At 45.3% G+C, this 98667-nt stretch carries 109 protein-coding genes, 2 pseudogenes and 1 riboswitch; of the genes and pseudogenes, 19 read left to right on the top strand and 92 right to left on the bottom strand.

The window, feature by feature from the left end:
• From BR02_RS0106695 to BR02_RS0106670, 8 genes are all read right to left on the bottom strand, one after another.
• A partial coding sequence (locus BR02_RS0106695) for a host-nuclease inhibitor Gam family protein (RefSeq protein WP_031515458.1) occupies nucleotides 1-388 on the bottom strand: 388 nt, incomplete at its 3' end.
• Nucleotides 324-494: a hypothetical protein gene (locus BR02_RS15610; RefSeq protein ID WP_169738580.1), complete on the bottom strand. Its 171-nt coding sequence runs from the start codon at nucleotides 492-494 to the stop codon at nucleotides 324-326. The genes BR02_RS0106695 and BR02_RS15610, both read right to left, overlap by 65 nt.
• Before the next feature lie 16 nt (nucleotides 495-510).
• Nucleotides 511-765: a hypothetical protein gene (locus BR02_RS0106690; RefSeq protein ID WP_031515456.1), complete on the bottom strand. Its 255-nt coding sequence runs from the start codon at nucleotides 763-765 to the stop codon at nucleotides 511-513.
• Between the two features lie 102 nt (nucleotides 766-867).
• Nucleotides 868-1074, bottom strand: a complete 207-nt coding sequence (locus BR02_RS0106685; protein WP_031514002.1) for a hypothetical protein — start codon at nucleotides 1072-1074, stop codon at nucleotides 868-870.
• Between the two features lie 58 nt (nucleotides 1075-1132).
• Nucleotides 1133-1339: a hypothetical protein gene (locus BR02_RS0106680; RefSeq protein WP_031515454.1), complete on the bottom strand. Its 207-nt coding sequence runs from the start codon at nucleotides 1337-1339 to the stop codon at nucleotides 1133-1135.
• A gap of 151 nt (nucleotides 1340-1490) precedes the next feature.
• A complete protein-coding gene (locus BR02_RS16090) occupies nucleotides 1491-1628 on the bottom strand; it encodes a helix-turn-helix domain-containing protein (RefSeq protein WP_420795384.1) in 138 nt (45 codons plus the stop codon).
• 47 nt (nucleotides 1629-1675) lie between these two features.
• Entirely contained in the window at nucleotides 1676-1819 is a 144-nt protein-coding gene (locus tag BR02_RS15405) for a hypothetical protein (RefSeq protein ID WP_157834935.1), read from the bottom strand.
• A 96-nt stretch (nucleotides 1820-1915) separates the two neighbouring features.
• On the bottom strand, nucleotides 1916-2128 hold the full coding sequence (locus BR02_RS0106670) for a helix-turn-helix transcriptional regulator (protein ID WP_031515451.1): 213 nt from the start codon (nucleotides 2126-2128) through the stop codon (nucleotides 1916-1918).
• A gap of 208 nt (nucleotides 2129-2336) precedes the next feature.
• Between BR02_RS0106670 and BR02_RS0106665 the strand changes: the two genes are divergently transcribed.
• Both BR02_RS0106665 and BR02_RS0106660 read left to right on the top strand, forming a co-directional pair.
• Nucleotides 2337-2996, top strand: a complete 660-nt coding sequence (locus BR02_RS0106665; RefSeq protein ID WP_031515449.1) for a LexA family protein — start codon at nucleotides 2337-2339, stop codon at nucleotides 2994-2996.
• Nucleotides 2997-3009: 13 nt separating this feature from the next.
• Nucleotides 3010-4449 (top strand): recombinase family protein, encoded by a 1440-nt coding sequence (locus tag BR02_RS0106660; RefSeq protein WP_031515447.1) that lies wholly within the window; start codon nucleotides 3010-3012, stop codon nucleotides 4447-4449.
• Between the two features lie 19 nt (nucleotides 4450-4468).
• On the opposite strand, the pseudogene BR02_RS0106655 reads toward BR02_RS0106660, so the two are convergent.
• The 6 genes and pseudogenes from BR02_RS0106655 to BR02_RS0106630 form a co-directional block, all read right to left on the bottom strand.
• Nucleotides 4469-4894 (bottom strand): annotated as a pseudogene (locus BR02_RS0106655) (protein prkA); the annotation flags it as partial.
• 173 nt (nucleotides 4895-5067) lie between these two features.
• Entirely contained in the window at nucleotides 5068-5208 is a 141-nt protein-coding gene (locus BR02_RS15605) for a hypothetical protein (RefSeq protein WP_169738578.1), read from the bottom strand.
• A 131-nt stretch (nucleotides 5209-5339) separates the two neighbouring features.
• Entirely contained in the window at nucleotides 5340-5783 is a 444-nt protein-coding gene (locus BR02_RS0106645) for a hypothetical protein (RefSeq protein WP_031515443.1), read from the bottom strand.
• A gap of 282 nt (nucleotides 5784-6065) precedes the next feature.
• The gene (locus BR02_RS0106640) at nucleotides 6066-6800 is read right to left on the bottom strand and encodes a type 1 glutamine amidotransferase (RefSeq protein ID WP_031515441.1); all 735 of its coding nucleotides are present in this window, start codon (nucleotides 6798-6800) and stop codon (nucleotides 6066-6068) included.
• Nucleotides 6772-8178 carry a Mur ligase family protein gene (locus BR02_RS0106635; protein ID WP_031515439.1) on the bottom strand — a complete coding sequence of 469 codons (1407 nt, stop codon included), beginning with the start codon at nucleotides 8176-8178 and terminating at the stop codon, nucleotides 6772-6774. Before BR02_RS0106635 ends, BR02_RS0106640 begins: the two co-directional genes overlap by 29 nt.
• A 41-nt stretch (nucleotides 8179-8219) precedes the next feature.
• Nucleotides 8220-9131: an isoaspartyl peptidase/L-asparaginase family protein gene (locus BR02_RS0106630; RefSeq protein WP_051688167.1), complete on the bottom strand. Its 912-nt coding sequence runs from the start codon at nucleotides 9129-9131 to the stop codon at nucleotides 8220-8222.
• A gap of 310 nt (nucleotides 9132-9441) precedes the next feature.
• Between BR02_RS0106630 and BR02_RS0106625 the strand changes: the two genes are divergently transcribed.
• Together BR02_RS0106625 and BR02_RS0106620 are read left to right on the top strand one after the other, a co-directional pair.
• Nucleotides 9442-9987: a DsbA family oxidoreductase gene (locus BR02_RS0106625; protein WP_084170961.1), complete on the top strand. Its 546-nt coding sequence runs from the start codon at nucleotides 9442-9444 to the stop codon at nucleotides 9985-9987.
• A gap of 48 nt (nucleotides 9988-10035) precedes the next feature.
• Nucleotides 10036-10515 carry a DUF456 domain-containing protein gene (locus BR02_RS0106620; protein ID WP_031515436.1) on the top strand — a complete coding sequence of 160 codons (480 nt, stop codon included), beginning with the start codon at nucleotides 10036-10038 and terminating at the stop codon, nucleotides 10513-10515.
• A gap of 25 nt (nucleotides 10516-10540) precedes the next feature.
• On the opposite strand, the gene BR02_RS0106615 is transcribed toward BR02_RS0106620, so the two are convergent.
• The 19 genes from BR02_RS0106615 to BR02_RS0106530 all read right to left on the bottom strand — a co-directional run bounded on the left by BR02_RS0106615 (nucleotide 10541) and on the right by BR02_RS0106530 (nucleotide 26353).
• Nucleotides 10541-11440, bottom strand: a complete 900-nt coding sequence (locus BR02_RS0106615) for an AEC family transporter (protein WP_031515435.1) — start codon at nucleotides 11438-11440, stop codon at nucleotides 10541-10543.
• 112 nt (nucleotides 11441-11552) lie between these two features.
• Nucleotides 11553-12488: a dihydrodipicolinate synthase family protein gene (locus BR02_RS0106610; RefSeq protein WP_031515434.1), complete on the bottom strand. Its 936-nt coding sequence runs from the start codon at nucleotides 12486-12488 to the stop codon at nucleotides 11553-11555.
• Nucleotides 12489-12511: 23 nt separating this feature from the next.
• On the bottom strand, nucleotides 12512-12775 hold the full coding sequence (gene urm1, locus BR02_RS0106605; protein ID WP_031515433.1) for a Urm1-like protein: 264 nt from the start codon (nucleotides 12773-12775) through the stop codon (nucleotides 12512-12514).
• Between the two features lie 2 nt (nucleotides 12776-12777).
• On the bottom strand, nucleotides 12778-14589 hold the full coding sequence (locus tag BR02_RS0106600; RefSeq protein WP_031515432.1) for an aldehyde ferredoxin oxidoreductase family protein: 1812 nt from the start codon (nucleotides 14587-14589) through the stop codon (nucleotides 12778-12780).
• A gap of 2 nt (nucleotides 14590-14591) precedes the next feature.
• A complete protein-coding gene (locus BR02_RS14385) occupies nucleotides 14592-14981 on the bottom strand; it encodes a 4Fe-4S dicluster domain-containing protein (RefSeq protein ID WP_157834934.1) in 390 nt (129 codons plus the stop codon).
• 136 nt (nucleotides 14982-15117) lie between these two features.
• On the bottom strand, nucleotides 15118-16023 hold the full coding sequence (locus BR02_RS0106590; RefSeq protein WP_031515430.1) for a dihydrodipicolinate synthase family protein: 906 nt from the start codon (nucleotides 16021-16023) through the stop codon (nucleotides 15118-15120).
• 15 nt (nucleotides 16024-16038) lie between these two features.
• Nucleotides 16039-17031: a C-terminal binding protein gene (locus tag BR02_RS0106585; protein WP_031515429.1), complete on the bottom strand. Its 993-nt coding sequence runs from the start codon at nucleotides 17029-17031 to the stop codon at nucleotides 16039-16041.
• A gap of 32 nt (nucleotides 17032-17063) precedes the next feature.
• Nucleotides 17064-17738, bottom strand: coding sequence for a bifunctional 4-hydroxy-2-oxoglutarate aldolase/2-dehydro-3-deoxy-phosphogluconate aldolase (locus tag BR02_RS0106580; RefSeq protein WP_051688162.1), 675 nt, complete (start codon nucleotides 17736-17738; stop codon nucleotides 17064-17066).
• Nucleotides 17738-18688 (bottom strand): sugar kinase, encoded by a 951-nt coding sequence (locus BR02_RS0106575; protein WP_031515425.1) that lies wholly within the window; start codon nucleotides 18686-18688, stop codon nucleotides 17738-17740. Before BR02_RS0106575 ends, BR02_RS0106580 begins: the two co-directional genes overlap by 1 nt.
• A gap of 105 nt (nucleotides 18689-18793) precedes the next feature.
• Nucleotides 18794-20071, bottom strand: coding sequence for a TRAP transporter large permease (locus BR02_RS0106570; RefSeq protein WP_031515423.1), 1278 nt, complete (start codon nucleotides 20069-20071; stop codon nucleotides 18794-18796).
• Between the two features lie 49 nt (nucleotides 20072-20120).
• On the bottom strand, nucleotides 20121-20633 hold the full coding sequence (locus tag BR02_RS0106565) for a TRAP transporter small permease (protein WP_051688161.1): 513 nt from the start codon (nucleotides 20631-20633) through the stop codon (nucleotides 20121-20123).
• A gap of 60 nt (nucleotides 20634-20693) precedes the next feature.
• Entirely contained in the window at nucleotides 20694-21731 is a 1038-nt protein-coding gene (locus BR02_RS0106560; protein WP_031515420.1) for a TRAP transporter substrate-binding protein, read from the bottom strand.
• Nucleotides 21732-21759: 28 nt separating this feature from the next.
• Nucleotides 21760-22794 (bottom strand): zinc-dependent alcohol dehydrogenase, encoded by a 1035-nt coding sequence (locus BR02_RS0106555; protein WP_157834933.1) that lies wholly within the window; start codon nucleotides 22792-22794, stop codon nucleotides 21760-21762.
• 5 nt (nucleotides 22795-22799) lie between these two features.
• Nucleotides 22800-23558, bottom strand: coding sequence for an SDR family NAD(P)-dependent oxidoreductase (locus BR02_RS0106550; protein ID WP_031515416.1), 759 nt, complete (start codon nucleotides 23556-23558; stop codon nucleotides 22800-22802).
• Nucleotides 23559-23820: 262 nt separating this feature from the next.
• Nucleotides 23821-24591 (bottom strand): IclR family transcriptional regulator, encoded by a 771-nt coding sequence (locus tag BR02_RS0106545; protein WP_031515414.1) that lies wholly within the window; start codon nucleotides 24589-24591, stop codon nucleotides 23821-23823.
• Between the two features lie 120 nt (nucleotides 24592-24711).
• A complete protein-coding gene (locus BR02_RS0106540) occupies nucleotides 24712-25092 on the bottom strand; it encodes a sirohydrochlorin chelatase (protein WP_031515412.1) in 381 nt (126 codons plus the stop codon).
• Nucleotides 25093-25112: 20 nt separating this feature from the next.
• Nucleotides 25113-25784: a cysteine hydrolase family protein gene (locus tag BR02_RS0106535; protein ID WP_031515411.1), complete on the bottom strand. Its 672-nt coding sequence runs from the start codon at nucleotides 25782-25784 to the stop codon at nucleotides 25113-25115.
• A 54-nt stretch (nucleotides 25785-25838) separates the two neighbouring features.
• Nucleotides 25839-25943: an ATP-binding protein gene (locus BR02_RS15875; RefSeq protein ID WP_420795383.1), complete on the bottom strand. Its 105-nt coding sequence runs from the start codon at nucleotides 25941-25943 to the stop codon at nucleotides 25839-25841.
• A 35-nt stretch (nucleotides 25944-25978) separates the two neighbouring features.
• Nucleotides 25979-26353 (bottom strand): hypothetical protein, encoded by a 375-nt coding sequence (locus BR02_RS0106530; RefSeq protein WP_084170959.1) that lies wholly within the window; start codon nucleotides 26351-26353, stop codon nucleotides 25979-25981.
• Between the two features lie 65 nt (nucleotides 26354-26418).
• Here BR02_RS0106530 and BR02_RS0106525 point away from each other — a divergent pair, with 65 nt between their 5' ends.
• From BR02_RS0106525 to BR02_RS0106515, 3 genes are all read left to right on the top strand, one after another.
• The gene (locus BR02_RS0106525; RefSeq protein WP_031515407.1) at nucleotides 26419-27957 is read left to right on the top strand and encodes a YifB family Mg chelatase-like AAA ATPase; all 1539 of its coding nucleotides are present in this window, start codon (nucleotides 26419-26421) and stop codon (nucleotides 27955-27957) included.
• A 76-nt stretch (nucleotides 27958-28033) separates the two neighbouring features.
• Nucleotides 28034-28828 carry a flagellar motor stator protein MotA gene (gene motA / locus BR02_RS0106520; RefSeq protein ID WP_031515404.1) on the top strand — a complete coding sequence of 265 codons (795 nt, stop codon included), beginning with the start codon at nucleotides 28034-28036 and terminating at the stop codon, nucleotides 28826-28828.
• Nucleotides 28828-29562 carry an OmpA family protein gene (locus BR02_RS0106515; RefSeq protein WP_031515402.1) on the top strand — a complete coding sequence of 245 codons (735 nt, stop codon included), beginning with the start codon at nucleotides 28828-28830 and terminating at the stop codon, nucleotides 29560-29562. The genes motA and BR02_RS0106515 overlap by 1 nt, the downstream gene beginning before the upstream one ends.
• On the opposite strand, the gene BR02_RS0106510 is transcribed toward BR02_RS0106515, so the two are convergent.
• The 4 genes from BR02_RS0106510 to htpX form a co-directional block, all read right to left on the bottom strand.
• Nucleotides 29543-30967: a PH domain-containing protein gene (locus BR02_RS0106510; protein WP_031515400.1), complete on the bottom strand. Its 1425-nt coding sequence runs from the start codon at nucleotides 30965-30967 to the stop codon at nucleotides 29543-29545. The genes BR02_RS0106515 and BR02_RS0106510 overlap by 20 nt on opposite strands.
• A complete protein-coding gene (locus tag BR02_RS0106505) occupies nucleotides 30954-31436 on the bottom strand; it encodes a PH domain-containing protein (protein ID WP_031515398.1) in 483 nt (160 codons plus the stop codon). Before BR02_RS0106505 ends, BR02_RS0106510 begins: the two co-directional genes overlap by 14 nt.
• A gap of 144 nt (nucleotides 31437-31580) precedes the next feature.
• Nucleotides 31581-33365 (bottom strand): oligoendopeptidase F, encoded by a 1785-nt coding sequence (pepF, locus tag BR02_RS0106500; protein WP_031515396.1) that lies wholly within the window; start codon nucleotides 33363-33365, stop codon nucleotides 31581-31583.
• 191 nt (nucleotides 33366-33556) lie between these two features.
• A complete protein-coding gene (gene htpX, locus BR02_RS0106495; RefSeq protein ID WP_051688160.1) occupies nucleotides 33557-34441 on the bottom strand; it encodes a protease HtpX in 885 nt (294 codons plus the stop codon).
• Between the two features lie 404 nt (nucleotides 34442-34845).
• Here htpX and trhA point away from each other — a divergent pair, with 404 nt between their 5' ends.
• Nucleotides 34846-35496, top strand: a complete 651-nt coding sequence (gene trhA, locus BR02_RS0106490; protein ID WP_031515391.1) for a PAQR family membrane homeostasis protein TrhA — start codon at nucleotides 34846-34848, stop codon at nucleotides 35494-35496.
• On the opposite strand, the gene BR02_RS0106485 is transcribed toward trhA, so the two are convergent.
• From BR02_RS0106485 to ylxM, 24 genes are all read right to left on the bottom strand, one after another.
• Nucleotides 35493-35864, bottom strand: coding sequence for a YraN family protein (locus BR02_RS0106485; protein WP_238442417.1), 372 nt, complete (start codon nucleotides 35862-35864; stop codon nucleotides 35493-35495). The two genes, trhA and BR02_RS0106485, sit on opposite strands and share 4 nt — an antisense overlap.
• Nucleotides 35865-35993: 129 nt before the next feature.
• Nucleotides 35994-36380 (bottom strand): DUF2512 family protein, encoded by a 387-nt coding sequence (locus BR02_RS0106480; protein WP_031515387.1) that lies wholly within the window; start codon nucleotides 36378-36380, stop codon nucleotides 35994-35996.
• A 104-nt stretch (nucleotides 36381-36484) separates the two neighbouring features.
• Complete coding sequence (locus BR02_RS0106475; RefSeq protein WP_031515385.1) at nucleotides 36485-37912, bottom strand: NADH-quinone oxidoreductase subunit N; 1428 nt, start codon at nucleotides 37910-37912, stop codon at nucleotides 36485-36487.
• Nucleotides 37913-39433 (bottom strand): complex I subunit 4 family protein, encoded by a 1521-nt coding sequence (locus BR02_RS0106470; protein ID WP_031515383.1) that lies wholly within the window; start codon nucleotides 39431-39433, stop codon nucleotides 37913-37915.
• A complete protein-coding gene (gene nuoL / locus BR02_RS0106465) occupies nucleotides 39433-41346 on the bottom strand; it encodes an NADH-quinone oxidoreductase subunit L (protein ID WP_031515381.1) in 1914 nt (637 codons plus the stop codon). The genes BR02_RS0106470 and nuoL overlap by 1 nt, the downstream gene beginning before the upstream one ends.
• Before the next feature lie 36 nt (nucleotides 41347-41382).
• A complete protein-coding gene (gene nuoK / locus BR02_RS0106460) occupies nucleotides 41383-41700 on the bottom strand; it encodes an NADH-quinone oxidoreductase subunit NuoK (protein ID WP_031515379.1) in 318 nt (105 codons plus the stop codon).
• Entirely contained in the window at nucleotides 41684-42208 is a 525-nt protein-coding gene (locus tag BR02_RS0106455) for an NADH-quinone oxidoreductase subunit J family protein (RefSeq protein ID WP_031515374.1), read from the bottom strand. The genes nuoK and BR02_RS0106455 overlap by 17 nt, the downstream gene beginning before the upstream one ends.
• A 2-nt stretch (nucleotides 42209-42210) precedes the next feature.
• A complete protein-coding gene (locus tag BR02_RS0106450; RefSeq protein ID WP_031515373.1) occupies nucleotides 42211-42720 on the bottom strand; it encodes a NuoI/complex I 23 kDa subunit family protein in 510 nt (169 codons plus the stop codon).
• Between the two features lie 5 nt (nucleotides 42721-42725).
• Complete coding sequence (gene nuoH / locus BR02_RS0106445; RefSeq protein ID WP_031515370.1) at nucleotides 42726-43775, bottom strand: NADH-quinone oxidoreductase subunit NuoH; 1050 nt, start codon at nucleotides 43773-43775, stop codon at nucleotides 42726-42728.
• Nucleotides 43776-43804: 29 nt separating this feature from the next.
• Nucleotides 43805-44911: an NADH-quinone oxidoreductase subunit D gene (locus tag BR02_RS0106440; protein WP_031515368.1), complete on the bottom strand. Its 1107-nt coding sequence runs from the start codon at nucleotides 44909-44911 to the stop codon at nucleotides 43805-43807.
• A 31-nt stretch (nucleotides 44912-44942) separates the two neighbouring features.
• Nucleotides 44943-45374 carry an NADH-quinone oxidoreductase subunit C gene (locus tag BR02_RS0106435; RefSeq protein ID WP_031515367.1) on the bottom strand — a complete coding sequence of 144 codons (432 nt, stop codon included), beginning with the start codon at nucleotides 45372-45374 and terminating at the stop codon, nucleotides 44943-44945.
• On the bottom strand, nucleotides 45356-45913 hold the full coding sequence (locus tag BR02_RS0106430; RefSeq protein ID WP_084170958.1) for an NADH-quinone oxidoreductase subunit B: 558 nt from the start codon (nucleotides 45911-45913) through the stop codon (nucleotides 45356-45358). Before BR02_RS0106430 ends, BR02_RS0106435 begins: the two co-directional genes overlap by 19 nt.
• Nucleotides 45904-46260, bottom strand: coding sequence for an NADH-quinone oxidoreductase subunit A (locus BR02_RS0106425; protein ID WP_031515363.1), 357 nt, complete (start codon nucleotides 46258-46260; stop codon nucleotides 45904-45906). Before BR02_RS0106425 ends, BR02_RS0106430 begins: the two co-directional genes overlap by 10 nt.
• A gap of 549 nt (nucleotides 46261-46809) precedes the next feature.
• The gene (locus tag BR02_RS0106420; RefSeq protein WP_031515361.1) at nucleotides 46810-47601 is read right to left on the bottom strand and encodes a ribonuclease HII; all 792 of its coding nucleotides are present in this window, start codon (nucleotides 47599-47601) and stop codon (nucleotides 46810-46812) included.
• A 15-nt stretch (nucleotides 47602-47616) separates the two neighbouring features.
• Nucleotides 47617-48477, bottom strand: a complete 861-nt coding sequence (ylqF, locus tag BR02_RS0106415) for a ribosome biogenesis GTPase YlqF (protein WP_031515359.1) — start codon at nucleotides 48475-48477, stop codon at nucleotides 47617-47619.
• A 30-nt stretch (nucleotides 48478-48507) separates the two neighbouring features.
• The gene (gene lepB, locus BR02_RS0106410) at nucleotides 48508-49074 is read right to left on the bottom strand and encodes a signal peptidase I (protein ID WP_031515357.1); all 567 of its coding nucleotides are present in this window, start codon (nucleotides 49072-49074) and stop codon (nucleotides 48508-48510) included.
• Between the two features lie 62 nt (nucleotides 49075-49136).
• On the bottom strand, nucleotides 49137-49478 hold the full coding sequence (rplS, locus tag BR02_RS0106405) for a 50S ribosomal protein L19 (RefSeq protein ID WP_031515355.1): 342 nt from the start codon (nucleotides 49476-49478) through the stop codon (nucleotides 49137-49139).
• 143 nt (nucleotides 49479-49621) lie between these two features.
• The gene (trmD, locus tag BR02_RS0106400) at nucleotides 49622-50371 is read right to left on the bottom strand and encodes a tRNA (guanosine(37)-N1)-methyltransferase TrmD (protein ID WP_031515353.1); all 750 of its coding nucleotides are present in this window, start codon (nucleotides 50369-50371) and stop codon (nucleotides 49622-49624) included.
• A complete protein-coding gene (gene rimM / locus BR02_RS0106395) occupies nucleotides 50371-50886 on the bottom strand; it encodes a ribosome maturation factor RimM (protein WP_031515351.1) in 516 nt (171 codons plus the stop codon). The genes trmD and rimM overlap by 1 nt, the downstream gene beginning before the upstream one ends.
• The gene (locus BR02_RS0106390; RefSeq protein WP_034638962.1) at nucleotides 50887-51309 is read right to left on the bottom strand and encodes a YlqD family protein; all 423 of its coding nucleotides are present in this window, start codon (nucleotides 51307-51309) and stop codon (nucleotides 50887-50889) included.
• Between the two features lie 75 nt (nucleotides 51310-51384).
• Nucleotides 51385-51612, bottom strand: coding sequence for a KH domain-containing protein (locus BR02_RS0106385; RefSeq protein WP_031515347.1), 228 nt, complete (start codon nucleotides 51610-51612; stop codon nucleotides 51385-51387).
• Between the two features lie 17 nt (nucleotides 51613-51629).
• On the bottom strand, nucleotides 51630-51899 hold the full coding sequence (rpsP, locus tag BR02_RS0106380; RefSeq protein WP_031515345.1) for a 30S ribosomal protein S16: 270 nt from the start codon (nucleotides 51897-51899) through the stop codon (nucleotides 51630-51632).
• Nucleotides 51900-51939: 40 nt separating this feature from the next.
• Nucleotides 51940-53277, bottom strand: a complete 1338-nt coding sequence (gene ffh / locus BR02_RS0106375) for a signal recognition particle protein (protein ID WP_031515343.1) — start codon at nucleotides 53275-53277, stop codon at nucleotides 51940-51942.
• A 26-nt stretch (nucleotides 53278-53303) separates the two neighbouring features.
• Nucleotides 53304-53654 carry a YlxM family DNA-binding protein gene (gene ylxM / locus BR02_RS0106370; protein ID WP_031515341.1) on the bottom strand — a complete coding sequence of 117 codons (351 nt, stop codon included), beginning with the start codon at nucleotides 53652-53654 and terminating at the stop codon, nucleotides 53304-53306.
• Nucleotides 53655-53816: 162 nt separating this feature from the next.
• Here ylxM and BR02_RS0106365 point away from each other — a divergent pair, with 162 nt between their 5' ends.
• Nucleotides 53817-55217: an aspartate aminotransferase family protein gene (locus tag BR02_RS0106365; protein ID WP_031515339.1), complete on the top strand. Its 1401-nt coding sequence runs from the start codon at nucleotides 53817-53819 to the stop codon at nucleotides 55215-55217.
• A 148-nt stretch (nucleotides 55218-55365) separates the two neighbouring features.
• On the opposite strand, the gene BR02_RS0106360 is transcribed toward BR02_RS0106365, so the two are convergent.
• The 6 genes from BR02_RS0106360 to mtnP form a co-directional block, all read right to left on the bottom strand.
• On the bottom strand, nucleotides 55366-55605 hold the full coding sequence (locus tag BR02_RS0106360) for a hypothetical protein (RefSeq protein WP_084170957.1): 240 nt from the start codon (nucleotides 55603-55605) through the stop codon (nucleotides 55366-55368).
• 187 nt (nucleotides 55606-55792) lie between these two features.
• Entirely contained in the window at nucleotides 55793-57091 is a 1299-nt protein-coding gene (locus tag BR02_RS0106355; protein WP_031515334.1) for an amidohydrolase, read from the bottom strand.
• 17 nt (nucleotides 57092-57108) lie between these two features.
• A complete protein-coding gene (locus BR02_RS0106350; protein WP_031515332.1) occupies nucleotides 57109-57768 on the bottom strand; it encodes a class II aldolase/adducin family protein in 660 nt (219 codons plus the stop codon).
• 26 nt (nucleotides 57769-57794) lie between these two features.
• A complete protein-coding gene (locus tag BR02_RS0106345; protein WP_031515330.1) occupies nucleotides 57795-59051 on the bottom strand; it encodes an adenosylhomocysteinase in 1257 nt (418 codons plus the stop codon).
• Nucleotides 59052-59066: 15 nt separating this feature from the next.
• A complete protein-coding gene (gene mtnA, locus BR02_RS0106340; protein ID WP_114638814.1) occupies nucleotides 59067-60149 on the bottom strand; it encodes an S-methyl-5-thioribose-1-phosphate isomerase in 1083 nt (360 codons plus the stop codon).
• A 6-nt stretch (nucleotides 60150-60155) separates the two neighbouring features.
• Nucleotides 60156-60959 (bottom strand): S-methyl-5'-thioadenosine phosphorylase, encoded by an 804-nt coding sequence (gene mtnP / locus BR02_RS0106335; protein ID WP_031515326.1) that lies wholly within the window; start codon nucleotides 60957-60959, stop codon nucleotides 60156-60158.
• Nucleotides 60960-61226: 267 nt separating this feature from the next.
• Between mtnP and yfcE the strand changes: the two genes are divergently transcribed.
• The 3 genes from yfcE to fdhF all read left to right on the top strand — a co-directional run bounded on the left by yfcE (nucleotide 61227) and on the right by fdhF (nucleotide 66361).
• Nucleotides 61227-61769: a phosphodiesterase gene (gene yfcE / locus BR02_RS0106330; RefSeq protein WP_031515324.1), complete on the top strand. Its 543-nt coding sequence runs from the start codon at nucleotides 61227-61229 to the stop codon at nucleotides 61767-61769.
• A 109-nt stretch (nucleotides 61770-61878) separates the two neighbouring features.
• On the top strand, nucleotides 61879-63654 hold the full coding sequence (locus BR02_RS0106325) for an NADH-ubiquinone oxidoreductase-F iron-sulfur binding region domain-containing protein (RefSeq protein ID WP_420795382.1): 1776 nt from the start codon (nucleotides 61879-61881) through the stop codon (nucleotides 63652-63654).
• A gap of 22 nt (nucleotides 63655-63676) precedes the next feature.
• Complete coding sequence (gene fdhF / locus BR02_RS15065) at nucleotides 63677-66361, top strand: formate dehydrogenase subunit alpha (RefSeq protein WP_114638812.1); 2685 nt, start codon at nucleotides 63677-63679, stop codon at nucleotides 66359-66361.
• 44 nt (nucleotides 66362-66405) lie between these two features.
• On the opposite strand, the gene BR02_RS0106310 is transcribed toward fdhF, so the two are convergent.
• From BR02_RS0106310 to BR02_RS0106250, 14 genes are all read right to left on the bottom strand, one after another.
• Complete coding sequence (locus BR02_RS0106310; RefSeq protein ID WP_051688159.1) at nucleotides 66406-67329, bottom strand: DMT family transporter; 924 nt, start codon at nucleotides 67327-67329, stop codon at nucleotides 66406-66408.
• Nucleotides 67330-68256: a signal recognition particle-docking protein FtsY gene (gene ftsY, locus BR02_RS0106305; RefSeq protein ID WP_031515315.1), complete on the bottom strand. Its 927-nt coding sequence runs from the start codon at nucleotides 68254-68256 to the stop codon at nucleotides 67330-67332.
• 14 nt (nucleotides 68257-68270) lie between these two features.
• The gene (gene smc, locus BR02_RS0106300) at nucleotides 68271-71840 is read right to left on the bottom strand and encodes a chromosome segregation protein SMC (protein WP_034638961.1); all 3570 of its coding nucleotides are present in this window, start codon (nucleotides 71838-71840) and stop codon (nucleotides 68271-68273) included.
• Nucleotides 71841-71898: 58 nt separating this feature from the next.
• Nucleotides 71899-72657: a ribonuclease III gene (rnc, locus tag BR02_RS0106295; RefSeq protein WP_051688158.1), complete on the bottom strand. Its 759-nt coding sequence runs from the start codon at nucleotides 72655-72657 to the stop codon at nucleotides 71899-71901.
• Nucleotides 72658-72672: 15 nt separating this feature from the next.
• A complete protein-coding gene (gene fabF / locus BR02_RS0106290; protein ID WP_031515309.1) occupies nucleotides 72673-73914 on the bottom strand; it encodes a beta-ketoacyl-ACP synthase II in 1242 nt (413 codons plus the stop codon).
• A 79-nt stretch (nucleotides 73915-73993) separates the two neighbouring features.
• A complete protein-coding gene (acpP, locus tag BR02_RS0106285; RefSeq protein WP_031515307.1) occupies nucleotides 73994-74227 on the bottom strand; it encodes an acyl carrier protein in 234 nt (77 codons plus the stop codon).
• A gap of 39 nt (nucleotides 74228-74266) precedes the next feature.
• Nucleotides 74267-75019 carry a 3-oxoacyl-[acyl-carrier-protein] reductase gene (gene fabG, locus BR02_RS0106280; protein WP_031515305.1) on the bottom strand — a complete coding sequence of 251 codons (753 nt, stop codon included), beginning with the start codon at nucleotides 75017-75019 and terminating at the stop codon, nucleotides 74267-74269.
• 1 nt (nucleotide 75020) lies between these two features.
• Nucleotides 75021-75965, bottom strand: a complete 945-nt coding sequence (fabD, locus tag BR02_RS0106275) for an ACP S-malonyltransferase (protein WP_337999128.1) — start codon at nucleotides 75963-75965, stop codon at nucleotides 75021-75023.
• Between the two features lie 8 nt (nucleotides 75966-75973).
• Nucleotides 75974-76921, bottom strand: a complete 948-nt coding sequence (gene fabK, locus BR02_RS0106270) for an enoyl-[acyl-carrier-protein] reductase FabK (RefSeq protein WP_031515301.1) — start codon at nucleotides 76919-76921, stop codon at nucleotides 75974-75976.
• A 24-nt stretch (nucleotides 76922-76945) separates the two neighbouring features.
• Nucleotides 76946-77941 carry a beta-ketoacyl-ACP synthase III gene (locus BR02_RS0106265; protein ID WP_031515299.1) on the bottom strand — a complete coding sequence of 332 codons (996 nt, stop codon included), beginning with the start codon at nucleotides 77939-77941 and terminating at the stop codon, nucleotides 76946-76948.
• A 1-nt stretch (nucleotide 77942) separates the two neighbouring features.
• The gene (plsX, locus tag BR02_RS0106260) at nucleotides 77943-78947 is read right to left on the bottom strand and encodes a phosphate acyltransferase PlsX (protein WP_031515293.1); all 1005 of its coding nucleotides are present in this window, start codon (nucleotides 78945-78947) and stop codon (nucleotides 77943-77945) included.
• A gap of 2 nt (nucleotides 78948-78949) precedes the next feature.
• Entirely contained in the window at nucleotides 78950-79522 is a 573-nt protein-coding gene (gene fapR, locus BR02_RS0106255; protein ID WP_031515291.1) for a transcription factor FapR, read from the bottom strand.
• Nucleotides 79523-79640: 118 nt separating this feature from the next.
• The gene (rpmF, locus tag BR02_RS15060) at nucleotides 79641-79823 is read right to left on the bottom strand and encodes a 50S ribosomal protein L32 (protein ID WP_084170954.1); all 183 of its coding nucleotides are present in this window, start codon (nucleotides 79821-79823) and stop codon (nucleotides 79641-79643) included.
• Nucleotides 79824-79875: 52 nt separating this feature from the next.
• Nucleotides 79876-80400, bottom strand: a complete 525-nt coding sequence (locus BR02_RS0106250) for a YceD family protein (protein WP_031515289.1) — start codon at nucleotides 80398-80400, stop codon at nucleotides 79876-79878.
• Between the two features lie 135 nt (nucleotides 80401-80535).
• On the opposite strand from BR02_RS0106250, the gene ylbJ reads away from it, so the two are divergent.
• The 5 genes from ylbJ (at nucleotide 80536) to BR02_RS0106225 (ending at nucleotide 87508) form a co-directional block, all read left to right on the top strand.
• Complete coding sequence (gene ylbJ, locus BR02_RS0106245; protein ID WP_337999127.1) at nucleotides 80536-81843, top strand: sporulation integral membrane protein YlbJ; 1308 nt, start codon at nucleotides 80536-80538, stop codon at nucleotides 81841-81843.
• Nucleotides 81844-82177: 334 nt separating this feature from the next.
• Nucleotides 82178-82876: a phosphate propanoyltransferase gene (gene pduL / locus BR02_RS0106240; protein WP_337999126.1), complete on the top strand. Its 699-nt coding sequence runs from the start codon at nucleotides 82178-82180 to the stop codon at nucleotides 82874-82876.
• A 138-nt stretch (nucleotides 82877-83014) separates the two neighbouring features.
• Nucleotides 83015-84205, top strand: coding sequence for an acetate/propionate family kinase (locus BR02_RS0106235; protein WP_031515279.1), 1191 nt, complete (start codon nucleotides 83015-83017; stop codon nucleotides 84203-84205).
• 132 nt (nucleotides 84206-84337) lie between these two features.
• Nucleotides 84338-86443 (top strand): acetate--CoA ligase alpha subunit, encoded by a 2106-nt coding sequence (gene acs, locus BR02_RS0106230; RefSeq protein WP_031515278.1) that lies wholly within the window; start codon nucleotides 84338-84340, stop codon nucleotides 86441-86443.
• Nucleotides 86444-86455: 12 nt separating this feature from the next.
• Nucleotides 86456-87508: a phosphotransacetylase family protein gene (locus tag BR02_RS0106225; protein ID WP_031515277.1), complete on the top strand. Its 1053-nt coding sequence runs from the start codon at nucleotides 86456-86458 to the stop codon at nucleotides 87506-87508.
• A 66-nt stretch (nucleotides 87509-87574) separates the two neighbouring features.
• Here BR02_RS0106225 and BR02_RS0106220 read toward each other — a convergent pair whose 3' ends face one another.
• The 3 genes from BR02_RS0106220 to rsmD are packed head-to-tail and all read right to left on the bottom strand — an operon-like array spanning nucleotide 87575 to nucleotide 89144.
• Nucleotides 87575-88021, bottom strand: a complete 447-nt coding sequence (locus tag BR02_RS0106220) for an SPFH domain-containing protein (protein WP_031515276.1) — start codon at nucleotides 88019-88021, stop codon at nucleotides 87575-87577.
• 14 nt (nucleotides 88022-88035) lie between these two features.
• Entirely contained in the window at nucleotides 88036-88524 is a 489-nt protein-coding gene (coaD, locus tag BR02_RS0106215; RefSeq protein ID WP_031515275.1) for a pantetheine-phosphate adenylyltransferase, read from the bottom strand.
• Between the two features lie 23 nt (nucleotides 88525-88547).
• Nucleotides 88548-89144: a 16S rRNA (guanine(966)-N(2))-methyltransferase RsmD gene (gene rsmD, locus BR02_RS0106210; protein WP_274377116.1), complete on the bottom strand. Its 597-nt coding sequence runs from the start codon at nucleotides 89142-89144 to the stop codon at nucleotides 88548-88550.
• A 101-nt stretch (nucleotides 89145-89245) separates the two neighbouring features.
• On the opposite strand from rsmD, the gene gpr reads away from it, so the two are divergent.
• On the top strand, nucleotides 89246-90226 hold the full coding sequence (gene gpr, locus BR02_RS0106205) for a GPR endopeptidase (RefSeq protein WP_207640988.1): 981 nt from the start codon (nucleotides 89246-89248) through the stop codon (nucleotides 90224-90226).
• A gap of 222 nt (nucleotides 90227-90448) precedes the next feature.
• Here gpr and recG read toward each other — a convergent pair whose 3' ends face one another.
• Nucleotides 90449-92530: an ATP-dependent DNA helicase RecG gene (gene recG / locus BR02_RS0106200; RefSeq protein ID WP_031515272.1), complete on the bottom strand. Its 2082-nt coding sequence runs from the start codon at nucleotides 92528-92530 to the stop codon at nucleotides 90449-90451.
• A gap of 159 nt (nucleotides 92531-92689) precedes the next feature.
• Here recG and rpmB point away from each other — a divergent pair, with 159 nt between their 5' ends.
• A complete protein-coding gene (gene rpmB, locus BR02_RS15055; protein WP_084170953.1) occupies nucleotides 92690-92881 on the top strand; it encodes a 50S ribosomal protein L28 in 192 nt (63 codons plus the stop codon).
• Nucleotides 92882-92925: 44 nt separating this feature from the next.
• On the opposite strand, the gene BR02_RS0106195 is transcribed toward rpmB, so the two are convergent.
• From BR02_RS0106195 to BR02_RS0106165, 7 genes and pseudogenes are all read right to left on the bottom strand, one after another.
• Nucleotides 92926-93969: a nicotinate phosphoribosyltransferase gene (locus BR02_RS0106195; protein ID WP_031515270.1), complete on the bottom strand. Its 1044-nt coding sequence runs from the start codon at nucleotides 93967-93969 to the stop codon at nucleotides 92926-92928.
• A gap of 17 nt (nucleotides 93970-93986) precedes the next feature.
• Nucleotides 93987-94469 carry a 6,7-dimethyl-8-ribityllumazine synthase gene (gene ribH, locus BR02_RS0106190; RefSeq protein ID WP_031515269.1) on the bottom strand — a complete coding sequence of 161 codons (483 nt, stop codon included), beginning with the start codon at nucleotides 94467-94469 and terminating at the stop codon, nucleotides 93987-93989.
• A 151-nt stretch (nucleotides 94470-94620) separates the two neighbouring features.
• On the bottom strand, nucleotides 94621-95841 hold the full coding sequence (locus BR02_RS0106185; RefSeq protein ID WP_031515256.1) for a bifunctional 3,4-dihydroxy-2-butanone-4-phosphate synthase/GTP cyclohydrolase II: 1221 nt from the start codon (nucleotides 95839-95841) through the stop codon (nucleotides 94621-94623).
• Between the two features lie 26 nt (nucleotides 95842-95867).
• Nucleotides 95868-96521 (bottom strand): riboflavin synthase, encoded by a 654-nt coding sequence (locus tag BR02_RS0106180; RefSeq protein WP_031515254.1) that lies wholly within the window; start codon nucleotides 96519-96521, stop codon nucleotides 95868-95870.
• Complete coding sequence (ribD, locus tag BR02_RS0106175; RefSeq protein ID WP_031515252.1) at nucleotides 96503-97633, bottom strand: bifunctional diaminohydroxyphosphoribosylaminopyrimidine deaminase/5-amino-6-(5-phosphoribosylamino)uracil reductase RibD; 1131 nt, start codon at nucleotides 97631-97633, stop codon at nucleotides 96503-96505. Before ribD ends, BR02_RS0106180 begins: the two co-directional genes overlap by 19 nt.
• Nucleotides 97634-97760: 127 nt before the next feature.
• Nucleotides 97761-97891: riboswitch (FMN riboswitch) on the bottom strand.
• A 65-nt stretch (nucleotides 97892-97956) separates the two neighbouring features.
• Nucleotides 97957-98247 carry a hypothetical protein gene (locus tag BR02_RS0106170; protein ID WP_031515250.1) on the bottom strand — a complete coding sequence of 97 codons (291 nt, stop codon included), beginning with the start codon at nucleotides 98245-98247 and terminating at the stop codon, nucleotides 97957-97959.
• 151 nt (nucleotides 98248-98398) lie between these two features.
• A pseudogene (locus BR02_RS0106165) lies at nucleotides 98399-98667 on the bottom strand (UPF0236 family protein); the annotation flags it as partial.

Raw genomic sequence — 98667 nt, 5'->3', positions numbered from 1 at the left:
CCTCGGGCCGATTGACTCGGGCCCACTCCTTTATCGCTGCATCATCCCGCTGATATTGCGGCTGTTGGGCCCGCATTTTTAGTGTACCGTATGGCAGCTTAATGGTTTTATTTTTTGGATCCGCCTTAATCTGTTTCCGGTGGTATTTTTCTAGTAGCCTGGTAAAAAAGTCTATCGTTTGCTGTAGTTCCTTTGTCTCGCTAACAAGCCACTGTTTAATGCGGTCAATCTCTGCTTGGGCCAGTATCTCCCTCTCTCTAATGGCCGCCTGTGCAGCTGCTATTTTACGCACCGCCCAGTTAGCAGCGTTGATATCCTGTATTTCAAACTGTTCCCTCTCCTGCTCTACTGGCAGGTTTTCCAGCTCTCTTAGCTGCAATGCGTTCATCCTCATCAATCCTTTTCAAATATTTAGGGTTTACCTCATGCACTACTCCGTTGGCGTCCTCAACAAACACCGTGGGCCAACCAATCAGCGTGGTGGACTCCCTCACAACCGTGCATGGCCCCCTAAAAAGGTGCTCGACTTTCATCCCCGGAGTAAACTTCCTCTGCATCATGCTCCACCACCTCACACTTAGGGCAATACAACACATTTTGCACAACCCTGTCCACCTCTATATCACCACGCACAAATTGAGCTTGCGAAAAATCTCTCTCACCCAACTCCATCATGCCCTGACATATTGGGCAGTAGTGCTTACAGCAACTTGCACAGTATTGACCATCCAACGCCTCATAACACACTGGACAATTATTAGGCATATTGCCTCCACCTCCTAATGGTGGTATAATGGCTTAATCGTTTTACCACAGTCCGGTTGCAGCCGGGCTTTTTCTTTATGAGTTCAACTTCCGCAACAGTAATCAACCCTTCCATTCCCTATAAGCCTTATCCAACATGCTTAAATTATGATCCCGTATATCGGCCACAAAGATTTCACTGCCACAGTCTTTGCAGTACGCCTCTTTACCCATGTATTCAACCTTATTGCCTTTGATAATCTTTTCTTTTGGTTCATCTCTGACAGTGTATTCAGCCAGCTCATGGCAGTTCTCACAAAAGGCTAACATTAGGTTTCCCCCCCCTTAACCATTAGAGTGACAATCGGGTGTTCACCTCTCTTGACTACTATCTTGCTACAGCCTCTAGTATCGCCATGGCAAAACACATCCCTACCAGTGCCAGCAGTGAGTACGCCATTACCTTACCAGCAGGCTTGTCCTCACCCTCTAGCCACTCTTGCACCCTATTTACCGGACGCCATGCCCAGCGATATTTAGTAGATATTGGTTTATGGGGTAGGTACTGCAGGTGGTAGATTTTTTGTTTTTGCATTTACACTCCACCCCCCCTAATGTAATAACAAAAACTACACACGCGCCATGGGCCTCAACCCACCATGCACATTTACTCTGCTTGCACTCGATTAAACCATTGATGCCTTGTCCAAATAGCGGGCAGTATTTAACCAACTAGCAAACCCCCTCTAGATCGTTAATAAATGTACCTTCATGGATGCCTTTTCTTGTTCGTCAAACCAAATATCCAGAGCCTCCTTTCTAAATATGATCCGCCGCCCGATCCTGGTGTGCGGAATCTTGCCTTGGCGTACCCACTCGCGCAGTTTCTTGTATAAGCGGCTAAGTGCTTGTCCATTGTGTGGGGCGGCTATTAAGATGTTTTAGCCGCCTTTTCCTTCTGTGCTTGCTGTGCTAGGGCCCTCTTTATTGCAATTTGGGTGGCCTCTTTGACGAAAAAGCTTAGAAATTTTCTTGACTGTTCTTCGTTAAGTTTGATTTTTAATGGTTGGTCCATCATCACCCCTCCCCTAATGAGAAGCTATGCAAGTGGACAAGGCGGACGACCCTTAAACCTTTGTGGTAAATTTTACCTAGCTAACTAAGTAGAATATTAACAGGCAGTATCCTGTTCTCGTTCAAATAAGTATTCAAGCTTGCAATCGGGAAAGAAAATATTTCTGATTTTGAGCGCCTCATCATAATAAAACCGGAATTTACCATTTAATTTGTCGCTTATCGTTGCGTATCTAACACCTAAAGCACTAGCTATATCTCTAATTGTTACGTTATTTCTGGCCATTTCTGCACGAAGGTTTTTATACACTCAATTTCACCTCCTATTATGCTTGCAAACTCAATTGCGTTTACTGTAATTAGACTATAGACGATATTGCGTTCGCTGTCAATAGTTTTTCGCAAAAAATATATGCAGAAGCGTTTATTTTTGCTTTACATATTGAAAATAATAGTGTAATATATAAATACATACGAAATATCGTATATGCCACTGGCCCAAGAAAGGGGGTAACGTCATGACAAAGAAAGCTAAGATAATTGCACAATTGATAAAAGAGAAAGGCTATAGTCGAAGGGCATTTGCTGAGGAAATAGGAATCCCGGCCACAACTTTACAATCAATGCTAGCTAGAGGCATTGGTGGGGCCTCCGTAGATAACGTTATTAAGGTTTGCAAGGCTCTGGGAATTACAGTTGAAGAGTTAGAAAAAATGGCGGCTGAGTATAAGTTTGAACCTGATAATAGGGATTTAATAAGAGAAGAGCGTGCCGAATATTATGTGACATCAACAGAAACTCATATGCTGCCAATCGTAGGGTGCATATCATGTGGCAACGGAGTTCTTGCGTATGAAGATATCGAAGGTCACGAACCTACGCCCAAGGAATGGGTTTCTAGTGGAGAACATTTTTATCTACGCGCAAAAGGCGATAGCATGATCGGTGCACGGATATATGATGGTGATTTATTACTGATAAGAAAGCAGCCAGAGGTGGAAAATGGTGAGATAGCTGCAGTTTTAATCGGTGGCGAAGAGGTAGTGTTAAAGCGAGTATACTTTAACGGCAAACAGTTGATACTGCAGTCCGAAAACCCTAGTTATCCGCCAATTCTAGCTCCGCCTACGGAAGTCAAAATAATCGGCAAGCTTAAAAAGATTGTTATAAACGTTTAGGAGGTGTTAGCCCATACGCTGTGTAATATACCGCAGGGTGTCAACAGATATGCAGGCGGAAGAAGGGTTTTCCTTAGAGGCACAACGCCTCCGCCTGCAAGCCTATGCGGAATCTCAAGGATGGAATATAGTCGATGACTATTGCGATGAAGGGTTTTCAGCTAAGAATATAGATCGTCCGGAAATGCAAAGGTTAATTAAAGATATTAAAAAGAAAAAATTTGATGTAATATTAGTTTACCGCTTAGATAGATTCGTCCGATCAGTGGTAGATCTGCACGAAATGTTACAACTGATGGAAAAGTATGATGTGAAGTTCAAATCCGCAACAGAGGTATTTGATACAACATCAGCTACCGGCAGGCTTTTCATTACCCTTATTGCAACACTGGCCCAGTGGGAGCGGGAAACAATAGCGGAGCGGGTACATCTAGGGATGACAAAAAAAGCAGAACAGGGCGAACGTAACGGCGCCCCCGCACCCTATGGGTATGATTTAGTGGACGGCAACTTGATTGTAAACAAAGATGAGGCAAAATGGGTTAAATATATCTTTGAACGGTACGGAGCAGTCGGCTCTCAAACGTTGGCAAAAGAGCTAAATCAAAAAGGCTCCCGCACTAAAAAAGGCAAGGCATGGAGCGATTTTTCAGTCCGGTATGTTCTTAGAAATCCGATATACGCGGGATTAGTACGATGGAACTATGAAACTTTTTCAACCGGAATCCGCAAAAAAACAGGAGAGGAAATATTAACCCCTATTAATCAGGAGGGGTTTGTGCCTTTGGTTAAAGTAGAGGACTTTAAGGATATACAAAAACTAATGGCGTCAAGAAGTACGCAGGCTTTCAGGTCAAATAATTTTTATCCGTTTTCGGGGGTGGCAAAATGTGAGAAATGCGGCTACCCTTTTACGGGGGCTTTTAAGAAAACAAAAAATGGGATGCGGCGCTTTTATAAATGCCGTGGCCGATTCGCCTTTGGAACGTGTGACACTCAGATTATCGCAGAGGATGTAATCGAAGATGCTTTTTTAGACGCCCTAGAATTGGCAGAGTCGGAGCTTGGGGTGGAACCTAGCAAACAAACTTTACAGCCCGAAGAGATACAAAAGCAACTGGACCGGTTAAAGCTAAAAAAAGAGCGTGCGGAAGAGCTATATTTGGAAGGTGACATATCAAAAGATAGATACACTAAGATCATAGAAGAGATAAAGCAGGAAGAAGAACGCCTATATAGTGCTCTAGACGCGGCTAACAAAACATTCTCAGTAGAGCAATTAAAACAATATATCAGGGACATTAAAACCGAGTGGCCGCACTTTTCATACGAAACAAAAAAACAGGCAGTTCACTCCCTGTTTGATACCCTTACTATTCGCTTATTAGAAAAAGCAGACCCCGGGAAAAGAAAAAAAGCTCGGATTAAGATTGTAGATTACAAATTAATTTAAGGGTTACTTACGGTATGCAAGGCTCTTCATGCATGGGACAGCCCTTAATCCCATATAAGGCCCCCTTGTCAGTGCGACTGTATTTTTCTAAACCTCTTTTCAACATGGAAACAATAGTTGATTTACCACCGCTTACAGGGCCCATCAACAATAAAATACGCTTTCGCACATCCAATCTTCTTGCGGCAGGGTGAAAATATTCTTCCACTAACTTTTCCAATGTTTTGTCCAAACCGAAAATTTCTTTATTAAAAAAATTATAACTCTTAACACCCTCATTAACTACGACTCCGGCATCCTTAATCATGTTATACAAACGGGCATGGGACAGTTGGGTTACATGGGGTCTCTGCTTTACAATCTCAACATACTCGGCAAATGTTCCCTCCCAATATAAATCTTTTTCTTTTGAACGATACTCTTCCAGACGCTTGAAAAAATCCAATTACTCATCACTCCCCCAACAAAGACTAGCGGGTGGCAAACCACAGGCAAAAAAAGAATACAAGGTTGTAACATTATATGCTGAGGGAGTGTTAAAAAGAAGGAAGGTGCCATTTTTTACAAGCCAATGGCAGAACATAAATAAAAAAGCCATGTGGTCACATGGCTTCACAATCATTTATCTTCATGTTTTTTCTCCAATGAAGTAACCATCAAATGCCTTCCTTCGGAGAGGTTATAGTCTATCTCATCTTTGGAGTTAACAAAACGATAGTGAACTTCATTTCCCTCCACCCAGGTCAAAAGATACCTCATCCCAAACCACCTCCGATATATTGTATACAAGATACTATGTACATAATACCATCAAAGGGCCTACTTTGCAATAGGTTTGTGAAAAATAGTATTATTTATTTTTGAGTATTTAGTAACAAAGAGGACGGTTGTTACCAGGGCACAACCGTCCTCTTATTATCACGCTCTATACGCTTATAGTTCCCTTGAATAAGACTTACCACCACCAACACACCTGCTACAATTAGGGCAATATGAGGAATTGCCAGGCACCAATGGGCCTTAAGAGCCAAAGGCGAGTTAGCGCCGGAAACACTTGATCCATGGTAGGCTAACCAAAATACCACCGGAGGTATTTGCAACAAGACAAGTGTTGAGTACCCCATAGCTAAGATAAGTCTGGTAAATGTATTATCCATATGACTGACAGCCACAGATATGGCTATTAATGCAAGACCTAGGAAAATAGCAGCCAGTCCCCAATAAAACACCTCGGTCTTTGAGTCCCAAAATACATAACATATATAAGGTAGCCCAATTACCATTGAACCCATACCACATCTTATCATTGTTTTAATAACATTAAAGTTTCTCATTATACCATCCCCCTTTTCGCATAACAGATATACTTATAAGCCAGTTAAGCGGGAGCTTGTTATTGTGAATTCTATAACAATTACTTTGACTATATAATACTAAATTTATCTTCTTTTGTAAAGTGATTATTCAATAAATACTACAAAAGCCTATCCCCCTGGTGTTTTTAGTAGGCAAGCGACCGTGCCCGCCCGGTTAGTAATAAGTCTCAAATTTTGCTCACACTAATTTATTTTTGTGAACCCTGTTACCATCCCTGTGATTAGAAAAAGGGCAGTTCATTATCCGAACTGCCCTTTAAGAAGTCTTTTTAACATGGCCTTATTGGCCTCTTGTTCAAAACTATTGTTAAGTTCTGACAGAAACTGATCACCACCCCGACGCCTGATGGCAGCCTTAATTAGGTGATCGGTAAGTTGATAGTTCTTTGGAAGTAACGGACCATGCAAATAAGAACAAAATACATTGTTATAGCGGATACCTTCGGTACCGTCCTTTCCGTTATTACCATGGCCCACAAGAACCTTACCCATGGGCTGGACATCACCAAGATATGTTCTGCCGGAGTGGTTTTCAAAACCGGTCATCGATACTGTTTCTCCGTCTATTTCTACTTCCACCACCGCATTGCCAATAAGTCTTTTATTATCTGCTACGGTGTAAAAGTCAAACAAACCCAGGCCCGGTATCTCATCACCTTCTATATTTTTGTAGTACCGCCCTAAAAGTTGATAACCGCCGCAGATGGCCAGCATTACCAATCCTTCGTCTATGGCATCCTTTAGAGCCTTTCTCCGTTTATGCATATCTTCTGTAATTAGCTTTTGTTCACGATCCGAACCGCCGCCTAAAAAAAGAAAATCAATGGTGCTGAAATCTAATTCTTCTCCTATATCTACTTCCAACAACCTAACAGGAATGTTTCGCCAGCGGCATCGTTGTAAAAAGGCAATGACATTTCCCCGGTCACCATACAGGTTTAATAAATTAGGATACAGATGGCATACGGTGAGCATCGCTTTCCTCCTTATCTGCTAAACTGCAGAGGACTTTTTGAGTGGGCCACAGTGCTGTATAGGTAGTAAATAAATATGTGTTTTCCACTTCTCCCTGTAAAGAACAAGAAATTGCCTGCTTTAAATCCTTAATCACAGTAATTTTGTCCGCCGGCACATCAGCATATTTTAAGCGCAATGCCATTTCCTCTGCCCTTATTCCCGAGCAAAAAAAACTGTTTATACTTTCAATTTCAGATATAAGCATTTCAAAATCCACTTCCCAAAGCCAAGAAACATCTCTACCATCTGCATCATTATCATTTACCGCCATAAATATATTCTTCTTGCCGGGCAATGACAGCATGGTAACCAGTCCTTCATTAAAACCGGTGGGGTTTTTAACCAGGTTTAACAGCACCTGCTTGTCCATATATCGGAAACGCTCCATTCTGCCAACGGCAGGTGTATACCTTTCCAGTCCCCTTTGAATTTCATGCTCTTCAATTTGCATTACCAGACCCACTGTAAAGGCGGCCAAAGCATTGTAAAGATTATAAAAACCGGTGGTGTATAAAGATATATTGGCACAGCGGTTTTCATAACATATTTCAGTGGTCAAAGCTCCTGCCCCTGCCTCAAGCTTCGATACAATTGCCTCCACATGGGCCTGTGGCCTGCGAAAACCGCAATTTTCGCAGCTATAGTCACCAAGTTGACTATAATGATAATAGCTGTAGTTTAATATATTATTACAAAAGGCACAGAAACGAGCTTCTTTATTTTGCCCCCCCGTACCACTATCCTCTTGCTCTTTTGCAATGCCAAAGTATATGGCATTATGACCGGTGCTTTTTCCCATCTGAGCCACCAATGGGTCATCGGCATTTAACACCAGGGTAACATCTTTAATTTTTTTCAGCGTATCAGTTACAAGACCCACAGTGGTGTCAAGCTCGCCATATCTGTCAAGTTGATCACGAAAAAAATTGGTTACCACCACAACCTGTGGCTTTACCTCATTAACCACTTTAGGAAAGGAGGCTTCATCAACCTCCAGCAAAGCATAATCGTATTCAATGGTGCCGGTGCAACTGGCTGAACGTATAAAGCAAGCGGTAACTCCGGTGATCATGTTAGCCCCCTCTTCGTTAATAATCACCTGATGCCCGCCGGCTTGCATTACTTTAGCAATCATATTGTTGGTGGTGGTTTTGCCGTTGGTTCCGGTTACCATAATAATACCCTTTTTTACCTGGCTTGCTAAATCTCGCAAGGTGTGTGGATAAATACGCCTGGCAACCAGCCCCGGCAAAGAGGATCCCTGCCCACCGGCAAGTCTGCTTAATAGTGAAGACAATTTGCCGCCAATTACAGCGGTTGAAAGACAAAGCCGCAACTGCTAAGCCCCCTCATCTTATTCTTTATTAAATACACCTTTTAAATGGTTGTGGCCGCATCTATTCTTTCAGGCTTAAAATTCTGCACCACTTGGCCATTGATCACTAAACCCACCGGAAAACTGCCGGTGTTGTGGGCAGCTCCCACCGAACCTGCACTATCCACCACCAGTACTCCACCCGGTGCCTGCTTTTTTTGGTTCAGTTTCAGTATAGCCTGCCTGGCGGCCTGCTGGGGTGGCATTCCTGCGGCCACCAAATGCTCTACCCATTTTGCCATGGCAGTTTCGATAAAAGCCTCTCCCAGCCCTGTACACACAACAGCACAGTGCTTAGAAGCATAAATTCCACCACCGATTATGGGCGTATCCCCTACCCTACCGGGTATTTTTAAAAAGGACCCTCCTGTGGACGATGCAGCAACCAAATGTCCATTTGAAGAAACTACACACCCCACAGTATCATGACCTTTGGGCAATCCGGTAAAGGCACTAAAGTCAATTTTTTTCCCTTGTTTTATTAGTTCCATAGCCAGTTCATAAGAATTTCTTTGTTCTGGAGATACCATGTCCACTGTCTGGAAACCTTTCCGTTGGGCAAACTTGGTGGCACCCTCACCGGCCAAAATAACGTGGGGGGTCTCCTCCATCACCAACCTGGCCAGGGACACAGGATTTTTTATTCCCTTTACCACACATACCGCCCCACACCGATTATTTAGGCCGTCCATTATCGAAGCATCCATTTCCACCTCACCATCTAAGTTCAACACAGAGCCATAGCCTGCATTTAGGTGGGGGTCATCTTCCATTACTCTAACTGCACACTCTGCAGCATCAACCGGACTTTTGGGCAAAAATTTACTGCCTTGCAGGGCAGCACCTTTTAATATATCAAGCATAAATGCTTTATCACTTGTTTCAACACTACCATGCACCATAACTACATCCATATCAATACCTTCCCTCAACTATTCTTGCATTATTTCTTTCCTTGATTTTTTACTACACACCTGGCTAAACTATACATTATTGTTATAATTATATCATTTATCCTTCACTTTCAAACAGTAACATTATCCATTACAAAAAGAATATTATTGCCCCCTGCATTGTCTAGGTATAAACTGTTTCGCTAATTTTACATCCATGATACAATATAACGGTACCATATGGTAGTTAATATCATAAATAGTAAAGGAAGGTCAGCCAATGAAAGTCAAACTACTGGTTTTTTCAGATTATGTATGACCCTTTTGCTATATCGGCAAAGGTATTGTCGAAAAGTTAAAAAAAGATTTTCCCATTGAAGAACAATGGGTGGGATACCAGTTAAGGCCTGAAACTCCCCCCCAAGGGATTTTATTAAAAGATCAATTTTCCGACTTGGATATTAACAAAATGATCAATAATTTACGTAATGCCGGCGCCCCCTATGGCATCAATTTCAACCCTTATGAAGTGTTGTCCAACTCCCGTTTGGCGCTGGAGGCCACTGAATATGCCAAGGACTGTGGTATGTTTGATGAATTTCATGAGGCTGTTTTTCAAGCCTATTTTTTACAAGGAAAAGATATAGGTAAACTTGCAGTGGTTTTAGATTGTGCTGATAAAGTGGGTTTGGATGCTGATATGCTGCAAAAAAACCTTACAGAAAATCTCTACCATGATCGCATCCAGCAGGCAAGGCAGTTGGCTTCACAGTACAAGGTGGCCGGTTTACCTGCTTATTTCTTCAATGACAAAAAAAGAATTGTAGGCGCCCAGCAGTACAGCGTCTTTGTCAAAGCCATTGAAGAGTTACTGTAATAAATGCTACAATTTGATCACCAAGTTGTACAGTTTAAGGAGATATTAATGGATTGGTTAGCGTTAACAGCAGCATTGGCTATAATGCTGATAGGCATGGCAGGGGCAATACTGCCGGTAATACCGGGGGCCCCTTTGATATTATTGGGCATGGTTGTATATGGCTTAATTAGCGGCTTTACTGTTTTTTCATGGCACTTTTGGTTAGGTCAGGTAATATTGGTAATACTGGCCTTTGCAGTGGACTATGTGGCCGGTATTGTCGGAGTAAAGCGCTACGGTGGTTCTAAAGCCGCAGTTTGGGGCAGTATATTGGGTGCCTTCGGAGGCTTGTTTCTTTTAGGACCCCTTGGCATTATACTGGGGCCCTTTCTGGGAGCAATAATTGGCGAACTGTTGCATAACAAATCACCCAAACAAGCAATAAATGCCGGTATCGGCACGCTCTTGGGCTTTGCCGGGGGTACGGTGGTAAAATTAATCATTCAAACGGCCATGATTGTGTCCTTCTTATTGGTGGTACTTTAAAACAGGGGCGACTTTTATGCCGCCCTTACATATTTAAAACCAAAGGTATAATTAACATCAATGTAAATATACTGGCCACCGTTGAAAAAAAGGTAACACCGGTTACGAAGTCCGGTTCACGATTGAACTGTAGAGCATACAGGGCTATCAAAGCGGCGGTAGGCATGGCCGCCTCAATAATCATCACCTGCTGCCACAATTTGCTCACCGGAAGCAGCTGCACAATGCCATAGGCAATGAGGGGAGAAATCAACAAACGAATAAACATGGCACCGTTGAGCCTGGGCCAGCTTATTTTTGTTATTTTACACTCAGCCAACTGCATACCTAAAACAATAATAATCAGCGGTATGGAAGCATCCCCCACCAGCTGAATGGTGTTGTAAACGTTTTCCGGCATGGGAAGATTAAAACTCTGCCATAAAAAAGCCAGCACAATGGCATGAATGAAGGGCATTTTTAACATGACATTCAAAGAAGTCTTAACACCGCTCTTATCCGCCGCCGCAATGTAAATCCCCAGAGTAAACATCACCAGTGAGTGAAAAACATTAATTATCATTGCATAATTAAAGCCTATCTCCCCAAAAGCAAATAGCATCACCGGGGCGCCCATGTTGCCGGCATTCATAAAGGCGGTAGACATCATCATCGCCCGCTGGTTTTCCAAAGGAATAATGCGGCACTTAACCAACAGGTAAACTATTGCCACTATGCTCACTGAAAGCAGCACTGAGTAAACCGCCACATAGGCAAGATCTAGATTTATTTTAGTATCATAAAAGACTCGAAATATTAATGGTGGAGTTAGAATGTACATCGCAATATTCGATACCGATGTAATGTCCATTTTCATTGCCCGCTGGCCAACGAAACCCAACGACATAATGATAAATACAGGTAATATTACTTCAAAGAAAATCATGTTAACACCCTCAAGCTTTAATAAAATAAATATAATACCAGAGAAAAAAAGCGCCCGTGGGGTCGCTTTTTTTCTCTATATCTAAACTGGGGGAGTTTGAGAAATAGACTTCTTATTTTTTCATTAACTGATCAAGATCCACCTTATAGTCACCTAAAAGGGCACCCATAATCTTTTCCAGCCTACTGCGCACGTTCACATAATTGTACTTTTCTGCGTGGGACAGCGGTTGCATAGGTTCGCCCATCTCAAAACCGCGCAATTCCAGCGCCAACTTAAATCCTACCGGGAAGGGCAGGGCATTCATTGCACGCAATAGGTTTAGGAATGAAAACTGCAATTCTTTTGCTTTTTCAAATTCACCCTTATGGTAACTATCCCAAATACCTACTAGAATTTCAGGAACAATACCTGCACAGGCAGTCATGCAACCCTTACCGCCCATCATTAAGGCCGGGAATAAACCGTCTTCACGACCAATCAAGAAGTTAAATTTATCCTGCATACCAATGGCTCTTACTTTGTCCATAAAGTGAACCATGTCAACCACACTGCCGCTGCTGTCCTTCATGGCCACAATATTTTCACGGCGACTTAGTCTTTTCACCACATCATATGTTATCGGAGTGGTGAAAGCAGGTATGTTGTATAAAATAACAGGAATGTCAACGTTATCAGCCAGTAACTCAAAGTGACGCTCAATGGTCTCTTGGCTGATTGGGAGGAAATACGGTGGGCAAATTACCACACCTGAGCAACCGGCACGTTTTGCTTCCTTTGCCAGTGCGATGGATTCATTGGGATTAGGTGCAGTTACACCGGGTGTTACCGGTACCCGTCCGGCAGCCTGATCCACCACAATTTCCATTGTGCGAATTTTTTCAGCAAAGTCCATTTGAATGAACTCACCACAGCTGCTCACCGGAAACAGTCCGTGTACGCCTCTTTGAATTTGAAATTCTACCACTTGTCTTAAAACTGTTTCATTAACTTTACCCTCTTTAAAGGGAGTCAACATGGCCACGTATATACCTTCTGGTCTAAACATGTTGCTCATTCACCTCGCAATTATTATCCTCCGCCCAAAAAGGGTACGAAGGCGATAGTATCGTTATCTTTTAATTGTTGATTATCATCAAGTCCGTAAGCGTAACCTTTGCCATTTATTAATACTGAGTATCCGGTTCCAAGTTCATCTATTATTGACAAGTTAAATTTACTTTCAACAGCATTGAGGGCCTGATAAAAATCACCGGGAACTTCTAAATAACACTCCCTGCATCCTGCCTGTGCTGCCAGTTGTGCAAAAAACTTAACCTTAACTTTAACGGTCATGTCTAGAGGCCTAAATCCTTCAGTTTACTTTGCATTGGTTTGCCATTTTCGTCCCAATGCCTAATTCTGTAGTATTCCTCAATCATTTCCTCCAGGGGCACAGTGCTACCGGCTGCAGGGCCTTCTTTGTGGGTTTCTGTGAGCAGTCGTTCTGGTAAATTATCAGCGCTGGCATTCATGCCTTCCCGCATATTAAATAGGCGGGTGAGATTATAAATCCTTTCGCCGATTTTGAGCAGTTCCTCACCGCTATCAAGCTCTTTAATACCGGTCAGTGCAGACAGCATGCCAACCATTTGTTTTAAGGTCATGGCAAAGCTTGCAAACAGGCACAGCCCAACGGAATCAACGGCCGAGATTAAGTCTTGTTCGCTCTTCACAAATTCAGCTTTAAACTCCACAGAGAAGGGGTCCATCCTATTGGCAGACAATACCTCCTGGGCCACCGGCCATGATCTTAAATGGCAGCCCCCACGGTCACTGGTGGCATATGCCAAACCCATACCATAGGCTCCCCGGGGATCATAGGCAGGTAGTTCCATTCCTTTAACGTGCATTGCCCACTTTTCAGAACCTTTTCCAATTTGTTCGGCTGCATATTTTACCCCTTGGGCCAGCAGTTTACCAATACCTTCTCCCTTACCAATGGCTTCCAAGGTTCTCATCATGGCCTCGGTATCACCAAACTGCAGCGGATAGCCTATTTCTTCCTCAGTTAGCACACCTCTTTTGTAACACTCCATGGCAAAACCAATGGCGTTACCAACCGAGACAGAATCCAATCCGTAAGCATCACAGAGATACTCAGCATGGATAATAGCCCCTATATCACTGTTGCCGCATTGTGCTCCAAAACTCCAAAGGTTTTCATATTCAGGGCCTTCAACAAACTTGCCTTGGTATTTACCTTCCTCCACCACCGAATACTTACTGCAGGCAATGGGACAGGATGAGCATGCCTTATCTTTTTTATAATACTTGGTTCTGAGAATTTCTTCGTTAATTACATCCAGCTTGCCAAACTTGCCCTTGGTAAAGTTTTCCACCGGGTGTATCCCTGCTTCATTAATAAAGGAATAAATTACATTGGTACCATAGTGATTTCTGCCGCCTCCGGTATCAGGGTTAATTGCCACCTCATTGAAGGCTTCCTTCACCATATTTACAAATTTATCGTAATCTGCTATTTTTACACTGTTAGTACCACGTACAGCAATGGCCTTTAAATTTTTGGAGCCCATTACAGCGCCTGCTCCACCGCGGCCAAAGGCCCTGGCCTCAGAGATAATAGCTGCCAAACGATCCATTCTTTCTCCCGATTGGCCAATACAGGCAACCCTAACCTCGCCGTGGGATTCCCTTAATATCTCGTGAGTATCAAAAGTATCTTTACCCACAAGGTTAGCAGCAGAACAGATTTCTACCTTATCATCATCAATTAAGATGTATACCGGTTCCGCAGCTTTCCCCTCAACAATTAAAGCATCATACCCTGCCTGCTTTATTTCTCTTCCTAAAAAACCACCGCAGTTAGAATCTAACCATAAGCCGGTTAACGGACTCTTAGTGGCAACCACCATTCTGCCGGCGGTGGGAGCAGGGGTACCGGTGAGTGGGCCGGTTGCAAAAACCAGAATGTTATCCGGTCCCAGCGGGTCTGTGCCTGGCTTTAATTTTTCATATAAAATGCTGGCAGCCAACCCTTTACCACCTAAATATTTTACAGCTTGTTCCAACTCTAACTCTTTAACTTGATAATTACAGGTTGTAAGGTTTATATATAGTAATTTGCCGGTATAACCAAACCATTTCATTATTATGCTCCCCCCTTCCTAATTGCTTTAGCGGGACACCAACTAACACATGAATAGTTTCCTGAGCAGGTGTCACAGAAAACAGGTTTTCCTGTGTTTTTGTTTCTTAAATTGTAGCCAAAGGGACAGGCTTCCAAGCATTGGCCGCAGCCGTCGCAAGCCTTTTCATCCAACTTAACATAACCGTCAAAAGACAGTGCCTTTTGTGGACAAGCCTTCACACAATTTTGAGTTTTGCACTGACGGCAAACAATTATCTTTTCCTCAGCGGGCCACTTGCTTTCTATCTTTATCCTGGCCAGGTGAGGATTAACTTCACGGTGGTGTTCCATAGAGCAAATTTGCTCACAAAGACGACAACCTGTACATAATTTATCTCTTATGACAAGCACATTTATCCCCCTTTCAGCTTTATCAGTTAGTTGTTTAAACAAGTGAAACTTGCTCCTGCTTATTGCCCCCTCATATTTATAAGCGGGCGGGCGTGAATACCCGCCCTTAAATACAACACGCCTGCATTATTTATAGTTAAATTAATTGTAAGCTTTTTAAAAGACTTTCCAGGGCTGCCACAGCCTTAGGTGAAGCAGCCGCCGCCGGAGGACGCACATGGGTTTTTATGGGTACTCCCCTGAGGCGCAAGCCTTCTTTCATTACCCCAATGGCAGGGGTGTCAAAACCATATATTCTTGTTAGGCGCATCAAAATATTATTTATATCTATAGCCTTTTGATAGTTGCCCTCTACAAAGTTTTGATATACCCCCACATTAATCTCCGGAGCAAAATTTGAGCTACCTGAAATGGCACCGTCCCCGCCCATTACCAAGGTATTAAACAGATGATCATCATAGGCGGAAAAAACGCTGAAATCAGGATTTATCTCTTTTACAGTGATAATCAGCTCCCGGATGTGGCTTATGCTGTCAATGGTGTCCTTTATGCCCACCACGTTTGGCATTTCTTTTACAATCCGTGCCACCAGTGGAGCATCGAACTGTTGCCCGGTTAAATTAGGATAGTGGTAAAGTACCACCGGCAAATCTATTGCCCCTGCCACGGTAGTAAAGTGATTAAATAAATTTTCTTCTGAAAGTTTCCAGTAGTAAGGAGTAACCACCACCACACCGTCTGCTCCAATACTCTGCGCATGGCGGGATAAATCCACCACTGTCTGTGTATTGGTATGACCGGTACCCACCAGCACAGGTACTCGACCGTTGACATAATCAACGGCAAATTCCGCAAATTCCTTTCTTTCAGCACTGGTCAGGTGATTAAACTCACTGGAACTGCCCATCACAAAAATGCCATGCACTCCACCGTTAATGAGATAGTCAATGACAGCCTTATTGCCTTCCCAATCAAAGGAACCATCTTCATTAAAAATGGTTACCATCGGTGGAATGATTCCCTTAAACTTCACTTTTTTCATAAAATCAGGCACCCTTTACAAAGTTTTTAATGTTAACTTTTCTCGCACTTCTTTATTTACATGATAGGTTGGATAATAACCCTGAATTACTTCGGCAACTCCCCGGGCAGTTTTTCTTCTGAGCTCAGCCTCTGCCTGCTCTGAATACCAAGCCGCATGGGGATTAATTACAACATTATCCATCTGCAGCAACGGATTATCAGCGGCCGGCGGTTCTGTTTCCAGCACGTCTAAACCGGCACCGGCAATCCAACCTTGCTGTAGGCCTTTTACAAGGGCCTTTTCATCAATTACGGGGCCACGTCCGGTGTTAATAATATAAGCGGAATCTTTCATCATCTGCAATTCTTTCTCACTGATCATATGTTCTGTTTCTGCTGTTAGGGGTGCATGCACTGAAATAAAATCTGATTCCTTTAAGAGTTCCTCCAGGCTCACCAGTTTTGCATTGTGTTCCTTGGCAACAGCTTCCGGAACATATGGATCATACACCAGCAGGTTTAAACCAAAGGCCTGGGCTTTTTTAGCCAGCGCCTGGGCAATGCGGCCAAAGCTTATTAAACCCAGCTTTTGTCCCCGAAGTCGGTTAATGGGAATTGATACCTTATAATCCCAGTTACCTTTTTTCACTTCGTTATTCATCAGCACAGTTTTACGGGCACAAGCCATCAGCAAAGCCATGGCGTGGTCAGACACTTCATCCATACAGTAATCCGGCACATGGGCTACGCATATACCCAGCTCAGTGGCCGCAGGAATATCGATGGTATTAACCCCTACCCCATAACGGGCCACCACCTTTAAGTTTGGCAGTGACTCCAAAACTTTACGGCCGATGGGGGCATATTGGTTAATTAAACCAAAGGCATCTTTACATTTTTCAATAATTTCGTCTTCGGTTTTACACTGAACACCGATGAGCTCGGCCCCTACCGGATTAAGTACTTCTTCTTCATATTGCAGAGTTTTGAACTCAAAATCTGTAACATACACCTTAGGTTTGGACACCTTTATCACTCCTTTAAACAAATGATCTTAGATTATTTTTTCAGTTCGCTGCGAGCTTGGCGAACAACTTTCACAAATTTCTTAGCCCTTTCAGTCAACACTTCATATTGTTCCCCGGCAACCGCCTCTTTATCTATCAGGGCCCCACCCACACCCAGGGCCACGCTGCCTGCCTTAATAAATTCAGCGGCATTTTCCAAAGTTACACCGCCAGAGGGCATCAAAGGAATGTGTTTAAAGGGGCCGGCCACTTCTTTAAAGTATCTGGGGCCTAATACGCCGGCCGGAAAGACCTTTAAAAGATCTGCACCCATTTCATATGCATTTATAATTTCAGTGGGTGTCATTACACCCGGAATAACTACTTTACCGTAGCGGTTAGCTACGCGAATAACATCCTGGTGTAGACTGGGACAAAAAATAAATTCTGCCCCTGCCAGTATGGCCGCCCGGGCGGTTTCAGCATCCAACACCGTACCGGCACCTATCACAGCCCGGTCGCCGATTTCAGCTACCACAGTCTTAATCATTTCAATTGCACCGGGGGTATCCATTGTCACCTCAATGGCTGTTACCCCACCGCTTTCCAAGGCCTTAGCTATATTAACAACCTTTTGGGCTTTGGCACCGCGCACCACCGCAACTATGCCGCACTCCAATAAACTTTCTGCCAATTGACACTTGGGCAAAATCAAATCATTTCGCATTATCGCTCAACCTCTCTTTTCCGCCCTAGGAAGTAGTCAATCTCTTCCAGGGTAGGCAGACCTTCCACATCACCCACCACTTGGGTGGTCCGGGCTCCCACTGCGTTAGCCAATTTAACAGACTGAGTTAAATCCCAACCCTTAAGAAGCCCACTGATAAATCCGGCAGCAAAACCATCCCCCGCACCAATGGGATCCACCACCCTCTGCACCGGATATCCCGGTACATAGGCCGATTCACCGCCGCTGGCATAGTAAGCACCCTTTTCACCCAGCTTAATAACCACTGTCTTGGCACCGGCCTGTAAAATTTTATCAGCTATCTCTTCAGGTTTGTTGGCACCCACCAGCATTTGTCCTTCCTGCAATCCAGGTAACACAATATCTGAACGCGATACTAAGTCCATCAGCACTTCAACGGCTTTATCGACAGACCATAGTTTTAGTCTGATATTAGGATCAAAACTAACTGTCACACCATTGGATTTAGCTATTTCTATGGCCTTTAGCACAGTTTGGCGGCAGCTGTCGCTTAATGCCGGTGTAATTCCGGTAATGTGTAAATACTTTGCACCGGAAATATAAGCTTCATCCAGGTCCTTTGGGGTGAGACGGCTGGCAGCAGACCCTTTGCGATAATAAAACACCTTGCTCTCACCAAACTCATGTCGTTCTTTAAAATACACCCCGGTGGGAGCTTGGGGGTCTACCTTTACCTGACTGGTATCAACCCCTTCACCTCTGACAAATGAAATTATATACCTGCCAAACTCGTCATTTCCCACTCGGCTAATCCAGCCTGCAGAATGACCCAAACGACTAAGGCCAATGGCAAAATTTGTCTCCGCGCCGCCAATTTGCTTTATAAAGTGGGTAGCATATTTTAACGGTCCGGTGGTGGTGGGATTTAGCAGCACCATAGTTTCCCCAAGGGTAACCACTTGAGGCATAAACACAACACCCCCTCGCCAGTCTGTTTCAATTTATGAAACAGCGTTTTGTTGTTTTAGTATAGAATCAGGCATGCATAAGAGTACAGACCTGATCCTTCAATATTATTTAAGAAACTCCACCACTCCAATGGATATTGCGGGAATAACATTTATCAGGAACAGCGTAAGGAACAGTACCGCAATAAAGGGCAGTATGGCCCTGGTAATTTGCTCAAAGGGAACACCGGAAATTCCGTTAGCCACAAAGAGGTTTACACCCACAGGTGGGCTTACAAAGCCAATGGCCAGGTTTACCACCATTATAATACCAAAGTGAATGGGATCCAAACCCAAGGCTATTATCAGCGGCAGCAATATGGGTGCCAAAATGATAATGGCGGCCAAGGTTTCCATAAACATGCCCACAAACAAGAGCAGTAGGTTTATCAACAACATAATTACAAAGGCATTGCTTGAAAAAGACATAATGGCATTGGCCAGAGTGTTAGGAACGCTCTCCAAGGCCAGCAAACGGCCAAAGGTTGTGGCAGTGCCCACAATAATAAGAATGGTGGCAGTGGTAAGAGCAGAAGTTGATATTACACTGGGAACTTCAGGCCACTTCAATTCTTTATAAATAAACACCCCGGCAATAAAACCATAAACAACCGCAACAACGGCAGCTTCAGTGGGTGTAAATACACCGCCGTAAATTCCGCCTAAAATAATTACGGGAACTAACAGGGCCCATATGGCGTCAGCACAAGCCTTAAATAATCCTTTAATTGTAAAAGGCGTGTCTGTACCCTTTAAATCATGTTTTCTGGCATAGTAATAACTATAGGCCATTAATAATACGCCCACTAAAATGCCAGGTACTATACCGGCAATAAACATATCGCCAATGGATGCGTTTGTTGATACACCGTAAATAACCATGGGTATACTGGGGGGAATAATTACCCCAATGGTACCGGCAGCAGCCACCACGGCAGCAGCAAACTTTTTATCATAACCCGCTTTATTCATTTCCGGAATCAACATAGAACCAATGGCTGCCACAGTGGCCGGGGCTGATCCTGAAATAGCACCGAAAAACATAGACGTTGCCACCGCCACCATAGCCAATCCGCCATGGAAACGTCCCACCAGCACGTCGGCCACAACTAGCAGTCTTTTGGTGATACCGCCTTTACTCATTAAATTCCCTGCTAATATAAAGAACGGTACTGCCATCAGCGGAAAGGAGTCCACTGATGTGATCATTCCCTGGGCCAACATACTCAAAGGAATGCCTGCCACCAGCATGGCAAATACAGATGCCAGACCGACAGCAATTCCGATGGGAACATTCAGTATAAGAAAGGCCACAAAGGCACCAAATAATACCTGTGTTACCATTTATTTTCCCAACCCTTCCTACGTACATCGATTTGGTGAGTACAATTGTTTAAAAGGATGCCTCTATTTCATCATCTTGTGGTTCACTTTTATTAAAATCCCGAATTGACTGGATTATACTTTGTATTAATCGAATTACAGCCAGCGAAAGACCCAAGGGAGCTGCCAAGTACACATAAGCCATTGGAATGCCCAAGGCCGGTGAAGTCTGTCCATAGTTATATAAATCAATTACCAGCATCATGCCCTGCTTAATAACAAAGTAGCAAAATACTATGAACAGTAGGTCGGCAATAATCCAAACAATTTTTTTCCCTTTTTCCGGAAGAAGAATCAGGGCCGCATCAATTTTGATATGGCGTTTCATTTTTATACCGTAGCTAATGCCAATATATACCAACCATATGAAAAGAAAGCGGGCCATTTCTTCTGTCCAAGAAAGGGAAGAAGACATTACATAGCGCATGAACACCTGGGTTGCTATTAGGACCACGGCTGTAGAAAGTAGTCCAATGAGTAAATATTCTTCTAAGTGATCATCTAATTTTTTTAACAGGCCCATGTCCTCACTCCTAGTATTGATGCTGAACTTGCGGAGGGAAGCCCCCCGCAAGTTCCAGTATTAATTGGTCAAGCTTTCAACTTCAGCCATCAGCTTATCGATTAGTTCTCTGCTGCCCATTAGTTCAGCACCTTCGTCATAAACAGGCTTCAGTAACTCAACCATTTCGGCTTTAACATCTTCAGAAAGTTCGTTCACTTCGGTATTACCTGCTTTAATAACTTCTAAACTCTTAGTTTCTTCCTTAACCATTAAATCGCGTTGGTATTCAGAAGACTCTTGCATAGCTTCCATAACAATTTGTTGTAAATCTTCCGGCAGGTTATTATAGTAGTCTAAGTTCATAAAGACTACAAAGGGAGTATAAATATGGCCGGACATAGTCAGATAATCTTGTACCTCGTAAAATTTGTTAGAATCAATCAGAGCCAAGGGGTTTTCTTGACCGTCTACAGTGCCCTGTTGTAAACCGGTAAACAATTCACCAAATGCCATGGGAGTGGGGTTAGCACCCAGTGTTTTCCAAGCGGATAGGTGCAGTTGGTTTTCCATTGTTCTAATTTTCAGGCCCTTTAAGTCACTGATGGATTCAATGGGCTTAACGTTGTTGGTAATATGTCTAAAACCATTCTCCCAGTAACCTAAACCTTTAATTCCCTGGCTGGCTACGCTGTCCAACAATGCTTGTCCCACTTCCCCATCCAGTACCGCATAGGCAGTTTCTCTATCGGGGAACAGGAAGGGCAGGTCAAAGAGGTAGTAATTTTTGTCAAAGTTAGCCACCGGAGAGGTGGATGTGAGCATCATGTCAACGGTACCCATTTGCACCGCCTCAATTAGTTCACGGTCTCCACCCAGTACCTGGTTGGCAAAAATTTCCACTTGAAATCTGCCGTCACTTTTTTCTTCAACAAGTTCTTTAAACTTCACAAAAGCATCATGACCGGGGTGGGTATCTGCCAAGGGTGAACCGATTTTCAACTTGTAAACGTCTTGGTCGCCACCTGCCTGTTCACCACTTCCGCCACCGCCACATCCTGCCAGCAGCAGTGCCGCCATCATCACGGCAACTACTATAAAAATTAACTTTTTGCGCATCTTTTTTCCTCCTCCTTAAATTTTATTTTTAGGGATGCAACAAAAGCTTCATAGAATTTTCTGCCTGAATCATAAGATCTATTGCCCTTTGGGCTTCATTAAACTTTATACGGTGGGAAATAACTTTAGCAATGCTCTCATCATTGCGCAGCATTTCCAATGCAACTTGATAGTCTTTGGGGGTATAAACCCTTACTCCTATCATCTTTAGTTCTCTAAAGTTTACCGCCTGCAAGTCCACCGGTGTAGCTTCCTTAAACACACCCACCACCACAATTTCACCGGTTATTTTAACCAGCTGCGTAGCCAATAGGGCGGTGGGTGCAGCCCCGGCAGCCTCAAAAACCACATCGGCACCATTATTGTCTGTGAGTGCCATTACCTCTTCCAAGGGGTTATTAGCGGAATTCAACACTGTAAAGCCCAGTTCTTTGGCCAGCTTTATTCTTGTCGGACTGACTTCACAAATAATCACATTGGAAGCTCCGGCGTAACGTGCCGTCATTGCAGTCAATAAACCAATTGGCCCTCCACCGATTACCACCGCCGTGTCACCTGCTTTAAGGGTAGATTTTCTCACGGCGTGTACAGCCACAGCCAGGGGCTCTATTAAACAGGCCACATCCATCGCCATATTGTCGGGTATTTTAAAAACCTTATCTGCATCTACCTTGACGTATTCCGCAAAACCTCCGTCGCAGTCAATACCCACCAGTTTTAAACTTCTGCAAACGTGTCCATTGCCGGTAAGGCAAGGTTGGCACCGTCCGCAGCTGATCAATGGGTATACTGTCACCCGATCCCCAACTTTAATTTTTGCTCCGTCCGGTAGGCAAGTTTTTACCACTTCTCCTGTGAACTCATGTCCCATAATTAAAGGAGCTTTAGCTCGGGGATGTTTGCCGGAGTAAATGCTCAAATCAGAGCCGCATATTCCTGCATAGTGTACTTTTATTAGCACTTCACCCTCGGTTAGCTCAGGTATAGCTACTTCCTGAATACTAATTTGCTCCTTACCCTGATAAACCACTGCTTTCATTTTGTCATTTATAATGTTACTCACCTCCTTTACAAGGCCAGGGAAAGGAATCCACCTTCCACAGCGATGGTGGAGCCTGTAACAAAGTTAGAAGCCTCAGAAGCAAGGAAAATAGTTGCCCCCACTAAATCCTCAGGTACACCCAGCCTTTTCATAGGCGTACGGTTAACAATGCTATTATAGGTTTCTTTTTCAGAGAGCATCTTTTCAGTGAGGGGGGTCTTAAAGTAGCCGGGGGAAATACAATTAACATTAATGCCGTGGGCAGCCCACTCTGCCGATAACACCTTAGTTAACTGTAAAACCCCACCCTTACTGGCACAGTAGGCGGAAGACCTGGTGATGCCAAGGTGAGAGCCCAAGGATGCAATGTTGATAATCTTTCCTCCCCCTTGGGCAATCATTTTTTCACCCACATACTTGCAGCAAAGGAATGTTCCCTTTAAATTAACAGCCATCACATCATCCCATTCCTCTGCGGTGAGCTCTAAGACCGGCTTTTTATAGTTTTTGCCGGCGGCATTAATCAGTACATCTATGCGGCCAAACTTTTCTACAAGCTCTGCAACCAAACGTTTTACATCATCTTCATTGGTTGCATCCAAAGAGGTGAGCAGTGACTTTCTGCCCAGGGCTTCGATTTCAGCCACCAGATCTTTGTTGCGTTCCACGTTTCTGCTTACCGGAATGACATTTGCCCCTGCCTTTGCCAAGCCTAAACTGATGGTGCGGCCCAAACCTCCGCCACCACCCACAAAAAGTATCACCTTATCTGATAAATCAAACATTAACAGCTTACCATCCTTTCGTTAAAGCAAAATATAATTATGGTACCTGCGTTATTATGGTACAATTGTTTATGTTGTGTCTTTTTTTACAGATAATTTCGAATATTAAAATAGTAGTGTTTCGTTATACAAAACGCTGTTTATAAATTTTATTAAAAAAATAACAGGCATTTGTCTTATCGACAATATTTTTAATTGTTTGACATATAAGTTATTAGACAAAATTAGTCAAAATCCTGTTATTTATTTAAAAATTTTTATTTTAAATATTACCTCTATAACCAAGTTGTCGAGAAATATTCAGAGCCGTATCCATAGCTTTACTAGCCAATTCGTCAATTCGTTCCTTTGTTATCCGGCTGCTGGGACCGGACACGCTAATTGAAGCTATTACTTCTCCTGAATAATTTCTTACCGGGGCTGCCACACAACGAATACCGGGGTCGTTTTCTTCATTGTCCACTGCATATCCGTTTTTTCTAATTAAGTCAAATTCCACCAAAAGTTTTTCATAGTCTGTAATGGTATTGTTAGTTTTTCGTACTAAACCCTTTTCCTTGATAATTTTTCTAACCTTTTCATCAGGCCAGAATGCCACTACGGCTTTGCCCATGGCAGTACAATGAACCGGTGCCCGCAAACCTACCCGGGAACACATGCGCACTGTGTTTAAACTTTCCACCTTATCAATGTACACAATTTCCCCGTTATCCATCATGCTGAGATGTACAGTCTCGTTAGTTAGTTTCATTAAATTCTTTAAAAACGGTCTGGCTTCTTTGCGAATCTCAATATTTTCTAATCGAGATTGACCAAGTTCAATTACCTTCAGGCCAAGCCGATATTTATCATTACTTATATTTTTCTCCACATAACCCCGGTGCATTAAGGTGTTAAGCAGACGATGGACGGTACTTTTGTGTAAACCCAGCACCGAACCCAGTCCCGTAACGCCTAAACCGTCAGGTTGCCTAGATAGCTCTTCCAATATATCTATTGCCCGATCCAATGCTTGAACCCTGTTATCCCCCAATGCACACCCCTCCCCCTTGTTTCACTATACGGTATATTGTTTCAATAATCCTAAGTATTCTACAAAACTTTGCATTTCCCTTCCTATTCTGAATATTTATTTTATTTTTTGAAGGGTTTTTTATTCCACCAGCCGGCTTGCGCCTTTAATCCTATCCAGTACAATATCAGCTATGCGAGCATCACTTCCCAAGTGCTCAGCATAGACAAATTTTATATGAGGATGTTTGTTTTTCTGTAACATTAATTTGTTAGGAATATCCTGCCTGATATGGGTGCCGGACACCAAAAATAAAGGCACCACAATTATCTTTTCCACCCCTGCGGATACTAAATATTTTATCCCTTCATCTAAGGTAGGTTGGGTAAACTGTAAAAAACTGCACTGATATACTCGATCCTTTGGACCTCTTTTTTTTACTTCTTCCAATATCTGCCGCAATTCAACATTACCTTCATCCCGGCGACTGCCGTGACCTAACAACAATACTCCTTCTTTCAATATAATCCCTCATTTATACATTAGCTTAGTTGGCTCACTATTTCTACACCGTTACCCATCATAAAAAACAAGGCCATCACCTGCATCAAATCACCGTTATGAATACCGCCGTCATAAGTATCCACCCCATTTATGGGCACCACAACACGCACTCGTCTATCTTTAATATTAAAGTATGCCTTTAATGCTATGGTAAACTGTTGGATGCAAATGTCAGTACAAACCCCCACCACGATAAAATTGGTTACCTGTGGGTTGTCTTGTAACCATTCTTGAAATTCCCTCTCTAAAAATCCATTTGTAGAGTTTTTGGGGATTACTTTAATATTTTCTAATTGTTGCAGTTCACTTACCAGCTGACTTTCAGAGCTGCCGGCAAGGCAGTGGGAAGGATAACTGTCAAACTCCGGTGATTTTTCAGTGTGACAGTCGGCAAAGGCCAGCACCGGTATGGATAGACTTTGACATCTTTGTCCCAAATCGGTGATCACAGGAATAAGTGACTCTGCCCGGGGGCTTTTCAGGGCCCCTTCCCTGACAAAACCGTTTATCATATCAATAATAATTAATACAGTGTTTTGGGGCTCAAATTCAGATAGTTTTGCATGGGAAACCCCTTCTAACTGGTCCAGTATTTCAACCAAGGTGGAAGTGCTTGCTTGGATAAATTCCTCCCTATTTAACCTTTTCATTAGAATTTCACTCCTTAGGTTTTTTATCAGCCTGGCGATTCACCGGTTCAGTATTTAATTACATTCCTTAGGACTATCGCCATAATAACCGCAGGGGCAGGGATTGGCTGAGGATACCAACATGATACTTGCCGGACAGGTAGCGAAGACTCTGGCCAGGTGATAGTAACTTGACCGTCTTCCAACTATAGCTTCTATTGTGTATTTTCTTTTCGCTCTAACAGTCTCATTACATAGGCAGCTGCAGTCATTTTGGCATTTAATATTTCTGGGTGCTGTTTTTTAGCTAGGTCTATTTGCTGTTGAAAGCTACATTTTCCTTTAGAACAATTAAAAAGCTCCTCGCTAATGGCCTGCATAGCTCGTTCACTTTTAGCAAAGCTGATGGCAGAGGACAAGACATCCTTTAACAAGGATTTTTCCATTTCTGCATCTACGGGCGGCAAATTAACATGGTAACCGCGGTATATTTCAATAAGAGCCGCCAGATACTGTTGTGGTGTTATATTACTGATGGTAATCACTCCTTTGTGGGGAAAAATGTCTTTATAAGTTATATTATTTCTCATTTGGGCAGGTAAATCCTTCTATACTGCAGAAATGTAAATTAAGTCATTATCTGGGAGGATTTGTTATGTTAGCCATTGTTAACAGCGTTGCCCTCCAGGGTTTAGACGGCCTTATTGTTAAAGTTGAGGTGGACGTTTCTGTAGGCTTGCCAAGGCTGGACCTGGTGGGCCTGCCCGATACGGCAGTGCGTGAATCAAAAGAAAGAGTGCGGGCCGCTATTAAAAATTCCGGTTTTGAATTTCCCGTTAAGCGCATTACAGTAAATTTAGCCCCTGCAGATATTCGCAAAGAGGGCCCGGTGTATGACCTGCCCATTGCCATCGGTATTTTGGCTGCATCGGGTCAAATACCAATGGATAAATGTTCAGATTATATTTTTATAGGTGAACTCTCTTTGGATGGTGCAATACGTGCTGTTAACGGCTCACTGCCGGCTGCTTTGGCAGTTAAAGAGCATCATTATAAAAGCATGGTGGTGCCTGCAAGTAACGCTCCGGAGGCAGCCTTGGTTCAGGAGGTGGATGTATATCCCGCAAGTTCTTTGTCCCAATTGGTGTCATCATTAATAGATAACGGAGAGTTTACACCCTTCACTGTGGATATAGATGAATTGCTCAATAATACTTCTTCACCTATCTTAGATTTTGCCGAAGTGAAAGGACAGTTGGCTCCCAAAAGAGCCATGGAAGTAGCCGCAGCAGGCGGTCATAACATACTACTGATCGGCAGTCCCGGTTCCGGAAAAACAATGCTGGCCCGCCGCCTGCCCGGTATATTGCCTGAGCTCACCCTTGCGGAAGCAATGGAAGTGACCAAGGTGCACAGCTTGGCCGGTCTGCTGAAACCAAACCAGGCGCTGGTAACAGAGCGCCCCTTTCGCTCCCCCCACCATTCCGCATCCCCGGCCAGCATTGTGGGCGGCGGCAGCATTCCCAAGCCCGGCGAGATATCGCTGGCCCATAATGGGGTCTTGTTTTTAGATGAAATATTAGAATTCCGTAAGGATGTACTGGAATCACTGCGCCAACCGCTGGAAGACGGTCAAGTTTCTATTACCAGGGTGCAGTCTTCGCTCACCTATCCCGCAAGCATCATGCTGGTATCCTCAGCCAATCCCTGCCCTTGCGGTTATTATGGCGACAGCTCTAAGGAATGTAATTGCACACCCTATCAAATACAGCGTTATTTAAGGCGTTTATCGGGGCCCCTTCTCGATCGTATAGATATGCACATAGAGGTTCCCAGGTTGGATTATAGTGACCTTGAAAATACTGAACCCGGCGAGCCATCGGCACTGATAAAAAAACGTGTTGAAAAAGCACGGGAGATACAAAGAAAACGTTTTTCCCAATCCAATGCCAGGGTTGGCTGCAACGCCCATATGCCTGCATCGCTGGTTAGAAAACATTGCACCGCCACCGATGAAGCCAAATCCCTGCTGAGAACGGCCTTCAAGCAACTTAATTTATCAGCCCGCAGCCATGACAAAATTTTAAGGGTGGCCCGCACAATTGCCGACCTGGCTAACAGTAACATAATAGAAGCAAACCATATAGCAGAAGCCATTCAATACAGAAATTTAGAAAGTGAATTATTTAATTAGTTGCAATAATACTTGAATAAATTGTATTATATTGCTAAATTATTAGTGGTAAATAGTTAAATAATAAGGAGATTATATGGAAAAATCGACTTTTATCGGTATAGTTGCCGGAGTACTTGCGGTTGTCCTTGGTTTAATTTTTAAAGGGGCCAGTTTATCTGCATTATGGAACCCTGCGGCATACATAATTATTTTTGGCGGCACCTTTGCCTGTTTATTTGTAGGTTTTCCCATGGGCGAGTTAAAAAGATTACCGGCCGTGTTTAGAATTGTTTTTCTAAAACAAAACCTGATACCCAAGGCAGAATTAGTAAAATTATTTGTAAACCTGGCTGTATATACAAGGCGTGAGGGATTATTAGCGCTGGAATCTCAAATGGATGAAATTGACGACCGGTTTTTAAAGAACGGTATTCAAATGGTGGTGGACGGTACAGAACCCGGGGTTTTAAAAAATGTCCTCATGGAGGAAATATATGCCACCGAAGAGCGTCACCGGGTTGGTGCCCTAATGTTTTCACAGGCGGGGACCTATGCACCTACTTTAGGAGTTTTGGGAGCCGTTATTGGTTTAATAACAGCACTGGGCAATTTAGCAGATGTTGATAAACTCGGTGAATCCATTGCGGCAGCCTTTGTGGCCACCCTGCTGGGTATTTTCTCCGGTTATGTATTGTGGCACCCCATGGCTAACAAAGTAAAACGGCTGTCTAAAAGAGAGATTGAGCTTAAGGAAATGATGATAGAGGGAGTTTTATCTATTCAACTGGCTAGATCACCAATTATTATCGAGCAAAATTTATTAGTTTATCTATCACCGGAGGAACGCCAACAATATCTAGCTCAAAAAGAGAGCGCAGGTAATGGATAATGAGTAATAATAGACGGCAACGAAATGATGAAAAATTTGATGAATCTTGGCTTATTCCCTATGCAGATTTACTGACCTTACTATTGGCTTTATTTATAGTTCTTTTTGCCTCGAGCACCATTGACAGCCAAAAATACAACGCCCTCAAAGATGCGCTCAGTGCTGCCTTTAGCGGTCCTAGGGTGATAGACACCGATACCTTACCCCAAACAATACTAGAAAACATGGAAAAATCAAACCAGGAAATAGAACTGGTCCAGTTGAAACAGCAACTGGACCTATACATCATGGAGCACAATTTAGATATGGATTTAAAAACTACACTGGCAGAAGGTAGTTTGTTGATTACAATCCGTGACTATGCCTTATTTGATTCCGGCAAGGCAGATGTAAAACCGGAGTCGAAAAACACCCTGGTTGCCATGTCAAATATTTTGGAAAAGTACCCTAATTATGAAGTGGTTGTATCCGGACACACAGACAATGTACCAATAAATAACATAGAATTTGAATCTAACTGGGACCTCAGTTCCAAACGGGCAATAAATTTTATGAAAATACTGCTGTCAAATGAAAAATTAAACCCCTACCGCTTCAGTGCAATTGGCTATGGTGAGTATCGCCCCATTGCAACCAATGAAACAGAAGAGGGCAGGGCACAGAATCGCAGGGTTGAAGTAGCCATTAAACCGGCTGCAAATGACAAAACATACATTACCTTAGATGAGCACTAAAAGGACGATACCAAGTCATTAATTGTTCTCCTTGTTTTCGCGAAATATCAACCAGTCCGAAATTAGCCCTTGATGCCAACCCTATATTAAAGGTACGCAGATTAGCCCGGCCTTGGAAGGGCGTGTAACCCATATTCATAAATTGCACGCAGGGCCTGGGCGTCCATAGGCTGGTACGGGCCAGGTTGCGATAACGCAAGGCCAGCATTTCCCCGTGCAGCCCCCATCCTGCATCGCGGTGTTTTAAGTACCCCCATATGACGGCCAAGGGTAATAGACAGAGAGCATAAAGTGCCTTGGCACCATACAAATGATAGAGAAATACCGTAACCGGTAGCACAACAATGGCAACCTGCAGCAGGCTACGTCTTATATAACGCCACTTGGCTCTGGCAGGCAACCCTTGCAGCGGTACTTGCCGGGCAAATTCAGGTAAAAATTCTTCAAGCAGACTGTTTAGCTCCTTTTTGTGTGCTAAGGGCCACAGCACCACTTTTTCCCCACCTTTCAGTCCGTAACCGGCACTTTCAACCTCTAATGTACCATAGCCCCACGGTTGACGCAGCACTCCTTCCACCAAACGAACAGCCTGAATACGCTTTACAGGAATTGACACCTGTCGCTCTTGTAAGAAGCCATAATTAATTTGTAGCCTGTCACCATGGCGAGTAAGGGTAAAACCGCCGTATTTTAATACCATACCTAACAGGGCCAGTAACCACAAAAACAGTAAAACCACTGGCACAACTTGGAGTGTATCCCACCTCTGCCATATCCAAATAAAATAACTCTCCCAGTCAAGACCAGCATTGTTTAGCATTGCCCATATACCGGAAAAAAGAGAAAGCACCAGACCTAAACCGCTGCCAGATGTTGCACCCAGCAAGATAAGCCTCCTGATGTGTATTTTCTTAGTTAAAGAGTCATGCCGCCCTTGCTCTTGATCTGATAACAAGTCTTTGGTCCTTAACAGTTCCAAACGCAGTTGTTCTGCCTGCCGGCGGGACACCGCCGTCAACACAGCTTCTGGTTTATTGCCTCCGGCTGTTTCTACCTGAACCGTAACAAGGCCGAATAAGCGCTGCAATACACCTTGGTTTAAATCAATGCCTTGAATCCTTTCCCGGGGTATATAACTTTTTTTGTGCACCAGCACACCCTGCTGTACATTTAAGTCTTGATCCGTTAGATAATAGGTAAACCTATACCATGAAATAAATCCCCAGGCCAACACCAAAGCAAAAACTACACCGCATGTCATTAGTATCCACAGCAGGGGTGATTGCTGCTGCAATCCCTGGGAAATCAGTAAAATAAGCAAGGGCAGCAGTAAGTCCTTCAACAATTTTAGGGCAGTTATCAGTGCAGCAAGGGGGTGTAAACGCTGCGGTTTAGACCACATCATCGGTCACACGGGCCAAACGAGCAATCCGATCCCTCAACTCGCCGGCCACCTCCTCTGAAAGTGCTGGTATTTCGTGGGTTCCGGCCGCTGTGGAGATTGATACAGTGGCCAGTCCATATCGACGCATAATTATCCCCTGTTCGGTATCCACATGCTGCACTCTTACCATGGGGATTATTGTTCGATTGATAAACCACAAACCCCGCTGCAAGTCTATCTCTTCGTTTGTTACTTCATAGCGCCAGCGCTGCCAACGCAGTTTGGGAAAAAATATTATGGCCGGCACCCCGTACAAAAGGGTTAACAAGGTTGACACTGCCAACACCCACCTACTCCACCCTAACACCATATATAAAAATACACCTAACCCAAAGGCAAGGGCAGCCAAAATCACCGTTTTAATAACAGCACTTATTTTCCAAACCGTTAAACCCCTTAGATCAATTCTTTCTCTAGGTTCAGGACGCATTCACCATAACCCTTTCTTTTTCTAATTTAGGAAAACAAACCAATACTCTTGTAAGGGGCAGGTGGCCACAAGCGCCTGTTTGTTATGCAAAGGCGCCCTGGAAGCAGCCCTTACCGTTAAACCCATTAATATGGCCTGTGGTCCTTATTTATCGCCGATAATTTTCTCCATCTCATCAAGCAGGGCAGCAAATAAATCCATGGTATCCTGCACCGGTTGGGGTGACGCCATATCCACCCCCGCCTCTTTTAAGAGGTCAAGGGGGTAGTTAGAACCTCCGCTTTTAAGAAATGTTAAGTATCTGTCAACCGCCACCTCTCCTTCTTCTACTATTTGCTTGCTCAGATAAGTGGCTGCCGATAATCCGGTGGCATACTTATAGACATAAAAGGCGTTATAAAAGTGTGGTATCCGCGCCCATTCTAAGTTGGCCTCTTCATCAATAACCACCTCAGGGCCGTAGTATTCTTCATTTAGTTTCTTATATATCTCAGTGAACACCTCGGCAGTTAAAGGCTCACCTGCCTCTGCCCTTTGGTGAATAATTTTTTCAAACTCCGCAAACATCACCTGGCGAAATACCGTTCCCCGAATCTGCTCCAGGTAGTGATTTAACAGGTAAAGTTTTTTCTTTTTATCCCCCACCGTGTCTAATAGGTGGTGCATCAAGAGGGATTCATTTACTGTGGACGCAACTTCTGCTGTAAATATCGAGTAATGGGCTGTGCTGTAAGGCTGTTCATTATAAGAGTAAAAAGAGTGCATGGCATGACCCATTTCATGGGCAAGGGTAAATACATTGTTTAAGTTGTTTTGATAGTTCATGAGTACATAAGGATGCACCCCATAGGGTCCCCAACAATAGGCTCCACTGGTTTTTCCCTTGCGGGGATAGACATCCACCCAGCCCGATTCAAATCCCTTTGTCAGGTCCTTTACATAGGTATCACCCAAAGGTGCCATACCCTCTTTTACCATATCCACTGCATCCTGGTAGGGTATTTCCCATTTTATATCCTGCACCAGGGGCGTATATAAATCATACATCCGCAACTCTTCTAAGCCAAGTACTTCTTTGCGCAAGGCCATGTACCTGTGCATTAAATTTAGGTTTTGGCGTACCGTATCTATTAGATTATCATAAACTTCGGTGGGCACCTTATCAGAAAACAAGGCTGCCTCTAAAGCCGAGGGGTGTTTTCTTACCCGGGAGTAGAAAATATCTCGTTTTACGCTTGCACCCAGTATTGAAGCCAAGGTGTTTTTATACTCACCGTAGGACTTATATAATACAAAAAAGGCATCTCTGCGCACCCGCCTGTCACCGCTTAACAGTAAAGAAAGATAGTTGCCGTGGGTTACTTCCACTTCTTTGCCGTTTTCGTCTTTGATACTTCCAAAGGACAGGTCGGCATTATTAAGCATTTTAAAAATATTATTGGCTGCCTGGGTAACCTCTTTAGATTGGGCAATAATTTGCTCTTCTTTTTCGGATAAAATGTGCGGTTTTTGGCGCAATATATCGTCTAACATAAAACTGTAAACTGCTAAGCCTGGCTCATCCTGGCGGAACTCAGTCAATTTATCTGCAGGAAGAGCCAGTATCTCAGGAACTATGTAAGATACGGCGGCCTGAACCTTAGCACTTAAACCTGCGGCCCGATCTTTATAACCTTGGTATTTGGCGTTAGTATTGTCCTCATCCAACTTCATACTGGCATATACAAAAACCTTTTCATTGATTTCCTGCAGCCGGTAACCGGCATTTAAAGCTTCCAATAAGTCCTTTGCTGACTTGCCCAGCTTACCCTTATAGCCCTCTACCTCACTTATCAGTTTTTGTACCCGGGTAAAATCTTCTTCCCATTGTTCATCACTGACATAAATATCTTCCAGCTTCCAAGTGTAATTACCGTTTTCATTATTCATTTCATCACCTCTTTTTGGTGTTAAGTTAAGTTGCCGGCCATCAACTGCTTCCTCCATGGGCAAGACTGCAACTAATGATAGGCAGATTACTAATATTAATACTTTTTTATCATTATTTTACCTCGCCTTCAACTAAAATGTTCTGGCCATAGCAAGAAAAACCCCGAGCTTAACCTCGGGGTTAGTTTTACCTATCTTAACATTTTTAAGCGCTCAATTCGATCGTCTAAGTCCGGGTGACTGGAAAAGAGACCGGCCAGACTTTTCTTTTTGCCGCCACTGATTTTAAATGTTTGGATAGCCGTTTGTTCGGTATCCACCATATTGATGGTCCTCTTTAAGGATTGTAAAGCATGAATCATTTTTTCCTTACCGGCAAGGCTGGCCCCGTCAGCATCCGCATGGTACTCACGGAATCTGGAGAAGGCCATTACCGCTATACTTCCCAGGATAGAGAACAATATCTGGAACACAATGATACATACAAAGTGTACTATTTGTGCATACTCTTCTTTAACCAGGTTTGCCACCACAAAGGCAATTATGCGGGACAAGAATACCACAAAGGTGTTAATTATGCCCTGGATTAGCGTCATGGTTACCATATCGCCGTTAGCAACGTGGGCCACCTCATGGGCAATAACCCCTTCCACGGCATCTTCATCCATGGTGTTTAATAAACCCGTTGATAAGGCCACCAGTGAATTCTTTCTTGATGGCCCGGTGGCAAAGGCATTGACTTCATTGGACTGATAAATACCTACCTCGGGCATCACTTCAAGACCGGCTTTTTCTGATAAGCGATGCACCATCTCCACTACCCGACGTTCCCTCATGGTTAGATTGCCTTTGGGATCGAGAACGTGTACATTCATCATTTTTTTGGCCATCCACTTGGATAAAGCCAATGATATCAGTGAGCCGGAAAAACCAACAACCGCAGCAAATACAAGTAAACTTGCGTAGTCAATGCCATATGGGGTAATATAGTGACTTACACCCAGTACACTGGTAACAATAACAATGGTTGTCAGTACCAGTATGTTGACTAAAAGAAACAACCCTATGCGCTTCATTAACTTACTCCTGGCCATATTACCGCCTATATAACTTCGGCCCCCTTGACCAGGAATTTTTCACCCCTTTCCCTTTCTAAATTAATATTATCATCCTATGAGCGGATAACCACATAGGAAAACCCGGAAAACCCAGGCCACTTATGGCATACATGAATATATTGCCACTAAAAAAATTTTATATGGCTGATTAATCTCTCGTCAAATCCCCTAATACTGGCTTCTGACAGTAAAAAAGTTCGTTAATCCACTTTATAAACAAGTACCGCCATTATATAATATTTTAACATCTATTTCTAGCTATAGTTTTTATTAACTACTTCTGGAAAAGACCGATGATAAATGTTAATATACAGTATTATACCTATTACTACCTATCTGTTTAATAAATCGAGGTGATGTCAATGCTTACTAAACTTAAAGACCCTGTCAGCGGTATAACGCACCTGTTTGGAGCAATTCTATCGGTGGTTGCATTAATTATATTGGTTTACTATGCAGCTATACAAGCCACCCCCTGGCACATAGTGTCCTTTGCCATTTTTGGCAGCAGTTTAATTCTACTATATACCGCCAGCACACTCTACCACCTCCTGCCCCTATCAAGTAAAGGCACCATTGTGTTGAGAAAAATTGACCATATGATGATATATGTATTAATAGCAGGAACCTACACACCCGTGTGTTTAGTACCCCTGCGGGGGGCTTGGGGCTGGAGCTTGCTGGGTAGCATCTGGGGACTGGCCCTTGTGGGTATAATTATGAAGGCCGTCTGGATAAACAAACCCCGCTGGTTGTCAACCTTGTTTTATGTGCTTATGGGTTGGTTAGTGGTGATTGCCTTTTACCCCTTGATAAAAAACATACCCATAGGAGGAATTGCTTGGCTGGTGGCCGGTGGTGTCGTTTACACCCTGGGAGCAGTTATTTATGGCTTTAAATGGCCAAACATTAATTGCAAGGCTTTTGGCTTTCACGAAATTTTTCACCTCTTCGTAATGGCAGGCAGCTTTTGTCACTTCTGGTTAATGTACCAGTATGTAATGTACCTTTAAAATGCGTCTACAATATGGTCTAATTTTTCAACGGCACCCTTATAATTTAATTGCACCGCCACCACATCAAAACGACAGTGACTGTGGGTAAGCTTGTTTTCTACAATGTAATAATTGGCTATTTGGCGCAGCTTAGCAATTTTGCGCCAATCAACAGTTTCCTGGGGCAAGCCATAGTTGGTAGATTTTCGTGAGCGCACCTCTATAAATACCAACACTCCCTTGTCCACTGCTATGATATCCATTTCCCCCAAGGGACAGCGATAATTACAACATTTTATACGCATTCCCATTTTCCGGAGATACTTAACAGCGGCCCGCTCCCCCTGTTGACCGGTTCTTATACGTGCAAAGGTCAATTTAATCACCCAAATAACACCTTTAGTGATAGTTTACCAAAAAAAGCCACTAAATTAAAGCATCCTCTTAAGCTCACATAAAATGCAAATAAATAAATGCCCCTGCCCAAAAAGAGGCAGAGGCATTTATTGCTTTAGCTATTCATTGACTTCTTTAACTTCTACCTTATCTCCTTCCAAAACGGTCCCGGCCACATATTTGTGGAAAAAGTATTCTACCGCACCGATTATTACAGCGAGTACCAACAAACCGCCCAGATTTATCGGTGCCCCCGTAAGAAGGAAATTCATAAACCAGATTATCGCAAAGGCCATACCCGCATCGGCCAGTGTTGCATAGATGTTATTGCTCGCAGATAAAATATACAGGTCACCAATGGCATAGGCCAGTGCAGTCAGTACCACAGCAGTGATCAGTGACTGAAAAATATTCATGGTGCTAATCATTGGTAGGGCAATTACCAAAATAATTGCCATTGCCACAAATTTAATAATCAGTGCAGTGGCATGATTGAATTTTTCCATGGGATACCTCCTTAAATTATTCTAATCTAGGAAGTATTATTACCACGCCATTAAGGAAAAATTCATTTAACATCACAAACTTAATTGTTTAAGGACTGCCTTCCCTAGTTTATGAAGAAACTGGCGGCCGCAGCATTTACCGCCTCAGACAGCGGGCCGGGGTAAATGCCAATTATCAGCGTGCCAATCATAGCAACAAGGAGAGTAACCCTTACCCCCCCGGACAGCTGAATGGGACTGCTGTCTTTAGGCTTATCCCGATACATCACCAAAGTGACCCGCAGATAGTAATACACGGATATCATAGACATGATTAAACCCAGCAGCGCCAGCCAGAGAAAGTCAGCAATCACAGTTTTAAACAGGTAAAACTTGCCCACAAAACCCGCCATTGGCGGAATGCCGGCCATTGACAGCATACTGATAGTGAGCACCGCTGCCAACAGCGGTGCACGCTGGGCCAGACCTGCATAGTCAGCAATTTCCGTACTCTTAATTTTATTGTAAACCGCTGCCACCACAATAAAGGCCCCCATGGTGGCAAACACATATAAGAAACAGTAAAACATAACACCCTTAATTCCGGCTTCGGTGGCTGCCACCAGGCCGACTAAAATATAACCCGCCTGGGCAATACCTGAGTAGGCAAGCATCCGTTTGATGTTGGTTTGGGGTATCGCTAAAAGGTTGCCAATAATCATAGATAATGCAGCCAAAAGGGCAATCAGCATTATCCATGAACCGGCCACACCTATTAAACCGCCCATAAACAGCCTTACTAAAATGGCAAAGGATGCAGCCTTTGAGGCAACGGCCAGGTAGGCAGTGACAGGGGTGGGAGCACCCTCATATACATCGGGGGACCACATATGAAATGGAACCACCGCCACCTTAAAGCCCATCCCGGCCACCAGCATAGCTAAACCAAGGGATAATATGGGTGCCATTTGGCCGGCAACCAATATTTGAGCAATATCGTAAATCATAATGGTTCCGGTCATGCCGTACACCAAGGACAGACCATACAACATGGTTGCCGAAGATATGCCTGCTAAAATAACATACTTCATACCGGATTCCACAGCCTTGGCATTGGCTTTACGCATTGCAACCATGATGATAAAGGCAATGGTCATTAATTCTAAGCCCATGTACATGGTGATAAAATCCCCCGCAGAGGCCATCACCGTCATACCCAAGGTGGAAAATACCAGCATAGAGTAATATTCACTGCGCACGCCCATATTATCAATGTATTTGATACAGCCTAGGGTTACCAATACAGCTGCTGATAAAAATAAAATTTTAAAGAAGCCGGCATATTTGTCAACAATAAACATGCCGCCAAAAAGCGTTCCTTCCAGCTTCCATAAACAAATGGCCACTGCCAGTGTTCCCATTAAACCCAGCACTGTGATTGGTCCTATGCCCTTTTGGGCACCAGGGGGAGTCAGCAATCCCAGTATCAACACTGCAGCACCAAGGACAGCAAGCATTATTTCCACTGTTAGCAAACTGTAATCAAACGGCATTTAATATCCCCCCCCTATTTGAACGGAAGTGGGCAGGTGATCGTTAACATGAGTCAAAATAGGTTCCACACCGCTGTTAATCATATCAAAGAGCAGCGAAGGCAATATACCTCCAATTACCAATACAAATCCCAACACCACCAAGGGAACCAATTCCGGCCCTCTGATATCCTTAAGATGCTTATACTTTTCCTTAGGTGGTCCAAATAAGGTGTTGGCCCCGGCCCGCAATACATACAGGGCAGTGATAATAATACCTGCTATGGCTATTACCGCCAGCAAGCCAAAGCGTTCAAAGGCCCCTATAAAAATAGTGAACTCAGGGATAAAGGTAATCAAGCCGGGAAGACCCAATGAAGCCATGGCAGCCAGCATAAAGCCTACAGTCAGTCTAGGCATTTGACGGGCCAAACCACCCAATTCAGGTATCGAGCGGGTATTGGTTTTTTCATAGATAAACCCAATCATGGCAAAGAACAGGGCAGCCATCACCCCGTGAGCAAACATATTGGCCACAGCCCCGTTGACACCCACCACACTCAGTGCTGCCACACCGAGCATTACATAACCCATATGACTAACTGAGGAATATCCCACCAGGTATTTTAAATCCCTTTGGTACAAGGCACCCATGGCGGCGTAGGCACAGCCAATGACACCGAGCACCGCCATATAGGGAGCCCAAAAGGCAGCCCCTGCCGGCATAACATAAACAGCCATCCGAATCAAACCGTAACCGCCTATTTTCTTCAAAACACCGGCGTGTATCATTGAAACAGCAGTGGGTGCACCGGCATAACCGTCAGGTGACCAACTGTGGAAGGGCCACATGGACAGCAAAGAACCAAAGCCAATCAACATCAACAGAAACATCCATACCTGGAACTGCTCAGGAAAATCAATTTGTGCCAGCCCGTAAAAGCTCATATCCGCAGTCCCGGTTATTTGTACCGCTTTCACTAAGGTGGCAATAACCGCTGCCAATAAAAAGGCAGAACCAATTAAAAGATATATGGTCAGTTTCATGCCGGCATATTCTTTGGTAACCCTTTTTGAGCTACCCCAGACTATCACCATAATGTAAATGGGTATAACCACAATTTCGTAGAACAAGAGGAAAATAAACAAGTCTTGGGCAATAAAAGTTCCCATTACACCGGCTATTAAAATCAGCAGCAGCACAAAAAATTCTTTGGTACGGTTATTAATATTCCAAGATGCAAACACTGCACAAAAACCAATTAGGTTAGTCAGCAGCATCATGGGCAGCGATAAGCCGTCCACTCCCATATAAAAGGTAACGCCCAGATCGCGAATCCAAGGTATTTGATGTACAAACTGCAATCCACCCATGGCCTTATCATAGGCAAAAAATACATACAGGCTGATGGCCAAAGGAACAAAGGTACCGGCGGCAGCCACGTACCTGTGCAGGTGATTTTCATCTTTGGGCAAAAACACCAGCACCAAGGCGGCGGCAATGGGAGTGAGCAGTGCCAAAGTCAGTAATGAAAAAGCCATTATTTAACACCTCCCATTATCAGGGGAGTTGATGAAGTATCATTAAAGGCCAGTATCACAGTGATCACCAGCACCGCCATGAAGAAAACCAGTGCATAGGTCTGCATTCTACCGGTTTGAGAATAGCGAATACCGCATCCTAAACCCTTAGTAATTGCAGCCAGGCCGTTTACAATACCGTCCACAACATAAATATCAAAGAGATATGTCAACTTGGCAGACTTATCTACCACCTGATGGTTAAACCAAAGGTACATTTCATCCATATAATACTTGTTATATAAGAGCGTATAAATGGGTTTAAATCGTTGGGCCAAACTGCCTGCCAACACCTTATCCTTATCTGCCACATACAAGCGGTAAGCAAGGGCAATACCTGCCACTGCCACCGCAACGGACAAGAGCATAATCCAAATTACCGGTTCCACCTGATGGGGATGTCCGTAGAAAATCCAATCTTGCCACAGGTGTGTCCAGGGAGTTCCGACGATGCCGGCAAAGGTAGCAAACACTGCCAATATTACCAAAGGCACTGTCATAGATAAGGGAGATTCATGGGGGTTGTTGCCGGCCTTTTCTTCACCAAAGAACACCAAAAAAATCATTCGCCACATATAAAAGGCTGTCAAAAAGGCTGTTAAAGTTGCCATGAAAAACAGCACATAATGGCCTTGCAAAAAGGCTTCCAAGAGAATCTCATCCTTAGACCAAAAGCCTGCAAAAGGTGGAATACCGGCAATGGCTAAGCCGCCAACAACAAAGGTCCAGCCGGTGATAGGCATTTTCTTAATTAAGCCACCCATATCCCACACATCGGCTTTGTTTAAGGCGTGCAACACAGAACCGGCAGCTAAAAACATCAGCGCCTTAAAGAAAGCGTGGGTCCACAGGTGAAAAAAGGATGCTGTTAAACTGCCTATGCCCAGTGCCAGCATCATATACCCCAACTGACTGACTGTGGAATAGGCCAGTATGCGCTTAATTTCCCGTTGGGTAAGGGCAATTGTAGCCGCAAACAGCGCCGTAAATCCACCCACCACAGCCACCAAATACATGGCTGAGGGTACTTCCACAAACAAGAACATTGTCCGCCCCACCAGATAGACACCGGCCACAACCATGGTGGCAGCATGAATCAAAGCAGAGACAGGTGTAGGACCTTCCATGGCATCGGGCAACCACACGTGCAGCGGAAACTGACCCGATTTACCGATAGGCCCGATAAACACCAACACAGCAATCAGCGTCATCATACCCATGGTGGTATAGCTTTCAAAGTTAGGAATTATTTGAGATAAGTCATGGATATTTAATGTTCCGAAAATAATTTGAATGGCCAACAAGCCCAGCAGCAAGCCGAAATCCGCCACCCGACAGGTAACGAAGGCCTTTTTCGCCGCCTCCCGGGCGGATACCTTATGGTTATAAAAACCAATTAACAAATATGAACACAGACCAACCAATTCCCAGAATACAAACATCTGCAGCAGGTTGCTGGACAAAATCAAACCCAGCATTGATGCTGCAAATAATGATAAATAGGAAAAGAACACCGGGTAACCGGGATCACCTTTCATATATCCGGTGGAGTAGATCTGGATTAACACCGTTACCAAGGTAACCATAAAAATCATCATGGCCGAGGCGGGGTCCAGATAAATACCCACGTCAACATACAGCCCCTCCATACCAAACCAGCGCAATTGATACACCAGTGCCTGACTTTTAAAATCAGCATTGGTAAAGACACCAAAAGCAGCCAGTGCCGAAAGCACAAATGAACCGGTTATAGCGGCTATTGACACCGCAGAGCTGAGTTTATGCCAGGGCCGTGTTAAAAAAACGATGATTAGAAATGCCAGGGCCGGCAGTAGAGGTATCAGCCAGGCTTGATACATCGCAAACTCTACCATAGTTTATTCAGCACCTACCTTCACACTGTTGGACTGCTACCATTTCAAAATATTAAAGTCGTCTAAGTTAACAGATAATCTATTGCGGTATATGGCAATCAGTATGGCTAACCCTACACCCACTTCGGCTGCAGCCACAGTAATAACAAAAATTGAAAATAACTGTCCGGTAAAGAGCTCCGGGGTAATAAATTTGTTAAAGGCCACTAAGTTTATAATTACCGCATTTAACATAAGTTCAACACAAATCAACACTACAATGGCATTTCTCTTGACCACCACACCAAACAAGCCAATGCAGAATAGGGCCATCGACAGTGCCACAAAATGCATGGGGCTAATCGTTGTCAGCATTAGCTTTCACCTCCTTGGTCAAGAATACCGCTCCAATCATCACCACCAGCACCAATACTCCTGCCAGCTCAAAGGGTATAAGATAGTTTGAAAACAAGAGGGCACCTATGCCCCCCACCGTATCTGCCGGAACCGCTCCCCCGGCTACCGCAACCTTGGAGCTGCTTTTGAAGGCAAGCAGACCTGCCACCACAAGGGTTAGAAGAGCGATGGGTACAGTTATCAGCGTGCGCTTATTAAACAAATTGCTGGCCTTCATATCCCCCCTCTGGGTAAGCATGACCCCAAATACAATCATAATTGAAACGGAGCCTGCATATACCAGCACCTGGATGGCTGCCAGAAATTTAGCGTCTAAGATCAAGAACACCCCTGCGGTGCCCAGGAAAGTCACCACCAAACACAGAACGCTGTGTACTATGTGCTTTCCCACCACCACCATTAGGGCTGAACCCAAAATTACCGCTGCTAACATCCAAAAAGCTATTGCTGTGGTAATACCTTCCATCTTCAATCCTCCTTGCCGGGAGCTGTGGAAACAGCTGTTTCTTTTTCAGCTTTGGCAGCCTCAGCGGCAGCTTTTTTAGCTTCCTCTGCTTTTTTAGCCTCTGCTTCCAAGCGCTCCCGCTCTTCCTGGGGCGTTGGCTCTTCATTGGCCAGTAGCAGTGGTATCTTTTCCCACTTATACTGGCATAATTCAAAGTCCTTGATATACCCCAAGGCTTTTTTAGGGCATACCTCCACACAAAACCCGCAAAACATACAATACTTTAGATCTATTTGATATTTTAGTAACCGCCTTTTTTTTGCCACCGTTTCGGACTCCAACATTATGGCTTTGTTAGGGCAGGAGCGTACACAGAGGCCGCAACTGATGCAGGAGTTTACATCTAACTTGAAACGTCCGTGAAAGCGCTCGGGAAGCGGATAGATCTCATCCGGATACTGAACGGTTACTTTTTTTGTAAAGAGCTCCTTTAAAGTTATAGATAAACCTTTTATCAGTCCTGATCCAAACACCTATATCACCACCCCATCATTTGAAAGACCTTTAGCCCTATACCGGTAACAAATACATTGGCCACCGAAACAGGAAGCAATACTTTCCAACCAAAATTCATTAACTGGTCAACGCGGATGCGGGGGAAGGTCCAACGGAGCCACATGATTACATAAATCATCAGGTAAACCTTAATGAGCATCCAAATCCAGCCCGGTATAAAGGTAAGACCAAAGGGCGCCAGCCAACCACCTAAAAAGAGGGTTGCTGTCATAAAAGCGGCAAGCAATACACTTGTATATTCAGCCAAAAAGAACAGCGCAAAGGCCATACCACCGTATTCGGTAAAGGGACCGGCAATAATTTCTGACTCACCCTCTGCCAAATCAAAGGGTGCCCTATTGGCCTCTGCCACCATGGCAATGAAAAATATCAAAAAAGCCACCGGCTGCAAAAAGATAAACCACATATTCTCCTGCGAGCGTACAATTTCACTTATGTTCAAGGAGCCGGTTATCATCACTATGCCAAAGATCGATATAATTAACGGCAATTCGTAACTGACCATTTGGGCAACAACCCTCATACTCCCCAGCAGTGAGTATTTATTGTTTGATGCCCAGCCGGCCATCCAAAAAATCACCGTAGACAGTGAAGCCAGGGCAAAAAAGTATACCAGTCCGATATTCAAGTCCACTGCAGCCATATTTTCCCCAAAGGGTACCACCATAAATACCAGCAGCGGGGGTGTAAATATTAACGCAGGAGCTAATAAAAACAATACCTTATCCGCTGATTTTGGAATAACAACCTCTTTACTCATTAGTTTCCCTATGTCAGCGGTTGTTTGTAACAAGCCCTTGGGACCAACCCGATTCGGCCCAGGACGACATTGGATGTAGCCCGCAACCTTACGTTCCATATAAACCAGCCACAGTGCGTTAATTATAATAAACAACAGTATGGCTAGTATTTTTACCACCATTAGGGCAGTATCGCTTAACAGCGGGGACAATCCCATGTGTTCAAACATAATCCGCAACGAACCGGCAATATTAACAAATAAATTTTCCATGCCAATTCTCCCCTATAACCTAAAATTTGTTAACAATCCACTTCTCCCAGCACAATGTCCAAACTACCTAAAATAGCAACAAGGTCTGCCAGTTTCCATCCTCGGCAAAGTTGGTCAATATAGTCGAGGTTTAAAAAAGATGGACGGCGAACATGAATCCGATAGGGATTGGTGGTTCCGTCACTGACCACATAATAACCCAAGATTCCCTTTGCACTTTCAATTTCGTGATATACCTCCCCTTTAGGGGGCTTAATCACCCTGGGAACTTTAGCAATAACAGGACCCGGCGGCAGTTCTGCCAGCTGCTCTAAGGCCTGTTCAATTATACGTTGGGACTGGCGCATCTCCTCCATACGGCAGCGGAATCGATCAAAACAGTCACCCTTTTCACCCACTGGCACATCGAAGTCAAAACGATCATAAATTCCATAGGGACGGGCCTTGCGCAAATCATAGTTTACACCGGATCCCCGCAGTACCGGACCGCTCATGCTGTATTTGATGGCAGTTTCCGGTTTCAAAACACCAATATTTTTGGTACGGGCCTGAAATATTTCATTGCCGGTGATCAGCCCGTCATATTCGTCCACACAGGCGGGAAATATTTTTAGAAACTCTTCCATGGCCGGGTAAAATTCTTCGGGTAAATCAGCTGCCACGCCACCAATGCGCATATAGCTAAAGGTCATTCTGGAGCCGGTTATCATTTCCAACATATCCATCAGTCTTTCCCTTTCCCTTAAGGGGTACATAAAGCCGGTAAATGCACCTAAGTCCAGGGCAAAGGTTCCAACCGCTATACAATGACTGCAAATCCGGGACATTTCTGAGGTGATTACACGAATATATTCCGCCCTTTCCGGCACCTCTATGCCCATCATTTTTTCTATGGCCTGTACGTAACCGAGATTCATCAGCATAGAAGCCAAGTAGTCCAACCGGTCGGTGTACGGTATAAATTGTGAATAGGTTCTAGATTCTGCCAGCTTCTCAATGCCACGGTGCAGGTAACCGATAATGGGTTCAGCCTTAACCACTGTCTCTCCATCCATGGTCAAGAGCAGTCGCAATACACCGTGTGTAGCAGGGTGTTGAGGACCCATATTTAAGACAAACTCTTCTGTTCTCAACATTTATTACACCTCTTATTCCAGAGAATAATGTTTAGTCTCTACCCCCAACCCACTTAAAATCTTTGCGCAGTGGATGATGCTGATAATCATCCGGCATCAGAATTCTACGCAAATCCGGATGGTTGGTGAACTCAATTCCCAGTAGGTCGTAGATTTCTCGCTCCTGCCATTCTGCACCGGGCCAGATTTCATATAGCGAAGGTACCCTGGCGTTATTGCGGGCCACCCTTGTTTTAAACATTAACATATTGCCGGCCGGTACCCTGCAGATGTTATATACCAGCTCAAAATATTCTCCATAATCGGTGGCAGTTTGGTTTGTTAAATAATTAAAAAGATACTCTTCTCTCAGTTTACGGGCCACCGGCAGCAACTTTGAAAGTGGTATAAACAATGTTTTTTCAATTATTTCAGTCTCTGGAAACTCCTCTTTAATTTGCTGTATTATTTGATTGCTTTCCATGGCTGCTCATCCACCACCTTCGGATTCATCACCTTATGTTTAAGTAAAATCATGCCCTGTATCAGCGCATCCGGGCGGGGAGGGCATCCAGGAACATATACGTCAACGGGAACCAATTGATCTGTACCCGGTACAACACTGTAGGAGTCTACAAAGGGGCCGCCGGATATGGCACAGCTGCCCATGGCTATAACCCATTTTGGCTCCGGCATTTGGTGATAAATTCTCTTAATAAAGGGAGCCATCTTATGGGTAATGGTACCCGCCACAATCATTACGTCCGCCTGTCTGGGTGACGGACGAAATACCTCATAGCCAAACCGGGCCAAATCAAATCGCGGCCCACCGGCAGCCATCATTTCAATGGCACAGCAGGCCAAACCAAAGGTCATTGGCCACAATGAGTGGGCCCTGGCTAGGTTAAATACCTTTTCCAGCGGTGCTAATGCCACTGTTCTTTTCACCTCTTCAATAATGACGGGGTCGGTGGTCATCTCTTCAATGGGGTGTTTTTCAAGGCATGCTTTTTTTATTTCCATTCCAACGCTCCCTCCTTCCAGGCATAGGCCAGACCTAACACTACAATTGCAAAAAATAAGACCATGGCTAAAAATTCAAACATACCTGCACCGCTAAACCTTACAGCCCAGGGATAGAGATATATGGTAGCCACATCAAAGGTAACAAATAGCAAGGCATAGACAAAGTATTGCACCTTAAATCTCACCCATGCCGTACCCTGGGTTGGGGGACCACACTCATAGGTCTCTTCTTTAACACTGTTTTTGCGTCGCGGTTGAATTAAAAAAGCAGTTACAATACCCCCTATGCCAAAAATAATACCGACTACTAAAAATATAAAAATCGCACCGCCCACCGATAACATAACAAGCTCTCCCCCCTTTCATAATTACATGTGGTATGATGCTAATGGCTAAATGGAATATAATTATAAATATGCTGTTAAAGTTTGTTAGATACTCAATAATAATACTTATAAGATGTTTAAAATTATAACATAGATTTTTTTTGCTTTTTACTGTTACATTTAACCAGGTTAAAATTACATCTTAATCCGTTTTAAGATATAATTGTGATTTTAGAATATTATAACTTTTTAGGCAAGTTATAACGTTCACAAGCAACCCCCTCATCAATTAAATATTTCAATAATCATTTTGAATATAATAACCACTTTATATTATAAGCAATATCTATGCCATAGGTAATATCAATAGATACATACGGTATATTCGCCCTATTTTGATACAATGATTACATTTATTGCCTATGGTGTTCAACCTGCGAACAGATTTTAACACGTTAAAATGGTAACAAATGAATAAAAAATATTTTAATCTTACACCCTCTGAAAGCATAAAAAAGACCGTCGCTATTTCCGACAGTCTTCTTAGGCGGGCAATTGAGTTTACTTTTAAAACAATTTATCCTTTATTAATTCAGCCACCGGTGCATAACCGCTCCGGTGAATGGGACTGGGCCCATACTTCTTTAATGCTTCCAGATGTTCTTTGGTTGGGTATCCCTTATGCCTATCAAATTGATACCGGGGATATTTTTTATGATAATTCTGCATCATTTCATCCCGGTATGTTTTAGCAATAATTGAAGCGGCTGCTATGGAGCCGCTTAACCGATCTCCCCCTTTAATGGCAAACTGTGGGATGTTAATGCCGGGAATATTTACTGCATCAACAAGCAGGTGCTCCGGCCTGGTTGACAACTTGCCCACCGCCCGTCTCATAGCCAGCAAGGTTGCTTGATAAATATTAAATCTGTTTATCTCCTGCACGGTGGCCAAACCCAAGGACCAAGCCACTGCCTTTTCCTTTATTTCTTTAGCCAGTTTTCTTCTTTTAGCCGCCGATACTTTTTTTGATTCATTGAGCCCATGTATTACTACATCTTTGGGAAAGATCACTGCACCGGCCACCACCGGGCCGGCCAGGGGGCCGCGGCCCACCTCGTCAATGCCCACAATATATTTTTTCCCCTGGCTAAACAATTGTTGTTCATATGTAAATAATTTTTCCAATCGCTGATATTCCCGGAGTAATTTCTCTCGTTTGTTTTGTATTAAATGATAAATCCGGCGCACTCCGGCCCTGCCGTCGGCGGCCAGCTGTTCTAATACTTGCTCGTCCGGCGGATAATCATTAACATATTTCTTTATTTCAGATACCGTCAGCCTTGTTAAATCTATCATAATATTTACCAGCCTTTATTGGTTTGGATATTCCAAGGAGATGCGGCCCAATTTACCCTCCCTAAACTCCTTAAGCACCAGCACCGCAGCCTTATAAGTGTCTGTTACACCACCGCGCAGTAACAATCCCCGCTTAGCTCCGATTTCCTCCAAGAGGGTTAACATTTCCTCGGGTATCTCCTTTAATTTATATCTTGTTAACACCTTGTCAGGCTTTGTTTGAACTATTATTTTTAATAAATACAAGGCCACCTCTTCCACATTGACCACCTGTTCTTTGATGGCTCCGGTGGCAGCTAATTTATAAGCCACTTCTACATCTTCAAATTTAGGCCATAAAATTCCCGGTGTATCCAACAGTTCTAAATCATTATTGATTTTAATCATCTGCTTGCCCTTTGTAACCCCGGGCATATCTCCGGTTTTGGTGGACTTACGTCCCGAAAGCCTGTTAATAAATGAAGATTTACCAACATTGGGTATACCCACCACCATGCAGCGCACCGCCCGCGCTCTCCTGCCGGCAGCTTTTATTTGCTTCATCTTTTCTGCAACCAAGGCCCTGGCCATGGGGGTCACTTGGTTGATTCCCTTTCCCCTAACAGAATCTAGGGCCAGGGCAAGGCTGTTAGCACCCTTCATGGTGCGCTGCCATTGCCCTGTTACTTCTTCGTCGGCCAAATCAGCCTTATTAAGTATCACTAATCTGGGTTTATTTCCTAATATATCATCTATCATTGGATTGCGACTGCTGGCGGGGATTCTTGCATCCACCAGTTCTATTACCACATCAACCAGTTTTAAATTTTCCTGCACCAAACGCTTGGCCTTGGCCATGTGTCCGGGGAACCATTGAATGGGGTTTTGCTGCTCCATAATTAATTGCACCTCCGCCACCAAGGTGTGTTATTTTATCAGACCAAGCCTATCCAGCGGCCAATATATTGCAACTGATTTGCCGGTAATCAATTCTTCGGGCAAGAGCCCCCAGTATCGGCTGTCCTCACTATTGTTCCTGTTATCGCCCAACATGAAGTAATATCCTTCGGGTACATCCACAGGCCCGTAGTCCGGGTAGCTCACCCCCGCCGGCAAATACTCTTCCGGCATACCTTGTCCATCCACATACAAGACATTGTCTCTCATTTCTATAACTTCACCGGGCATACCTATCACACGCTTTACAAAATTCCTACTGGTGTCCTTTGGATATTTAAACACAATTACGTCACCCCGTTGGGGTTCACTAAAATAATAAGAAACTTTACTGACTATAATACGGTCATTAACCATCAGGGTCGGTTCCATTGATCCCGAGGGAATATAAAAGGGTTCAAATATAAACATGCGAATAATTATCGCCAGCACCACGGCAATGGCTATTGATTCTATTGTTTCCCTTAGTATAGAAAACTTGTTCTTTTGTTCTTTATTAGATTCTGACTCCCCGGTCCCCCGGTGATAGTTTTTCAATTTTTAACCCCCCCAAAACTCAAAAAGGGACTGTGCCCACAAGAGCCAGTCCCTCCCCATTGCTATCTGAGTTCTTTAATGCGGGCAGCTTTACCGCGCAGTTTACGCAGGTAGTACAGTTTAGCCCTTCTTACACGTCCACGGCGCACCACTTCAATTTTATCAATCTTTTGGCTGTGAACGGGAAAAGTTCTTTCTACGCCAACACCGTAAGAAAGTCTACGTACTGTAAAAGTTTCACCAAGTCCACCGCCACGGCGCCTGATAACAACACCTTCAAACACCTGAATACGTTCCCGGTTGCCCTCAACAACCTTTACGTGTACCCTTACGGTGTCACCGGCTTTAAACTGAGGAATATCAGTTTTGATATACTCTTTTTCCAATGCATCAATGAGGTTCATTGCTGGTCCCCCCTTCCCCATAGGCGTTCATATCTTATCGGTAATTAGTGATCAAGATAGCGGACCACCCGTAATTCAACAAGCGTAATTATAACATAATTATTCCTAAAGAGCAACAAATTGTAGTAATCGATAATTCATAATCAGGTATTTAATATTTTACCCAGGGTGTCCATCACCTGCTGCAATTCTTGTCTGTCTTCTGCCGTTAATTCCGCTTTTTCCAGCAAATCCGGTCTTCTTTCTAAGGTGCGCAGCAGGGACTGGCGACGCCGCCAGCGGTCAATATTTTTGTGGTGACCGGACAAGAGCACTTCCGGAACAGAAAGGCCTTGGTATTCACGGGGTTTGGTATAGTGGGGATGATCCAACAAACCGTGATAGAAGGAGTCCTGTTGGGCAGAGGCCATTTCACCCAGTACCCCGGGTATCATCCTGGCCACTGCATCCACCACCACCATGGCCGGCAGCTCCCCGCCGGTAAGTACATAATCGCCAATGGATATTTCATCTGTAACCAGTTTTTCCTTCACTCGCTCGTCTATACCCTCATAATGACCACACAGCAGCACCAGATGTTTTTCTTGGGCCAGTTCTTTGGCCATCTGCTGAGTAAAGGTACGGCCCTGGGGGCACATCATGATTACCCGCTCAGCCTTGCCCTCTTGGTTTAGCTTTTCCATTGCTTTAAATATGGGCTCTGCCTGCATCACCATACCGGCGCCACCGCCATAGGGAGTGTCATCCACTGTACGGTGCTTGTTTTGGGAGTAGTCCCTAATGTTGTGTAAATTAATACTTATAATTTTGTTATCCCTAGCCCGCTTTAGTATGCTGGTATTAATGGGGCCGTCAAACATCTCGGGAAATAGTGTTAATATATCTATACGCATTAGGTGTCCAGCAACCCTTCAGGAAGCTCCACCACCATACGGTTAGCTTCAATATTAATTTCTTTAACCACGGACTTTAAAGCCGGTATAAGTATATCTTTGCCCACCGGTGGCTTTGTTACATACACGTCGTTGGCTCCGGTCCTTAATACCTCTGTAACTGTACCTAATTTTTCACCGCTTTCGGTGAAAACATCTAAGCCGACAATTTGAAATATATAATAACTACCTTCAGGCAGTGGTACTAATTTGTCTTTGGTGATCTGTGCCAATCCACCTTTAAGTTTTTCTGCCTCATTTATGTCGTCAATGCCTTTAAACTTTAAAATAATAAAATTCTTATGCCTGCGTACAGCCTCAAGGTGCACAGTAAAACGCTTATCCTTTAAATACACTTGTAATTCATCAAGGTCATTAAAGCGATCTAAAAAGTCGGTTAGTGGTATCAGGCGAACCTCACCCTTACGCCCCTGGGTATTCACTATCTCACCAATGGTAATGTACTGCTGCTCCATTTAATCATCACCCTCAACCTTCTTCGGGTTGTGAACTCCTTGTCTAATTTCTAAAACCTTACCGTTTTCTACCAGTATTTCCACATTCATTACCTGGTTCCAGTCATCGCCCACTTTGATTTCCACCATACTCTCTACCCTGCCGTGTATCACCTCGGTGCCCGGTACCAGACCTCCAATCTCTTTAATTCTGTCCAGCAATCTTTGTTTCTTTTGTAGCCGTTCCTTGATTTGGCTGTCAATTTGCTCCAGATGCTGTCTTGCTGCATCCCTTGTCAACTTTTTTTTGTAAAAATCCAATTGCTGCAGCTCTAAATCAAGGCGCTGCACTGCCCTTTGCAGTTCAGCGGCCACAAGCTGTTTATATTCTTCTGTTACCCGCACCTTGATGACCACCGGTCTGGTAATTGTAATGCTCTGCACTTTTTTCGCCTTCCTTAGCCAAAACCTTTAAGTAGACACTGACAATAGAAGAAAAGGGGGCATTCGCCCCCCTTTTTATACTATTTCCACTGATACTTTCTTGCGTTGCTTGGTGGCAGCGGCTTTAACCACCGCACGAATAGCCCGGGCTATTCTGCCTTGCTTACCAATCACCTTGCCCATATCTTCAGGGGCTACTCTCAGCTCAATTTGTACTATTTTTTCTTTTTCAATCACCTTGACATCAACCTTGTCCGGTTGGTCAACGAGGGCTTTGGCTAAAATTTCAACTAATTCTTTCATACTATTAAGCACCCTCCCTATTGCTGACCCTCACCGGCAGCCTTCTCCAGCACACCGGCTTTATAAAACAAAGATTTAACTGTTTCAGAGGGCTGGGCACCCTTTTTAAGCCAGTCCTGTGCCTTTTCTTTATCAACCTTGATAACAACGGGCTTTTTTAGAGGATCATAATAACCAATTTCCTCAATGAAACGACCATCGCGGGGGAAACGTGAATCTGCCACCACTATACGGTAAAATGGAGCTTTTTTTGCACCCATTCTTTTTAAGCGAATTTTAGTTGCCAAAGATGTCACCTCCTTTAAATAATGTACTAATAACTAACCTTTAAAAAGGGAAGGGCAGTCTAATTTTCTTCCCTTTCTTAACACTTTTTTCCATGTTGCCTATTTGCTTAAACATTTTGCGGGTTTGTTCAAACTGTTTTAACAGGCGGTTAACATCCTGTACCTTTGTACCGCTGCCGGCAGCAATCCTTCTCCTTCTGCTGCCGTTAATCTTTTCAGGATGCCGGCGTTCATAGGGGGTCATGGATCTTATAATTGCCTCCACATAGACCAGTTCCTTTTCGTCTATTTGATCTTTTAACCCCTTTAGTTTATTCATTCCCGGAATCATACCTAAAATTTGATCCAGGGGGCCCATGTTCCTTACTTGCTGCATTTGGACTAAGAAGTCTTCCAGAGAAAATTCTGCCGTCTTCAGTTTATGGGAAAGTTGTGCCGCCTGCTCGGCATCCATGGTGGCCTGGGCCTTCTCAATAAGAGTTAACACATCACCCATGCCCAATATACGATCAGCCATACGATCGGGATGGAAGGGCTCCAGGGCGTCCAGTTTTTCACCTACACCCACATACTTTATAGGTGTTCCGGTTACCTTACGAACGGATAATGCCGCACCGCCCCTGGTATCCCCGTCCAGTTTGGTCATTACTATGCCGTCAAGGCCCAACTTATTGTTAAATGACTCTGCAACATTAACCGCATCCTGACCTGTCATGGCATCCACCACCAGCAGTATCTCGTGGGGTTTGACAGCAGCCTTAATCCCTTCCAATTCAGCCATCAATTCCTCATTGATGTGCAGACGGCCGGCGGTGTCTATTATTACCAGGTCGCGACCGGTGCTGTTGGCGTTTTCTATTGCTGCCTTAGCTATATCCACGGGGTTTTGCTGCCCCATGGAAAACACCGGTATATCCAATTGTTTGCCCAGCACCTCAAGTTGTTTGATGGCAGCAGGACGGTAGACATCGGCAGCAACTAAAAGTGGACGGCGCCCAGCTTTCCTTAAGTTGTTGGCCAACTTGCCACAGGTGGTGGTTTTTCCGGAACCCTGCAGGCCCACCAGCATTAATACGGTGGGTGGCTTAGGTGCCAAATTAATTTTGCTTTGGGTGCCACCTAAAAGTTCTACCAGTTCATCCCGCACTATTTTTACTACCTGCTGTCCCGGTGTTAAACTGCTCATCACATCCTGGCCGACGGCCTTTTCTTTTACCGACGCCACAAACTCTTTAACAACCTTAAAGTTGACGTCCGCTTCTAAAAGTGCCACCCGCACTTCACGCATTGCCTCGTTTACATCGGTTTCTGTCAGGTTACCTTTGCCCTTTAGTTTTTTAAAGGTTGCCTGCAGTCTTTCAGACAGACTTTGAAACATCAAACAGCACCTCCTGCTTTACCCCATTACTCTTCGTGCAGCCTACTAATCTCGGTTAATATATCTTCCATCTTTTCCAGATGATGGGGGTTTTGGTCCTGGCGGAAATCCCTGAGCAGTTTCAGTGCATCGGATATTTTTTTTCGCTCGTCCATGAATTTTTTTACCAACTGCAATTTTTCCTCATAGCCGGTAAGTGTTTTTTCAGCCCTTTTTAATGTATCATGTACCGCTTGCCGGGTAACGCCGTACTCTTCAGCTATTTCGCCCAAGGAAAAATCTTGGCCATAGTATAGTTCAACAAAGCGCTGCTGGCGCTCGGTGAGCAGTTGGCCGTAAAAGTCGAACAGTAGGGTAATCCAAATGACTTTTTCCATTTCGGCCTCCGTGCCTATAAAGGTAATGCACTTTACACAAAGATTTTACTGAAATAAGAGGCTGCTGTCAAGTAATCTTTCTTTAAACTTATTTAAAGGAAATTGGCCATGTTTGGCAGAATTAAAAAAGGGTCAGACTTTCCCCAGGAGGTTAATTTATTTATGACTACAAACAAGATTCCCGAAAATCTTCTCAGTTTTGAAGAGGCATTGGCACTAAACCGAGAGGAAGTTCGCAATTTACACAAAAAATATGTTAATGCCAGCCTGGCTTCACTGATGGGTTTATTAAATTTCGACTCCCAATATGTAAGGGCCCAGGGCGTCAGTGTTTGGGACAGTGACGGTAAAGAGTATCTGGACTTTTTAGGCGGTTACGGTTCACTGAATTTAGGACACAACCATCCGGCCGTTATTAAAGCCTTGGAAAGGGTAAAGGGAATTCCCAACATCTTACAGGCCTCTTTAAATACACTAACCGGGGCACTGGCCGCTAACCTGGCTGCCATCACGCCCGGTAATTTACAGCGCTGCTTCTTTGGCAACAGCGGCGCTGAGGCGGTGGAAGGGGCCCTAAAGCTGGCCCGGGCTTCAACGGGCAGACATAAGGTGCTGTACTGCCACGGCGCCTTTCACGGAAAAACCTTGGGAGCATTATCTGTCACCGGTAGAGAAAAGTATCAAAAAACCTTCCAACCACTGCTGACAGGATGCACCGCCGTACCCTTTGGCGACTTGGATACACTAAGAGGCCTACTTAAAAGTAATGACATTGCGGCATTTATCACCGAACCCATTCAAGGTGAAGGCGGCATCATTGAACCCCCTGCCGGTTACCTTGCTGAGGCCAAAGAACTTTGCCATAAATACGGCGCCCTGTTTATTGCCGATGAGGTGCAAACAGGAATGGGACGCACGGGAACTATGTTTGCCTGTGAGCAGGAAAAGGTGGTACCCGATATTTTATGCCTGGCCAAAGCTTTAGGCGGAGGAATGATGCCCATCGGAGCATATGTTACCACCGATGAAATTTGGCAACGGGCCTATGGCAGTATTGAAAAGGCAACCCTGCACACCTCTACCTTTGGCGGCAATACCATGGCTTGCGCCGCCGCCCTGTCCACCATTGAAACCTTGTACAAGGAAGATCTGGTTAATCAAGCCAAGGAAAAGGGTGAATATTTTATTGGCAAATTAAATGTTTTAAAGGAAAAATATCCGCTCTTAGCCGATGTGCGGGGCCGCGGCTTATTGATTGGCATAGAGTTCGCCCAACCCAAGGGATTTGCAACAAAGGCTACTTTAGGTGTGGTTAACAAGCTTTCAGAAGAGTACATGGGCAGTTTAGTTGCCGGGCAGTTGCTTAATAAGCACGGTATTATCACCGCCTACACCCTAAACAACCCCAATGTAATTCGCTTAGAACCACCGCTTATTGTGGAATATCAGCAACTGGATAAGGTTATAGGGGCCTTGGAGGATATTTTAAGCTCCCATAAAGGTTTTATCAGCATAGCCACTTCCAGTGCTAAAACAATATTTAACTCCCTGAGAAGAAAATAAAGACCGGTAGGGTCGTGGGCCACTACAATTCCGGTCTCCATAATTTTGAAAATAGAAAAATTATAGCACCAGCATATGCTGGTGCTTATTTTGCTCCCAGGGCTTTTGTTGAGCTTGCGAGCAATTTGCTTATTACGTTTAATTACATTTAATTGTTTGTTTTGCGAATATTGATTGCAATAACATTAAGAAAAATTGTTATTACCACAAGTATCACAGACACCCATGACAATGGGCCAATTGTATCCATAATTGCAGCCCAATCTTCAATCTGTACCCGGTGCTTAATTTCAAATATTTGCAAAACCAGCGCTATGGCACAACAGCTAAAGCTGAGGGGACAAAAAACCATACTGTTTGTTTTTCCGTTATACCGGCTTATTGCCATAAATGGAACAATCCATGCTATAAGACCGAATACAAGACTTCCCAAACTATAAAATGTTGACATAAATTCCCATTACCCTTAAACAGTATCACTGAAACCTCAATACTAAATAATGCTTCCTAAAAGCATTGTAAGACTAAGCCAGCAAGCTAGCCTAGTCTTATATGGTGCCAAGCCAAGTTTATTTCTAGGATATTAGCCTTTCGGTACATTCTTTTACTTTTCTTAGCACCTCTTCTTCATCTACGGTAAGCACCTTTCGGTTCTGCATCACCAATTGGCCGTCTATAATTACAGTATCCACATCGGAACTTTGGGCTGCATATACCAGGTGGGCATAAACATCGTGCCTAGGGTATAGGTGCGGCTTGTTAAAATCCACCAGTATCAAATCCGCCCGCATGCCCGGTTTAAGTCGGCCCACCTGCTCCTCTAAGCCCAGCACCTTGGCTCCCTTTGCCGTGGCCATTTCCAGTGCATCATAGGCCGGCAGTACAGTGGGATCCATGGTAGATACCTTTTGTAACAGTGTGGCACTGCGCATCTCTTCCAACATGTCAAGGTTATTGTTGCTGGAGGCACCGTCAGTACCCAAGCCCACCGTTACGCCCGCCTGAATCATTTTATTGACCGGTGCTATGCCACTGGCCAGTTTCATGTTGCTTTCCGGGTTGTGTGCCACACCGACATTTTTATCAGCCAGTATTTTGATGTCTGTATCGTCCACATGCACACAATGGGCACCAATGGTATGGTAATTAAACAATCCCAGGCTGTCCACATGTTGAATGGGTGTCTTTCCGTACTGCTTTAAAATATCCCGGTGTTCCGTCAAGGTCTCAGCCAGGTGAATATGTATACCTACCTTCAATTCATCGGCTGCTTCCATCACCTTTTCCAAGTATTCAGGGGGGCAGGTGTACGGAGCGTGGGCACCGAACATGGCGGTAATCCTTCCGGCAGAAGAAAGGTGATACTGTTTGATAAACTCTTTGTTTTCTTCCAGGGCTTGCATTCCATGGGGGGCAATGCCAATGAGACCTCGGGATAATACCGCCCTCATGCCGCTTTCACCTGTGGCCTTGGCAACCTGATCCATGAAAAAGTACATGTCCGCAAAGGTGGTGGTGCCGGATTTTATCATCTCTATACAGGCCAATAAACTGCCATAATAAATATCTTCGCCGGTTAATTTGGCTTCAAGGGGCCATATTTTTTCGTTTAACCACTCCATCAGCTCCAGGTCGTCTGCATAACCCCTCAATAGGGTCATGGCCGCATGGGTGTGGCAGTTTATAAAGCCGGGCATGGCCACCATGTCGCTGCCGTCAATTTCTATATCGGCAGAAAAATCTTCAGGGGCCAAAGACCCTTGGCCCAACCACTGTATGGTACCGTCCGATATATGTATCTCACCCTTTGATATAATGCCGCTCTCTTTATCCATGGTGACAATATCTGCATTTCTAATAATTATATTAGACACATATGTACCTCCCTATATTATCTTTGCCCATATTGGTTAAGGTAGAACTGCCTTAAAGCAAGCACATCACCCTCATCTATGGCAGTGGGTTTGCCAACTTGCAGGGCAACGGCGTATATTTGGGCACACCTTTCCACCATCACGGCGGTATTCATTGCTTCCTGTAAATCCCTACCAAATGCCAGCACCCCATGATTGGCCATTAAGACCGCATTGGTCTTTCCCATTACCTTGGCTACATTCTCAGCCAGCCGCCGGCTTCCGGCCCTGGCATACTCTGCCACCGGCACCCCACCGCCTATTAATGCAGCCATATCTTCCAATATGGGTGGAATGGGTATGCCTGACACCGCAAGGGCGCTGGCATACATGCTGTGCGTATGAACTATGGCTCCAATATCGGCCCGCTCCTTGTAAACGGCCAAGTGGATTTTAATTTCACTGGAAGGCCTTAGCTCTCCCTTTTCCACCCCACCGTCTATATTTACCACCACTGTCATGTCAGGCCTCATATTTTCGTATGCCACTCCGCTGGGGGTAATGACCACCAGCTCTTCTTGGGGCAGATAACAGGAAATATTTCCCCAGGTGCCCAGCACCAAACTGGATGCACCTATTTTTTGGCCCATTTTAGCTACCTTTTCCCTGGCTTCTTCCACCGTCAATTTAACTGCCAATACTTGCACCACCCAACATCAGCAGATTACTGGGCATGATTCCAGGCATTGATATATTTTGCCTGTTCGGGTGTGAGCTTATCAATTTTAATGCCCATGGACTCCAGTTTAATGTTGGCCACCCGGGCATCAATTTCTGCCGGAACATCGTAAACCCGGTTCTCTAAGCTACCTGCCTGTTCCAGCACATATTTGGCAGACAAGGCTTGCAGGGCAAAGGACATATCCATAATCTCCGCAGGGTGGCCGTCACCGGCAGCCAGGTTAACCAACCTTCCTTCAGCCAAGAGGTAAAGCCTGCGGCCGTCGGCCATCTCATATTCTTCAATATCCTTGCGCACTGTGCGGACCTTAACTGCCCTTTCTTTTAATTGTGGCTTATTAACTTCCACATCGAAATGACCGGCGTTACACATAATTGCCCCATCCTGCATCACTTCATAGTGCTCACCTTGCAGCACATCTTTACATCCGGTGGCTGTAATAAATATATGGCCGTGTTTTGCTGCCTCTAAACTGTTCATCACTGTAAAGCCATCCATATGGGCTTCTATGGCCTTTACCGGATCTATTTCGGTGACAATCACTTTGGCGCCCAGGCCCTTTGCCCGCATGGCAATACCTTTACCACACCATCCGTAGCCCATTACCACAGCAGTTTTGCCGGCGGTAATTAAATTGGTGGTGCGCATAATCCCCGACCAAACAGATTCCCCGGTGCCATAGCGATTATCAAATAAATACTTACAGTAAGCATCGTTAACGGCAATCATGGGAAAGCCCAGCTTACCTTCCCGTTCAAGTGAGCGCAACCTCAGCACGCCGGTGGTGGTTTCTTCACAGCCGCCTTTAATGTTAGCAATTAAATGCCTGCGCTCGGTGTGCAAGAGGTGTATCAAATCTCCCCCGTCGTCAATGACAAGGTCCGGCTTATTATCCAATACTCTAAGTAAATGATCTTTGTATTCTTCATCGGTGGCCCGGTACCAGGAATATACTTTTATGCCGGCCTTGGCCAAGGCCGCAGCAACGTCGTCTTGGGTTGACAAGGGGTTAGAACCGGAAATGGAAACATCAGCCCCCCCTGCTGCCAACACCTCTGCCAGGTAGGCGGTTTTGGCCTCCAGGTGAATGCTTACTGCAATCTTCAAGCCTTTAAAGGGCTGTTCCCGGACAAATTCTTCCCGAATGGCATTAAGTACCGGCATATGAGCTCTGACCCAATCTATTTTCAGTCGCCCCTCGGGGGCCAGGTTGATGTCCCTAACTAAGTAATTTTGCATATTTACCCTCCTGTACTATTTTGCGGGATTTGCCCCGATACATATATCGTCAGATAGATAGTCCCCTTCTTCCACAATGCGGCGTAAATTTTCATTGTAGGGCGGCCGCACTACACCACGCTCAGTGATGATGGCAGTGACCAATCTGTTAGGGGTAACATCAAAGGCCGGGTTCCACACCTTAACACCGGCAGGTGCCACCTGGGTGCCCCCAAAGCTAGTTACCTCATCCTCTGCCCTTTGTTCAATGGGTATTTGATCCCCCGATGGCAAACTTAAATCTAAGGTAGAAAGGGGAATGGCCACATAAAAGGGGATGCCGTGGGCTTGGGCCAGCACAGCTAAACTGTAGGTACCAATTTTATTGGCCACATCACCGTTGGCAGCAATCCGATCGGCCCCCACAATTACCACGTCCGCCTTTCCCTGGGACATCAAGTAACCTGCCATGTTGTCTGTAATTAAGGTGACAGGAATATCTTCCTGTTTCATCTCCCAGGCCGTTAACCGCGCACCCTGGAGCAAGGGTCGGGTTTCATCGGCGTAAACATGAATTTTTTTGCCGGCCCGGTGTGCTGCCCGTATAACCCCCAGGGCTGTACCAAAACCGGCCGTGGCCAGGGCCCCTGCATTGCAGTGGGTAATAATGCCGGCCCCGTCGGGTATTAAGTGCTGGCCGTGTTCACCCATCCGCCTATTGGCTTCTAAATCCTCACAGAAGATTTTGTGCGCCTCTTCCAACAGTATTTGCTTAGCGTCAGCAGTACTTAAATCACTGCGTCCCCTTACCTTGTTTAACATCCGCTCCACTGCCCACCGTAAATTTACCGCAGTGGGGCGGGTGGAGGTCAGTTCCACTGCCACCTTTTCTAACTGAGCCATAAATTTATTTAGGTCCGGCTCATTTATGGCCTTGGCCCCTATGACCACACCGTAGGCCGCAGCGGCGCCGATGGCCGGTGCCCCCCGCACACTGAGCCGACGAATGGCATCTGCAACGGTCTTTACATCCCTTGCCACTATATACTCAGTTACCGCAGGCAATTTGGTTTGATCAAGTATTTTTAATGCCCCGTCTTCCCACAACATTGTTTTCAATGACTATCATCCTTTCAGCAGTTCATGTATCGGTCCACCCAATGCAGTGTGACAAGTACACTGTCGATCCGGTGCTAAAAGTGCCATGGTGCCCATGGCTAACTGCCGCAAGTTTGCAGCATTTTCTGCCATCACATCCAAAACCTCTTGGTGGGTAAGGTTAGTGGGAGATATGCCGGCGGCAAAGTTAGTTACCATGCAAACGGTGGCATAACACATCTCCGCCTCCCGGGCCAGCACCACCTCGGGCACACTGGTCATACCCACCAGGTCACCACCCAATTGACGATACATTTTAATCTCTGCCGGTGTTTCGAACCGGGGCCCCTCGGTGGTTACATAGACCCCTCCCTGATGGTAGCTTAAGCCATTCTTTTCAGCCACCTGGGCCATTATCTTACGCATTTCAGCACAATAGGGCTCGGTAACGTCTGCGTGAATTACCCCCTGCTCGCCCCCTTCAAAAAAGGTCTGCACCCGTGATTTGGTAAAATCTAAAAATTGATCTACAAAAACAAAGTCCCCGGGTTTCATGGCTGTATTAAGGGAGCCCACCGCAGCGGTGGCCAAAATACTTTTTACCCCTAAAATTTTTAAACCGGCAATGTTAGCCCGGTAATTAATTAAGTGTGGCGGTACCGAATGCCCGGCCCCGTGACGATTCATAAAAGCCACCTCACGCCCCTGGTACTCTCCCACCTTCACCGTTACCTGGCCGTAAGGCGTGTCCACTGTTACGTCGCGAATATTTGAGAGGATGTTGGGGTCGTATACCCCTGTTCCCCCAATGATTGCCATTGAAACAGACATTTACATACCTCCAATTTAAAAATTATAGATAGCATGCCTACCTATTCACCAAATATTCGCCCCGTTGGCGACAATTTCCTTTCATATTGCCAACAATTTCATTACCGGCAGCCAAGCCGGGTTTATGAATTCCCGGTTAATATTTTCTTTTATTAGCCAACATATTAAAAGGATTTTGTAGCCCTATACCAAATTTATTATGGGGGGCTTCCCAGCCCAAGACCACCTTGATAAAGATACATTAAATAAATTCGGAGGGTAAACTTTATGAAGATCGGAGTAATCAGCGACACACACGGCAGCCTGCTGTACTTTAATATGGCACTGAAAGCCTTGGGAGATTGCAGCTATATCCTTCACGGGGGAGATATTTTGTATCACGGCCCCAGAAACCCACTGCCCCAAGGGTATAATCCAAAGGAATTGGCAGAAAAAATTAATTCCCTGAATAACATGGTCTTTACCCAGGGCAACTGCGATGCCCACGTAGATCAAATGGTCATTGATCACCCCATCCAAACCCCATATGTCTTTTTACATATAGATCGCTATAAAATACTTTTATGCCATGGCTTTACCAAAGAAAGCAGTGAATATATTGAGATGGCCAAGAAAATTAAGGCCAACATATTTATTTACGGCCACACCCATATTAAAAGTATTACCAAGTACCATGATTTAACTATAATCAACCCCGGCAGTACAGCACTGCCAAAGGACGGCATTCATTCTGCAGCCTTAATAGAAGATGGCACCGTTAAGCTAATAGACATTGTAAAAAACAAAGTAATTAAGGAATGCCAACTATAAAACCACCCCCCGGTGGTTTTATAACTTAACAAAGTCTTTCAAATGTGTTTCAATAAGAATGTAGAAAAATGAACCCATGGCCCTAATGCCAGGCGAAAGGAAGATTGCGGTGAAGAAAACAGTATGCGTATGCACCGGCGGCTGCACCTCCTCCGGCTCACTTAAAATATTGGAATTACTAAAGAGCGAGGCAGAAAAACAAGGTCTAAAGGATAAAATAATAATAAAGCCCGTTGGGTGCCATGGTTTTTGTGAGCAAGGTCCCATAGTTACCATCGAACCGGATAAGACTTTTTACGCCAAGGTTACCGAAGCCGATGTCAGTGCTATTTTAAAATCAATATATAATAATCAGCCGGTGGCCAAGCTCTTGTATAAAAATAAGGGGCAACCGGTTGCCGGTTACGATAATATCCCCTTTTACCGTCTGCAGCACAAATTAGTTTTAGACAAGTGTGGAAAAATCAACCCGGAAGATATTAATGATTACATGGCGGTGGGGGGGTATCAAGGACTAAAAAAAGTGCTGACCGCCATGACACCACAAGAGGTGGTGGATGAAATAAAAACTTCAGGGCTGCGGGGCCGGGGCGGTGCAGGTTTCCCCACCGGTATAAAGTGGCAGGGGGCCTTAAATGCCCAGATTACCAACCAGAGGTACGTGGTTTGCAACGCCGACGAAGGCGACCCCGGTGCATTTATGGACCGCAGCATATTGGAAGGTGATCCTCACTCGGTACTGGAAGGTATGGCCATCTGCGGTTTCGCCACCGGTGCAGATAAGGGCTATATCTATGTGCGTGCCGAGTACCCAATGGCAATAAAGCGGCTAAATATTGCCATTTCCCAGGCGGTCAAACATGGTTTTTTAGGAGATAACATTTTAAACACCGGGTTTAACTTTCATATAAAAATTAAAGCCGGTGCCGGAGCCTTTGTATGCGGGGAAGGCACCGCATTAATTGCATCCATAGAGGGCAAACGGGGTATGCCAAAATTCAAAAGAGGCCGCACCACCGAAAAAGGCCTCTGGGGAAAACCCACCACACTGAATAACGTGGAAACCTTTGCCAACGTGCCCAAAATTATTCAGATGGGCGGCAAAGAATACGCCACCATCGGCACTGCAAACAGTAGCGGCACTAAAATTTTTTCACTGACCGGCCAGGTAGTAAACACCGGCCTGGTGGAGGTTCCCATGGGGACAAGCCTGCGGCATATCATCTTTGACATAGGCGGAGGCATTCTCAACAACCGGAAATTTAAAGCCGTTCAGGCCGGCGGACCCTCAGGGGGCTGCATACCGGAACAATATTTAGATAAGCCGGTGGATTATCAGTCGCTAAATGAGGTGGGCGCCATGATGGGCTCAGGTGGTTTGGTGGTGCTGGATGAAGGTACCTGTATGGTAGACCTGGCCCGGTTTTTCTTAAAATTTACCCAGGCAGAGTCCTGCGGCAAGTGTACCCCCTGTCGGCAGGGAACCGGTGCCATGTTAGATATCCTCAGCCGGATATGTGAAGGCAGAGGACAGCCGGAGCATTTGGAGCAGTTGGAGCGATTGGCTAGGGTAATTAGCTCCACCTCCCTGTGCGGATTGGGTCAAAGTGCCCCTAACCCGGTATTGAGCACCCTAAAATACTTTATTGATGAATACCGAGCCCACATATTTGATAAGCGGTGCCCCGCCGGTGTTTGTTCTAATTTATTGGTTTACAGTATTGAAAGGGACAAGTGTATCGGCTGCGGCCTATGTGCCCGCTCTTGTCCCGTAGCGGCCATCGGCGGTGAAAAGAAAAAGCCCCATGCCATTGATACCGCCAAATGTATTAAGTGTGACAACTGCAGGCAGAGGTGCAAGTTTAATGCCATAGTCAAGAAATAGTGCTGCTGAAGGAGGAATTATCTTGTCAACCGTATCGTTAACAATCAATGGACGCCCTGTCACCGTACCTGTTGGCAGCACCATTTTGGATGCAGCAAAACAGCTAAACATTTTTATCCCTACCCTATGCCATCAAAAGGAATTAACCAATTCAGCCTGTTGCCGCATCTGTGTGGTGGAAGTTGAAAATGTTAAGGATTTAAAGGTATCCTGCGCCACCAAGGTGTGGGAGGGCATGGCGGTTTGGACGGATTCAACTGCAGTAATTGAAGCCCGCAAAACAATTATAGAGTTATTGCTGGCTAGTCACCCCCAAGACTGCCTCACCTGCGGTAAAAGCGGCCAATGCCGCCTGCAGGATTACGCTTTCATGTACAAGGTTAAAGGCAGCTGTTTTTCAGGCAATAAAGAGAAATATCCCATTGAAGATGACAACCCCTTTATTGTTAGGGATATGAACAAATGTATTCTTTGCGGCAAGTGTGTGGCCGTGTGCACAGAGATACAAGGCAACACGGTGATAGATTTTGCCTACCGGGGTACCGACACCAAAATTGCAACAGCCATGGATAAATCCCTTGGCCGGTCAGAATGTGTATTTTGCGGAAATTGTGTGGCAGTATGCCCTGTGGGAGCACTGCAGGAAAAGGACTTTCGCAGCAGGGTCCGCAGCTGGGAAGTGAGAAAGACTAAAACAATCTGCCCCTACTGTGGTGTTGGATGCGGTTTGGAATTGAACGTCAAAGATAACCGGGTTGTTGGGGTCACTTCCTGTGACGGTGAAGTTAACGGGCTGGCCCTATGCGTAAAGGGTCGTTTTGGCTATCGTTTTATTAATCACCCGGATCGTTTAAAAAGCCCACTCATTAAAAAAAATGGGCGCTTTGTGGAAGCCGGTTGGGATGAGGCCATTTCATTGGTGGCAAAGAGATTAAGCTCCATTAAAAAGGCATATGGTGCAGACTCTTTGGCTGTGCTAAGTTCCGCCCGCTGCACCAATGAAGAGAACTATCTGCTGCAAAAATTTACCAGGGCGGTACTCGGCACAAATAACATTGACCACTGTGCCCGCCTCTGACACGCCCCCACCGTCGCCGGTCTGGCGGCAGCATTTGGCAGCGGGGCAATGACCAACAGCATCAGTGACATAGCCGGTGCAAACTTCATATTGGCCCTGGGCACAAACACCACCGAAACCCACCCCATCATTGGCCTTCAGGTGAAAAAGGCCCTGCGCCAGGGCGCAAAACTGGCAGTGGTGGATCCGCGGAAAACTGAACTTGCTCAATTGGCCCATTATCATTTGCCATTGAAGCCAGGCAGTGACGTGGCACTGCTAAACGGCCTGGCCCACCTTATTATTGAAGAAGAGCTTTGGAATAAAGAATTTGTGGCCCAAGGCACTGAAAACTTTGAGTCCTTTAAACAAGCCGTTAAGGAATACACCCCCCGGCGGGTGGAAAAACTGACCGGCATCCCGGCCGAAACAGTCAAACTGGTGGCCCGGGACTATGCCACTGCTAAAAACGCAACGATACTTTACACCATGGGCATCACCCAGCACAGCTATGGCACCAACAATGTTTTGGCAGTGGCCAATTTGGCACTGCTGTGCGGCCAGGTGGGTAAAAAATTCAGCGGAGTAAACCCACTGCGGGGGCAGAACAACGTACAAGGTGCCTGCGACATGGGCGCACTGCCCGACCTGCTGCCCGGTTACCGGCCCATCACCTCAAAGGAGATTAGAAACGAATTTGCCACCGCCTGGAAGGTCCATGGTTTGCCAGGTACACCGGGATTAACAATTGGCGAAATGATGGAGGGTGCCGGGTCGGGTAAAATTAAGGCAATGTACATCATGGGAGAAAACCCTGTGCTTTCCGATGCCGATGCCAAGCAGGTGGAAGCTGCCTTAAGTCAGCTGGATTTTTTGGTGGTGCAGGATATTTTTCTTACCGAAACGGCAAAAATGGCCGATGTTATTCTACCCGCTGCAAGTTTTGCTGAAAAAGACGGTACCTTTACCAACACCGAACGCCGGGTGCAGCGGGTGCGAAAGGCAATAGAGCCGGTGGGCAGCAGCAAGGCAGACTGGGAAATAATTTGCCTGCTGGCAAAGGCAATGGGCTATACAATGGATTATCAAACACCGGAAGAAATTATGGAGGAAGCCACCGCCCTTATCCCCTCCTACAGGGGAGTATCTTATTCCCGCTTGGAGAGCGGTGGATTGCAATGGCCCTGCCCCAATAAGGAACACCCGGGCACACCTACCCTGCACCAAGGCAAATTCATCCGGGGATTGGGAAAATTCCACCCGGTGGAATATTTGCCGCCTACAGAAACCATAGACAGTGAGTACCCGCTGCTGCTAAACACCGGCAGACGCTTATATCACTACCACACCGGCACAATGAGCGGTAGGGTAAGTATGCTAAAAGAGCATTGCCCCCAAGAACTTTTAGAAATAAACCCCGCTGATGCGGAACAGTTGAAATTAAAAGACGGCGACAGAGCCAGGGTAATTTCCCGCCGCGGGTCCGTAACAGTCACGGTGAAAATAACCGATACCACGCCAGCGGGAACGGTGTTTTCTTCCTTCCACTTCCCTGCGGTGCCCATCAACCAATTGACCAACCCTAAGCGTGACCCTGTCTCTAAAATACCGTCCCTAAAGGTATGCGCAGTGAGAATTGAACGGGCATAATAATGACAGCGGTGTAAAAAATACACCGCTGTCAATTTATATTCTTAAATATCATTCTTTAACGCCACTTGTTCCCTTTTTACACTGAGCCTTCCGGTGGTCAGGTATACACCCGATATTATTAATCCCGCCCCCATTAATTGGGGCAGAGCAATACTTTCCTGCAGAATTATGCCCGCCTGCACCATGGTCCACAGGGGAACAAGATTAATAAAAATTGAAGCGCGGCCGGCCCCCAAAGCCTTAACCCCGCGGTACCACCAGAAAAAGCCGATTACCGAAGCAAAAACTGCCATATAAGCTATGGCACCCCATGCGGCAGGGGATATGGTCCACCAGCTGTGTCCTTCCCAGAGGGCAAAGGGAAACAGAATTACGGCCCCAATTACACAGGCATAGGTAGTGGCCATAAGTGGAGAATAGTAGTCCATAACCTTTTTCCCAAAAACAGAGTATAAGGCCCAGGCAAGGGGAGCGCCCAACATAATTAAATCTCCCCGGTTAAAGGTCATATTCAACAGGAGGTCCGGATTCCCCCCGCTTACCACCATGGCTACCCCTGTAAAGGAGACAAATATTCCCACCACCTGACGGCCGGCAACGGCTTCCCGCAGTATAATAACAGCCATCAAGGTGGTCACCACCGGATTAGAGGCAACAATCAAGGAGCCGTTGATTGCAGTGGTGTATTGCAAACTGATAAAAAACAGTGCATTATATGTAAAAATCCCGGTGGCACCCAATAGGATCATCAAGGGCCAGTGATTGGATTTCACCTTAACCCGGGGCCTCTCAGTTAGCAATAGGAGAGCCCACAGCAAGGCCGCGGCCATGGCAAATCGCAAAAAGGCCACCGTAAAGGGGGGAAGATCTTCCACTGTATATCTTGCCGCCACAAAGGCACCGGCCCACATGCATGTCACTGCAACAAGACGTGGGTAATGCCAAAAATTTTTATCCCTTGTCAATTATTCTTCTTCCTCCAACCCATACAGAGCAGCCACAAATTGTTGGGGGGCAAAGGGTTGTAAATCATCCATTCCTTCTCCGACGCCGATGAATTTAACCGGTATCCGCAAACTGTTTTTAATGGCCACCACAACCCCGCCCTTGGCGGTACCGTCCAGCTTTGTAAGGGCTATACCGGTAACATTGACGGCCTCGCCAAATATTTTAGCTTGGCTGATGGCATTTTGACCGGTGGTGGCATCTAACACCAAGAGCGTTTCGTGGGGTGCATCGGGAATCTCCCTGTTTACAATGCGGTGTATTTTTTTCAGTTCCTCCATTAAATTGCTTTTGGTGTGCAGTCTGCCCGCCGTATCTATCAGTAAAATGTCACTTTTCCTTGACTTGGCGGCTTGAACGGCATCATAGGCAACTGCCCCGGGATCAGCGCCTTCGCTATGTTTAATTAATTCCACCCCTACCCTGTTGCTCCATATTTCTATTTGATCGATGGCTGCCGCCCGGAAGGTATCACCTGCGGCCAACATCACCTTTTTGCCTTGGTTTTTATAATAGTGGGCCAGTTTTCCAATGGTGGTGGTTTTACCGACACCGTTTACCCCCACCACCAAAATTACCGTTAATCCGTCTGGGTTAATATTAACCGGAGCTGTTTGATTGCCAATGACACGCTCCAATTCCTCCTGAAAAATATCCTTTAATTTGGATGCATCTTTAATTTTTCGAAACCTAACACCCTCCCTTACCCGTTCCACCAGATCAATGGCAGTGGTGACACCCACATCGGCCTGGATCAATGCCTCTTCTAATTCTTCATAGAGGTCTTCATCAATACTCTTGCGGCCAACTACAATTTGTTCCACCTTTTCCACAAAACTCTTACGGGTTTTAGATAAACCCTCTTTTAAACGATTAAAAAAACCCATATTAGACCCTCCTTTTATGTTGCCTCTTCCAGCTGAGAAGCGGCAGATTCTGCCCTTGACATTTCAATGGAAAATATTTTTGAGGTTCCCCGGTTATCCATAGTCACCCCATACAGAATTTCTGCCCGCTCCATGGTGCCCTTGCGGTGACTGACCACCACAAACTGGATGGTTTCACTTAGTTTAAGTAAATAATCAGCAAAGCGATCAACATTTGCCTCGTCCAAGGCTGCTTCAATTTCATCCAGTATGCAAAAGGGGCTGGGGCTGATTTTTAAAATGGCAAATAACAGGGCTATGGCAGTTAAAGACCTTTCACCGCCCGATAATAAACCGATATTTTGCATCTTTTTTCCCGGCGGTTGGGCCACTATTTCAATACCTGCCGTGAGGGGATCATCTCCCACCATGCGGATGCTTGCGTAACCGCCCCCAAAAAGTTCTTTGAAAACCAGTCCAAATTCCCTTTCAATTTTCTTAAAGGCACCGGTAAACTTTTGCGCCATTAAAGTATCCATTTCTTCAATCAGCTGCTGCAGTGACTGTTTGCTCTGTTCTATATCCTGCTGCTGGTGAAGTAAATAATTATGACGCCCTTGCAATTGCTTGTACTCATCCTCTGCCACCGGATTTACTTGCCCCATTTCTTCTATCAAATTGCGCAATTCAAGAATTCGGGCCTTACACCGGCGCATATTGTCAGTGGGCTTTAACTGTTCCGGCTGATGGATGTTATAATCCTGCTCCAATCTGTCCAACAGGCCCCGGCGTTCAGTCTCCAAACGTGCCTGCTGAAGCTGTAAGTTATGCACCATTTGCTGCTGTTTGCGCAATTGTTCTTCCTCAACTTGCAGCTGCCGCCGCAGGGCTTCCAACTGCTCTGTCAACTGCTGTATCTCATTTTCGGTCTTGCTTAAAATAGTGCTTAAATGCCCCTCCTGCTCTTTATGTTGCCTTAACTGTTTGTTTTTTTGCTCAAGGTCCTGCTCCAACTGTTCGCTCTTGCGCTTTATTTGTTCGCTTTCTTTGTTTAAAGAATTGATTTCATTGCGGCACTGCTCTTTTTCAGCATCTAGTCTTGATAATAATTTTTTAATTCCTTCCTGCTCTTGCTTGACTTCTGCCAAGGTTACCTTTGTGGAGGTAAATTGTTTTTCTAAGCTCTGAATTTTTTCTTTTATATCTTTTAATTGCTCTTGGTGAGTAAGTATTTCAGCCTGGACTTTTGTAAGTTCTCCCTCTGACACCGCCACCAAATGGGCAGCCCTTTGCTGGGCCTCATCTTGGTTAGCTATTTCCATTTCCAGGTTATTTATTTCATAGTCGCTGTCTTGGCTTTGGGCCTTGGTACGGTTCAGCCTTTCCCGCAGCTGAACTAACTGCTGTGTTTTGCCGGCCAGTGAAATTTTTTGTGTCATCACCCGGTCCCGCAAAAGGTCAATGCTCTCTTCAAGCTGTTTTAAAGTATTTGTTAACTTGTCCTCTTCAGCAGCATATTCAGTTAACTGTCTTTGTAATTGCTGCACCCGCAGTTCACATTCCCGCTTTTCCCTGCGATTTTTTAATAGGCCCCGGTTTTGCGCCGGCGGACTGCCGCCGGTAAGTGAACCCCCTGGGTGCAAGTATTCCCCTTCCAGGGTCACCAGCCGTAAGCGCTGGTCACTTGCCTTAGCCACCTTCAGTGCAAAGTCAATATTTTCTACCACCAGCACCTTGCCCAACAAAAATTCCGCCACTATGCCATATTGGGGTTGATATTCTATTAAATCAGCAGCCACCCCCATCACCCCGGGCATGGCCAATGCCTGCTTCTCCAGGGGATGCCTCTTTTGCGGCCTTAAGGTATTTAAGGGCAAAAAGGTAACTCTTCCAAGTTTATTTGCCTTTAAATACTCAATCACCTTGCGTGCATCCACATCGGTATTGGTAACCAGTTGCTGTAGCGCTCCCCCCAAAACCGTTTCCACCGCCAATTCTAAATGGTGGGGCACCTGTATTAATTCAGCCACGGTACCGCAAATTCCATGTAACTGCACCTTTCCGGCCTTCAGGGCCAGTAAGAGCTCCCTGACCCCCCTTTGGTAACCCAGGTATGACCTTTGGGATTCCACCAGCATATGTAACTTTGACTGCCAACGGGATAACTCTTCTTTACAGTGGCGAATTTTTTCCTGCTCACTGTGGAGCAGTTCTTTTATTACCTGGCGTTCTTTTTCTTGGGCAGACAGCTTTTGTTCATTTGATTTTATTTTGTCATTTAGTTCAGCAATTTCCCTTTGGAAATTATTTAGTTCATCCTTGGTTTGTAACTGTTCCTCCCTGGCCTCGCCAATAACCCGGCGCAAATGAGAAAGCCTTCTCTCGGCAGCAATTTTACGTTCTTCTGCCCGCTGCAGCTGCGCCTTTCCCTGGGCAGAGGCGTTCATCAATTCAATTAGCTTGGCCTTGCCCTTTTCTATGGCCACTTCCTTTTCCCTAACTCCGTCAGTTAATCTCTTTAATTGGCTGCTAATGTCCATTAATTGCCGTTCGCTGGGCTGCACCGAAACAGTTAGTTGCTGCAGCCGCTGATGTTCCTCTTTATCCTCTTGGGCCAGGCGGTACAGCCGCTCCTCAGCTATAGCCTTTTTCTGCAGCAAGCGCTGATAATCCTGCCTGCCGCCGGTCATCCTTTCCTTTAGAAAGTCAAGGAAACTCTCTGTTCGTTGGATCTCGGACCTAATGCCGGCATATTCATTGCGATACTGTTCATATTGCTCCTTCTTGGCTTTTATTTGCTGCTCCAATTGCAAAATATCTTGCTGGGTTTGACCGCCGACGGCATTATTATCCCCAGCCTGCCTTAGCTGCTGTTCAATTTGGGAAAGTTTTATTTCCACAGCTTCCAGTTCTCCGGCCAGCAAACCCAATTCCAGCCGGCGGCGCTCACCCACGTACCGGCGCCACAGCTTTGCCTTCTCTGCCTCTTCTTTTAAAGGTGCTAAACGGTCAGACAATTCGGATATGATGTCAGATAACCGCACCAAGTCCTGTTGGGTTTTTGCCAGCTTGGCAAGGGCTTCCTCCTTACGATGACGGTATTTTACTATCCCCGCTGCCTCTTCAATTATTGTCCGCCTTTCCTCTGCCTTACTGTGCAAGATTTCCTCCACCTTGCCCTGGCCAATAATGGCATAGGCACCTTTACCGATGCCGGTGTCCATTAACAGGCTATGAATATCCTTTAAACGGCAGGGTACTTTATTAATAAAAAACTGACTTTCACCGGAACGAAAAATTCTCCGGGTAATGGTCACTTCGGAATAGTCCAAGGCAAAAATACCCTTTTTGTTGTCCAAGGTGACAGACACTTCACCCATACCCACTGCCTTTAGCCTATCACTGCCGGCAAAAATAACTTCTTCCATCCTTGTACCCCGTAAAGCACTGGCCCGATGTTCCCCCAATGCCCAATTAATTGCATCGGTAATATTACTCTTTCCACTGCCATTGGGCCCCACAATAACTGTTAAGCCGGGTTTGAAATCTATATGTACTTTTTCAGCAAAGGATTTAAAACCCTGTATTTCAAGTCGTTTAAGCACCTTTTAAACCCCTTTGTCTGTCCTTAACAATTTAGAGGCGCCCGTAACCGGGCGCCCTTTACTTACGGCTTATATTTTTCCTATCCCTGCGACGACTACCCCTGGGCTTAGGTTTATTTAAAGTTATACTTCCCAGTGCCTCTTTAGCTGCCCGCTGCTCTGCTTCTTTTTTAGAATGTCCCACGCCTTGGCCAATTTCTTTACCACGATATATCACTGCAGCAGTAAAGATCTTATCATGATCTGGGCCTTCTTCCTTAATTATAACGTAATTTACCGGATCCGGTGAATATTGTTGTAAATATTCTTGTAGTTCTGTTTTAAAATCCCGCTCTAACCTGCCTTCGGTTACATCTTTTATTATTACCGCCATTTCTTTCAGTATAATTTGGCGTACAACTTCCAAACCCTTATCCAGGTACACAGCCCCCAGTAGGGCTTCAAAGGCATCAGCCAGTATACTGGGACGCTCCCTGCCGCCGGAACGTTCTTCCCCACGGCCCATCCGCAAACATTGCCCTAAATTTAGTTCTTTGGCCACCTTAGCCAAGGAGGGCTCACACACAACCGCCGCCCGTAGTTTAGTTAATTCCCCTTCACTGCGTTTAGGGTAAGTATTATAAAGGTACTCACTAATAACCAGTTCCAAAACAGCATCACCTAAAAACTCCAGGCGCTGGTTGTGGGTTAGCGCCAAATGCCTATTTTCATGGGCACAAGAGCTATGGGTTAGGGCCTGGTACAACAATGCAGGATCTGTCCAAGATATACCCAGCCGTCGCTGCAGTTTTGCAATATACATGCTGGTTTTGTGCATTAAATCACCTGACTTTTATTCCTGATATTTTTTAAAAGCAATGGTGACGTTGTGGCCCCCAAATCCTAGGTTATTAGAAAGAGCAACATTTACTTCCCGCTTTCTGGCTTTATTGGGTACGTAATCAAGGTCACAATCCGGGTCAGGGTGTTCATAATTAATGGTGGGCGGAATAATACCATGAACTATGGACAATACGCAAGCCACCGCCTCCACTCCCCCTGCTGCACCCAATAGGTGGCCGGTCATGGACTTAGTGGAACTTATGGCAATTTTGCCGGCCCGTTCACCAAATACACTTTTAATGGCCATGGTTTCCAGCCTATCGTTCAGTGGCGTTGAAGTGCCATGGGCATTGATGTAATCAACTTCGTCGATACTGATATTACCGTCTTCCAGTGCCATTTTCATCGCCCTTGCCGCCCCTTCACCCTTGGGGTCAGGTGCAGTTATATGGTAGGCATCACAGGTACTGCCATACCCCACTATCTCAGCGTAAATTCTGGCCCCTCTGGCCTTGGCATGCTCCAAGGTTTCCAAAACCAGTATGCCGGCCCCTTCGCCCATCACAAAACCGTCCCGTTCACTGTCAAAGGGCCTGCTGGCCTTTTGTGGCTCATCATTGCGGGTGCTCATGGCCTTCATTGCACAAAAACCGGCAACACTTAAAGCTGTAATGGGGGCTTCCGTTCCGCCGGTAATCACCGCGTCAGCACCGCCCCTTTGTAGCAACTTGAAGGCATCCCCTATGGCGTTATTACTGGAGGCACAAGCAGTAATGGCGGTGATATTGGGACCCTGCAAACCGTAGGTGATAGCCACCTGGCCGGCACCCATATTGGCAATCATCATGGGCACTAAAAAGGGACTTATTCTGCCAGGACCCTTATTTTGCAGCACCTGGGCCTGATCCCAAAGTGTTTCCATTCCCCCGATACCCGAACCGATAATAACCCCCACGCGGTCCTTTTTTATTTTCTCAAAGTCCATATTGGCGTCCTTTATTGCCATGCCCGTTGCAGCCACCGCAAACTGAGAAAACTTGTCCATGCGGCGGGCTTCTTTTTTCTCAAGATAATCAGTGGCTGTAAAATCCTTTACCTCACCGGCAATTTGGGTGTTATAGTCCGATGGGTCAAATCTGGTTATTCTGTCAATACCGGATACTCCACCGGTTAAGGATGACCAAAATTTTTCCAACCCCGTGCCCACCGGGGAAATCACACCCATACCGGTAACAACTACCCGTTTACTCAAAAAATTGCACCTCCCACAATATTCCAAAAAAGTCCCGCGGTCACCCCCCGGGACTTTTGACACAGGTATAATTCCTAACTTATTCATTTTCCTGAATGTACTTTACAGCATCTCCCACTGTACGGATTTTTTCCGCTTCCTCATCGGGAATCTGCATGTCAAACTCTTCCTCCAGTGCCATCACCAATTCAACTATATCCAGGGAGTCTGCACCCAGATCATCCACAAAAGCACTATTAAGAGTAACTTGATCTGCTTCAACACCCAGTTGGTCTACAATTATTTCTTTTATTTTTTCAAAATAATCTGACAAACCATTCACCCCCCTTCCAAAAGTCTGTGAATTCCGACCTTATTTCATGACAGTGGTCATGCCACCGTCAACTGCAATTACTTGACCGGTTATGTATCCCGCAGCCGGGCCACAGAGAAAAGTTACTGTATCGGCAATTTCCTCTGGTGCACCCAGTCGCCCCAGGGGCACCCGTTCAATTAGCCGCTCTTTCACCTCCGGCGGCAATCCATCGGTCATTTCCGTGGTGATAAAACCAGGCGCAACGGCATTAACCGTAATCTTGCGTGAGCCCAATTCAGCGGCCAGGGTTTTTGTCAAGCCAATGATACCGGCCTTGGCGGCAGAATAGTTTACCTGGCCGGCATTACCCATCAAACCTACCACCGAGCTAATGTTGACAATGCGGCCGCCCTTTGATTTCAGCATGGGCCTGGCCACAGCCCGACAGCAGTTAAAAGCTCCCTTTAAATTAGTATTTAACACTGCATCCCAATCTTGGTCTTTCATTCTCATAATTAAGTTATCCCTTGTGATGCCGGCGTTATTCACCAATATATCAAGGCGCCCCAGTTCTTTCAGGGTTTCATCTACCATTGACTTAACCTGCTCTGTATCGGCCACATCGGCTTTAATAACCAGCGCCCTACGGCCCAGCTGTTCGATTTCAGCAGCGGTTTGGTTGGCTGCATCTGCCCTGCCGGCATAATTCACCACCACATTGGCTCCCGCCTTTGCCAATGCAAGAGCCACTGCCCTGCCAATTCCCCGGGATGAACCGGTTACAATGGCAACTTTACCATCAAGAACCATTTTAGCCAACCTCCTTAAGTTGTGCAAGGACTTTTTCTAGCGATCCAATATCTTCCACATTAAATACAAGTGCACCCTTAACGGTCTTTTTTATCAAACCACTTAAAACTTTACCCGGACCTAGCTCAATAAAGGTGTCACAGCCGTCTTTATGCATACGGCCTATGCTGTCCTCCCAGCGCACCGGGCTGTATACTTGCTTCACCAACTCCTCTTTCACCTGTGGGGCGGTGCGCACATAATCACCGGTAACATTGGATACCACCGGTATATTTAAGTCCTTAATAGTAACCTGTTCAATATCATGGGCTAACCTTTCACTGGCCGGGCGCATTAGGCTGGAGTGAAATGGGCCACTGACTGCCAAGGGTACACAGCGGCGGGCACCGGCCTCTTTTGCTAAATCGCCGGCCGCCTGAAGGCCCTCTTGGGTGCCGGCAATAACCACCTGCCCCGGGCAATTGTAATTTACAGCCTCAACGGTGTGGCCTGCCCCGGAAACACGCACACAAATATCGTTTACCGTCAATCGGTCTAAACCTAAAAGGGCAACCATCCCACCGGTACCCGGGGGTGCCTCTTGCTGCATATACTTACCCCTTAGATGAACCAAGCGGACCGCATCGGCAAAGGATAATGCCCCGGCATAAACCAATGCCGAATACTCACCCAGACTGTGCCCCGCCGCCACTGCAGGGGCAATGCCTTTGTCGGATTTGACATTCAGTGCTAAGGCTGCCCCCAGGCTGACTGTTAGTAGCACCGGCTGGGTATACATGGTTTGATTTAGCTGCTCTTTGGGGCCTTCAAAGCATAGTTTTGCAACATCAAAATTAAGTACATGGCTGGCCTCTTCAAACAATTCCCTGACTTCAGGATATTGCCGGTATAAATCTTTACCCATGCCCACGTACTGTGAACCCTGGCCGGGAAACACAAATGCCACTGACAAAATTACTTGACCCTCCTTCGGGGCAAACTCTCTAGCAGCAATTCAGCCCCGCTAATCACTTCTTCAATTATTTCCTTGGCCGGCTGCACCTTTTTCAACATGCCACAGACTTGGCCGGCCATCACCGAGCCATATTCCACATCGCCCTCAACCATAGCCGCCCGCAGTTTGCCAACACCCAGTTTTTCCAATTCCTCGGGGGGTGTAGATAACTTCTCCAGTTCGTCAAACCTTTTGGCAAGTTTATTTTTAATAATTCTTACCGGATGCCCTGTACTGCGGCCGGTTACAATGGTGTCACGATCCTTAGCTTTAATCAGTAATTTTTTTACATTGTCGTGAATGACGCATTCGGTGGCACACATAAAGCGGGTACCCATCTGTACACCCACCGCACCCAATGACAGGGCCGCCACCAAACCACGTCCATCAAAAATACCGCCGGCAGCAATAACAGGAATGCTTACCGCATCCACCACCTGGGGTACCAGGGGCAGGGTAGCCAGTTCCCCAATATGGCCGCCCGCCTCTCCGCCTTCGGCAATAACCGCATCAACGCCTGAACGTTCCATACGCTGGGCCAGCGCCACCGAAGGAATAACCGGAATTACTTTAGTACCTACTTCCTTTAATTTCGGTATATACTTACCGGGATTACCGGCACCGGTAGTCACCACAGGTACGCGTTCCCTGGCAATAATATCCATCACCTGATCCGCATAGGGGGACATGAGCATTGCATTCACCCCAAAGGGCTTATCTGTATATTGTTTCACCTTTGCAATTTGTTCTTCCAACCACTCCGGTGGGGCCTGGCCGGAACCTATGATGCCTAATCCACCGGCCTCGGAAACCGCAGCCGCCAGTTCGGCGGTGGAAACCCAAGCCATACCCCCTTGCATTATGGGATATTTAATATCAAGCAAGTCACACAGTTTAGTGTGGATCATTTTTTCCCTCCTCCCCTTTCAGTTTTAAGCCCAACGCACCAGTACTGCGGCGCAGGTAAGACCTGCACCAAAGCCAATTAGCAGGACATTGTCACCGGACTTAATTTTACCCTGTTTAACTGCTTCATCAAGGGCCAGGGGCACTGAAGCCGCGCTGGTGTTGCCATACCTATCCACATTTACCAGAACCTTTTCCATGGGTAATTTAATCTTTTTAGCGGCATGCTCAATAATTCGAATGTTTGCTTGGTGTGGGATATACATATCAAGGTCTTCCACCTTCATACCTGCCTGTTGAAGCACCCTTTGGGTACCTTCTTCCATCACCCGCACCGCAAACTTATATACCTCTTTGCCCTTCATGGATATGAAATGCAAGCCCTGCTCCACTGATTGCGGGGTTAAAGGTATCCTTGAGCCACAGCCCGGCAGCGTCAGCAGGGAAGCCCCTGCCCCTTCAGCCGCCATATATGACGATATAATGCCCCTTCCCTGGGGCACCGGCCCTAACACCGCAGCACCTGCCCCGTCGCCGAACAAGACACAGGTGGTGCGGTCCTGCCAGTTTACTATTCGGGTAAGGACTTCAGCACCAATTACCAAGACGTACTTTTCTGCGCCGGTATTAATAAATTGTTTGCCCACATTTAAGGCATATATAAAGCCGGTACATGCCGCTGACAAGTCAAAGGCACTGGCATTTACACATTTTAATTTTTCCTGAACTAAACAAGCCGTGGAAGGAAAAAACATATCCGGAGTGCTGGTGGCCACAATTATTAATCCTATCTCCTCAGGTGGAAGACCGGCATGCTCTAAAGCCTTACGGCCGGCCTCAAAGGCAAGATCCGATGCAGCCTGTTCAGGTTCAGCTACCCTACGTTCTTTAATACCTGTTCGGCTTGTAATCCACTCATCACTGGTATTTACAATTTTTTCAAGGTCATTGTTAGTTAACACCTTATTAGGTACATAACTGCCAACACCAATTATTCCGGCTTGGATCAGTTGGCTTGCCATTCTATAATGTCTCCCCCTTTGATATCATGCCGATGCTTTTACCTATTGCTGTCACTAGGCCACCCTCAACCGATTCCTTAGCCACGCGAATGGCATTTTTTATTGCCTGGGCCTTAGAACTGCCATGTCCGACTATGCTTACTCCATTTACCCCCAAAAGGGGTGCCCCGCCATATTCAGCGTAATCCATGCGTTGCTTAATTACTTTCATTGCCGCTGCTAAAGTTTGGGGATCAACTTCAGATGCTAACCGTTCTAAACCCTGCTTAACCATTCCCATCAAGACCAGGGCCACCCCTTCACTGGCCTTAAGAAGTACATTACCTACAAAGCCATCGCATACCATAACCTGGCAATTACCCATCAGCAATTCTCGGCTTTCCACATTGCCAATAAAGTTAAGATTTGGGGTTTCCTTTAGAATTGGATAGGCGGCCTGGGTCAGTTCATTACCTTTACCTTCCTCAGAACCGATATTAATTAAACCTACCCGCGGTTTAGCAATTCCCAGCACCCTCTCTGCATAAAGCGAACCCATCACCGCAAATTGCTGCAAATGGTGCGGTTTACAATCTACGTTAGCACCGGCATCCACCAGCACCATGGGTCCCTTTGCACTGGGCATTACAGTGGCTATGGCCGGTCGATCGATGCCCTTAACCCTGCCCAGGCCAAAGAGCGATGAAGCCATGGCTGCACCGGTGTTGCCGGCCGAAACCACCGCATCGGCAACCCCTTTTTTAACTAATCCATTACCTATTACAATGCTGGAATTGCGCTTCTTCCGAACGGCCGATGCGGGGTTTTCATCCATTCCGATTGCTTCCGGCGCATGTTCAATACTCACTAAACCGTTAACACTGTTTCCCTTTAACTCATTCTCTATGACAGGGCCATCGCCAACCAAAATAATCTCCACTTGAAGTTCTTCCGCAGCAAGCAGGGCACCCTTCACTGTTTCAACGGGGGCATAGTCCCCACCCATGGCGTCCAGTGCTATTCTCAACTTTAGTCCGCCTCCTCTTCTACGGCAAATATTGTAAATATACCCTCAAAAACCACCTTGTTTTTCACTGTGGATACAACAGTAACCCTATATCGATTTTCCTGTCTTCCGGTTATTTCAGCCCTTGCTAACACCCGCTCACCCAGCAAGACCTGCTGTCTAAAGGTTACCTTGGCATTGCCGGTAAGCGCAGTGGTGGCATCTATAATTGCCACCGCCAAGGAATTGGCCTGGGCAAACAAATGGTGCCCCCGGGCAATTAAATTCTTTTTAAAAACCATATCTTCGTTAATTGCTAAAAGTGAGCTGCCGGTTTTGCCCACTTCAATTTCCACCAGCTCGCCCACAACTTCCCCATAGGACATTGACTTCACATTGTGAGCATTGCCCCTTGCGGCCTGTTTTAATCTCACCCTGAGTTCAGGAATGCCCAAGTAGCTGCGATCAAGGCGAATGGTTTGTACACTGACCCCCAGTATTTCTGCCAGATCTTCGTCAGTTAAAAAGGGGTTGTTGCTTATGTATTCCACCAACTTATTATGGCGTTTTTTCCTGGCACTGCTCTTCCTAACCAAAAGATCACCTTCATTTAGTACCTGGTACTAAAATTAATTATAGATGCAGATGTTAAAAAATGCAAGCCCGGAAAATATAAGGATAAATAAAAAAAAGACACCGGACGGTGTCTTTCTGTTACGCTTCATTTGCTCTTACTACTCTATCCTTATAGTAACCACATTCTGAACACATGTGGTGTGGTCTGACCAGTTCTTGACATTGTGGACAACGTACTAGGTTGGGGGCTTCTATTCTCATAACCTCCGCCCTACGACGTCTGTTTCTGGCTTTAGATCTTTTGCGCTTAGGTACACCCATGTTTTACACCCCCCTCTTGAAATCATAATTACTTTAATATAGTAATTTTAAATTACTTTTTCTTTTCCAATAACTCCTGTAAAACAGCCATTCTGGGATCTATATCGTCTTCTGTACAATGACATTGCTGCTCATTTAAATTAGTGCCGCACTGGGAGCACAAGCCTTTGCAATGCTCATGGCAAACCCGGCGCATGGGCAGCTCCAACTGAATACTGTTACGCACCTCTGGCTCAATATCAATACTATCACCGGTAAATGCTCTATGCTCATCTTCATCATCATCTGCATCTAGCTTTCTTTCCACTTCAACTGAATAATATTTTTCTTTAAACTCTGCTTCTACGGGATAGCGATACTGTTCTAAACACCGCCCGCAGGTCAAATTCACTTCGGTGCTTATATTCCCCGCCAGGTCAAAATATGCACCGGCGTTGACAGCCTTTAGCAAAACCGTAACCGGTTGGGTAAATTCTATTGTGCCGTCCTTTGATTTTAGCGGTGATAATTCCTTTTTCAACCGGTATTTTTTTTCGTGACCTGTGGCCTGTTTCAAGTCAGAGACATTAACACGCATAAAATAACACCTCTTATTTAACAAAAATCATTATATTCACTGCAGTTACTTTTGTCAAGGTATTTTCGTTGATATCGGTTATTGGTCTAATTTCTACCAATTAAATGTATATATTATGGAGTATTAATTATTGGGGTGAAAGAAGTTTTGCTGGTTACCATAGCAATAATATTTACCTGCCTATTACTTTTATTCCGAAAAAAAATAGAGAAAAATCTATTGGCAGCCAATTTAAAGCTGTTTAAGATCTTAGGGATGATATCTGTAATAATTTTTGTTTTCAGTATGATACTACACCCTAAAGTGGTATTTGACGGTGCCAGTGCCGGCCTATCGGCCTGGTGGAATATAGTGTTTCCCTCTTTACTTCCCTTTTTTATAGTTTCAGAGCTGTTAATAACACTGGGCATTATACACTTTATGGGAGCCTTATTGGAACCTGTGATGCGACCCTTGTTTAACGTGCCGGGCTGCGGTTCCTTTGTTATGGTGGTGGGTTTTACCTCAGGTTGTCCCATCGGTTCAATGGTCACCGCAAAATTAAGACGCAAGGGCATGTGTACCCGTGTAGAGGCAGAGCGCTTGATGAGTTTTACCAATAACTCCAGCCCCCTTTTCATGCTCGTTGCTGTGGGGGTGGGCATGTTTGGCAACCCTTCATTGGGTTTTTTAATTGCCGGGGCCCATTATTTGGCAAATCTAACCTTGGGCTTTATTTTTAAATATTATCGCTATGGCGACCCGGAAAAAAAGCTTAACCCACCCCGCCAAAGACCTGCTTTTCGTCAGGCTGTCCAAGAGTTAGTAAAAATCCACTCCGAAGAAAAAAGGCCCCTGGGTAAGATTATCGGTGACGCAGTAACCAATTCCGTTAACAATTTACTTAAAATAGGCGGCTTTATTATTCTGTTTGCGGTTATTATTCGCTTACTTACTGAGATAGGGGTAATCTATCTGCTGGCTGATTTAATTGCCTTGGTTTTGCTGCCCCTAGGTTTTGATGCAAGCTTATTTCCCGCCATAGCCAGCGGTTTGTTTGAGGTAACACTGGGAACAAAACTGGCAAGCGAGGCCACGGCACCGCTCTTGCAGCAACTAATTGCAGTGGCGATAATATTGGGATGGAGCGGCTTATCCATTCATGCCCAGGTTGCCAGCATGATTGCTGATACCGACCTTGGCATGCTGCCCTTTATAATTGCCAGAACAGCACATTCAGTAGTGGCCGGCATTTATACCTATATACTTTGGCAGTGGCTGGATCCAGTGGCCAAGGGATGGATAGATACCGCCGCACTGTCACCAATAACAATAGTTCATACCTCCCCCTGGCTCCATACATGGCATTATTTTAAAATATTCCTTCTAATAATAACGGCTGTCCTTGTAATGGGACTGCTGTATCAATTAATAGTTTCGGTGATTAAAGTGGTAAGAAAATAGACCTAAAAGCCAGGTGAACCCTTCTGCATTGGGCAATAATTTAAACTCATACCTAATAATGGCAGACAAAGGATAGCTAAAAGCGGCAAACAAAGCTAAGGTCACCGATTAAGTTAGCAAAATATTAAAATTTCTAATAATACGGATACTTTTCATAAGTATTGACAAAGAAAAATCACTGGTTCATAATTAAAGTAATGACATAAAACAGCATTTAGTATTTTTTTATGGTTCCGGTCAGACCATCGTACCAAATTATTTAACCGTTATTCAAAATTATATAAATTACCCAACAGAAGTTGGGGTAAAATATTTTAAAGGGGTTGGTGAGGCTATGCTTAATGAAAATATCAAAAATAAAGTAACCGTAAAAGAAATGCCCGAGGCAAAGGAAGAAGACAGCAACCGATTGTCGGTTATTAAACCCGAGATTTTTGAGGTTACCGTAGGAATTTCCAACCGCCACGTTCACCTCTCAGAAGAAGATATTGAACAACTGTTCGGTCCCAACTACCAATTAACTAAGGCAAAAGAGCTGTCACAACCTAACCAATATGCCTGTGAAGAAACAGTAATGCTGGTGGGGCCCAAGGGTGTCCTTGAAAAAGTTCGTGTGCTGGGTCCGGCCCGCAAACAGACCCAAGCTGAGATCACTGTAACCGACAGTTTTAAGCTGGGAATAAAAGCACCCCTCAGGGACTCCGGCGACCTGGCAGGTTCTGCACCTATCACCATTGTTGGGCCAAAGGGAACGGTCACCCTTAAAGAAGGAGCCATTGTTGCTGCCCGTCATATACACATGCACTCTTCCGATGCCCAACAGCTGGGATTAAAGAACGGCGATAAGGTCAGCGTGCGGGCAAAGGGGCCCCGGGGAATTATTTTTGGTGACGTTTTGGTAAGGGTAAGTGATAATTACAAAACAGAAATGCACGTGGACACAGATGAAGCCAACGCAGTCGGTTTAAGAAACGGCGACATCCTAAATGCCTATATTCATCGCGGCCATATCTCGGAAATACTAAATAAATAGTACTGGTCTTATACCGTCTCATTGGATATAATTTATTAACCTGGGTTAAGGCATTAACCCGGGTTAATATTTGTTACATAACAAACCCCAACCTCTGGGGTGGGCCACCAATATATTTATAGTGAGGAGGAATTGTAATTGCTTATTTTGGTTATTAATTGTGGTAGTTCGTCGGTAAAATATCAAGTAATAGACATAAAGGAAAACAAATCGCTGGTCACAGGTATTGCAGAGAGAATAGGTATACCCGGTTCTAAAATAAAACAGCAATTAAACGGTGGCGGTAAATTCAAGTTGGAAAAAGACCTGGCGGACCATAAAGAAGCCATTCAGCAAATATTTAATTTAATAACCGATAAAGAACACGGTGCCATTGGGGATATGTCTCAAATTAGCGCCGTTGGCCACCGGGTGGTACACGGAGGAGAAAAATTCAATCGGGCGGTTGTTATTGATGATGAAGTGTTAAAGGTCTTGGAATCTTTATTTGACTTGGCACCTCTACATAACCCACCAAATGTCTTAGGTATAAAAACTTGTCAGGCATTATTGCCCCATGCACCACAGGTTGCCGTATTTGATACCGCCTTCCATCAAACTTTGCCTGACTACGCCTATACCTATGCCCTACCCTATGAATATTATGAAAGGCTGCAAATCCGCAAATACGGTTTTCACGGCACCTCTCACAAATATGTGTCCAACCGGGTTGCCGAAATACTGGGCAAACCAATTGGCCAGCTAAAGATTATTGTCTGCCACCTGGGTAACGGTTCCAGCATCACTGCAGTGGATCAAGGAAAGTCCGTTGATACCACCATGGGCTTTACACCTCTGGCAGGAGTACCCATGGGCACTCGCTCCGGCGATATTGATCCGGCAATAATTCCCTTTATTATGAAAAAGGAAAATTTCAGTGCGGCGGAAGTGAGCACCTTACTTAACAAACAAAGCGGTGTTCTGGGCATATCCGGCTTAAGCAGCGATTTTAGAGACCTGGAAGAGGCTGCCGAAAAAGGGAACCAACGGGCTATTCTGGCCCTTAATACCTTTAATTACAGTGTAAAGAAGGCCATCGGTGCCTTCAGTGCAGCCATGGGCGGAGTAGACGTTGTGGCCTTTACCGGAGGAATTGGTGAAAACGGCATAGACCAGCGCAGGGATATATTGCAAAATATGTCTTACCTTGGATTAGAGCTTGACAATGATAAAAACAACTGCCGCGGTAAGGAAGCCATTATCAGCAAAGAAGGCTCGAAGGTGTTGGCCATGGTGGTACCCACCAACGAAGAATTAATGATCGCAAAGGAAACAGCGGAACTGATATAGTTTTTTTAAAGGACTTTGTGTTAGGCAAAGTCCTTTTTTACACACAAGACTTGCCCCACAGGATTCATTGACACCGGTTTACAGCCCGGAATATAATGGACTTGACTTCTGAGTATAAGGTAGGTGATAGATTTGGCCGATTTATCCAGTTTTTTTAACCCCACTTCCGTTGCCATAGTTGGAGCTTCCGCCACGCCGGGTAAAATTGGCAATGCAGTGGTGAAAAACATCCTAGCCAGCGGTTTTCAAGGTAATGTTTACCCCGTTAACCCTAAGGCCAAGGACATCGAAGGCTTAAAATGTTACAAGTCACTTTCTGAAGTAAATCAACCTATCGATATGGCAATCCTAGCAGTTCCTGCCAAGTACAGTTTAGATATTGCAGAAGAAGCCGGCAGGTTAGGTATAAAAAACCTGATTGTACTAAGTGCCGGTTTTAAAGAAGTTGGCACTGAGGGCTTAGAGTTAGAAAAACAATTAGTCAGTACCGCCAACAGGTATGGCATTAATATGATGGGACCGAACTGTGTCGGTGTCATGGATACCATCGTTCCAATAAATGCCACTTTCTCTGCCGCTGCCCCGAAAAAAGGAAACATCGCCTTTATATCCCAAAGCGGAGCAATGTTGATCTCTATCGTAGATTGGAGCCTATCCACCGGTATCGGTTTTTCTCGGGTTATCAGCTTAGGGAACAAGGGCCAGTTAAACGAAGCAGATTTTATTAATGCATTGGCAGACGATCCATATACCGACGTTATTTTGGCATATATTGAGGATGTAACCGACGGGCAAAACTTCTTGGAGGTGGCCAAGGGTGCCAGCCGCAAGAAGCCGATTATTATATTTAAGTCAGGCACCAGTCAGGCCGGTGCCCAAGCGGCTTCCTCTCACACCGGTGCTTTGGCGGGAAGCGACCTGGCCTACCAAATATCCTTTGAACAATCGGGAATAATCCGTGCTCGTACCATGACTGAATTGTTTGACTTAGCCATGGCCTTTTCATATCAGCCAATTCCCAAGGGCAGACGGGTGGCAGTGGTTACCAACGCCGGTGGCCCTGGTATTATAGCCACCGACGCAGTGGAACACCATGATCTGACCATGGCCCGCTTTTCTAAAGAAACCCTTGATCAATTGCGGGCCTTTCTGCCGGCAGCCGCTAACATATACAACCCGGTGGATGTTTTAGGTGATGCCGATGACCAAAGGTATCATTTTGCACTGGAAAAAGTTCTGTTGGATGACAACGTGGACAGTGTGGTGGTGCTGGTTTGCCCCACGGCATTGACCGATCCCCTTGTGATAGCCAATACCATTGTAAATTTGCATAAAAAATACCCCCAAAAACCCATATTCACATCCTTCATGGGTGGCCCCGGTTTGGAAGAAGGAAGTAAAATTGTTAAAAGTGCCGGCATTCCTAACTATACTTTTCCCGAACCGGCCATTTACAGCTTAAGTGGTTTAACAAAGTACGGGCAAGTGCAGGAATCTTTGTTTGAAGAAGATGAACCCTTAGACTACCAAGATGTGGATAGAAAGGCAGTAAAAGCAGTGTTTTACGATGTCTTTCGCGACGGTCGCAGGGTTTTATTGGGTGATGAAACATACGAAGTGGCCAAAGCCTACGGCATTTCCACCGCAACTATAAAGTTAGCCACCACCGCCGAAGAAGCCCTTAAATTAGCGGAGGAAATTGGCTATCCAGTGGTTTTAAAGGTTGCGTCACCAAAGATAATGCACAAAACAGATGTTGGCGGGGTGTTGCTGGATTTAGACACCCCCAAAAAAGTGGAAGAAGGGTTTTTTCAGATAATGGATAATGTGCAGCGCTACCTGCCGGATGTACTGCCTTACGGTGTAGATGTACAGAAAATGATGCCCCAGGGTACCGAACTTATAATTGGCATGACAAGGGATGTGCAATTCGGCCCCATGATCGCCTTTGGTCTGGGTGGTATATATGTGAATTTAATTAAGGATGTTTCTTTCCGGTTGGCTTCCGGTATTACAGCCGCAGAAATTCAAGCCATGATCGCTGAAACTAAAGCTTACACCTTAATTAAGGGTTACCGGGGACAAAGGCCGGTGGATATAGCAGCTGTAATAGACGTAATTGGCAGGGTGGCCAAATTAGTCACCGACTTTCCTGAAATTGCGGAAATGGATATCAACCCCATATTTGCCTATGAACAGGGCTTATCTGCAATAGATATTAAAATAACTATATCGTGAGGTGGTAATTAAATGCAAAACCTCTATATCACAGGTACAGCGGGAAGTGCAAAGACTGCAATGGCAGTGGGCCTAGGGCTGAAACTGCAGGCAGAAGGTTATAAGGTAAGCTATTTTAAACCCATTGGTATTACCACGGCCTCAGGTTCCACTGCAGACGAAGACGGTATTTTAATGAAAAAGGTGCTGGGCATGGATACTCCTTTAGATATTATTGTACCCTGTACCACCAGCCCCTTTTATTTAACTCGTTTTCAGCAATCCTCTAATTTAGCAAAAAAAATTCAAAGTGCCTTTGAAGTTGTCTCTAAGGATGCGGATCTTGTTCTTATTGACGGAGCAATATTTCCCCATGCCATGGCCAGTATTAACCTAGATGCCCCTTCGCTGGCCCATGACTTTAATGCAGCCACACTCTACATGATTAGGCTAAAAAATGATTTTTCTATGGATCAAGCAATGTTTTTCAACCGTTATTTTAAAGCCCATGACATCCCTGTGGTGGGCAATGTATTTTACAATGTGCCCAGGCAAATACTGGCAAAAACAGAAGGGGTATACAGACGTCTGTTGACAGATAACGGCTTTGACACCCTGGGCATCGTTCCCCAGCGGCCGGAGTTAAATGCACCCACCGTAGAGCAGTACTATGAAGTACTGGGTGGTGAAATACTTACCGGAGAAGATAAATTAGACAGACCGGTGGAAGACTCCATCGTTGGCGCCATGACAATAGAAAGCGCCTTGGGCTACCTGCGCAGGGCAGCCAACAAGGCAGTGGTAACAGGTGGCGACCGGGCTGACCTGGCCTTGGCAGCCCTGGAAACAGACACCTCTGTCTTAATATTAACCGGCGGCCTGTATCCCGATGTAAAGGTAATTGCCAAGGCCAGCGAAAAAGAGGTGCCGGTAATTTTAGTGCATTACGATACCTTTACCACCATTGAACGGATGACAGAGGTTTCTAATCGCATTAAGCCGGAAAATGAGAGTGTAATTAAGGTGGCCCTGGAGAATATAGAAAAATATGTGGACTGGCGTCAGATCATCGATAAATTAAAGTAACCATAATAGGGCGCTTTGCGCCCTATTAATTTTATAAAAATAAAACAGGTCGCTGGACCTGTTTTATCACTTCATTCTTTGTAATTCATCCCTTCCGGACCTTACTTGGTTAATTAGTCTATCAAGATGACCTTCCATCTTTTCTAATATTTCATCAGCATATTCCTTGGCGCCTAAGCGTATTTCTGCAGCCATTTCTTCAGCCTGTTTAACTATTTCCTGGGCCCTTCTGTTTGCCACTTCCACAATTTCACTTTCATCAGCCTTTTTTTCTATCTGCCGCTGTACATCCTCCATCAGTAATTGGGCCTCGCGTTTTGATTCGCTGAGTACCTTTTCACGTTCTTTTATCAGAAGTTTAGCTTGTCTCACCTCATCAGGCAAGGTGGTACGTATCCGATCTATGTAGTCAAAAAGTTTATTTTCATCCACCATAATCTTTTTGCTTAAGGGCACCCTGGGACATTCTTCAACAAATTCCTCTAATTCATTTAGTATACTAAGGAGCTCCATATTCTCTCCCTCCCTTATTTTAAAGCATCATCATACTTTTGATGCAACTTATCAGCTACAATGGACGGTACCATATCACTTATATTGCCGCCGTAGTAAGCAACCTCTTTAACGCCGCTGGAGCTTATAAAAGAGTATTCCGAGCGGGTCATTAGGTATATGGTTTCCACCCTGGGTTCCAATTTTTTATTGGTAAGTGCAAAAACAAACTCATTTTCAAAATCTGTTATCGCCCTCAACCCTCTGACCACAACTTGGGCCCCTTGCTTTAAGGCATAATTTACCGTTAAACCTTCGAACGATTCTATGTAAACATTGTCAAAATCCTTTAGCACCATCTTTAATAATTCTATCCGTTCTTGGGTGTCAAAGAGCGGCTTTTTTTTAGGATTGGTGGCCACCGCAACCACCAGTTTGTCATACAGCACCGATGCCCGTTCAATTATGTCTAGGTGCCCGTAATGAATGGGGTCAAAACTTCCCGGGTATACTGCAATACGCATAGTCTTTTTCTGCCTCCATAGTACTAGGTTAATTGGTAAAAATTAATGGTTGTATCTCCATATCTTTGTGTTCTTATCCTTAATAAATCTGCAACTGTTTCCGGCGGTAGGTGTTGGGTGCTGCTTTCAACTACCACCACCCCTTTAGGTGATAACAGATGGCAATTAAATACTTCATTTAGTACTTTTTGGTAGTATCCCTTGTAATAGGGTGGGTCTATGTAGATAATATCAAAATTTTTATTATTTTGATATAGGGTTTTCATTGCCGAGAATACGTCGCAATGTAAAATTTCGGCCCTTTGAAAGAGTTTGGTACGCTGTAGATTTTCTTTTATTATTGCCACCGTGGGCCGATCTTTTTCCACCAGCACAGCATGTGCCGCTCCCCTGCTCAGTGCCTCAATGGCAATGCTGCCCGTGCCGGCAAACAAATCTAAAAAATTACAATCTATAATTCTGTCTGCCAATATATTAAATACTGCTTCCTTTACCCGGTCTGCGGTGGGGCGTGTTTTTTCACCCCGGGGGCTCTTTAATATCATTTTTTTTGCAGTGCCGGCTATTACCCTCAAAAGAAAACCTTCCCTTCTTAACCAACTTTTATTATAACATATCATACCCAAAAAATCGATTTATTTAGTGTTCATTTGCTAAAAACTGTATAATTTGTCCTTGATGGGAAAAACTAAGGTAGCAATATAATTGGGAGGGTGTACCGTTGACCTTAAGTAAAAATTTTCTTTCTCACTTTGGCATTACTTTAGATTTAGCTTTAGAAGCAAGGGAAGTTGTGCGCGGCCAATTGGGTGAAGAAATCCCTGGGGTAGTAGTTGACAGAGAAACCTATGACCATGCAGTGGTGAGCACGGTAAAAATCGTAGAAAAATCTGCCGAGGAAATTATGGGAAAGCCCCAGGGAAATTACATTACCATAGAAGCACCGTCACTAACCGATAACAACAGAGAGGTTCATCAACAGATAGTTCAGGTGTTAGCCGAGCATTTGGGAAGGTTATTTGAACTGCCCCAGGAATCAAATGTATTGATAGTGGGTTTAGGAAACCGCAATGCCACACCGGATGCCCTAGGACCCCAGGTTGTGGATCAAGTTTTAGTCACAAGGCATATCTTTAACTATGCACCCAGTGAAATCAGGGAAGGAATGCGCCCGGTAAGTGCAATTGCACCGGGTGTATTGGGGGTAACCGGCATTGAAACAGCGGAAATTATTAAGGGCATCGTTGAAAATGTTAAACCGGAGCTGGTAATAGCCATTGATTCCCTGGCTTCCCGCAGTGTAGAACGCATTGCCACCACCATTCAAATTGCCGACACGGGCATAGCGCCGGGCAGCGGAGTAGGCAATAAGCGGGCAGGGATTAATCAAGAAACAATGGGGGTACCGGTAATTGCGGTGGGTGTTCCCATGGTGGTGCACGCCGCCTTAATTGCTTCCGACGCCATTGAACGACTGTTCGCACAGTTTAAAACTAACCCACAAATCTATCAGGCCTATCAACAGGATGCCGTTCAGGGGGTACTAAACGATATCTTGGCACCCTTTGGAGGGAATTTAATGGTCACACCCAAGGAAGTGGATATGTTAATCCATAACACCGCCAAGGTAATTGCCGGCGGCTTATCTGCAGCCCTTCATAAAGGAATAGATGCTGAAGAATATAGCACCTATCTACATTAGAAAAATAGCCTTGTCCAATATGTCCATCATAAGGAACAAGCGGACAATAAGAAGTCCGCTTGTTCTACACCAACCTCATTGAGCGCGCCCAGCATTCGAGGTGCGGTTGGGAACACCTCTGTTATGAAATTGGTGTAATGGGCTTTTTTGTGTTCATAATTTATTATGAACATCAAAATTGGCCCTTATGCTAACATATTTAACCTCTAGGCAAGTACCTTATTAGGTGGAGTGAAATGCTTTTTTAGAAAACCTGTGCTGCATTTGTCGGTTAAGTAGCTGATGTTGAGGCATTGTTAAATGGGGATCATGCCGGACAAGGTGATTTGCCTCTTGACGGGCACACTCCATGGCTTGTCGATCCCGTATAAGATCGGCAATTTTAAAATCCGGCAGACCCGATTGTTTAATTCCAAAGAATTCCCCCGGCCCCCGCAAACGCAAATCTTCTTCCGCCAGGGCAAAGCCATCACTTGTATTCACCATGGCAGCCATACGCTGCCTGCCCTCTTCGGTTTTAGGGTTTGACACTAAAACGCAATAGGACCGTTGGGAACCGCGTCCTACCCGCCCCCTTAACTGATGCAGCTGGGCTAAGCCAAATCGATCAGCGTCAATAACCACCATCACAGTGGCATTTGGCACATCCACACCCACCTCTATTACTGTGGTGGAAACCAATACATCAATACTTCCTGCACGAAACCGGTCCATGACAGCTTCCTTTTCATCGGCACTGAGGCGGCCGTGCATCAGGCCCAAGCTCAAGTGTCGTAAGGGGCCTTGGGACAATTCTTCAGCCAGGTCCACAGCAGACTGCACATCCAGCGAATCGGACTCTTCCACCAAAGGGCATACTATATAGGCCTGACGCCCCTGCTGCACCTCTTTTATGATCAGCCGGTATACTTCGGGCAGCGCTCTGTGGGTCACATGATAGGTTTTTATGGGCTTTCGTCCCGGAGGCAGGCTATAGATGACGGATAAATCCAAGTCACCATATACCGTCAGGGCCAGCGACCGTGGTATCGGTGTGGCTGTCATCACCAGCATATCCGGTAGCTTACCTTTATACTGCAAGGCCTGTCTTTGTTTTACACCAAAGCGGTGCTGTTCATCCACCACCACCGCCCCCAGGTTTTTAAATTCAACCACCTCTTGTATCAGAGCGTGGGTGCCGAGCAGCACCTGTATGTCACCCCGGGAAAGGCCGGCCAGTATTTCTTCCCGTTTGGCTTTCTTTGTGCTGCTGGTAAGAATTTCAACGCTAATGCCTAAGTCAGTTAACCACTTAGACAGACCCATGTAGTGTTGTTCCGCCAGTATTTCGGTGGGGGCCATCATTGCACCCTGCAGGCCCCCTTCAGCAGCTTTAATTAACACCAGGGCGCTGATCAGTGTTTTTCCGGCCCCCACATCACCCTGCAGTAAACGATTCATGGGGTAAGGGCTGTCCAGGTCTTGCATTATCTCGCCCCACACCTTAATTTGATCTGCTGTGGGTTCAAAGGGCAGGTTTTTAAGAAATTTTTTTACCAAAGGGCCTTCCCCTTGGCTGTAGCTATGGGACTTTGGAATCCTTTTTAAGCCTTGTCTTTTTTGGGCCAGGGCCAGTTGAAACAAGAATAATTCTTCAAAAATAAACCTGCGCCTGGCTTGGTGTACACCCTTATCATCTTCGGGAAAATGTATATCCCTCAGTGATTTAACCAAGGCCGGCAAACGATATTTTTCCAAAATGGTCAGCGGAATATATTCCTGTAATTGTGTGGTCTGCTCCAAGGCCTTGTGTATTATCGTCCTCATTATTTTTTGACTGATGCCCTCTGTAAGGGCGTAAACAGGTACTATTCTTCCCCCATGCACTGCCTGTTCCGGTTCATCGGCAATCTCACTGTCCAAAACCTGCAGTTGTACTTTTCCGCCAAACCGGCGATCTACCTTGCCGGTTAACAGCAATGTTGTTCCCGGAGGGTATTGTTTTATCACATATTTCTGATTAAACCACACTGCGTAAAAAACACCGTGGCCGTCGTCTATGGCCAGTTTTACTATGGTTAGCCCACGGCGGGGTTTAATTTCTTGGGCGTGCAACACCCTGCCCAAGACAGTGGCAACTTGCCCGTCGCCATAGCTGTGGACAGGCAGTATTTTAGTTCGGTCTTGGTAGCTGCGAGGAAAATGATATAAGAGATCGCCGGCAGTAAATATATTTAGTTTTTGTAAGGCGGCGGCCCGTTTGGGCCCAACCCCCTTTACATACTGCACCGGTTTATTTAAAATGTCATTGTAATTTAAGGCCATAATATCAACCCTTTGTATTATCTCTGGTCTGTCAAGGTGTTTACATTGAAAGTTTATAAAATTGCTTTAAATTTAATTTTATTTGTGATATACTAACCTAGTGAGATTTTGGAAGTATTTTATCATTTTTTTGGTTGGATATAAAGGAGGTGTATCGCAATGGCCAGAAAATGCGATGTATGCGGTAAAGGTGTTATAACAGGTTATAAATACAGCCACTCCCATATACGTACCAAAAGAAAATGGAAACCCAATCTACAGCGTGTTCGCATAGTTGTAGGCGGTTCACCAAGACGCATTCTGGTGTGCACTCGTTGCCTCCGGAGCGGCAAGGTTAAACGTGCAATATAAAATCCGAGGCCTAAGGCCTCGGATTTTATTACTTATTCCATGCTTTAAATCATTTTAACAAGCCTTGTGGTATCTGAAAGACCCGGTATGCGCCCTCGCTTGGCAATGGGCCTACCGTTTATTTCCTTTAGATCCATGGTCATGTTTATGGCCTTGGCCCCTGATATGTAACCTCCCACCCCAAAGGCATCAGCGCCGGCTTCTTTTAATAATTTAATGCGGTCCGGGTTTAGTCCCCCGGAAACAAATATCCTCACATGTTCATAGCCCGCTTGATTTAGTCTAAGGCGCACCTCTTTTACCAAATGGGGTGTAACACCTCCCCGCTCCCGCGGAGTATCAAGCCTGATACCCGTTAAGTTTGTACCCAGCGCCTGGGCAACCCGCAGGGCCTCCTCCGCCTCATCTTTAAATGTGTCCACCAGCACTATGACCGGGGAGCCCGGCGGCATTTTTTCATAATAAGCTTCTGCCACTTCCACAGTATCTCCTACAATAAGAAACACCGCATGGGGAACGGTTCCGCTGGGTTCCATGTCAAAATATTTAGCACCCATTATATTGCTGGCCCCGGTGACCCCACCCACCAGCGCCGCCCTTTCCATTACCGGAGATACTGCAGGGTGTACGTGCCTGGAGCCAAAGCATATCAAGCCACTGCCACCGGCAGCATCGGCACACTCTCTGGCAGCCGTGGCCCAACCGCTGGAACTGGCTAACATACCCAGTATTGCAGTCTCATAAATGCCAAATTTACTGTATTGCCCGAATATACGCATCACCACTTCATGGGCCTCAAAATATTCACCTTCGGGCAAGGCATACATTTCCACCGGTGTGCCCTGCAGCAAATTCTTTACCTCTGCACTGCCGCACATTATACCCGGTCGGCTGGCAAATATTTCAGCGGCCACCTGGGTATCCTCTAAACCCAGCCTGTTAAGTATCTCTAATGTTTTTATGAAGTAAATATCGGTGGTATAACCTTGGATTATTTCTTCATTATCTGCAGAAAACAGCCTGGCTGTGGTGGAAAATTTTAGCTCGGCCACATCTTTCATGCTCTTAATGGGTTTGTTGCCGTTCATGGTACCCCCCCATTCATCTACCCTTGGTTGATGCCGTCTAGATTTTTCATTAAATTAGCCATTTCAATGGCGTTGACAGCCGCTTCCCAACCCTTGTTGCCGGCCTTGGTACCGGCACGCTCAATGGCTTGCTCAATGGTGTCTGTGGTCAGCACACCGAACATGACAGGGACACCGGCATCCAGGCTTATTTTTGCCACCCCTTTGGATACTTCCGCTGCCACGTAGTCAAAGTGGGGTGTACTGCCCCTAATTACCGCACCCAGGCAAACAACCGCATCATATTTTTGTTTATTTACCATGCTCTTTGCCACCAAGGGTATTTCAAAGGCTCCCGGCACCCAGGCCACTTCCACGTCATTTTCATCTACACCATGGCGTTGAAGTGCATCGAGGGCCCCCGACAACAATTTACTGGTGATAAACTCGTTAAAACGCCCCACCACTAAACCAATTTTTAAACCTTCACCTATTAAATGTCCTTCATACACTCGTCCCATAATTCAGCCTCCTAAATATATTTGTTTTCTAGGGCACAACAACCATCAATGAAACTTAAAAAACTGACTTGCCTCAGGCCTAGACCCGGGCAAAAGCCGTAGTTTTTATAAACCGGCTGCCTTTGTGCTCTTGTGAAATAGTTGCACTGACTTAGGCCTTTTTCTTCTCAGAGAAGTCCAGCATGTGGCCCAGCTTTTCTTTTTTAGTGCTTAGATAAAAGTTATTGGTATCGCAGGGGTTAATCACTATCGGCACCCTACCTACAACCTTTAAACCGTGTCCCTCTAAACCTGCTATTTTGCGGGGGTTGTTAGTTAAAAGGCGTATCTTTGATAAACCCAGGTCAGCCAGTATCTGAGCTCCCAGGCCGTAATCGCGCAGGTCTGCAGGAAATCCTAGGGCTTCATTTGCCTCCACTGTGTCGGCCCCTAAATCTTGCAGTCTATAGGCCCGTATTTTATTTAACAATCCAATGCCACGGCCTTCCTGACGCATGTACAGCAGTACGCCGACTCCCTCCTGTTCAATTTGCTGCAAGGCGGTGGCCAGTTGGTCACCACAATCACAGCGGGCGGAACCAAATACATCACCGGTGAGGCACTCCGAATGCACCCGAACCAGGGGCGCCTCGACGCTCTTTAAGTCACCTTTAACCAGTGCAATATGGCCTTTCCCATCTAGCAAACTTTCATAAGCCACTGCAGTGAAGTGGCCATATTTTGTGGGCAGCTTTGCACTGTCAATTTTTTTAATCAGTTTTTCATGGTAGCGGCGGTATTTTATCAAGTCCGCAATTGTAATTATTTTTAAGTTATGGCGGGCACAGAACTCCATTAGCTCAGGCACCCTAGCCATGGTGCCGTCTTCCTTCATAATCTCGCAGATAACTCCGGCCGGGTACATTTTTGCCAACCGGGCCAGATCCACTGCCGCTTCGGTGTGTCCCGCCCGGCGCAGCACGCCGCCGTCCTTTGCCCGCAAGGGGAAAATATGGCCGGGTCTGCGCAAATCCTCCGGCTTGGTGTTGGGATCAAGCACCGCCTTTACAGTATCGGCCCGCTCGTGGGCAGATATACCGGTGGTGGTATGCTTGGCATCTATTGAAACGGTAAAGGCAGTGCCGTGGGGATCGGTGTTGTTGGTCACCATGGCCGGTAAATCCAACTCATCTAATCGCTTGCCATCAATGGGCAAACATATTAAACCCTTACCGTAGCTGGCCATAAAGTTTATTGCCTCCGGGGTGACCTTTTCAGCGGCCATAACTAAGTCACCTTCGTTTTCCCGATCCTCATCGTCAACCACCACAATCATTTTACCCTGTTTAATGTCTTCCAGCGCTTCCTCCACACTGTTAAATTTGTATTCCATGTATTATGCAACCTCCCCTTGATGTATTAAGCAAATCCATGTCTGGCTAAAAAGTCCATGGTCATCCTTGGACTTTCTGTTTTCTCACTTTGACGCTGCTCCATTAATCTCTCTATGTATTTCCCCAGTACATCACCCTCCAGGTTGACGGGATCTCCGATCTTTTTGCTGCCCAGTATGGTGTGGGATGCGGTATGGGGTATTAAGGATACCCGAAACCTTTCTTCGCTATAATCCACCACCGTTAAACTGGTCCCGTCAATGGCCACCGAGCCCTTATTTATTACATAGCGCATGACAGCGGGCGGTGCCTGAACGGTTATTAGGATAGCAATATCGTGCTGCTCAATCTTTGCTATTGTCCCCACCCCGTCCACGTGTCCAGTTACCAGATGCCCCCCAAGTCTGTCTCCCAGTCGCAGGGCCCTCTCTAAATTTACTTTATCCCCTGGAGCCAGTTTAGCAAGATTGGTTTTGGCCAAGGTTTCAGCCATGGCGTCGGCAACAAAACTTTCACTGTCAAAGGCGGTGGCTGTCAGGCAAACACCGTTTACCGCAATGCTGTCACCCAGTTTGATATCTTCCAAGACAAGCCGTGCATTAATGTGAATCTTGGCAGAGTCGGCACCCTTGGTAATGCCTCTTACGGTACCGATTTCCTCTACAATTCCGGTAAAAATAGTTTTTCACCTCCCTGGTCAGTGTAGCCCTCTACACATATATCCGGGCCAAAACGGTGCAGTGTAAGGTGTTTAATTCGCATTGCATCGGTTAAACTTTTTACACCTTCCCCTCCCACTGCACCCGGGGCATTGACGCCACCAATTATCATTGGTGCTATAAACCAGTATACCTTATCCACTGCTTTGGCTTCTAAAAAGGAGCCATGAACACCGGCGCCACCCTCAACCAGCAAACCGGTAATTTGCCGCCGTCCCAGATGCTCCAGCAGATCCGGTATGCTTACTCTACCATTATGATCCTCCGCCACTATCACCTCAGCACCGGCCGCTTCCAAAGCCTTAATTCTATCCCTTGGGGCAGCCTTGGTGGTGACAATAATGGTCCGGGCATTGGACGGTTGATTAATAACTTTTGCATTTAAAGGTGTACGGCATTTACTGTCAAGTACAACACGAATTGGATCAAGGCCTTTTCCTTCAGGCAACCTGGTGGTAAGGGAAGGATTATCAATGAGCACTGTATTTACCCCTACCAAAATGGCATCGTACCTATGCCTTAGTACATGGGCATAATTCCTGGACTCACTGCCGGTAATCCATTGGGATTCCCCAGTTGAGGTGGCAATTTTTCCGTCAAGACTCACTGCGGCCTTTAAGGCAACTAAGGGTTTATTATGGGAGATGTATTTTAAAAATATTTCATTAAGCCTGGCAGCCTCTTCTTCCAACACCCCTGAAACCACTTCTATGCCTGCTTCTTTTAATATTTCTATCCCTTTGCCTGCCACCTTGGGGTTTGGATCTGTCATGGCCACCACCACTTTTCTAATCCCCGCCGCTTTAATAGCTTCGGTACAGGGAGGGGTTCGCCCATAATGGCAGCATGGTTCTAAGGTTACATATAAGGTTGCACCCCTTGCTTGGTCACCGGCCTCCCGTAAGGCATGAACCTCAGCGTGGGGACTACCTGCCCTTTGATGATAACCTTTACCCACAACCATATTGTTTTTAACCACCACTGCCCCCACCATGGGGTTGGGACTGGTATAGCCCTCCGCCTTAGCGGCTAACTGCAATGCCTCTTTCATAAAATGCCGGTCACTTAACATATCATCCCCCCAGTAAATTACAAAAACCCCCGTTTTTCATTCGGGGGTTTAAAAAAGACAACACTTAAACAAAGGGTGTTTGCAAAAAATAGTATATGCGTACTTAAAAGCCATAAGACACCTTTAAATACACCTTCTCCCATCCAGACTTTACTGTCGGCTTCGGAATTTCACCGAATCTGCCTTAAAATAGGCTCGCGGGCTTAGCTTATTAGCCTTACCGCCGGTACGGAATTTCACCGATCCCCGAAGGTTACGCTTTATTAAGTTTTGCTAATTTATATTATATGCCTCTTATCTAAACATGTCAATATTTTCTTGCCCTATGAAATCTCTTTCAACTTTTCCATTGCAATGCGCACATTCTCTAAGCGGCGCCCCACCAACTCGGGAAAAGCTATATCTGTCTTTAAAAACTCTTTATATTTTTCAATGTCCAGCTCATCAACTTGCTCAAATCCTTTATCTAAGCTGGACTGGACGAAATTTTGAAAATTCACCAGATCTATCTTAAACTTAAAAACCTCACCGGGGCTTGCCCCCTCCTCTTCCAGCTTTTCTGCCAATTGATCCACAATGGTGGTATCAATAATGTTATACGCAAATTCCTTCAATTCCAACACCTCCGACAATATCATCACCATATTTTAAAAGTCATAATAACAAAAATTTTACCCCTTTAATGTTCCACTGTCAACTTTTTGCCACGCCCGGACGGTGTCAACTTTTTGTAGGATATTTCTTTCCGACCACTCATCTTGGTTTTTAGATTTTAAATGACCCATGCTGTATACCTTTTAAACATCGAAACATAGGTATTACTTTCCCGCGGTTTAATATCGTCACATTCTTAAATTGTTCCTGTGTCTGTTTATAAATATTGCACATCTTGGCTGTACCAGCTTTGCCTAGACTATAAGTATTATTACACAGCCGTTTTAAATGTTCCAATTTAACTTTTCCACCACTGCTGGTATATGCCCGCAGTTCTGCCATGGCTTTTAGACCTTTTCGGCCCCAGCCCATAGGACGAC

The organism is Desulfofalx alkaliphila DSM 12257 (assembly GCF_000711975.1).
Lineage (GTDB): Bacteria > Bacillota > Desulfotomaculia > Desulfotomaculales > Desulfohalotomaculaceae > Desulfofalx > Desulfofalx alkaliphila.
The sequence above is the reverse complement of the archived record's forward strand: the minus strand, read 5'-3'. Positions and strand labels throughout refer to the sequence as shown.

Coding starts and splice junctions, on each gene's coding strand:
- BR02_RS0106535 (WP_031515411.1), bottom strand. CDS start 25,784: ATGAAAAGGTTAAATAGGGAGGAATTTATCCAAGCAAGCACTTCCACC.
- ffh (WP_031515343.1), bottom strand. CDS start 53,277: ATGTTTCAAAGTCTGTCTGAAAGACTGCAGGCAACCTTTAAAAAACTA.
- BR02_RS0106570 (WP_031515423.1), bottom strand. CDS start 20,071: ATGGTAACACAGGTATTATTTGGTGCCTTTGTGGCCTTTCTTATACTG.
- BR02_RS0106685 (WP_031514002.1), bottom strand. CDS start 1,074: ATGTTAGCCTTTTGTGAGAACTGCCATGAGCTGGCTGAATACACTGTC.
- BR02_RS0106425 (WP_031515363.1), bottom strand. CDS start 46,260: ATGTTATCGGTGGGCGGTGCGATTTTTATATTTTTAGTAGTCGGTATT.
- trhA (WP_031515391.1), top strand. CDS start 34,846: ATGCTTACTAAACTTAAAGACCCTGTCAGCGGTATAACGCACCTGTTT.
- rplS (WP_031515355.1), bottom strand. CDS start 49,478: ATGAACCTCATTGATGCATTGGAAAAAGAGTATATCAAAACTGATATT.
- BR02_RS0106575 (WP_031515425.1), bottom strand. CDS start 18,688: ATGCCTCAAGTGGTTACCCTTGGGGAAACTATGGTGCTGCTAAATCCC.
- mtnP (WP_031515326.1), bottom strand. CDS start 60,959: ATGTCTGTTTCAATGGCAATCATTGGGGGAACAGGGGTATACGACCCC.
- BR02_RS15405 (WP_157834935.1), bottom strand. CDS start 1,819: ATGGACCAACCATTAAAAATCAAACTTAACGAAGAACAGTCAAGAAAA.
- BR02_RS0106610 (WP_031515434.1), bottom strand. CDS start 12,488: ATGTTTAGACCAGAAGGTATATACGTGGCCATGTTGACTCCCTTTAAA.
- BR02_RS0106680 (WP_031515454.1), bottom strand. CDS start 1,339: ATGCAAAAACAAAAAATCTACCACCTGCAGTACCTACCCCATAAACCA.
- urm1 (WP_031515433.1), bottom strand. CDS start 12,775: ATGACCGTTAAAGTTAAGGTTAAGTTTTTTGCACAACTGGCAGCACAG.
- BR02_RS0106640 (WP_031515441.1), bottom strand. CDS start 6,800: ATGCTCACCGTATGCCATCTGTATCCTAATTTATTAAACCTGTATGGT.
- rimM (WP_031515351.1), bottom strand. CDS start 50,886: ATGGAGCAGCAGTACATTACCATTGGTGAGATAGTGAATACCCAGGGG.
- BR02_RS0106220 (WP_031515276.1), bottom strand. CDS start 88,021: ATGGAGCTCCTTAGTATACTAAATGAATTAGAGGAATTTGTTGAAGAA.
- BR02_RS0106525 (WP_031515407.1), top strand. CDS start 26,419: ATGTTAGCCATTGTTAACAGCGTTGCCCTCCAGGGTTTAGACGGCCTT.
- BR02_RS0106435 (WP_031515367.1), bottom strand. CDS start 45,374: ATGGAAAGCAATCAAATAATACAGCAAATTAAAGAGGAGTTTCCAGAG.
- BR02_RS0106185 (WP_031515256.1), bottom strand. CDS start 95,841: ATGGAATACAAATTTAACAGTGTGGAGGAAGCGCTGGAAGACATTAAA.
- motA (WP_031515404.1), top strand. CDS start 28,034: ATGGAAAAATCGACTTTTATCGGTATAGTTGCCGGAGTACTTGCGGTT.
- ribH (WP_031515269.1), bottom strand. CDS start 94,469: ATGGGACGAGTGTATGAAGGACATTTAATAGGTGAAGGTTTAAAAATT.
- BR02_RS0106365 (WP_031515339.1), top strand. CDS start 53,817: ATGACTACAAACAAGATTCCCGAAAATCTTCTCAGTTTTGAAGAGGCA.
- BR02_RS0106590 (WP_031515430.1), bottom strand. CDS start 16,023: ATGAAAAAAGTGAAGTTTAAGGGAATCATTCCACCGATGGTAACCATT.
- BR02_RS0106560 (WP_031515420.1), bottom strand. CDS start 21,731: ATGCGCAAAAAGTTAATTTTTATAGTAGTTGCCGTGATGATGGCGGCA.
- recG (WP_031515272.1), bottom strand. CDS start 92,530: ATGGCCTTAAATTACAATGACATTTTAAATAAACCGGTGCAGTATGTA.
- pduL (WP_337999126.1), top strand. CDS start 82,178: ATGCTTAATGAAAATATCAAAAATAAAGTAACCGTAAAAGAAATGCCC.
- BR02_RS0106600 (WP_031515432.1), bottom strand. CDS start 14,589: ATGAAATGGTTTGGTTATACCGGCAAATTACTATATATAAACCTTACA.
- ribD (WP_031515252.1), bottom strand. CDS start 97,633: ATGTTAAGTGACCGGCATTTTATGAAAGAGGCATTGCAGTTAGCCGCT.
- BR02_RS0106515 (WP_031515402.1), top strand. CDS start 28,828: ATGAGTAATAATAGACGGCAACGAAATGATGAAAAATTTGATGAATCT.
- BR02_RS0106505 (WP_031515398.1), bottom strand. CDS start 31,436: ATGCGTCCTGAACCTAGAGAAAGAATTGATCTAAGGGGTTTAACGGTT.
- rpmB (WP_084170953.1), top strand. CDS start 92,690: ATGGCCAGAAAATGCGATGTATGCGGTAAAGGTGTTATAACAGGTTAT.
- rnc (WP_051688158.1), bottom strand. CDS start 72,657: ATGCACAAAACCAGCATGTATATTGCAAAACTGCAGCGACGGCTGGGT.
- fabG (WP_031515305.1), bottom strand. CDS start 75,019: ATGGTTCTTGATGGTAAAGTTGCCATTGTAACCGGTTCATCCCGGGGA.
- BR02_RS0106420 (WP_031515361.1), bottom strand. CDS start 47,601: ATGATAGATTTAACAAGGCTGACGGTATCTGAAATAAAGAAATATGTT.
- BR02_RS0106430 (WP_084170958.1), bottom strand. CDS start 45,913: ATGGAAATAAAAAAAGCATGCCTTGAAAAACACCCCATTGAAGAGATG.
- BR02_RS0106615 (WP_031515435.1), bottom strand. CDS start 11,440: ATGATTTTCTTTGAAGTAATATTACCTGTATTTATCATTATGTCGTTG.
- nuoL (WP_031515381.1), bottom strand. CDS start 41,346: ATGGTAGAGTTTGCGATGTATCAAGCCTGGCTGATACCTCTACTGCCG.
- BR02_RS0106385 (WP_031515347.1), bottom strand. CDS start 51,612: ATGAAAGAATTAGTTGAAATTTTAGCCAAAGCCCTCGTTGACCAACCG.
- BR02_RS0106360 (WP_084170957.1), bottom strand. CDS start 55,605: ATGGCAATAAGCCGGTATAACGGAAAAACAAACAGTATGGTTTTTTGT.
- BR02_RS0106665 (WP_031515449.1), top strand. CDS start 2,337: ATGACAAAGAAAGCTAAGATAATTGCACAATTGATAAAAGAGAAAGGC.
- BR02_RS0106250 (WP_031515289.1), bottom strand. CDS start 80,400: ATGCGTGTTAATGTCTCTGACTTGAAACAGGCCACAGGTCACGAAAAA.
- fabK (WP_031515301.1), bottom strand. CDS start 76,921: ATGATCCACACTAAACTGTGTGACTTGCTTGATATTAAATATCCCATA.
- BR02_RS0106565 (WP_051688161.1), bottom strand. CDS start 20,633: ATGGGCCTGTTAAAAAAATTAGATGATCACTTAGAAGAATATTTACTC.
- rsmD (WP_274377116.1), bottom strand. CDS start 89,144: ATGATATGTTATAATAAAAGTTGGTTAAGAAGGGAAGGTTTTCTTTTG.
- BR02_RS0106455 (WP_031515374.1), bottom strand. CDS start 42,208: ATGGAAGGTATTACCACAGCAATAGCTTTTTGGATGTTAGCAGCGGTA.
- BR02_RS0106195 (WP_031515270.1), bottom strand. CDS start 93,969: ATGAACGGCAACAAACCCATTAAGAGCATGAAAGATGTGGCCGAGCTA.
- pepF (WP_031515396.1), bottom strand. CDS start 33,365: ATGAATAATGAAAACGGTAATTACACTTGGAAGCTGGAAGATATTTAT.
- BR02_RS0106620 (WP_031515436.1), top strand. CDS start 10,036: ATGGATTGGTTAGCGTTAACAGCAGCATTGGCTATAATGCTGATAGGC.
- BR02_RS0106440 (WP_031515368.1), bottom strand. CDS start 44,911: ATGTTGAGAACAGAAGAGTTTGTCTTAAATATGGGTCCTCAACACCCT.
- BR02_RS0106645 (WP_031515443.1), bottom strand. CDS start 5,783: ATGAGAAACTTTAATGTTATTAAAACAATGATAAGATGTGGTATGGGT.
- BR02_RS0106580 (WP_051688162.1), bottom strand. CDS start 17,738: ATGCGAAATGATTTGATTTTGCCCAAGTGTCAATTGGCAGAAAGTTTA.
- BR02_RS0106690 (WP_031515456.1), bottom strand. CDS start 765: ATGCCTAATAATTGTCCAGTGTGTTATGAGGCGTTGGATGGTCAATAC.
- BR02_RS0106480 (WP_031515387.1), bottom strand. CDS start 36,380: ATGGAAAAATTCAATCATGCCACTGCACTGATTATTAAATTTGTGGCA.
- BR02_RS0106265 (WP_031515299.1), bottom strand. CDS start 77,941: ATGGCAAGCCAACTGATCCAAGCCGGAATAATTGGTGTTGGCAGTTAT.
- yfcE (WP_031515324.1), top strand. CDS start 61,227: ATGAAGATCGGAGTAATCAGCGACACACACGGCAGCCTGCTGTACTTT.
- nuoH (WP_031515370.1), bottom strand. CDS start 43,775: ATGGAAAATTTATTTGTTAATATTGCCGGTTCGTTGCGGATTATGTTT.
- rpmF (WP_084170954.1), bottom strand. CDS start 79,823: ATGGGTGTACCTAAGCGCAAAAGATCTAAAGCCAGAAACAGACGTCGT.
- trmD (WP_031515353.1), bottom strand. CDS start 50,371: ATGCGTATAGATATATTAACACTATTTCCCGAGATGTTTGACGGCCCC.
- ylxM (WP_031515341.1), bottom strand. CDS start 53,654: ATGGAAAAAGTCATTTGGATTACCCTACTGTTCGACTTTTACGGCCAA.
- htpX (WP_051688160.1), bottom strand. CDS start 34,441: ATGAAGCGCATAGGGTTGTTTCTTTTAGTCAACATACTGGTACTGACA.
- BR02_RS0106530 (WP_084170959.1), bottom strand. CDS start 26,353: ATGAGAAATAATATAACTTATAAAGACATTTTTCCCCACAAAGGAGTG.
- BR02_RS0106470 (WP_031515383.1), bottom strand. CDS start 39,433: ATGGCTTTTTCATTACTGACTTTGGCACTGCTCACTCCCATTGCCGCC.
- BR02_RS0106475 (WP_031515385.1), bottom strand. CDS start 37,912: ATGCCGTTTGATTACAGTTTGCTAACAGTGGAAATAATGCTTGCTGTC.
- BR02_RS15605 (WP_169738578.1), bottom strand. CDS start 5,208: ATGAGGTATCTTTTGACCTGGGTGGAGGGAAATGAAGTTCACTATCGT.
- BR02_RS0106510 (WP_031515400.1), bottom strand. CDS start 30,967: ATGATGTGGTCTAAACCGCAGCGTTTACACCCCCTTGCTGCACTGATA.
- BR02_RS0106225 (WP_031515277.1), top strand. CDS start 86,456: ATGCAAAACCTCTATATCACAGGTACAGCGGGAAGTGCAAAGACTGCA.
- ftsY (WP_031515315.1), bottom strand. CDS start 68,256: ATGGGTTTTTTTAATCGTTTAAAAGAGGGTTTATCTAAAACCCGTAAG.
- BR02_RS0106550 (WP_031515416.1), bottom strand. CDS start 23,558: ATGTTTGATTTATCAGATAAGGTGATACTTTTTGTGGGTGGTGGCGGA.
- coaD (WP_031515275.1), bottom strand. CDS start 88,524: ATGCGTATTGCAGTATACCCGGGAAGTTTTGACCCCATTCATTACGGG.
- nuoK (WP_031515379.1), bottom strand. CDS start 41,700: ATGCTGACAACGATTAGCCCCATGCATTTTGTGGCACTGTCGATGGCC.
- BR02_RS0106630 (WP_051688167.1), bottom strand. CDS start 9,131: ATGGATGTAGTTATGGTGCATGGTAGTGTTGAAACAAGTGATAAAGCA.
- BR02_RS0106345 (WP_031515330.1), bottom strand. CDS start 59,051: ATGCAAAATTACTTAGTTAGGGACATCAACCTGGCCCCCGAGGGGCGA.
- ylqF (WP_031515359.1), bottom strand. CDS start 48,477: ATGGAGCAGCAAAACCCCATTCAATGGTTCCCCGGACACATGGCCAAG.